A 115,343-nucleotide genomic window follows, 5' to 3' on the forward strand; every position below is an offset into this window, starting at 1 on the left:
TCCTAGCCTGGGGCGCCACCGGTCCCGGCGGCGAGTGAGCCCCCGGCGGCACGGACGCAGGTGCGGTGCGGGGGCGGGTGGCGCCTGCCACCGCGGTCGCGTCGACCTGTCGTACGACGCCGGACCGGGGGCGGCGTAAACGCACAGCGTACCAACCGACCGCGCGCGGGTGGTCTCCCGCGGTCGGGGGTTCTCGCGTCAGGTCAGCCGACGGGCTCGCAGCCCTGCACCACGCCGGTCACCGCGAGCTCGACCGTCGGGATCGTGACCGTCACGCGGCGCGTGCGCGTGTCCGTCGGCGGCACGGGCACGTCGAGCACCCCGACCTGCGCGTACGACGACGAGAGGGCCTGCACGCGGCACGTGGCTCCCGCCCCGATCGGCGTGGTGACGTCGAACGTCACCTCGGTCGACGTGGGGCCGTCCACGCGGTAGCCGACGTCCTGCCAGATGACGGGGTCGCGGATGACGCCGGCGCCGATCCAGGCGAGCAGCACCATCGTCACCACGACCGCCGCGGCGAGCGCGAGGCGCTGCAGCCGGCGGGTGCCGTCGGTGGGTTCCGGTCCGTAGCGCCCGGCGGGCGGGCGGGGGGCCGGTGCGACCACGGTGGGGCCTCCTGGGTGGCGTGCGGGTGGTGTGACGCGGGTGATGCCGTGCACGGTGCCTCGAGTGTCAGCGGGGTGGGGGATCATTGTCTCTCGTCCCAGGACCTGCCACGGAAGGACCCACGGTGAGCTCGGAGCGGCTACGGCTGATGGCGGTGCACGCGCACCCGGACGACGAGTCCAGCAAGGGCGCGGCCACCACGGCGCGGTACGCCGCCGAGGGTGTCGAGGTGCTCGTCGTGACCTGCACGGGCGGTGAGCGCGGCGACGTGCTGAACCCGCGGTACGGCCCGGCGCCCGTCGGCCTGGAGGCGATGCGCGCGGTGCGCGGCGAGGAGATGGCCGCCGCGGCCGCCGCGCTGGGCGTGCAGCAGCGCTGGCTCGGGTTCGTCGACTCGGGCCTGCCCGAGGGTGACCCGCTGCCGCCGCTGCCCGAGGGGTCGTTCGCGACGCTCCCGCTCGAGGACGCGTCGGCGCCGCTGGTCGAGGCCGTGCGGGAGTTCCGGCCGCACGTCATCACGACGTACGACCCGACGGGCGGCTACCCCCACCCCGACCACATCATGTGCCACCGCGTCGCGGTCGAGGCGTTCGCCACGGCGGGCGACCCGGAGCGCTACCGCGGCCGGGGCGAGCCGTGGACGCCGCTCAAGCTCTACTACAACCACGGTTTCTCGCTCGCGCGCATGCGGGCGGTGCACGACGCGATCGTCGCGGCCGGCGGCGAGTCGCCGTTCAGCGACTGGATCGACTCGCGCCAGGCGCGCGAGGTGCCGGAGCGCCCGGTGACCACGCGCATCGAGTGCGCCGACCACTTCGACCAGCGGGACGCCGCGCTGCGTGCGCACGCCACGCAGATCGACCCCGAGGGCTGGTTCTTCGCCGTGCCGCGCGAGGTCGAGGCCGCGACGTGGCGTGACGAGGAGTACGAGCTCGCGGAGTCCCGTGTGGAGACGACGCTGCCGGAGACCGACCTCTTCGCGGGGATCCGCGGGACGGAGCACGCACGATGACCTCTCTGCTCGCCACCAGCCTGGTGGCATCCGGCCTCGTCACCGGGGTCCTGGGCGCCCAGCGCCTGCCGGGCCCGACGTACGAGAGCCCCACCGAGGGGTCGCCCGGGTTCGCGGGCTTCGTCGCCACCTTCGTCCTGGCGCTGGCCGTCATCGTGCTCGCCGTGTCCATGACGCGGCGCATGCGGCGGGCGTCGCACCGTGACCGGCAGCGCGCCGAGTCGGAGGCCCCTGCCGGCGGCGGCGCCGACCCCGTGGACGCACCGCCCGCCGCGGCACCCGAGGGCGACGGCGCTGTCGACGACGGTGCCGGGCGGCGTGCGGCGCCCGGGGGCGTGGCGGCCCCGGCGGCACCTGCGGACCCGCCGGGCCGGGTGGCCGACGAGGAGTCGCGGTGAGCTCACGCCCCGAGCCGCCGCAGCGTCCGGCCGTGCGCGTCACGGTCGGCCAGCTCGAGGTCGGCCGGGACCGGGCCGCCAACCTGCTCGTGACCCGTGACGCCCTGCGCCTCGCTGCCCGGGCTCGGGCCGACGTGCTGGTGCTGCCCGAGTACGCGAGCGCCTACGACCCGCGGGGCGTGGGTGTCGACCTCGCCGAGCCGCTCGACGGCCCGTTCGTCACGGCGCTGCGGCGGGGAGCGGCGGAGCACGGGCTCGCGGTGATCGCCGGGACGACGATCCCCGGCGGCGAGCCGGGAGCGGACGGCCGGCCGCGCGCCGTCAACGCGGTGGTGGCCGTGGACGCCCACGGCGACGTGGCCGGCGTCTACCGCAAGGTCCACCTGTACGACGCGTTCGGCCACCGCGAGTCCGAGCGCCTCGCACCGGGTCCCGCCGACGCGCCGCCGCTCGTGCTCGACGTCGCCGGCCTGCGGTTCGGTGTGCTGACGTGCTACGACCTGCGGTTCCCGGAGTCGGCGCGCCGCCTCGTCGACGCGGGCGCCGACGTCCTGGTCGTACCGGCGGCCTGGGCCTCGGGCGACCTCAAGGCGATGCACTGGCGCACGCTCGCGGTCGCGCGCGCGATCGAGAGCACGGCGGCCGTCGTCGCCGTCGGGCAGGCCGGGCGCGGTGTCGTGGGCCGCTCGCTCGTCGTCGGGCCGGACGGCGTCGTGGGACTCGAGCTGGACGAGGGACCTCAGGTGCGCACGGTCGACCTCGACGCGGACGAGCTGCGGACCGTGCGCGAGCGCAACCCGTCGCTCGCGCACCGGCGCTACGCGGTGGTGCCGCGCGCCTGAGGGCGCCGCGGGACGGTCGCTCAGGCGAGACGCGCCGTGGCGATGGCCACGGCGACGAAGTGGGTGCCCCAGCCGATGACGGTCAGCACGTGGAAGATCTCGTGGAACCCGAACCAGCGCGGGCTCGGGTTGGGCCGCTTGAGGCCGTACACGATGGCCCCGACGGTGTACGCCAGCCCGCCGACGGCGATGAGGTAGACGATCGCGGGGCCACCGGTGGCCCAGAACTGCGGGAAGAACCCGACGGCGACCCAGCCGAGCGCGAGGTAGATCGGGACGTACACCCAGCGCGGCGCGTTGAGCCAGAAGACCCGGGCCAGCAGCCCGAGGATCGCCCCCGACCAGACGATGACGAGCAGCGTGCGTGCGGTGGCGGCGGGCAGGAGCAGCACCGCGAGCGGCGTGTAGGTGCCGGCGATGATGAGGAAGATGTTGGTGTGGTCGAGGCGCCGCAGGATCCCGGCCACGCGGGGTGACCAGGTGCCGCGGTGGTAGACCGCGCTGGTGCCGAACAGCAGGACGGCGGAGACGCCGAAGACCAGGTTGGACCAGCGGGCGGCGGGCGTCGGCGACATCGCGACGAGCACGACCGCCGCGACCACGGCGATCGGGGCGACACCGGCATGCACCCAGCCGCGCAGGCGGGGCTTGATGTTCTCGACGGCGGCCTCGACGGCGTCGCCGACGCTCTCGGCGGCCCGCGTGAGCGGTCCGGCGTCGGTGGGCTCGTCGGCGTGCTCGTCGGCCTGCACGGAGGGCCGCCCGGGCGTCGGGGATGTGCTCATCGGGGGGTGTGACCGCTCTCTCGTCGTCCGTCACCTACGTCGCCTACGTCAGCGTAGGTTACGTCGCCGTAGGTGCGATGTCATGGGACCTCTGCGGGTCCCGGGACCGAGCTGCTCCCGTAGGTGCGTCGTGGCGAGTACCGTGTTCGAGGTCCGCCGGTTCGCTCCTTGGAGGCTACGCGTGCGCCTGCCGCACCCGCTCTACGGCCTGTACGAGCGCCGACTCGCCGCCTCGCTGCAGCCGGACCAGGTGCCCCGGCACGTCGGCGTGATCCTCGACGGCAACCGGCGCTGGGCGCGCGGCAGCGGCCTGTCCTCCGCGACCGGCCACCGCCGCGGCGCGGACAAGATCAGCGACCTCCTGCAGTGGAGCGAGGACGTCGGCGTCGAGGTCGTGACCCTGTGGCTCCTCTCGACCGACAACCTCGCGCGGGACCCCGCGGAGCTGGGGGACCTCCTGCAGGTCATCGAGGACGTCGTCGGTGAGCTCGCCGCGGAGCGGCGGTGGCGCATCCAGGCCGTCGGCGCGCTCGACATGCTGCCCGACGGCACGGCGGCCGCGCTCAAGGCGGCGCAGGACGCCACCTCGGACGTCCAGGGCCTGCACGTCAACGCGGCGGTCGGGTACGGCGGCCGGCGCGAGATCGCCGACGCGGTCCGCTCCTTCCTGCGCATGCACGCCGACGCGGGCTCGAGCCTGGACGAGCTGGCCGAGGCGTTCGACGTCGAGCACATCGCCCAGCACCTGTACACGCGCGGCCAGCCCGATCCGGACCTGGTCATCCGCACGTCGGGCGAGCAGCGTCTCGGCGGGTTCCTGCTGTGGCAGAGCACCCACTCGGAGTTCTACTTCTGCGAGGCGTACTGGCCGGACTTCCGGCGCGTCGACTTCCTGCGCGCGGTGCGCGCGTACAGCCAGCGCGAGCGGCGGCTCGGGCGCTGAGGCGTCCCCCCGCCAGGTGAACGCCGCGTGACATCTCGCGTGTCGGGGCCGTCGCTGGGACATCTCGGACGTGCCGCGCGTTACGGTCGGACGCGAAGGACGACGCCCGTCGTCCCGGGAGGCCAGCCCATGGAGCATGCGCTCCGGGAGGAGGGCCGGATCCGGCCCTCGGCCGGCCGACCCCGTCCCGCCGCCGAACGCCGGTCCACCTGCGCAGCCGCGCCGGCGACCGACCGGAAGCGTCCAGACCGGCGCTGAGGCGCCGAGGGGAGCCTGCCGTGGACCACATCTCGCAGCACGACCTGGGAACCACGCCCCCGACGAGCGGCACGGCGCCGTCCGAGACCCCCGACGGCCCGAGCCCCGCGCCCCGCCTGACCTACGTGCTCGACACGTCCGTCCTGCTGTCCGACCCGCGGGCCGTCCTGCGGTTCGCGGAGCAGGACGTCGTGCTCCCCGTCGTCGTGATCACGGAGCTCGAGGCCAAGCGCCACCACGCCGAGCTCGGCTACTACGCCCGCAGCGCGCTGCGCCTGCTGGACGACCTGCGCATCACGCACGGCCGGCTGGACTCCGCGATGCCGGTCACGGACCAGGGCGGCACGCTGCGCGTCGAGCTCAACCACGTCGACCCCGCGGTGCTGCCCGCCGGGTTCCGGCTGGGTGACAACGACACGCGCATCCTCGCCGTGGCCGCCAACCTGGCGGCCGAGGGGCAGCACGTCGTCGTGGTCTCGAAGGACCTGCCGATGCGGGTGAAGGCCGCTGCCGTCGGCCTGACCGCCGAGGAGTACCGCGCCGAGCTCGCGGTCGACTCGGGGTGGACGGGCATGGACGCGCTGGACCTGTCCGAGCAGCAGATGGCCGACCTGTGGGAGCACGAGTCGGTCGCGCTCGCGGACGTCGTGGTGGGCCCCTCCGCGCTCGCCGGTGGCGCGGGCGACCTGCCGTGCCACACGGGTCTGGTGCTGCACAGCCCGCGGGGCTCGGCACTGGGACGCGTCACGGCCGACAAGCACGTGCAGCTGGTGCGAGGCGACCAGGACGTGTTCGGCCTGCACGGACGCTCGGCCGAGCAGCGCGTCGCGATCGACCTGCTGCTCGACGAGGAGATCGGCATCGTCTCGCTCGGCGGGCGCGCGGGCACCGGCAAGTCGGCGCTCGCGCTGTGCGCCGGCCTCGAGGCCGTGCTCGAGCGGCGCCAGCACCGCAAGGTCATGGTCTTCCGGCCGCTGTACGCCGTGGGCGGGCAGGACCTGGGCTACCTCCCGGGTGACTCCGCGGAGAAGATGAGCCCCTGGGCGCAGGCCGTGTTCGACACCCTCGGGGCGATCGTCAGCAAGGAGGTCGTCGAGGAGATCCTGGACCGCGACATCCTCGAGGTCCTGCCGCTCACGCACATCCGCGGCCGGTCCCTGCACGACGCGTTCGTGATCGTCGACGAGGCGCAGTCGCTCGAGCGCAACGTCCTGCTCACGGTGCTCTCGCGCATCGGGCAGTCGTCGCGCGTGGTCCTCACGCACGACGTCGCGCAGCGCGACAACCTGCGGGTCGGCCGGCACGACGGGGTCGCGGCGGTCATCGAGGCGCTCAAGGGGCACCCGCTGTTCGCGCACGTCACGCTGACGCGTTCCGAGCGCTCGCCCGTGGCCGCGCTGGTCACCGAGCTCTTCGAGGGCATCGAGGCCTGACGCGCGTGCTCGTCGCGGGGGCGCCGGCCGGTGGGTCGGCGCCCCCGCGTTCGTGGCGCGTCGTCGCGCGGGTGAACCGGGCACTTCCGGTTGAGGGGCCGGTCCTCCGGGCGTAATGTTCCGCGCGGAATAGGGACGGACGTCCCTCGACGACGCCGGACGGAGACGCTGTGCCCCGCGAGCTCACGACCGTCGCGCTCGTCGTCCTCGGCCTGCTCGACGAGCAGCCACGCCACCCGTACGACGTGTTCCAGACGCTCGTCGAGCGGGGCGACGACCGACTCGTGCGCGTCACGCCCGGCGCCGTCTACCACGCGGTCGAGAGACTCGAGCGCGACGGTCTCGTCGAAGCCGTCGGTACCGAGCGCTGCGGCAACCGGCCCGAGCGGACCACGTACCGCGCCACGGCGGCCGGCCACGCCGCCCTGCGCCCGGCGCTCACGTCGTACCTCGCCGACGACCGACCCGCCTACGCGGACTTCCCCGTCGGTCTGGCCCACGCACCCCGGCTCCCCGCCGACGAGGTCGCCGCCGCGCTCACGCAGCGACGCGGCCGCGAGGCCGCGCGGCTGGCCACCCTGCGTGCGCGCTGCGACGAGGTGCTCGCGCTCGGGCTGCCCCGCCGATTCCTGCTCGACGGCGAGCGCGAGGTCGCCCTGCTGGAGCGCGAGGTCGCCTGGCTCGACGAGGTCCTGCGCGACCTCGCCGACGGCACCCTCACCTGGGGCGGCCCCCCACCCGACGACTTCCTCGCCGCGCGCCAGCACCACCGCACCCGCACCAGCGCGCCCGCCCGGCGCCCCGCAGACCGGAGCACGTCATGACCGCACCCGCCCCCGTCGACCTGGGCGGCCGCAGCCCGTGGAGCATCCTGCCCCCGCTGTGCCTGGGCTTCTTCATGATCATGGTCGACACGACCATCGTGAACATCGCCGTCCCCACGCTGCAGGAGGCGTTCGACGCGAGCCTCGTGACCGTCGGGTGGGTCAACAGCGCCTACCTGCTGACGTTCGCGGTGCTGCTGCTCGTCACGGGCCGGCTGGGGGACAGGTTCGGCCCGCGCCCCGTCTTCGTGACGGGCCTGGTCGTGTTCACGATCGCGTCCCTCGCCTGCGGCCTCGCGGGGTCGGTCGGCATGCTCATCGTGGCCCGCGCGGTCCAGGGCGTCGGCGGTGCGCTCATGACGCCGCAGACCATGGCCATGATCACGCGCGTCTTCCCCGCCCAGAAGCGCGGCGCCGCGCTGGGCGTGTGGGGGTCCGTCGCGGGCGTCGCGACCATCACGGGGCCCGTGCTCGGCGGCATCCTGGTCGAGAGCGTCGGCTGGGAGTGGATCTTCTACGTGAACATCCCCGTCGGCCTGGTCGCGCTGTGGCTCGCGGTGCGCACGCTGCCTGCGCTGCCGACGCACGCCCGCACGTTCGACGGGCCGGGCGTCGTGCTGTCGGTCGTGGGCCTCGCGCTGCTGGTCTTCGGGCTGCAGGAGGGCGGCGAGTACGCCTGGGGCACGATCGCCGGGCCCATCTCGGTGCCGCTGGTCATCGGGGCCGGGGTCCTGGTGTCGGCCGCGTTCGTGCTGTGGCAGCGCCACCGCGGCGACGACGCGCTGCTGCCCCTCAAGCTGTTCGTGCAGCGCAACTTCGCGCTCGCGAACGTCGCCGGCGCGGCCGTGTCGTTCGCGATGACCGGCATCTTCTTCCCGTTCACGCTGTACCTGCAGCAGGTCCTGGGCCTCTCGCCGCTGCACGCCGCACTGGTCGGGCTGCCGGGGTCGCTGATCTCCGGAGTCGTCGCGCCCTTCGCCGGGCGGCTGTCCGACAGGGTCGCCGGCAAGTGGGTCGTCTTCACCGGCTTCGTGGTGCTCGCGGCGTCGATCGGGATCCTCGCGACCCAGGTGCAGCCGGACGTCGCGGTCTGGCGGCTCGTGGTGCCCATGCTCGGGTTCGGCGTCGGGACGGGCCTGGTGTTCTCCCCGCTCGGCAACCTCGCGACCACCGGGCTCGACCAGCGCAACGCCGGCGCCGGCGCCGGCGCGTTCAACACGACGCGCCAGGTGGGCGGCGTCATCGGCTCGGCCGTCGTCGTCGCGGTGCTCACGTCCCGGCTCGCCTCGACGATGCCCGCGGCCGCCCAGGACGTGGCGCAGGACCTGCCGACCGAGCTGCGCGGGCCGTTCGTCGACGGCTTCCGCCAGGCGGCGGCCGAGGGCCTGGGCGCTGCGGGCGGTGGGTTCGACCTGCCCGCCGACGTGCCCGCCACGGTGGCCGACCAGGTGCGGGCGGCCGCGCAGGCGGCCGTCGAGGCCGGGTTCGCCACGGCGGCCGCGCAGACGCTCGCGGTCACGGTCGGCGTGCTCCTGCTCGGCGCCGCGTGCGCGTTCGCGATGCGCGGTGGCCTGTCGCACGTCGGCCCGCCGGCGGCGGCGGACGAGGTCGGCACCGCAGCCCGCTGAGGCCGGCGCGCGTCGACCCTCAGGGTCAGCGCACGCCGACCCGCAGCACCTCGCCGAGCCGTTCGCGGCGCCGCACGGCCTGCTCGACCAGCACCGCGACGGCCAGGGCAGCGGCCAGGGCGCCCGCCGCGACCAGGACCGGCCACCACGTCAGCGACACGGGGACGTGGCCCGGGGCTGCTGTGACCCACGTCAGCCGCAGGGCGTCCCCCAGCAGGAGGGGCAGCGCCAACCCGATGGCCGTGCCGCCCACGAAGCCGCCCAGGACGAGCGGCGCGAGCTCGCCCAGGGTGGCCCAGCGCGCCGTGCGGGCGTCGAGACCCAGGGTCCGCAGGGTCGAGAGCGTGCGTCCGCGCTCACCGGACGTCGCGACCACCACGAGCACGAGGGCGATGACGGCGAGCCCGGCGAGGACGCCGACGGTCACCAGCATCAGCGTCCGGAGCGCTGCGGGCAGCGGCGCACGCGACCAGGCGCTCCACCAGCCGTCCACGGTCGTCACCGTCACGCCGGGGAGGTCCGCGATCTCCAGGTCGGCGACCGCCTGGACCGCGCCCGGTCCGGCCACCCAGGCGCGCGTGGTCGCGGGGAGCCGGTTGGTCACCCGGGCGGCCGCGGCGGTGTCGATGACGACGACGCCGTCGTCGCCCGTGACAGTCGCCTGTGCCGCGCGCACGTCGGCGGGTGGGGCGCCGTTGTCCCCGGTGAGCACGGTGGTCGCCATCACGTCCACGTCGACACGTTCGGTGAGGAGCTGCAGGAGCGTGCCGTCGGCGTGGTCGATGCGCGCGAGCACGTCGGGCGTCGCGAGCACCGGAAGACGCCCCTGGGCGACCTCCGTGAGCAGTGCGAGCCCGTCGTCGACCGGCAGTCCGCGTGCCCGGCGGACCTCGGCGAGGGCGACCGTGTCGACCACGAGCACCGTCACCACCGGCTCCGAGCCCCGTCCGAACGCGCGCTTGTTCATCTGGCCGCCCGTGGCGAGCGCCTCGACGCCGTCGGCCGCCGCGAGCCGCGCGAGCGCCTCGCGGGCCTCGTCGGTGTCCAGCGCACCGTCGAGGCGCACATCGGCGCCGACGAGCTGGTCCGCGGCGATGCGCTGCCCGTCGTGGACGGTCTGCACCAGCACGCCGCTGAGCACCATCAGAGCGACGGCGACCGTCACGGTGACCAGCGGCAGCAGGGCGGTCGCGCCGCGCTGCGCGCGCGAGGTCGCGAGCGGCGCCGCGAGGCCCCGCGAGCGTGCGGCCCACCGCGCCGCGAGACGCACGACGGCGGGGGCGACGCGCACGACCACGAGCGCCGCGGTCAGCGCGAGCAGGAACGGAGCGGCGGCGAGCAGCGGATCGGTCCGCATCGAACCCTGCGGCACCAGGCCACGGCTGCGCAGGGTGACGAGCGCGGCTACGGCGACGGCCACAGCCGTCAGCTCCGTCACGGACCGGCGGGCGCTGCGCAGCCCCGCAAGCCGCGCCCGCTCCCGGCGGTCGGCGGGCACGCGCCGGCCGGCCCAGGCGGCCGCCGCGGCACGGGTCGCGAGGAGCACGGGAGCGACGACGGCGACCGTCGTGATCGCCGTCGCGAGCCCGGGCGAGCCCGGCCCGTCGGGAAGCCACCATGCGACGACGCCGCCGGCCACGAGTGCGGCCACCGCCGCCGTGGGCACCGACTCGACCGCGCTGCGCAGCGCGACGGAGAGCAGCGAGGCGCCGCGCGCGCGCTCGCCCGACAGGTGGCTGCGGCGACGCTCGACGAGCAGGGCGCCCGCGAGCACCAGGCAGCACGCCGCGGTCGCGCCGGCACCGGCGACGACCAGGGACGCCTGGGCGAGGGTCGCACTCAGGTGCGCGTCGAACGCGTCGAGCACGCGCGGCAGGCCGGTCCGGACCGGGGACGTCGACGTGAGCGACATGACCGACCGGCGGAGCTCAGGCACGTCGGCCAGCTTCAGGTGCTCGACGTCGACGACGGCCACGGCCTCGCCCGCGAGCATGGTCGCCCCCAGCAGTGCCGCCATGTCGGCGCGCGCCGCGGGCGGCACGTAGAGGCCCACGGGTCCGCGGGGCGGGTCGGTCGGCGCCTCCAGCAGGTCAGGAGCGTTGGCCCACTGGACGTCGTCCGGTGCGACCGGCTCGTAGAGCCCGGTGACGTGGGCCTCCATGGGCGGGACCTCGCCGCGCCCGGGCGTGAGCAGGATCGTCACCGGCCCGGCGCTGGGGTCGATGCCCAGGGCGCGGGCGACCGCCACGCTCAGCCCCACCTCCACGGCCTGCGCCGACGGTGCCGGGGGTGGCGGCGGCGTACCGTCGGCGGCGGGCTCGGGTGCGGGCGGCGGCAGGATCGCGATGGGCTCGCGCCCCACGGTCCAGCGCACGCCGGCCGTGCGTGACGCGGGCGAGTCGAGCGTGACGAGCCGGACGTCGAGCTTCAGGTCACCCGTCGACGCGGCGAAGGGCGGCGTGACGGCGATCGCGGTCGCGGGGTGCATCCCCCTCATCAGGTCGAGCACCGCCGCCTCGGCCTGGGGCCCGGCCAACGGCAGCGCGTCGTCCGCGGGATAAGGGGGTGCGGGTGCCACGACGACGACGGCGGCGTCGGCTCCGGCCTGCGTGATCGACTCGCGCAGCGCGACCTCTGCCGTGCGTCCCAGCAGCAGCGGGGCCGCCAGGACGGCGACCAGGGTCGCCGTGAGCAGGATCGCGGTGCCGATCAGCAGACCGACGTCGAGGCGCGCGCGGCGCCCCGTCACGAGCAGCGCGCCGCCGGTGGTCGCGCGCACGCGCGTGGCCGTGGTGGTCATCGTTCGTCCCCCATCCGTAGGGCGGCGCCCGAGGTCCGTCGGACGCCCAGGGCGACGACGACGGCGACGACGGCGCACGCACCCGCCACGACAGCGGCACTGCGCGTCGTCTGCGCCGCCCAGCCCCACACGAGGAGGGGGTCGGGCACCGGTGTGCGCCCGTCGGGCGACATCGTCAGGAGGGGTGCGACCACGCCGGCGAGGCCGTAGCCCGCGAGCAACCCGACCACCGCACCGAGGACCACGAGCATCGTGCTCTCCGCGACCATCCCGCTCATGAGACCGGGCCGCGACGCCCCGACGGCCTGCAGGCGCGCCAGCTCGAGGCGGCGCGCCCGCACGGCTGCCGCGGCGACCGCGCCGACGCCGACGAGCACGAGCAGCGTGGCTGCGCCGCTCACGAGCGCCATGGTGGCGGGTACGGCCACCCGGACGGGGCCGGTCAGCGCCTCGTCGCGCAGGTCGACGCGGGTGCTCGTCCGCGCGCCGGTGCCGGCGAGCGACGCCGGGACGGTCACCGCCGCGTCGTCGGGCGCGGCGATCCACCAGGTGTCGGGGCTGATCGACGGGCCGCCGGCCTCGATCGCCGCCCGTGCGAGCGTGAGCTGGTCGACGAGGATGCTGCCGCGGCGGGGCGAGCCCGGGATCTCGTCCACGAACCGCTCCACCTCGGCGTCGACGTGCGTCCCCGCGAGGTTCAGCGTGAGGTCCTGACCTGGTCTCAGGGCCAGGTCGTCCAGCATGGCCTTGCCGACGACCGCCGGGACGGCACCGGACGCCTCCCAGGTCCGCGCGAGGAGGGTGGCGAGCTCGATGCCGCGCCCGTCCCCCCGCATGGTGCCGACGGCCACGAGAGCCCCGTCGCCGGGTTCCGCGGTGACGCCGCCGAGCACCTCGACCTCCGACACGCGCGGAGCCTGGCGCAGAGCCCCCGACCAGCCCGCCGCGCTCAGGGTCACGGGGGTCGACGCAGCGCCCGCGGCGACGCGGGGGTGGCTGATCCCGGCCGACCGGGGCACCGTGCCCAACCGGGTCACCGACAGCTCGGCCTGCAGCACGCGCACGAGCCCTGCCTTCGGGTCCTGCGGGTCGAAGAGCGGCAGGTCCCGCGGCGCCAGCATGGCGCCGATCGCGACGACGCGCAGCGCACCGCCGGCCGGGACCTCGAACGCGACCTGGAAAGGTTCGCCCAGGGGGACAGCGCGCTCCTCCGACCGCACGAGCAGGCCGGTCGGGGACTCGACCGTCAGGTCGACCATGCCGTCGCCGCCCGTCGCGGGCGTCGTCCCCAGCACCCCGGTGGCGACCACCCACTGGGTCTCCGGCGGCAGCTCGGCGCCCGTGCCCGTCGCGGGGTGCGCGTCCGCGAGGCCGGCCAGGAGCTCGTCGGGCGTCGACCCGGACCGTCCGCGGAGGTCCTGCGGCCGCGACGCGTCGAGCGCGACGAGCTGGGCCGTGACACCGCCGACGTTCCCGCGCGGGCCGATGCCGACGGACCGGTGCACGACCGGCTGCGCGTGCCCGTCCGGGCCTGCGGCCGCCGTGACCGCGACCTCAGCGGCCAGCGGTGCGTCGTCGAGGTCGTCGACGCGGACGTCGGTCCCGATCGCGAGGTCGACCTGCTCGAGCTGGGACGTGCGCCACGTCGACAGGAAGGCCGCGCTGAAGGTGCCGGAGGCGACGGCGACCACGACCACCAGGACCGTGCCGGTCGCGATCGAGGGACGCCGGGAGACCTGCCACGCCGCGAGCGGCACGACGAACGAGCGGGCACGCGCCGCCACGACGTCCGCCAGGCGCCCGAGGGGCGTGACGAGCCGCAGCGCGACGGTCGCGGCGGCGAGCGTCACCAGCGCCGGCCCGGTGACGAGGACGATGTCGACCCCGACGCCGCCCGGGCCACCGGTCAGCGGCGAGCCGTAGGCGATGAGCTGGCCCATCGCGAGACCGCCCAGCGCCAGCAGGGACAGGTCGCCCCCGGCCCGCAGCAGCCCGGCGTGCGCGGTGGCGGAGGTCGAGCCCTCGGTGTGCCAGGACGGCACGCACAGCGCCACCGCGAGCACGCCGGCCATGACGGCGCACGTGAGCAGCACGGGGGCCGGGAGGCCGGGACCGACGAGGTAGCCGGCGGCGGACAGGTCGCCGGACCCCGTCAGGCGCTCGAGCGCGGCCCGCGCGAGCCAGGGCGACGCGAGGAAGGTGAGAGCCGCGAGCGTGAGGGCCTCGAGGACGACGACGGACCGCAGGTGCGCGGGCGACGCGCCGCGTGCCGCGAGCAGCTCGTTCTCGGCGGCGCGGCGCTCCGCGAGCAGGCGGGCCGCCAGCAGCATGACCGTGGTCGCGAGGGTCGCCAGCAGCAGCCCGATCGTGATCACGCCGGCCCGCATGACGACGACCTCGCGCGTGATCGCGTCCAGCGCACCGTCGACCTCGGTGCGGACCCGGCCGTCGGCCTCGGGGTCCAGGGCCTCCGAGAACGTCGCCTGCGCGTTGCGCACCTCCTGGCGCATCTCGCGGAGCGCCTCGCTCGACGCGTCCGCGGGGTGCGGCTCGATCATCAGGTACGCGGTGTCCACCAGTCCCGGACCGTCCAGGGCCGACGGGTCCGCGACGAGGGGGCCCCACAGGACCGCCGGGCGCAACCCCATGCTGCCGGGCCAGGGGTACGGCTCCATGCCGCGACCGTCCAGCCGGTCGCGGGTCCAGCCCTTGCCCGCCCTGAGGGCCTCGTGGGTCCCCACGACGACGAACGTGGCGTACTCCTCGCCGTCCCACGGCCGGGTCTCGACGCGAGCGCCGACCTGCCAGCCCAGCTCGCGCGCGGCGATCTCCGGGACGTTGACCTCGACCGCGCCGGTCTCGTCGGTCGCGCGGTCGGGCCAGCGGCCGGAGACCAGACGGGCGATGTCCTCGGTGGGGGCGAAGGCGGCGAGGTAGACGAGCTGCGGGATCTCTCCGGTGCCCGTGCCGGTGCTGCGCAGCGTCCGCAAGGACCCGACCTGCCACGTGTCCTCGCTCGTCGGCACGTCACCCGTGATCTCCGCGAGACCGGCCCGGGCCTTGTCGAGCACCACGCCGGTGTCCTCGCCCTGCACCCAGACCGTCGCCTCGATCCGGACGTCGTCCGGCGACAGCCGGCTCAGCGCGGCCGGCGCCCCCTGGGTCTCGGCGAGGTGCAGGAGGCCGGCGAGGAGGCCCACGAGCGTCGTCGCCGCGACGGCGACGGCCGTGACCATGGCGACCACCGACCCCTGCTCACGCAGCCGGCCGCGCAGGACGCGCGAGCGCCATCTCATGTCTGCCTCCTCCTGCTCATGCCGGGTGGTCCGTCCGTGCGTCAGGCGTCGACGAGACGGCCGTCGGCCAGGTGGACGACGCGGTCGGCCAGGGCGACCATCACCGGGTCGTGGGTCGAGACGATGGCGGTCATGCCCTCGGCCTCGACGACCGCGCGGATCAGCGCCATGACGGCCCGGCCGGTCTCCGAGTCCAGCTGGCCGGTCGGCTCGTCCGCGATGAGCAGACGCGGCGAGTTCGCCAGTGCGCGCGCGATGGCGACACGCTGCTGCTGACCGCCGGACAGCTGCCCGGGCCGCTGCTTGGCGTGCGCACCGAGCCCCACGAGGTCGAGCAGCAGCTGGACGCGCGCCTCGCGCTGCGCGACGGGCGTGCGCAGCATCCGCAGCGGCACCCCGACGTTCTCCGCGGCCGTCAGCACGGGCACCAGCCCGAACGTCTGGAAGACGAACGCGACGACGTCGCGGCGCAGGGAGACCAGCCCGCGCTCGTCGAGCGAGGAGACCTCCCGGCCCGCGACGACGACGCGGCCCGTGTCGGGGCGGTCCAGCCCGCCGATCGTGTTGAGGAGCGTCGTCTTGCCGGACCCGGAGCGTCCGACGAGCGCGACCATCTCGCCGGGCGCGACCTGCAGCGAGACGTCCTGCAGCGCGTGGACGGCGGCGTGACCCGAGCCGTAGGTGCGCCCGACGCCCTCGACGAGCACGAGCGGCCCGTCCGCGGTGCGGTCCGCGTCCTGCCGGTCGGTGGTGGTGGCGGTCATCGGGCTCTCCGTCCGTGTCGGGCGTGGTTCTCGTGCGCGGCGCGCTCGTCCGCACCCGGCGTCCCGCGGTCGCCGGGACGGTTGCCGGGACGCACGGCGACGTGCGACTGCTCGAGCGTGAGCCGCACGCGGCCCACCAGGTCGAGGGCCTCGCGGTAGTCCTGGGGCAGCTGGATGCGGCCCGCCCGGTCGAGGACCGCGAACTCCTCGGCGACCTCGTGCTGCGTGCCGTCGTCGCGCGTGGCGGTGTGGCGCAGCACCTCCGCGCTGGTGCGGCCGTCCCGGATCTCGACGGTGCGCTGGACGTGGTCCCGGACGCTGGGGTCGTGCGTGACCACCACGACCGTGGTGCCCAGGTCGCGGTTGACGGCGCGCATCGCCTCCAGGACGTCGTTCGACGTCGCGGTGTCGAGCTCACCCGTCGGCTCGTCGGCGAACAGCACGCGGGGCGAGTTCGCCAGACCCACGGCGATCGCGACGCGCTGCTGCTCACCGCCGGACATCTGGCTGGGCCGGCGGTCCGCGCAGTACGCGACGCCGAGGACGTCGAGCAGCGCCGCGGCCTCCGCACGCCGCTGCCGACGCGGGCGCCCCGCGAGCGCCATCGGCAGCTCGACGTTCTCCTCGGCCGTCAGGTACGGCACGAGGTTGCGCGCCGTCTGCTGCCACACGAACCCGACGGTCGTGCGCCGGTACTCGACGCGCTCGCGGGACGTCATGGTCATGAGGTCCCACTCGGCGACGCGCACGTTGCCGGCCGTGGGCACGTCGAGGCCCGACAGCACCGACAGCAGCGTCGACTTGCCGGAGCCGGAGGCGCCGACGACGGCGATGAGCTCACCCTCGTCGACCAGCAGGTCCAGGCCCTGCAGGGCCTGCACCTCGATCCCCTCCGACTGGTAGATGCGCACGAGCGACTCGCACACGATCAGCGACGTCCGCCCGAACGCCTCGGGACGTGCCCGGGCGCGCTCCTCGAGCGTCGCCAGGCTCGTCGGGGGTGCGCCCTGCACCGTCGACCCGTGGTCCATGGCCTGCTCCATCCTGGTCATCGTTCACCTACCCGCAGCACCTCGCCGAGCCTGTCCCTGCGCCGTACGGCCTGCTCCACCACCACCGCCACCACGAGGGCGACGACGAGGGCCGCCGCGGCCGCCGCGACGGGCCACCAGGTGACGTCCACCGTCACGCCCCCGGGCTCCGCCGTGAGCAGCTGCAGGCCGATCGCGTCGCCGATGAGCGCGGGCACGCCCAGCCCGATCGCCACACCGCCCACGAGCCCACCGAGCGTGAGGGGCGCCAGCTCGCCCAGCGTCGCCCAGCGGGCGGTGCGCGCGTCGAGCCCCAGCGTCCGCAGCGCCGACAGGGTCCGGCCGCGCTCGCGGGCGGTCGCCACGACGACGAGGACCAGGGCGAGCACCGACAGCGCGGCGAGCACGGCCACCGCGGCGAGGAGGAGCGTCGTCAGGCCCGACGTCAGCGGAGCCTGCGACCAGTCCTGCCACCAGCCGTCGCGCGTCGTGACGACCACCCCGGAGGACGCGGTCGGTGCGAGGCGCTCGGCCTCGACGGCCTCGACGGCGCCAGGACCGCTCACCCACGCGCGGTCCACGGTCGGTCGCTGGCCGCTGACGGCGGCGAGCGTCGCGCGGTCCACGACGACCAGGCCGTCGTCGTCCTCCAGCGGCGCCGCGACGCGCGCGTCGAGCGTCGGGGCGCCGGCGTCGGGCCGCAGGACGGTCGTGCCCCGGACGTCGAACCGCACGGTGGTGTTGAGCACGGACATCACCGGCTCGGCGTCACCGGCCTGCGCGCGCTCGAGCAGGCCTGCGCTCACGAGCGCGGGGACCGTCCCGGCGGGCCCCGGCTCGGCCAGCGCCGCGAGGGCCTCGTCGACGGGCAGGCCCGCGGCGGCCCGCACCCGCCCGAGCTCGGCGGCGTCCACGACGAGGATCGTCGCGCTCAGCCCGGTGCGCGTGCCGTAGGTGCGGTCGCGCACCTGGGCGGCCGTCGCCACGTCGGTGACCCCGGGTGCGGCGGCGATCCGCGTCAGCGCGGCGGCGCCGGCCTCCGTGCCGATCGACCCGTCCAGCCGGACCGGTGCGCCGACCAGCTCGTCCGCGGCGGCCTGCTGTCCCGTGCTGACGGTGTGCACCAGGGTGCCCGACAGCACGACGAGCGCGACGCTGACCGTGACCGTCAGGACCGGCACGACGGCCGTCGCCGCGCCGTGGGCACGTGCGACCGCGAGCGGTGCGGCGAGGCCGCGCGAGCGTGACGCCCACCGCCCGGCCGCGCGGACGACCGCGGGGGAGACGCGGACCACGACCAGCGCCGCGGCGGACGCCACGAGCACCGGGGCCGCGGCGAGCAGCGGGTCGACCTCGCCCTGGCCCAGGGGGACGAGCCCCCGGCCCCGGACCGACACGAGAGCCGCGGCCGCGAGCACGACCACGAGAGCCTCGACGACGATCCGGCGGGCCTGCCCACGCGCCCGCTGGGCCGCGCGTGCGCGCCGGTCGGCCGGGACGCGCCGTCCCTCCCAGGCGGCGGCCGCCGCACGTGCCGCCAGGACGGCCGGTGCGAGTGCGGCGACGGCCGCCACGGCCACCGCGATGAGCACCGAGCCCCGTTGGCCGTGCAGCGTCACCGCGACGACACCGCCCGCGAGCAGCCCGGCCGCGAGCACCACCGGCGCGGACTCCAGCAGGCCGCGCGTCACGACCGAGGCGATCGACGCGCCGCGTGCACGCTCGCCCGCCAGGAAGGGCTGCCGGCGGGTGACGAGCAGGGAGGCGGCGAGCACGAGGCACAGGGCCGCCGCGGTCGCGACGCCGGCGACGACGAGGGACGCCTGTGCGCGGGCCGCGGACATGCGGGCGTCGAACGCGGTGACGACCGCCGGCAGACCGCTGTAGATGTTCGCCGAGCGCGCGTACGTCGCCTCGATCAGCCCCACGAGCCGGTGCGCGTCGGTGACCGTCAGGCCGTCCGTCCGCACGGGGGCCCGTGAGGAGACCGCCACGGCGTTGCGACCCACCACGTGGACCATGTCGGGGATCGCCTCGACCGGCACGTACGCCGAGGTCTGCAGCAGCGTCGCGGTGCCGGGCGGCGACGTGATCGCGGTGAGCAGACCCGGGTGCTCCGCCCAGACGCGTGCGAGGGGGTCGACCGCCTCGTACAGCCCGGTGACGACGACGTGGTCGTAGTCGCCCGTGGTGTGGCGGCGCATGACGAAGGGGCCGTCGTCGAGGGTGATGCCGAGCTCCTCGGCCGCGGCGACGTTCAGACCGACGTGCACGGTGCGTGGGCCGGGCTCGTCCCCGGGCCGACCGTGCTGCTCGTCCGTCGGGACGGGACCCGGCGCCGTGCCGGCGACCCAGCGGACCAGGGGGGCGGGGTCGCCGGTCTGCCCGACGTGGACGAGGGAGAGGGCGAACGCACCCACGGGGGTGCGCATGGTGGCGTACCCCGACGTCACGGCGACGACCGGCGCGTCGACGGCCTTGCCGAACTGGAAGAGGAGCATCGAGGCGGCCGCGTACCCCGCCTCCTGGGCGGGTGGCGGCCTGCCCGTCACAGGGTCGGGCGGGGCCATCCCGACGATCTCACCGTCACGACCGGCCGCGATGATCGTCTCGCGCACCGCGCCGTCGGCGCTGCTCTCGACCAGGCGTGGCACCGCGAGCGTGAGGAGCAGCGTCGCGAGGAGCAGGACGGCGCTCCCGACGACCAGGGCCGTGTCCTGGCGGGCGCGCCGCACGGTGACCAGCAGCGCGACGGCCGTGGTCGCCCGGACGCGGGTGTCGATGTCACTCATCGGTCGTCCCCCAACCGCAGCAGGGCACCGGAGGCGCGCCGCACGAGCACGACGGCCAGGAGCGCGACGACGGCGCACGCCGCGAGGGCCAGACCGCCCGTGATGACCAGGGCCAGGCCGTCCTGCCAGACCACGAGCGGGGCCGGGACGGGCCGTCGGCCGTCCGAGGACACCGTCAGGACGGGGGTGACGACCCTCGCGAGCCCGTAGCCGATCGCCAGTCCGGCGAGCGCGCCGACCAGGACCAGCGCCACGTGCTCGCCCACCAGGCCGCGCACGAGCGACGGGCGTGCGGCGCCCAGCGCCTGCAGCCGGGCGAGCTCGAGGCGACGTGAGCGGATCGCGGCGGCCGCGCTCGCGCCGAGTCCCACGAGGACGAGCACGAGCGTCGCGGCGGTCACGAGCGACAGCGCGGCGGGGATCGCGGCGCTCAGCGGTCCGGCGACCGCGGCCGCCCGCTCGGTGGTCCGCACCGTCGCCTCCGCGTCCGCGGCGCGCGCGAGGGCCGCGGCGAGCGCGGGGGCGTCGCCGTCGGGGGCGGCCAGCCACCAGGAGTCGACGAGGGGGTCGGTGCCGGCGGCCTCGACCGACCCGCGTCCCAGCGCGTCGCGGTCCACGAGCACGGCGGGCCCGCGGGGCACACCGGGCAGGTACGGCACGACGTCCTCCACGACGGCCTGCACCTGGGCGTCGCCGGCACGGATCCAGAAGTGGATGCCGGGCGACAGGCTCGCGCGCTCGGCGACGGCCGTGGTGACCAGCGCCCGGACGGCGCCGTGCGCGGGCCACGCGTGCGCGACGAGGCGGCCGTTCCCCCCGTCCATCGCGGCCAGGTCGAACTTGCCGTCGACCACGAGCGCGCCGGGAGGCACGTCGTCGACGAACGGGTACGGGCCCACCCGGGCGCCGACGGTCGCGCCACGCTCAAGCCCGCCGCTGGTCGCACCGGCCTGCCAGCCGCCCGCCTCGAGCGCCACGGGCGTCCCCTGCGCGGACGCCGCGGCGAGCGCCTCGTCCGGCGACGTCAGGCCGACCGCACGGTCCAGGACGCGCACGTCCTGGAGGGTGAACCACACCTGGCCGAGGCGGGCGGCCGGCGAGTCGGCGCCCATCGCGGTCGCACCGGACAGCGTGACCACGGCCGACGCGGCGACCAGGCGCAGGGGTCCGAGCCCGCGCGGCACGGCCAGGGCGAAGGTCGACGGCACGTCGAGGGGCAGCTCGGGCACGCTGACCCAGGCCCGCACGCCGGTCTCGTCCTCGACCGCCAGCGTCGGGTAGAGCATCCCCGCCGTGTACGGGTCGGAGCCCGCCGTCATGGTGACCACGAGCCACTGCGGGTCCCCGGGCAGCGGTGTTCCGGTCGGACCGGTGCTCACCGGCGCGTCCTCGCCCTCCGGTGTCCCGAGCCCGCCGACCAGCGTGGACCAGGGCACGTCCGTCCGGCCGCGCAGCGCCTCGGGGTGCTCGGTGTCGACGGCCAGCATCCGCACGTCGAAGCCCGAGCTCTCCTGGCCCTGCCCGACCGGGCGGCCGATCGACGCGTTCCGGTCCACGACCGGCTGCAGGTGGGTGCCCGCCGGTGCGTCTGCCAGGACAGCGCGGGCGTCTGCCGACGCGGTCAGACGCTCGCCGCGGATCCCCTCGACCCGCACGTCGGTGCCGACGGCGAGGTCGACCTGGTCGACCTGCGAGGTGCGCCACGTCGCGAGGAAGGCGTGCGAGAACGTCGCGGCGGACACGGCGAGGATGACGACCAAGGTCGTGCCGGTCGCGGCCGTGAAGCGGCGCGAGACCTGCCACGCGGCGAGCGGGACGACGAGCGACGCGCTGCGGCGCGCGAGGACGTCGGCACCGCGCGCGAGAGGCGCGACCGCACGCAGCGCGAGCACGGCTGCTCCCAGCGTGACGAGCGCGGGTCCGACGACGAGCACGGGGTCCAGCCGGACGCCGGCGGGCCCGCGCGTGAGCGGGGCGCCGTAGTCGAGGAGCTGCCACAGGGCGACGCCCGCGAGCACCACGAGCGCGAGGTCCGCGCCCGCACGGACCAGGCCGGCGTGGGCGGCGGCGCTCGACGAGCCGGCGGTGTGCCAGGCCGGCACGACCAGGGACACGGCCAGGACCGTCGCGACCGCCGCGCACGCGATCCAGACCGACACGGGGATCCCCGGCGGCGCGCCCAGGCCGGCGTCGCCGAGGCCCCCGGCGTCGGCCAGACGCGTGAACGCGACGCGGGCGACCCACGGCGCGACAGCCGCGGCCACCGCCGCCAGGACCGCGGCCTCGAGGACCGCGAGCGAGCGCAGCTGTGCCGCCGACGCGCCGCGCGCGGCGACGAGCTCACCCTCGGCGGCCCGCCGTTCCCCGAGCAGCCGCGCGGCCAGCAGCATCACGGTGGTGGCGAGCACGACGAGCAGCAGCCCGACGACCACGACGCCGACGCGCGTCACCGTGAGCTCGCGCCACGAGGCGTCGATGGTCTCGCCCAGCCGCGTGAGCACGAACCCGCTGGCGCCGACGTCGCGGAGCCCGGCGGACAGCTGCGCCTGGGTGGACTCGAGGTTGTCGCGCGTCTGCGTCAGGGCACCCCGCGGGGCGCCGGCGAGGTGGGGCGTGGTCAGTACGTGAACCGTGTCGACCGTGCCGACGCCCAGCAGCGCGTCGGGCGCCACGACCATCGGCCCCCACGCGTCGGTCGTGAGCCTGCCGCCGGTGCCGATGACCGGGTAGCGGCTGTCGTGGGCGGCACCCTTCAGCAGGTCGCGCGACCACGACGCCGACGAGCCGGTGAGCCGGTGGGTCCCGACGACGACCCAGCTGTCCTGCGTCTGCCCGCCGAGCGTGCGGACCGGCACGACGGTGCCGACCGTCCAGCCGTACCGCTGCGCGGCGACGTCCGGCGCGTTGACGAGGAGCCGCCCGCCGTCGTCGCGTGCACGGTCCGGCCACGCGCCCGCCACGAGCTCGCCCTGCTCCGGCAGGAGCGGCGTGCTGGCGGGGTACGCGACGGGTGCGAACTGCGTGCCGGCGACCAGGGGCAGGGACCACATCCGGCCGGTGAGCCAGGTCTCCCTGTCGGACGGCAGGTCGCCCAGGGTCGCGGCCAGCGCGACGTCGGTCGCCGCGAGCGCCGCAGCGGCGTCCTTCTTGTTGACCCGGACGACGGCCTCGAGGGTCACGGCCGAGTCGGGCACGCGCGCGATCTCCGCCTCGACCGCGTCGTCGCCGGTGACCTCGAGCAGGAACGCGAACGTCCCGAGCAGGGTCGTCGCCACGAAGGTGACGACGGCGACGGTCGCGATGACGGTGGCCTGGTCGCGCAGGCGTCCCAGGAGCACCTGCGACCGCCAGCCCATCGCCCCACCCTCCGCAGCGCCACCCGACGTCGGGTGCCCCTCGGTGTCCGAGGGCTGACGGCGATGCTAGGTGACCCAAACCCGCAGGTGGGAGGATCGATAACACCCGTTCGGGTGACAGAAAAGGTTGGGTCGGCCGACGGGTGGATTCACTCGTCCGGGCGTCCGGACCGACGTGCGGCCCGGACGCCCGGAGCGTCTCAGGCCTGCGGCGGACGCGTCATCGCGAGCACGTCGAGCGCGGTGTCGAGCTGCTGGAGCGTGAGCTCGCCGCGCTCGACGAAGCCCAGGTCGAGGGTCGCCTGGCGGATCGTGACGCCCGCCTTCACGGCGTGCTTGGCGATCTTGGCGGCGTTCTCGTAGCCGATGGTGCGGTTGAGGGGCGTGACGATCGAGGGCGACGACTCGGCCAGCGCGCGGGCGCGCTCGACGTTGGGCGTCGTGCCCACGACCGTGCGGTCGGCCAGGACGCGCGAGGCGTTCGCCAGCAGGCGGACCGACTCGAGCACCGCCGACGCGATGACGGGGATCTGGACGTTGAGCTCGAACGAGCCGGACGCGCCCGCCCACGCGACCGTGGCGTCGTTGCCGACGACGCGCGAGCAGACCATGAGCACGGCCTCCGGGACGACCGGGTTGACCTTGCCGGGCATGATCGACGAGCCGGGCTGCAGGTCCGGCAGCGCGATCTCGCCGAGGCCCGTGTTGGGGCCCGACCCCATCCAGCGCAGGTCGTTGCAGATCTTCGTCAGGCTGACCGCGATCGTGCGCAGCGCGCCCGAGAGCTCGACGAGGCCGTCGCGCGACGACTGCGCCTCGAAGTGGTCGCGCGCCTCGGTCAGCGGCAGGCCGGTGTCCTCGACCAGCAGCGCGATGACCCGCTGCGGGAAGCCGGCGGGGGTGTTGATGCCGGTGCCCACGGCCGTGCCCCCGAGCGGGACCTCGGCGGCGCGGGGCAGCGCGGCCTGCAGGCGCTCGACGCCGTAGCGCATGGCGGCGGCGTACCCGCCGAACTCCTGCCCGAGGGTCACCGGCGTCGCGTCCATGAGGTGCGTGCGCCCGGACTTCACGACGTGGGCCCACGCGGTCGCCTTCGCCTCCAGGGCGCCCGCGAGGTGCTCGAGGGCCGGGACGAGGTCACGGACCACACCTGCCGTGGCGGCCACGTGCACGGACGTCGGGAACACGTCGTTGGACGACTGCGACGCGTTGACGTGGTCGTTCGGGTGCACCGCGCGCCCGAGCAGGCGCGTGGCGAGCGTGGCCAGGACCTCGTTGGTGTTCATGTTCGAGCTGGTGCCCGAGCCGGTCTGGTAGACGTCGACGGGGAAGTGGGCGTCGTGCACGCCCGAGGCGACCTCGTCGGCCGCCGTCGCGATCGCGTCGGCCACGTCCTGCGGGAGGACGCCGAGCTCGGCGTTGGCCCGCGCGGCCGCCTTCTTGACCCGTGCGAGGGCCTCGATGTGGCCGCGCTCGAGCGTGCTCCCCGAGATGGGGAAGTTCTCGACCGCGCGCTGCGTCTGCGCGCGGTACAGCGCGTCGGCGGGGACGCGCACCTCGCCCATCGTGTCGTGCTCGATGCGGAAGCCGGGGGTGGCGACGTCCGCGGTGGCCGCGGCGTCGGGACCGTTCGTGTCAGTCATGAGCCCATCCTTCCACCGCCGCGGGGGTCGTCGGCCGTGCCGCGCACCGCAGCTGCGCACCTCGCCGGGCGCCTCCGGTGGCGGGACCGGGCAGGTCGTAGTGCGATGTGATCGAACGCCCGGCCCTTTCCCGACGACGCGAGAGGTCAGGTTCCCGACGTGCGACGACGCGCGGCCCTCCTCGCCCTGGTGCTCGTGGCGCCGCTCGCCGCGTGCGCCTCGGCCGAGGCGGGCCCTCCCACGCTCACGTGGTACATCAACCCGGACTCGGGGGGGCAGGCCCGCATCGCGCGGGAGTGCAGCGAGGCCTCCGACGGCGCGTACCGCCTCGACGTCGCGCTGCTGCCGCGCGACGCACCGAGCCAGCGCGAGCAGCTCGTGCGGCGCCTGGCCGCCGCCGACACGTCGATCGACCTCATGAGCATCGACCCGCCGTTCGTCCCGGAGTTCTCGAACGCCGACTTCCTCGCGGACGTGCCGGACGACGTCGCCGAGGTCGTCACGCAGGACGTGGCCGAGGGCGCGGTCGCCGCGGCGACGTTCGGCGACGAGCTCGTGGTCGTGCCGTTCTGGGCGAACACGCAGCTGCTCTGGTACCGCAAGGCCGTGGCCGAGGCCGCGGGGCTCGACATGACCCGGCCGGTGACGTGGGAGCAGGTCATCGCGGCGGCCGACGACCAGGACGTCACCGTCGCCGTGCAGGGCACCCGCGCGGAGTCGCTCACGGTCTGGGTGAACGCGCTGGTCGAGTCCGCGGGCGGGCACATCCTCGAGAACCCCGACGAGGAGGACCCGCAGCAGGTCACGGCGAGCCTGGACTCCGACGCGGGGCGCACGGCCGCGCAGATCATCGCGGACCTCACCGCGGCAGGCGTCGGCGGGGCGCAGCTGTCCAACGCCGACGAGGACATCAACGCCTCGATGTTCGAGGGTGACGCCGCGGGCTTCATGGTCAACTGGCCGTTCGTGTGGCAGCGCGCCAAGGCGGCCGTCGAGGCGGGCAGCCTCGACCAGTCGGTCGTCGACGACTACGGCTGGGCGATGTACCCCCAGGCGGTCGAGGGTGAGCAGTCCCGCCCGCCCATCGGCGGGGTCACGCTGGGCGTGAGCGCCTTCAGCGAGCACCCTGACCTGGCCTTCGAGGCCGCGCAGTGCATCGTCCAGCCCGAGAAGCAGGCGGAGTACTACCTGTCCGACGGCAACCCGCCCGGGGCGCTCGCCGCCTTCGACGACCCCGAGGTCCAGGAGGCGTTCCCCATGGCCGACCTGATCCGGGAGTCCCTGCAGCAGGCGGCACCGCGTCCGCAGACGCCCTTCTACAACGAGGTGTCCTCGAGCCTGCAGCGCACGTGGCACCCGCCGCGCGCGGTGTCGCCGGACTCCAGCCCCGGACGGGCCGACCAGCTCGTCATCGACGTCCTGCAGGGGAGGTCGCTGCTGTGAGCGCCGCCACCACCGCCGTCCCCGCCGCCGCCGACGCGGCGACGCGCAAGCCGCCCCGGCCCCACCGGTCCGACCGCGGGCGCCAGGAGGCACGGCTCGGCATGATGCTGTGCGCACCGGCGATCCTCGTCCTGCTGGCCGTGGTCGGGTACCCGATCCTGCAGGCCGTCTGGGACTCGCTGTTCAGCTACAAGCTCACGAACCCCGACGCGCGGCGCTTCGTCGGCCTCGGCAACTTCTCGCTGATCCTGTCCGACCCCATCTGGTGGCGGGCGCTCGGCGTGACGGTCCTCATCACGGTCGTCACGGTCGTCGTCGAGCTCGTCCTCGGGTTCGCGCTCGCGCTGGTCATGAACCACGCGCTGGGCACGCTGCGGCCGGCGCTGCGCACCGCGATCCTCATCCCGTACGCGATCATCACGGTCGTCTCGGCGTTCGCGTTCCGGTTCATGTTCGACCTGACCAGCGGGTTCGTGAACAGCTGGCTGCCGTTCGTGCCCGACGACCTGGACTGGTTCGCGTCGTTCGGGACCGCGGTGACCGTCATCTCGATCTCGGAGATCTGGAAGACCACGCCGTTCATCTCGCTGCTGCTGCTCTCGGGCCTCGCGCAGGTCCCGGGCGAGCTGCAGGAGGCCGCGAAGGTCGACGGGGCCACGTGGTGGCAGCGCATGCGTCGCGTGACGATCCCCAACATGAAGGCCGCGATCATGGTCGCGCTGCTGTTCCGCACGCTCGACGCGTTCCGGATCTTCGACAACATCTTCATCATGACGAACGGTGCGGCGGGCACCGAGTCGGTCTCGTTCCTCGCCTACCGGCAGACGATCCAGCGGCTCGAGATCGGCATCGGCTCGGCCGTCTCCGTCCTGCTGACGATCTGCGTCGCGCTCATCGCGATCGTGTTCGTCAAGGGCTTCAAGGTCAACCTGGCGGCGTCGACGAGGGCGGGACGATGAGCGGGCGGTCGAAGGCGTGGTGGTGGGTCGGTGGGCTGCTCATCTTCCTGTACTGCCTGTTCCCCGTCGCGTGGATCCTGTCGCTGTCGCTCAAGGCGCCCTCGGACCTGGACGACGGCTCGTTCCTGCCCACGTCCGTGTCGTGGCAGAACTACCAGCTCATCCTCACGGGCGACGCGTCCGGCCTGTTCCTGCCGGCGCTGCGCAACTCGGTGGGCATCTGCCTCATCGCCACGGCCATCTCGGTCGTGCTCGCGGCACTGTGCGCGTACGCGGTCGCGCGGCTCGACTTCCCCGGCAAGGCGTTCGTGCTGGGGCTGTCGCTCGCGGTGTCGATGTTCCCGGTCATCTCGATCGTCACGCCGCTGTTCAACATCTGGCGCGCGATCGGGCTGTTCGACACGTGGGCGGGGCTGGTCATCCCGTACCTGTCGATCACCCTGCCGCTGTCCATCTGGACGCTCACGGCGTTCTTCCGCGAGATCCCGTGGGAGATGGAGCAGGCCGCGCAGGTCGACGGCGCCACGACCGCGCAGGCGTTCCGCAAGGTCATCGTGCCGCTCGCCGGGCCCGGTGTGGCCACGACCGCGATCATCGCGTTCTTCCTCGCGTGGAACGACTTCGTCTACGGCATCTCGCTGACGTCCACCGAGGCCGCCCGCCCCGTGCCGGCGGCGCTCGCGTTCTTCACGGGTGCCTCGCAGTTCGAGGAGCCGACCGGGGCGATCTCCGCCGCGGCCGTCATCGTCACCGTCCCCGTCGTCGTGCTGGTGCTGCTGTTCCAGCGCCAGATCGTCGCCGGGCTCACCCAGGGCGCCGTCAAGGGCTGACCCGCCGTCGGAGCAGGAGGAGGAGCGCCATGGCCGCGATCACGCTGAGCCACGTCGTGAAGAAGTACGGCGACGGATTCCCGGCCGTGAACGACGTCAGCCTGGACATCGACGACGGGGAGTTCGTCATCCTCGTGGGCCCGTCCGGCTGCGGGAAGTCCACGCTGCTGCGGATGGTCGTCGGGCTGGAGGACATCAGCGACGGCGAGATCTCGATCGACGGGGACGTCGTCAACGACAAGGCGCCGCGCGACCGCAAGCTCGCGATGGTGTTCCAGAACTACGCGCTGTACCCCCACCTGAGCGTCTTCGAGAACATCGCGTTCCCGCTGCGGCTCGAGAAGGGCAAGTACCCCGAGGACGAGGTCCGGCGGCGCGTCGAGAAGGCTGCCGAGACCCTCGAGCTGCAGGAGCACCTCGACCGCAAGCCTGCGAACCTGTCCGGCGGGCAGCGGCAGCGCGTCGCGATGGGCCGCGCGATCGTCCGCGAGGCCCGCGCGTTCCTGTTCGACGAGCCGCTGTCCAACCTCGACGCGAAGCTCCGCGGCCAGATGCGGACCGAGATCGCCCGCATGCAGCGCCGGCTCGGCACGACCACGATCTACGTGACGCACGACCAGACCGAGGCCATGACGCTCGGCGACCGTGTGGCGGTCCTCAAGAAGGGCGTGCTGCAGCAGGTCGCGAGCCCGCGGGCCCTGTACGAGCAGCCGGTCAACCTGTTCGTCGCCGGGTTCATCGGCTCCCCGCCGATGAACTTCCTGCCCGGCGAGGTCGACGGCGACGTGCTGCGCATGCCGCTGACGGAGGTCCCGCTGACGGACGAGCTGCGCGCGCGGATCGGCGACCGCAAGCTCGTGATCGTCGGTCTGCGGCCCGAGCACCTCGAGGACGCCGACACGCTGGACGACGAGACGCGCGCCAAGGGCGTCACCTTCGAGGCCGACGTCGACGTCGTCGAGTGGCTGGGCGCGGAGCTGTACGCGTACGTCCCGTTCGAGACGCGCGGCGACGTCGCGGGCACCCTCGCCGAGCTCGACCGCGACCTCGACGGCGAGAACCTGCGCACCCAGCTGGTCGCCGCGCTCGGCGCCGAGTCGCACGTGCGCGACGGCGACACGGCCGAGCTCTGGTTCGACCCGTCGCGGCTCCTGCTGTTCGACCCCGAGTCGGGGGACAACCTCACGTTCGACGAGGAGTCGGCGCGGCGCTCCGACGAGGAGAGCGTCGAGGAGCGCCGGCGCGCGACCGAGCGCGCGCGTCGCCGAGCCGACCGGGAGCGCGAGGGCGAGACCGCGGCCTGACGCCCCCGGCCGGCGTCAGTCCTGCGGGGGGACAACGCCCATGCCGGCGCCGATGTCCCCGATGACGTGGGCCAGGCGCGCCCGGCCGTCGGCGAGGGTGTACTCGAGCGCGACGATCGCGCAGCGCCCGGCGGCGATCTCGTCGGCGAGCGACACCGAGTAGCCGTGGAGCTGGCGTGCGGTGTGCAGCACGTGCTGGTGCCCGAGCGTCGCCGCGTCGAACGAGTCGAGCGGTCGGCCCGACGCCGTGAGCCCGACGATCGACGGGATCACGCGGTCGACCACGGCCTGCACGAACCCGGGGGGCACGTTGCCGTTGGTGATGGCGTCGACGGCGGCGGCCACGGCGCCGCACGAGTCGTGCGCCAGGACCACGACGAGCGGTGCACCGAGGACCGTCACGCCGTACTCGATGGACCCGATGACCGTGGTGTCGAGCACGTGGCCCGCGGTGCGCACGACGAAGAGGTCCCCCAGTCCCTGGTCGAAGATGATCTCGGCCGCGACGCGGCTGTCCGAGCAGCCGAACACCACCGCGAACGGGTGCTGCTCGGCGCTCAGCTCGGCGCGCCGGTCGATGCCCTGCGACGGGTGCAGCATGCGGTCCTCGACGAACCGCACGTTGCCCGCGCAGAGCTCCGCCCACGCGGCGGCAGGGGTCGTGGGGGCGGTGGTGGCGGCGGTCATGCGCCGGCTCCCTTCGTGTCCGTGGCGGCGGGTACGTCATCGAGCTCGGCGCGTCGCGGCGGGTCCGCACCGGGTCGCGAGACCGTGATCGCGGCGATCCGGGCGCAGCGCTCCAGCACCTTCTGCAGCACGGCCGGGTCCGCGTCGTGCAGCGCGGCCCGGCGGCCGGCGCCCAGCAGCCCGGCCGACCACAGGCCGTCGATGAGGCCGCCCATGAACGAGTCGCCCGCGCCGACCGTGTCGGCGACCGTGACGCGCGGCGCCGTCACCGAGAGCCGGGCGCCGGCCGACGTGACAGCGAACGCGCCCTCGCCGCCGTGCGTGACGACGACGAGCGCGGGACCGGACCGGCTCCACGTCTCGGCGATCTCGGCCGGTGCGACGCCGGGCTGCAGCCACGCGAGGTCCTCGTCGCTGACCTTCACCACGTCGACGAGCCGCACGAGACGCTCGACGACGGGCAGCACGTCGGCCGCCTCACCCATGAGCGCGGGCCGCAGGTTCGGGTCGTAGGTCAGGGTCGACACCTCGCGACGGCTCTCGAGCAGCGCGGCGACCTTGGGGGCGCCCGGCATCAGCACGGTGGCGATCGACCCCGTGTGCACGACGAGCGGCGCGTCGCCGTCCTCGTCCCACGACGACGGCAGGTCCCACTCGAGGTCGAACTCGTACGTCGCGACGCCGGCGGCGTCCAGGTGGGCGGTCGCCACGGGCGTCCTCGCGGGCGTGCGGTCGCCGTGCAGCACCCGGACGCCCGACCTCTCGAGGTGCCGGCGCACGAGGTCACCCTCGGCGTCGGGCGCGAGCCAGGTCAGCAGGTCGGCGGGCCGACCGAGGCGGGCCAGCCCCAGGGCGACGTTGGCGGGGCTGCCGCCGGGATGCTCGCCGCGGGTCCCGTCCGGCCGTCGCACCGCGTCGACGAGCGCCTCGCCGACCACCAGGGCGCGACCGGGGGTGCCGTCGCTCACCGTTCCTCCTGCTCGTCGATGTCCGCCGCCGCGCCCGGGGCCTGCGGCGCCGCGTCGGGCGCCGCTCCGCTCCGCGCGGACGTCAGCCGTGCCCGCGCGCCGTCGAGCCACTCCTGGCAGCGCGCCGCGAGGGCTTCACCGCGCTCCCACAGCGCGAGCGACTCCTCGAGGGTCCCCGCGCCGGACTCGAGCCGCGCCACGATCGAGACCAGCTCGTCGCGCGCCTGCTCGTAGCCGAGCGTCGCGGGGTCGGGGAGGGAGGGCGCTGCCGGGGTCCCCGCACCGGCGGGGTCGGTCGTCTCACGTCGTGCCACGCGCACAGTCAACCAGGAGCGTCCGACGCGAGCCGCACCGTCCCACGGGCACGGCCCGCTCCGGATGCCCCGCCACGGGTGTCAGGGGGTGACGGCGGCCGTCAGCTCGCCCGCGGCGACGCGCACGCGCAGCGGGTCGCCCGGCGCGACGTCCGCGGGGCTGCGCACGACGGCGCCGTCGGCCCGCTGCACCACCGCGTACCCGCGCTCCAGCGTGGCGGCGGGGGACAGCGCGCGCACCTGCCCGGCCAGCCGAGCCGTCGCGGTGGACGCCTGCGCGAGGGCGGCGTCGAGCAGCGTGCGGCCGCGCGCCGTCTGCCGGTGCAGCGCGGCCTCGTGCGGGTCGACGAGCGTCTCGGGACGTGCCACGACCGGACGCGTGCGCAGGTGGGCGAGCGTCGACTCCTCGCGCGAGATCCGGTGCGTGAGCGCGGCGCGTGTGCGGCTGCGGGCCTGCACGATGCGTGCGCGCTCCTCGGTGACGTCCGGCACGACCCGCTTGGCCGCGTCCGTGGGCGTCGACGCGCGCAGGTCCGCGACGAGGTCGAGCAGCGGGGCGTCCATGTGGTGCCCGATCGCGCTGACCAGCGGCGTGCGGCAGGCGGCCGCCGCACGCACGAGGGTCTCGTTGCTGAACGGCAGCAGGTCCTCGAACGAGCCGCCGCCGCGCGCCACGACGACGACCTCGACGCGCGGGTCGGCGTCCAGCTCGGCGATCGCCGCGCTCACCTCGGGGACCGCGCTGGGCCCCTGCACGGTGACCCGCCGGATCTCGAACTGCACGCCGGGCCAGCGGGCGCGCGCGTTCGAGACCACGTCGTGCTCGGCGTCGCCCTGCTGCGCGCACACCAGGCCGACGACCGCGGGCAGGAACGGCAGGGGGCGCTTGCGGGACTCGTCGAACAGCCCCTCCGCCGCCAGCACGCCCTTGAGGTGCTCGATGCGCGCGAGCAGCTCCCCGAGCCCGACGAGCCGCACCCGGTCCGCCGTGAACCCCAGCGCGCCCTTCTTCACCTGGTACTGCGGGCGGGCGTGGACCACGACGTGCGCACCGTCGGCGAACCGGTCGCCCAGGCTCATCGCCGCCACGGCCGGCAGCGTCACCGACAGCGACATGTCGAGGTCCGTGTCGCGCAGCGTGAGGAAGAGCAGCGAGTTCCACCGGCGCACGTTGAGCAGCTGGCCCTCGACCCAGACCGGGGGCATGCGTGCGACGTAGTCGGCCACCTTGGGCGCGAGGTGCCGCACGGGCCACGGCCGCTCGGGCGTGGTGTCGGCCGCCTTGAGCGGCAGCGGCAGCGGCGCCGCGGGTGACGCGGGGGCTGCGGCGGTCGGGGCGCTGGTCTCGTCCTGCACGGACCCAGCCTGCCTCACGCCGCCGACACGGCCCGTCCGCGCCGCCGACACCGCGGTGCCGTGGAGGTCGCGTGACGGTGGCGGGCGTCACCCGGGGTCCGCGCGGCCCCCGGCCTAGACTGGCGCGGTGACCCACGCTGCCCCGGACCCCGTCGACGCGCGCGCGCACGACCTGCGCCCCGCGCGCAAGCGCGTCCTGCTCGCGGCGCCCCGCGGGTACTGCGCCGGCGTGGACCGCGCGGTCATCGCGGTCGAGAAGGCGCTCGAGCACTACGGCGCCCCGGTGTACGTCCGCAAGGAGATCGTCCACAACCGCCACGTCGTCGACACGCTGGCGGCGCGCGGCGCGGTGTTCGTCGACGAGACGGACCAGGTGCCCGAGGGAGCGCGCGTCGTCTTCTCCGCGCACGGCGTCTCGCCGGCCGTGAAGGCGACCGCCGCGGCCCGCAACCTGCAGACGATCGACGCGACGTGCCCCCTGGTGACCAAGGTCCACAAGGAGGCCGTGCGGTTCGCCGCCGAGGACTTCGACATCCTGCTCATCGGCCACGAGGGCCACGAGGAGGTCGAGGGCACGCAGGGTCACGCCCCCGAGCACATCCAGGTCGTCAACTCCCCGGCCGACGCGGACCACGTCGAGGTCCGTGACCCGGAGCGGGTCATGTGGATCTCCCAGACCACGCTGTCGGTCGACGAGACGATGGAGACGGTCCGCCGGCTCCGCGTGAGGTTCCCGCACCTGCAGGACCCGCCGAGCGACGACATCTGCTACGCGACGCAGAACCGCCAGGTGGCCGTCAAGAAGCTCGCCCCCGCGTGCGACGTGGTGCTGACGGTCGGGTCGGCCAACTCGTCGAACTCGGTGCGGCTGGTCGAGGTCGCGCTCGACGCCGGGGCACGCTCGTCGTACCGCGTCGACAAGGCCGCCGAGATCGACCCGGCCTGGCTCGCGGGGGCGACGACGGTCGGCGTCACGTCGGGTGCCTCGGTCCCCGAGATCCTGGTGGACGACGTCCTGGCGTTCCTCGCCGCGCACGGCTTCGCCGACGTGGAGGAGGTCCGCACCGCGACGGAGGACCTCATGTTCTCGCTGCCGCGCGAGCTGCGCGCGGACCTCAAGGCCGCGGGGGAGCCGACCGGCCGCCCGCGCCCCGACGGCCGCCGCCGGCTGGACGTCCAGCCCGCCTGAGGTGTCCGCGCCGTCCGCTCACGCGGTCGAGGCGTTCCCGTCGCGCGACCGTGGCGCGGCGGCCTCGTCGGCGAGCGCCCGGGCGTCCCGGGCTCCCGCCGGGTCCCCGAGCGCTCGATCGCCCAACACCCGGTCGCCCAACACCCGGTCGCCCAGCACCAGGTCGTCGAGCGCGACGACCTGGTCGGTCGCTGACGCCACCAGCTCGGGCGCGCTGAGCGCCGTGAGCCGGGGGTTCGCCGGATCGGGCGTCGGCAGGTCGCCGTCGACGACGTTCAGGTCGGCGAAGCGCCGCGCGCTCACCAGCACCCGGGTCTCCAGAGACCCGACGGCCTGGTTGTAGGCGCCCGCCGCCGCGTCGATCGAGCGGCCGAGGCGCGCCAGGTGGCTGCCCATGGTCGCCAGGCGTCCGTGCAGCTCCTTGCCCAGGGTGAGCACCTGCTGCGCGTTCGCCGCGAGCGAGTCCTGCCGCCACGCGTACGCGACGGTCCGCAGCAGCGTCAGCAGGGTGACGGGGGTCGCGATGACGACGTTCTGCTCGAAGGCGTACTCGATGAGCGTCGGGTCCTGCTCGGCCGCGGCGTGCAGGAACGACTCCGCCGGCACGAACATGACGACGAACTCGGGTGCCGGGGCGAACTGGTCCCAGTAGCGCTTCGAGGCCAGGTCGTCGACGTGCTTGCGGACGTGCCGCGCGTGCGCCGCGAGCCGCTGCGCCCGCACCGTCTCGTCGTCCGTCTGCGCGGCGTCGAGGAACCCGAGGAACGCGACCTTGGCGTCGACGACGACGTGCTTGCCGCCGGCGAGCTTGACGACCATGTCGGGCCGCTGCAGGCCGTCGTCGGTGCGGACCTGCTCCTGCTCGACGAAGTCGACGTGCGCGAGCATGCCGGCCGCCTCCACCACGCGGCGCAGCTGGACCTCGCCCCAGCGTCCCCGCACCTGCGACGAGCGCAGGGCCGTGACGAGCTGCGACGTCTCGCCGCGCAGCTGCTCGGACGCGGCCCGCATGGCGCGCACCTGCTCGCCCAGCGCGGCGTTGCCCTCGACGCGGGCGCGCTCGGCCTCGACGAGCTCGCTGCGGACGTGGTCGAGCGTGCGCGACAGCGGCTCGACCATCGCCCGCACCGCCTGCTCGCGCTGCACCAGCTCACCGACCTGCGTCTGGTGCTCGGCCGCGAGCCGCTGGTGGGCCAGGGCGAGGAACTGCTCGCTCGTCGCCGCGAGGGCCTCGTCGGCGAGCGCCCGGAAGCGGTCGCCCGCACCCGCGCGCTCGGACTCCAGGTGCGCCCGCGCACGCGCGGCGTCGACCTCCGCGGCGCGGACCCGCTCGTCGGCCGCCCGGGCGGCGCGCGACGACGCGAGCACCCAGGCGACGAGGGCACCGAGCGCCCCCCCGAGGAGCAGGGCGCCCAGGAGCAGCGGGAGGGTGCCGAGGGTGGTGTCGTCCATGGTGCGCAGCGTGCCAGCGCCCACCGACACGGGACGTGAGGCGGTGCCGTGCGGTGGGCCGGCGCACCCTGCGGACCCGTCGCGGGACGGAGCAGGGTCTCCGTCCCGCGACCGATCCCGGCAGTGGGTGCCCGCCCCTATCCTCGGTCGGGTGACGACGCCACCCGCCCTCCCGCAGCCAGGTCCTGGGCCTGTGCCCGGGCCTGTGACCAGCGCCTCCGCAACCATGGCGGGTGCGCCCGCCATCGCCCTGCAGGGGCTGTGGCGCCGGTTCGGGCAGAAGGTCGCGGTCGCCGGCATCGACCTGGAGATCCCTGCCGGGTCGTTCTACGGCCTCGTCGGTCCCAACGGCGCGGGCAAGACGACGACGCTGTCGATGGCCACCGGGCTGCTGCGACCCGACGCCGGCACGGTGCTGGTGCACGGCGTCGACCTGTGGGCCCACCCGACCGAGGTCAAGCGCAGCATCGGCGTCCTGCCCGACGGCGTCCGCCTGTTCGACCGCCTCACCGGCGCGCAGCTCGTGACGTACGCCGGGCTCCTGCAGGGGCTCGACCGTCCCACCGTCACGTCGCGCACGCGCGACCTGCTGGCCGCCGTCGGGCTCGAGCAGGACGCCGACACGCTCGTCGTCGACTACTCCGCCGGCATGACCAAGAAGGTGGCGCTCGCCTGCGCGCTCGTGCACGCACCGCGCGTCCTGGTGCTCGACGAGCCGTTCGAGGCCGTCGACCCCGTCTCGGCGGCGAACATCCGCGAGATCCTGCACCAGTACGTCGCCGGCGGCGGGACCGTCGTCGTGTCGTCGCACGTCATGGACCTCGTGCAGCGCATGTGCGACCACGTCGCGGTGATCGCCGAGGGCCACGTGCTCGCGGCGGGCACGGTGGACGAGGTGCGCGCCGGCAGGTCGCTCGAGGAGCGCTTCGTCGACCTCGTCGGCGGCCGGATCACGGGGGAGGGCATCGCGTGGTTGCGCACCTCGTCCGACTGAAGCTCACGCTGCTGCGCAACGGTCTGCGCCGCAGCGCGTGGCAGGTCGTCGGACTCGTCGTGGCCGCGCTGTACGGGCTCACGCTGCTGGGGCTCGCGGTGGCGGGTGCGGTCGGGCTCGGCTTCGTCGACGTCCAGCTGCGCGGGGACCTCCTCGTCGTCGTCGGCTCGCTCCTGGTGCTCGGCTGGTGGGTCGTCCCGCTCGTCGCGTTCGGCGTCGACGCGACGCTCGACCCACGCCGCTTCGTGACGTTCGGCGTCCCCCGGCGCGACCTGCTCGTCGGGCTGACGATCGCCGGGCTCATCGGCATCCCGGGCGTCGTGACGACGCTGAGCGCCCTGGCGACGCCCCTGGCGTGGTGGCGCGAGCCGCTCGCGGCGCTGGCCGCCCTCGTCGGCGCGGTGCTCGCGGTGCTCGCGTGCACGCTCGGTGCGCGTGCCACCACGACCGTCCTCGCGCCCGTCATCGGGCGGCGGCGCGTGCGCGAGGTGGTCGCGGCGCTCGCGATCCTGCCGTTCATCTTCCTCGGCCCGATCCTGTCGACCGTCGCCGAAGGGGCGTCGGGCGTCGGGCTGGAGTCCGTCGCGCGCGTGCTGTCGTGGACGCCGCTCGGTGCGGCCTGGGCGCTGGCGCCGGCCGTCGCCGCCGGCGACTGGGGCGGGCTGCTGCTGCGGCTCGTCGTCGCGCTCGCGACGCTCGTCGTGGCGCTGCGGGCCTGGTCGTGGGCCCTGGACCGCACCCTCACCGAGCCGGTCAGCGCGGGCGGCGACTCCCGCGCGCGGGGGCTCGGCTGGTTCGGCCGGCTGCCCGCGACCCCGACCGGTGCGGTCGCGGCGCGCGCCGCCACGTACTGGCTGCGCGACCCGCGCTACGCCATCGCGGTCGCGATCGTCCCCGTGCTGCCCGTCCTGCTCGCGATCTCCGCACCCGACGGCGCGATCGTGCTGGTCGCCGGCCCGGCGGCCGCCTTCACGGTGGGCTGGAGCATCTCGGCCGACGTCGCCTACGACGGCACCGCCTACTGGACGCACCTCGCCTCACCGCTGCGCGGCCTGGCGGACCGCTGGGGCCGTGTGCTCGTCGCGGGCTCCCTGGGGCTCGTCCTGACGCTCGTCGTGGTCGTCGGCACCGTCTGGTACGCCGACCGGTGGGACGCGCTGCCGGCCCTGCTCGGGGCGAGCGTCGGTCTGCTCCTGACCGCGCTCGGCGGTGCGAGCGTCGTCTCGGCGGCCGTCGTCTACCCCGTACAGCAGCCGGGGGAGAACCCGTTCGGCACCAAGCAGGGCTCGAGCGCGGCGGCGTTCACGTCGCAGCTGGTCGGCTTCACCGCGATCGGCGCGCTGGGTGCGCCGACGGCCGTGCTGGCGCTGCTCGCGGTCGTGCGCGAGTCCGCGGCGCTGGGGTGGGCCGCCCTGGGTGTCGGCCTGGTGCTGGGGGCCGTCGTCCTGGTGGTCGGCGTCCGGGTGGGCGGGTCGATGCTCGACCGGCGCGGTCCGGACCTGCTGCAGAAGATGCGCACGTTCGCGTGACGCCGGCGGCGGGCGGCCCCGCCCGCCGGGCGGCTCGGGGCGCCCGGACGGCTGCGTAGACTCGACGCCCGTGGCTCTCACCATCGGCATCGTCGGACTGCCCAACGTCGGCAAGTCCACCCTCTTCAACGCGCTGACCCGCGCGCAGGTCCTCGCGGCGAACTACCCGTTCGCCACGATCGAGCCGAACGTGGGCGTCGTCCCGCTGCCCGACCCACGCCTGGACACGCTCGCCGAGATCTTCGGCTCGGAGCGGATCCTGCCCGCCACGGTCTCGTTCGTGGACATCGCGGGCATCGTCAAGGGCGCGAGCGAGGGCGAGGGCCTCGGCAACAAGTTCCTCGCCAACATCCGTGAGGCCGACGCGATCTGCCAGGTCACGCGCGCCTTCGCCGACCCGGACGTCGTGCACGTCAGCGGCAAGGTCGACCCCGAGGGCGACATCGAGATCATCGCGACCGAGCTGGTCCTGGCGGACCTCCAGACGCTCGAGAACGCGATCCCGCGGCTCGAGAAGGAGGTCCGCGGCAAGAAGACGGACCCCGAGGTCCTCGACGCCGCCCGGCGCGCGCTCGCCGTGCTGGAGACCGGCCAGACGCTGTTCGCCGCCGGCCTCGCCGACGACGAGCACGTGCGCGCCCTGCAGCTCATGACGTCCAAGCCGTTCATCTACGTCTTCAACACCGACGACGAGGGGCTGGCGGACACCGCGATGCAGGAGCGGCTGCGCGCCCTGGTCGCGCCCGCCGAGGCGATCTTCCTCGATGCCAAGTTCGAGTCCGAGCTGGTCGAGCTCGAGGAGGACGAGGCCCGCGAGATGCTCGAGGCCAACGGCCAGACCGAGGCAGGCCTGGACCAGCTGGCGCGCGTCGGCTTCCGCACCCTCGGCCTGCAGACGTACCTCACGGCCGGTCCCAAGGAGTCGCGCGCCTGGACGATCCACCAGGGCTGGACGGCCCCGCAGGCCGCCGGGGTCATCCACACGGACTTCCAGAAGGGCTTCATCAAGGCGGAGGTCATCTCGTTCGACGACCTCGTCGAGACGGGGTCCGTGGCCGCCGCGCGTGCGGCCGGCAAGGCCCGCATCGAGGGCAAGGACTACGTCATGCACGACGGCGACGTGGTGGAGTTCCGCTTCAACGTCTGACCCGCCGGTCAGTCCCGCCCGGGGCGCCGGCGCTCCTGCTTGAGGGCCGACCGCTCCCGCTTGTCCTCCAGGCGGCGGCGCTGCGAGCCCTTCGTGCGCCGGGTGGGACGGCGGGGCGTCGGGGGAGCGACCGCCTCGCGCAGCAGCGCGGCCAGGCGCTCGCGTGCCGCCGCGCGGTTCTGCCGCTGCGAGCGGTGCTCGGCGGCGCTGATCGTCAGCACGGTGCCCGTGAGCCGGGGCGCGAGCCGGCCGAGCACGCGCTCGCGCTGCACGCCGTCGAGGGCGGTCGTCGTCCCGAGGTCGATGCTCAGCTGTACGCGCGAGTCCGTGGTGTTGACGCCCTGGCCCCCGGGCCCGGACGCGCGCGAGAACTGCTCGAGCAGGTCGGCGGCGGGCACGGTGAGGCCCGCGGGAGCGCCGGGTCCCGGAGCGACGTGCAGGTCGTCCACGCCCTCAGTGTGCCGTGCGGTGCCGCGGTACGGGTGGGGCGCGGGGGCGCCCGCCCGCCGCTGCACCGGGGTCGTCGTCCGTTCGACAGGCGCGACGGCGCGGCGTGCGCCACGATGCCGCCATGGTGACGAAGCTCACGGGTCAGCAGACCGCGGACGCCGGCCTGGTCGGCTGGGTCCACCTCAGCGACGGGCTGCGGACACGGATCACGACGGGCGGCTTCGCCGCCGGGCTCGCGCTGGTCGACGCGATCGGTGCCGCCGCCGAGCAGGCCGACCACCACCCGGACCTCGACCTGCGCTGGGGGCACGTGGACGTCCGGCTGTGGAGCCACGACGCGGACGGGGTCACGCAGCGCGACGTGGACCTGGCCCGCACCGTGTCCCGTCTGGCGGCCGACGCGGGGCTGACGCACGACGGGACGGACCTGCAGAGCGTCGAGCTGGCGCTGGACGCGCCGGACGGCGGTGCGGTCCTGCCCTTCTGGCAGGCGTTCCTCGGCTACGAGCGCCGACCGGGGGCGGACGACGAGGTCCGGGACCCGGCCGGTGCGCACCCCCCGGTCTGGTTCCAGCCGTCGGGGTCGGACGAGCCGCGCCAGCGGTGGCACCTCGACGTGTGGGTCGACCCCGCGGCGGTGCAGGGGCGGATCGACGCAGCGGTGGCCGCGGGGGGCCGGGTTGTCGACGACGCGCAGGCGCCGAGCTTCTGGGTACTGGCGGACGCGGACGGCAACCGCTCGTGCCTGTGCACGTGGCAGGACCGGCGGGACGGGGGATGAGCGTGGCGCGGGGTCCCGCTCGGCCTCCCTAGCAGACGCCCTGGCCAGTGGAGCGACCTGAGGTCCCGCGCCACCCGAACGTGGGATGTGTCATGGTCGTTTCAGGCGCGTTACCGCCTCGTGCGTCTCGTATGATGGACGGTACTGACCAGTATCAATCAGGTAACGATCGACATGGGCGTCTGTCCATGTCTCGATTGTCTCCCGCCCCGGGGCTAGCGTGGCCACAATTCAGGCGGACGCTCGCGCCCGGACCCCGAGCTGCACCGACGGGGTCGCGCGGCCACGTCCACCACGTCTCAGGAGGAACATTGAGGATCACACGCAAGGCTGTCCTCGCGTCGGTCGCGACGGTCAGCGTGCTCGCGCTCGCTGCCTGCACGGGCGCCGACGAGGGTGCCGGCGGGGGTGCCGGCGATGACGACAACGCGGGGATCAACACCGACACCGCGCTGAACATCGCCTGGGACCAGCCGTTCTCGTCCGCCAACACGGAGAGCACGACCGGGAACGCGACCAAGAACGCCGTGGTCATGTACATGGCGAACTCGCGGTTCAACGACTACGACCACGACCTGAACCTCGTGATCGACGAGTCGTTCGGCACCTACACCAAGGTCTCCGACGACCCGCTGACGATCGAGTACACCTACGCGGACACGGCGCAGTGGTCCGACGGGGTCGCGGCCGGCCCGGCCGACCTGCTGCTGGAGTGGGCTGCCCAGAGCGGCAAGTTCAACAACGTCGAGGCGGAGTACGACGCCGAGGGCAACGTCGTCAACCAGGACGCCATCGACGCGGGCATCTTCTTCGACGCGTCGAACCCTGCCGTGGCCCTCATCGAGGACACCCCCGAGATCGACGGTGACTCGATCACCTTCGTGTACTCCAAGCCCTTCGCGGACTGGGAGACGGCGATCGACAACAACCTCCCGGCGCACATCGTGGCGCAGCGTGCCCTCGGGATCGAGGACGCGGAGGAGGCGACCGACGCGCTCGTGTCCGCCATCACCGAGAACAACTCGGAGGACCTGGCCAAGATCGCCAAGGTCTGGAGCGACGACTGGAACTTCGCGTCCCTGCCCGACGACCCGCAGCTGCTCGTCACCTCGGGCCCGTACAACATCTCGGAGTTCGTCGAGGAGCAGTACCTCACGCTCACCGCGAACCCGGAGTACAAGGGCGACCACGAGGCCGTCTTCAACAAGGTGACGCTGCGCTACAACGGCGACCCCATGGGTCAGGTCCAGGCGCTGCAGAACGGCGAGGTCGACCTCATCAGCCCGCAGGCCACGGCTGACGTCCTCACCGCGCTCGAGGCCATCGACGGCCTCGAGGTCGAGAGCAACATCGAGGGCACGTACGAGCACGTCGACATGCAGCAGGCCAACGGCGGCGTCTTCGACCCGGCGACCTACGGCGGCGACGCCGCCAAGGCGCAGAAGGTGCGTCAGGCGTTCCTCAAGACGATCCCGCGCGACAAGATCGTGCAGGACCTGATCAGCCCGCTGAACCCCGACGCCGAGGTCCGCAACTCGTTCACCCAGGTGCCCGGCTCGCCGATGTACGACGGCATCGTCGGGATGAACGGCCAGGCCACGGAGTACGGCGAGGTCGACATCGACGGCGCCAAGGCGCTGCTGGCCGAGGTCGGCGTGCCGAGCGTCCAGGTGCGGATGCTGTTCGACCCGAACAACACCCGACGCACGAACCAGTTCGAGATCATCAAGCAGTCGGCCGCGCAGGCCGGGTTCGACGTGGTGCCCTACACGGTCCAGGTCGACTGGGGCACCGACCTGTCGAACTCCACGTCGTTCTACGACGCGGCGCTCTTCGGCTGGCAGTCCACCGCGACCGCCGTCACCGAGTCGGACGCGAACTACCGCACCGGTGCGACGAACAACTACTACGGGTACTCCAACCCCGAGGTCGACGCGCTGTACGACGAGCTGCAGACCGAGACCGACCCCGCGGAGCAGGAGCGCATCCTGGGTGAGGTCGAGAAGCACCTCATCGACGACGCGTTCGGCGTGACGATCTTCCAGTTCCCCGGCGTCACCGCCTGGAACACCTCGAAGGTCGGCAATGTCCAGAAGATCTCGATCTCCCCGACGATCTTCTACGGTTTCTGGGAGTGGACCGCCGGCGAGGCCGCGGCCGAGTGAGGTCCGGGACCCCGGCGCGCGTGCGTGCCGGGGTCCCGACTGCTCAACGCACGACGAGGGCGCCGAGGCCCAGGGCCTCTCCGGCGCCCTCGTCGTGCGTGCGTACCAGACCGCGTCCCACACCCACCTGGACGTCACCGGGATACGATCCCGGGCGACAGGCTTCCCGTCACACCCGAGGTAGCCCTCCGTGCTGAACTTCCTCTTTCGCCGCATTGCGGCCGGGATCGCCACCCTCGTCGTGGCGCTCTTCCTCATGTTCCTGCTGGTCGACCGCGCGATCGACCCGCTGCAGGACCTCATCGAGAGCACCGCGCCCAACAAGCAGCAGCTCATCGAGCAGCGCATCGCCGACCTGAACCTCGACGTCAACGTGGTCGTCCGGTTCTTCCAGTGGTTCGGCAACGTGCTGACCGGCGACCTGGGAACGGCCTGGCGCTCGGGCCGCGACGTGAGCAGCCTGCTCACCCACGCGATCGGCTCGACGCTCGAGCTCGTGACGGCCGCCACGTTCCTCGCGGTGATCCTGGGCGTGACGGTGGGCATCGTGTCCGCGCTGCGCCAGTACAGCGCGTTCGACTACATCACCATCTTCCTGTCGTTCCTGCTGTTCTCGCTGCCGTCGTTCTGGGTCGCCGTCCTGCTCAAGCAGTGGGCCGCGATCGGCTTCAACGACTTCCTGCGCGACCCGGTGATCGCGTGGCCCGTCATCATCGGCGCGTCCCTGCTCGTCGGCCTCCTGTGGTCGCTCGCCATCGGCGGATCGCCGCGGCGTCGGGTGCAGGTCTTCGGGATCGCCACCGCCGCCAACGTCGCGCTCCTCGCCTACATCCAGCTCACGGGGTGGTGGGACCGGCCGCAGATCGGGCCCGTCCTGCTCGTGGTGCTGGGCGCGGGCACAGCCGTCGCGGTCGTCGGCGTCTTCGCGGGCCTGCACAACCGGCGCGCGCTGTGGACCGCCCTGACGGTGGTCGTGCTCGGTGCGGTCCTGTACTTCCCGATGCAGGTGCTGTTCGACTCGATCACCGAGTCCAACTGGCTCATCGTCGGCCTGGCGCTGGTCGCCGCCGCGGTCGGCTACCTCGTCGGACGGCTGTACGGCGGCGCCGACTGGCGCCTGTCGGCGCACACGGGCGCCGTCGTCGCGCTCGTCATGGGCGCGCTGATCTTCGTCGACCAGGTGCTGCAGGTGTGGGGGCCGTACTTCAAGGCCCTGGACGGGCGGCCGATCCCGACCTTCGGTGACCGGACGCCCAACCTCGGCGGCAACTACTGGGTGCAGGTGCTCGACTCGTTCACGCACCTGGCGCTCCCGACGGCGACGCTCGTGCTCATCGCGTTCGCGTCGTACACGCGCTACGCCCGCTCGAGCATGCTCGAGGTCATGAACCAGGACTACATCCGCACCGCGCGCGCCAAGGGCCTGCCGGAGCGACTGGTCATCGTGCGGCACGGGTTCCGCAACGCGCTGATCCCGCTCGCGACGGTTGTGCCGATCGACGTCATCACGCTGATCGGCGGCGCCATCATCACCGAGGCGGTCTTCGCACGGCCGGGCATGGGGCAGCTCTTCGTGCGGTCGCTGACCGAGGCGGAGATCGAGCCGGTCATGGCCTACCTGCTGGTGACCGCCATCCTCGCCATCCTCGCCAACATCATCGCGGACATCGTGTACGCGACGATCGACCCCCGGATCCGGTTGGACGCATGAGCATCCCGATGACACCCCCGTCCGGCCCGCCGGTCGACGAGCACCTCGAGAACGAGATCGAGCTCAAGGAGGTCGAGGGGCTCTCGCAGGGCCAGATCGTCCGCCGGCGCTTCTTCCGTCACAAGGGCGCGATCCTCGGCCTGGTCATGCTCGGCCTCACGACCCTGCTGGCGCTCACCTCCGTCGGTGTCGGGCCGGTGCCCGGCTGGTGGCAGTGGACGCCGTACCAGACGCCGTCCGTCGTCGACGCGGGCCGCCCGTCGATGTCCCTGCCGACGTGGCTCGGCGGTTCCGGCTTCGCGATCGGCGACCACCCGTTCGGCCAGGACGAAATCGGGCGCGACATCTTCGCGCGCGTCATGGCCGGCGTGCAGACGTCGCTCATGGTCATGGTCGTGATCGGCACCGTCTCCGCGGTGATCGGCATCGCGGTCGGCGCGGCCTCCGGCTTCTTCCGTGGCCGCTACGACACCGTCCTCATGCGGCTGACGGACCTGGTCATCACGGTCCCGACCATCGTCATCGGTGCGGTCATCGGCAAGATCGCCGGCGGCGTCAGCGGCCTGGTGTTCGCGATCGCGATGGGTCTGATCCTGTGGACGACCCTCGCGCGCCTCGTGCGCGGCGAGTTCCTGTCGCTGCGCGAGCGCGAGTTCGTCGACGCGGCCCGGGTCGCCGGTGCGAGCAACATGCGCATCATCTTCAAGCACATCCTGCCGAACGCGATCGGCACGGTCATCGTGTCGGTGACGCTGCTCATGAGCTCGGCGATCCTGCTCGAGACGGCCCTGTCCTTCCTCGGGTTCGGTGTGCAGCAGCCCGAGATCTCGCTCGGCCAGCTCATCAACCAGTACCAGCAGGCGTTCGCCACGCGGCCCTGGCTGTTCTGGTGGCCGGGCCTGTTCATCGTCGTCATCGCGCTGAGCATCAACTTCATCGGCGACGGCCTGCGCGACGCGTTCGACCCGCGCCAGAAGCGCATCCCGTCGGAGCGCAAGATGGCCAAGGCGATGGAGGCGGACGGCTCGGCCGCCCGCGCCAACGCCTCGACCGTGCGGCCGGCGGACGACGTCCGCAACGCCGGCACGGGCTCGTGACCGCGGTGCCGACGCCGGGCTGCGGCGGATCAGCCGCCGGTCAGCACGGCGACGCTCGCCGCGGCGAGCACCGCGACGGCGCCCACCGTCACGACGTGCACGCGGCGCGTCGTCGTCAGGCCCTGCTCGACGGCGACACGCTGCGCACCGTCGAGGTGGCCCGCGGCGACCAGCGCGTCGTGCCGGGCCTCGATGGCCGCGCCGACTCTCTCGGCGGTCGCCTGCAGCGAGCGCACCGGGCGGCCGGGCGCCGGCACGGCGCCGGGCAGCGGTGCGCGGCCTCGGCGGACCCGGCGGGCCGTGGCGCTGGCGCGGGGTGCGGCGAACACCGTCACGTCACCGTCGCTGGTCCGCACGACGAGCGACCAGCCGTACACGACCTCGCGGTACGTGGGCCACGGGACGTGCACGGTGCTCAGCACGTTGCGCACGACGACCTCGCCGTCGGACACCTCCACCCCGGGTCGCCAGAACAGCGCCCACAGCACGACCACGACCAGGCCGACGAGCGGCAGCGCGCGCAGCGCCTCGCCCGCGCCGTCCTGCACCGTGACCGACACGAGCGCGACCAGCCCGATCGCCGCACCGGCGAGGGTCAGGACTCGCCCGTAACCCGACGTGAACTCCTGCGTGGCTCCCACGTGACCATGCTCGCAGACCGGCACCACGCCGCCCCCACCGGGCCGACGGCGCGCGTGCAGGAAGGACGCTGAACGGTGGCACTCGACACGCCTCCCGGCCCCACCCGTACCGACGAGCCCGTGCTGTCGGTGCGGGACCTCGGCGTCGACTTCTACGTCGACGGCACGTGGTACCCGGCCGCGGCCGACGTCTCGTACGACGTGCGTCCGGGCGAGGTGCTCGCGATCGTCGGCGAGTCCGGCTCGGGCAAGACGCAGTCCTCGATGGCGCTGCTGGGTCTCCTGCCGCCGAACGGCCGTGCCCGGGGCTCCGCGAAGCTGGACGACCGCGAGCTCGTCGGCATGTCGACGAGCCGGCTGCGCCGCATCCGCGGCAAGGAGATCGCGGTCATCTTCCAGGAGCCGATGACGGCACTGAACCCGGTGTTCACGATCGGCTTCCAGATCGTCGAGACGCTGCGCGCGCACTTCGAGATCGGCCCCGCCGAGGCGCGTGAGCGCGCGATCGAGCTGCTGCGGCTCGTCGACCTGCCGAACCCCGACAAGCGCGTCGACTCCTACCCGCACCAGCTCTCGGGCGGGCAGCGGCAGCGCGCGATGATCGCGCAGGCCCTGGCGTGCGACCCCAAGCTGCTCATCGCCGACGAGCCGACCACGGCCCTCGACGTCACGGTGCAGGCCGAGATCCTCAAGCTCATGCGGGACCTGCGCGAGCGGATCGACGCGGGCATCGTGCTCATCACGCACGACATGGGCGTCGTCGCCGACATGGCGGACAAGATCATCGTCATGAAGGACGGCCGGATCGTCGACCAGGGGCCGACCCTCGACGTCTTCCGCAACCCCCAGCACCCGTACACGGTCAAGCTGCTCGAGGCCGTCCCGCACCTGGGCAAGGGTGCGGCCGCCTACGCCGCGCGCCCCGCGACCACGACGGCACCCGTCGACGCGCCGGCGCCGCCGGCCGACGGCGAGGAGCCGCTCGCGCTCGACGCGCGGGACATCGTCATCGAGTACCCCGGACGGCGCCGCACGCCGACGTTCCGCGCCGTCGACGGCGTCTCGCTGCAGATCCGCCAGGGCGAGGTCGTGGGCCTGGTCGGGGAGTCCGGCTCGGGCAAGACGACGATCGGCCGCGCCGTGGTCGGGCTGCTGCCCGTCACGAGCGGGTCGCTGAAGATCGTCGGCCAGGACATGGTCGGTGCGTCGAACAAGGACCTCAAGCCGCTGCGCACCAAGGTCGGGATCGTCTTCCAGGACCCGGGCTCCTCGCTGAACCCGCGCCTGCCGATCGGTGAGTCCATCGCCGAGCCGCTGCTGCTGCACCGGGGCGTCAAGGGGCAGGCGGCGCAGCGCGAGATCGAGCGGCTGCTCGACCAGGTGCGGCTGCCGCGCGCGATGCGCAACCGCTACCCGCACGAGCTGTCGGGCGGTCAGCGTCAGCGCGTCGGCATCGCCCGGTCGCTCGCCCTCGAGCCGCGCCTGCTGGTGGCCGACGAGCCGACGTCCGCGCTCGACGTGTCCGTCCAGGCCGCCGTGCTCGACCTGTTCCAGGAGCTGCAGCGCGAGCACGGCTTCGCGTGCCTGTTCATCAGCCACGACCTGGCCGTCGTCGAGATCCTGTCCGACCGCATCGCGGTCATGCGCAACGGGCGGCTCGTCGAGGTGGGCGAGGCCGCGCAGGTGGTCCACGACCCGCAGGACCCGTACACGCAGCGGCTCATCGCCGCCGTCCCCGTGCCGGACCCCGAGGCGCAGCGCGAGCGCCGCATCGCGCGCGACGCTCTGCTCGAGGCCCAGCGCGGCGAGCTCGAGGCCGAGGAGGCGCGGCAGGCTGCCGACGCCGCCCGGCACGACAGCGTCGGCATCGACGAGATCGACAACGAGCGGACGCACGGCACCGGCGTCTGACACGCCGCCCCGCCGACGACGCCCGACCACCCTCCCGGTGGCCGGGCGTCGTCGTCCCCGGGGCCGCCTGGGGGTGCGACGCGCCTGCCCAGCGGCGCCCGGTGTGCGGGGAGACGCACCGCTGCGGTGCGATCGTGGCGATTCGCGGCTCTCGTGGGGTTCAGCCCGCGCGTCCGCGCGCCGATGCACGGGTGGGCGTGGCAGGGTCCCGACGGGAAACGGGCGGGCGTGCCGCCGACGCGGCGTGGGAGGCGGACGGGTGACGGGGACGATGCGGGCGACGAGCGCGGTGCGGCCGACGGCGGGGACCGGGGCAGGAGGGACCAGCACGGCGGGCACCGGGACCGCGGGGACCGGGACCGCGGACGCCGGCGCGTGCACCGCGGGTCGCCGGCCGCGTGCCCGGGCGGGCGCCGCGCTCCTGGTCCTGCCGCTCGGGCTCGGCGCCCTCGCTGCCTGCACCTCGGAGCCCGTGGACCCGGCACGCGCCGGGACCGTGGTCGTCTCGGCAGACCTGCCGTTCGCCTCGCTCAACGGCGCCACGGCCGCGGGTCGGGCGCCCGGGAGCGTGCTGGTGCGCGGACTCGTGCAGTCGGGCTTCACGTCCCTCGCCCCCGACGGCACGGTCACGGTCGACGAGTCGTTCGGGACCGTCGAGAAGGTCACGGACGACCCGCTGACCGTGCGCTACACCATCGCCCCGACGGCCCGCTGGTCCGACGGCGTGCCCGTCGGTCCCGCGGACCTGCTCCTGGAGTGGGCGGCCCGCAGCGGCCAGCTCGACGAGGTCGTGCCCGAGCTCGACGCCGACGGCGCGGTGGTCTCCACCAGTGACGACGTCGTCCTGTTCGGTGCGCCGTCGGCCGCGCTCACGCGCGCGTCGAGCGTCCCGACGGTCGACGGCGCCACGGTGACGGTCGTCTACGACGTCCCCGTGGCCGACTGGGAGGTCGCCCTCGACGTGAACCTGCCCGCGCACGTCGTCGGCAGGTGGGCGCTCGACCCCGACGCGCCCCCGCTGCCGACCGTCGCGCCCTCGGTGCCCGCCGCGACGTCGACCGCCACGACGGCCGCCGGCGACGGGCCCGCGACGACGCCCGCCGCCACGCAGCCCGCGTCCCCGTCGACGTCGGCCACCCCCGCGACGACGGGTGACGCGACGCCCGGTGAGCAGGACACGGCCGACGCGGACGGCGACGCGGACGCCGAGGCCGAGGCGTGGGCCCAGGCGGTCGTCACGGCCGTCCAGCAGCAGGACCGGGCGGCGCTCGTGCCCCTGTCGCGCGTCTGGCGCACAGCCGGACGTGCCACCGACGTCGCGTCCGACCCGACGCTCACCACCACGACGGGCCCCTACGTCCTGGCCCAGGTCGACGCGTCGGGCGTCGAGGTCGTCCGCAACGAGCGGTACGCGGGCGACGCGGCTGCGTCGTACGACCGTGTGCGGCTGCGCACCGACCTCGACCCGCTCGCCCAGGTCGACGCGGTCGACGACGACGCCGTCGACGTCGCGGCGCCGGTGAGCACGCGCGACGTGCTGGCGGCGGCCGAGGACCTCGAGGACGTCGCGATCGGCACCGGGGGTGACGCCGTCCTCCAGCTGGTCGTGCAGGAGGGCGCCGGGGGAGTCTTCGACCCGACGTCCCACGCGAGCGCACCGGACCCCGCGGCCATCGCCGCCGGGCTGCGCGCCGCGTTCCTCGCGAGCGTGCCGCGCGAGGAGGTGGTGGCCGACGCCGTGCGCCCGCTGTGGGCGCGGGCGCAGGTGTCCGACGTCGTGGCCGCGCAGGTGGCGCCGGCCGCGTCGACGGCGGCACCGGGTGAGCCCACCCCCGCGCCGGAGCGTGCGGCCGACCCGGTCACGGTGCGGGTCCTGACCAACACGGCCGACCCGGTGCGGTCCGTCGCGCTGGACCTCATCACGGACGCCGCGGCGGACGCCGGCATGGCGGTCGTGCCGGTCGACGCCGACCCGGCGCAGACCCTGCGCACGCGCCCCGAGGACTGGGACGCGGCGCTCGTGCCCGTCGCCCAGGACGACCTGCCGGTCGCCGCGTTCGTCGCGCGCTGGCGCAGCGGCGGTGCGACGAACGTCACGGGCCACACCGACCCGGCGCTCGACGCGGTGCTCGACGCGCTCGCCGCGCAGCCCGACCGGGCGGAGGCCGCCGACGCGCTGACGTCCGCGGCGCAGGCCCTGCGGACCTGGGGCGCGGTGCTCCCGGTCGTGCGCACGCCGGCCCTCACGGTGACCGCCGTACGCGACCCCGAGAGCGACCCGGGGCTGCCCGTCGTGGCGGACGTCCCCGTCCTCACACCCGCTGCGGCGGACCTCACATGGTGGTGGGGCTGGACACGACGGTAGGATGGGTCGCTGCGCCGACGCCTCGGCTAGCCCCCAGCCTCCTGAGATGAGTACCCGCATGCCCGCAACCGACCAGGCCACCGCCACCGCCGTGCGCTCCGACCTGCGCAACGTCGCCATCGTGGCGCACGTCGACCACGGCAAGACGACCCTCGTCGACGCGATGCTCTGGCAGTCCGGCGCGTTCGGTGCGCACGACCACGTGGACGAGCGTGCGATGGACTCGGGGGACCTGGAGCGCGAGAAGGGCATCACGATCCTCGCGAAGAACACGGCGATCCGGTACTCGGGTCCCGCGGCCGCGAAGGTCGGCCAGCCCGACGGCATCACGATCAACGTCATCGACACCCCCGGGCACGCCGACTTCGGCGGCGAGGTCGAGCGCGGCCTGTCGATGGTCGACGGCGTCGTCCTGCTCGTCGACGCGTCCGAGGGCCCGCTGCCCCAGACGCGGTTCGTCCTGCGCAAGGCGCTCGAGGCCAAGCTGCCGGTGATCCTCGTGGTCAACAAGGTCGACCGCCCCGACGCCCGCATCGACGAGGTCGTGCACGAGGCGACCGACCTGCTGCTCGGCCTCGCGTCGGACCTGCAGGACGACGTCCCGGACCTGGACCTCGACGCGATCCTCGACGTGCCGGTCGTCTACGCGGCCGCCAAGGTCGGCAAGGCCTCGCGCACGCAGCCGGCCGACGGCGACATGCCCGACAGCCCGGACCTCGAGCCGCTGTTCGAGACCATCCTCGAGAAGATCCCGGCGCCGACGTACGACCCGACCGCACCGCTGCAGGCGCACGTCACCAACCTCGACGCGTCGCCGTTCCTCGGCCGCCTCGCGCTGCTGCGCATGTACAACGGCACGCTGCGCAAGGGGCAGACCGTCGCGTGGGCGCGCCACGACGGCACGCTGCAGAACGTCCGCATCACCGAGCTGCTCGAGACCAAGGCGCTCGACCGCGTGCCGACCGACGAGGCCCGGCCCGGCGACATCGTCGCGGTGGCCGGCATCGAGGACATCACGATCGGCGAGACGCTGACGGACCCCGACGACCCGCGGCCGCTGCCGCTCATCACGGTCGACGACCCGGCGATCTCGATGACCATCGGCATCAACACCTCGCCGCTGGCCGGCAAGGGCGGCAAGGGCCACAAGGTCACCGCCCGGCAGGTCAAGGACCGCCTGGACCGCGAGCTCATCGGCAACGTGTCGCTGCGGGTGCTGCCCACCGAGCGCCCCGACGCGTGGGAGGTGCAGGGCCGCGGCGAGCTGGCCCTGGCGATCCTCGTCGAGCAGATGCGCCGCGAGGGCTTCGAGCTCACGGTCGGCAAGCCGCAGGTCGTCACCAAGAAGATCGACGGCAAGGTCCACGAGCCGACCGAGCGCATGACGATCGACGTGCCCGAGGAGTACCTGGGCGCGGTCACGCAGCTCCTCGCGCAGCGCAAGGGCCGCATGCAGACGATGAGCAACCACGGCACCGGCTGGGTGCGCATGGAGTTCATCGTGCCGGCGCGCGGGCTCATCGGGTTCCGCACGCGGTTCCTCACGGACACCCGCGGCACCGGCATCGCGTCGTCCATCGCCGAGGGCTTCGAGCCGTGGGCGGGCCCGATCGAGACGCGTGTCAACGGCTCGCTCGTCGCGGACCGCTCGGGCGTCGCGACCCCGTTCGCGATGCTCAACCTCCAGGACCGGGGCGCGTTCTTCGTCGAGGCCACGGCGGAGGTGTACGAGGGCATGGTCGTCGGCGAGAACGCGCGCAACGAGGACATGGACGTCAACATCACCAAGGAGAAGAAGCTCAACAACATCCGGTCGTCGACGTCGGAGTCGTTCGAGAACGTGGTGCCGCCGCGCAAGCTGACGCTCGAGGAGTCCCTCGAGTTCGCGCGCGAGGACGAGTGCGTCGAGGTGACGCCGGAGGTCGTGCGCATCCGCAAGGTCGTGCTCGACCAGACGGAGCGCGCGCGCCAGACGGCACGCAACAAGAAGTCCTGACCCCGGCGTCGCGAGCGGGGAGGACCATGACCGGCGGCCTGCTGGCGGTGCACGCGCACCCCGACGACGAGTCGCTCGCGACCGGCGCGCTGCTCGCGACGTGGGCGGCCGCCGGTCGTCCGGCGACGGTCGTGACCGCCACGCGCGGCGAGCGCGGTGAGGTCATCGGCCGACGGTGGGCCCGTCTCGAGGGTGACGGGCCCGCGCTGGCCGAGCACCGCGAGGGCGAGCTCGCCGCCGCGCTGCGCGCGCTCGGGGTGCACGACCACGGGTTCCTCGACGAGGCCGTGACCGCGGACGTGCGGTACGAGGACTCAGGCATGGCGTGGGTCGGCGCAGGCCGCGCCGGGGCGTCCGACGACGCCCCGCCGGACGCCTTCGCGTTCGCGCCCCTCGCGCAGGCGGCCGGTGCACTCGCGCACCTGCTGCGGCTGCGCCGTCCGCACGTCGTGGCCACGTACGAGCCGGGTGGCGGCTACGGGCACCCCGACCACGTCCGGGTGCACGAGGTCACGACGCTGGCGCTCGAGCTCGCCGCGCGCGAGGACGACACGCACGCGCCCGCCCACGCGGTGCCCGTCGTGCTGTGGTCGGTGGCGGGCAGCGCGGCGCTGCGGCGCGCGCAGCACGCGCTGGCCGGCGACGCCGTGCGTGCGGCGCTGGGTCGCGACGGCCGGGGCCTCACGCTGCCGGACCCGGCCGGCGAGCAGTCGAGCGTGGCCGTGCCCGACGACGAGGTCGACGTCCTGGTGGACGTCGCGCCCGTCCGGCACCGGCTCCTCGCCGCGCTGCGCGCCCACGCGACGCAGGTGCAGGCCGTGCGGGCCGTCGACGGCGACGACGCGCTGCTGGGCTGCTACGCGCTGAGCAACGCCGTGCTGGCCCCCGTCCTGCCGGCCGAGGCCTACCGGTACGCGCCGGGCAGCGCGCGCGCCGAGGACGCGGGCGTGACGTGGCCCGCCGGTGTGCGACCGGTAGCCTGAGCGACGTGCAGCCGCCTACCGTCGCGACCCTCTGGCGTGCCGCCGTCACCCTGGGCCTGGGCCTCCTCGCGGGGACGCTGGGCACGGTCATGCACCGCGCGGTGCGTCCCTGGGGCCTGGTCGTCTGCCTCCTGCTGGTGCTCGTCATCGTGCTGGTGTCGCGGGCGTGGGTCGGGTGGTTCGGGTACGTCGCGAGCGCCGGTGGCGCGATCCTCGCCGTCCAGGTCCTGGCGACCGGCGGCCCCGGCGGCGACGTCCTCGTCACGGGGCGCGACCTGTGGGGACCGGCGTGGGTGATCGGCGTCGTGCTCGTCGTCGCCCTGGTCGCCTTCGCGCCACGACGCTGGGTCGAGGACGAGCGGCCGCCGACGCCATGAGCCTCGGCGACGTCACGCCCGACGCCTTCCGCGCCGTGGTCTCCCGGCTGGCCTCCGGCGTCGTCGTGGTCAGCGCCGTCCAGCGCGGCGTCGCCCACGCGGCGACCGTCAGCTCGTTCGCGTCCGTGTCGCTCGACCCGCCGCTGCTGCTCTTCTGCGTCCATGCCGACGCCCGGCTGCGCGAGGTCCTCGACGACGTCGACACGTGGGCGGTCTCGGTGCTGTCCGACGCCCAGGCCGACGTCGCGGACTGGCTCGCGTCGCCCGGCCGGCCCGCCGTGGGGCAGCTCGACCGCGTGCCGCACCGTCCGGCCCCCGTGTCGGGGGCGGCGTGGGTCGACGGGGCCGCAGCGTGGTTCGACTGCCGCACCGAGGCGGTGCACCCCGCCGGAGACCACGACGTGGTCGTGGGCCGGGTCCTCGCGGCGGCGGAGGGCGGCGCGGACGGCGGAGCGCTCGTGCACCTGCGCGGTCGCCTGCGGGGCGTCCGGTAGGACGGCGCCGACGCGCCCGGGTGCGGGGGAGCCGTGTGGAGCGGGTGAGGATCGGCGACGAGGCCCCCGATCCGCCCGTCGCGGCCGGTCAGCGCCGTAGGATCGACCCGCACGACGCGTGCCCCGGGGCGCGCGCCCAGGACCTTCACGGGGGATCGATGACGCACGGCACCGACCGCGACACGCCGACGGGCGAGGCCGCCGACCGCGACGCCGCCGCGGGGCCCGAGCGCTCCGCCGCGGACGGTGCGCGCGAGGGCGTGCCCCAGCCGCACGACGCACCCGACGCGGCGGACGTCACCCCGTCCGTCGCGGCCACCCCCGCGGAGTCCCGGTCCGACGAGGCGCCGCAGGACGCCGCACCCGACGAGCCCGCCACCCCCGATGAGCCCGCCACCCCCGACGAGCCCGCCACCCCCGACGAGCCCGCCACCCCCGATGAGCCCGCCACCCCCGACGAGCCCGCCACCCCCGCGGAGCCCGCCACCGCTCCGGCTGCCGCCGGAGGCGAGCAGAGCCACCGCGCGCAGCCCCTGGCCACGCCCCGCGTCGACGCCCGGCGCCCGCTGGCCCCGGAGTCCGGTGAGCCCCTCGCGTCGTGGCCCTCGTGGGACGACGTCGCCATCACCGCACCGGCGGCTCCCGCCTCCGACGCCACGACCACGGACGAACCGGACGTGTCGGCCGGCGGCACGGACGAGCCCGACGTGTCGAGCGACGGCACCGACGAGCCGGACGTGTCGAGCGACGGCACGCAGGCGCCGACAGTGTCGGTCGCCGGCCCGGACGGATCCGCCGCGTCGACCCCTGCCGCTCCCGACGACCGTCCCGACGCCCCCGCCGGCGGCGAGGTCGAGCCGACGCCCCTGCCGCCGTTGAGCCTGGGCGGCCTGTCCGCGCTGGCGTTCACCGCGCTCAACGCCGCCTCGGTCGGCGTCGCGGCGCACGCCCTGCCGCAGAGCCCGCTGTCGCATGCGCCGGGGCAGACGGACGACCGCGGCGATGTCGCGTCCGCCGGCTCGCCCGCGGCGGGCGAGGTCCCGGACACGTCCGGGGCCGGAGCGCGCTCGGCGGCCCCCGGCACGACGTCCGGCGCACCCGACGCGCCGGCCGCCGACGCGCCGGCCGCCGACGCGCCGGCCGCCGACGCGCCGGCCACCGACGCGCCGGCCACCGACGCAGCCCCGTCGCCGACGCTCGCGGACGCCCCCGTCACGCCGCGCGCCGACGAGACCGCCGTGGTCCCTGCCGCTGACGCGACCGCCGTCCTGCCGCCCGCGTCGGCCGCGGCCGCGCCCGAGGACCTGACGACCCGAGCCACCCCCGTGGCGTCCCCGCCCGGCACACGGTCCACCGCCGCCGACGGCGGCCCGCGCACCCCGGCGGGCGGACCGGTGGAGGGCACGCCCGACGCCGAGCGTGAGACGTCCCCGCTCGACGTCTTCGAGCCCGAGGACGGGCACCGGCGCTGGCCGCGCGTGCTCGCCGTCGTGGGGGGCTCCGTGGCGCTCGTCGGCGCGCTGTACGTCGGGGCGTCCTACGGGCTGGCCGACCGCGTGCCGCGTGGTGCGACCGTCGCCGGTGTCGAGATCGGCTCGATGTCCTCCGACGAGGCCGAGCAGCGCCTCGCCGACGGCCTGGCGGACCGTGCGTCGTCGCCCGTGCCCGTCGTCGCGCAGGAGGTGCAGGCCGAGGTGGACCCCGCGGCCGCGGGCCTGGAGCTCGACACGAGCGCCACGGTGGCGCGGCTGACCGGCGTGGACCTGACGCAGCCCGTGCGGCTGTGGCGGCACCTGGTCGGTGTCGGCGAGCAGCCGCCCGTGAGCCGGGTGGACGAGGACGCGCTCGAGTCGGTGCTGACGCAGGTCTCGGGCTCGCTGACGCTGGCTCCCGTCGACGGCACCGTCGTGTTCGCCGACGGAGCCGCGCACGCGACGCAGGCCGTCGACGGCTGGGAGCTGGACACGGCCGGGGCCGCCGTGGTCCTGCAGGACGGGTGGCTCACCCAGGAGCGTCCCCTCGTGCTGCCGACGAGCGTCGTGGCGCCCGCGGTGACCCAGGGGGAGACCGACCGCGCGCTGCGCGAGCTCGCCGAGCCGCTCGCGGCCGCGCCCGTCACGGTGCAGGTCGCCGACCGCCAGGCGGTGCTCGACGTCCCGACGCTCACCGCGCACGCGTCCGTCGTCCCGGTGGACGGCGCCCTGGACCTGCAGATCGACGGCGCGGCACTGGCCGACGCCGTGCTGACCCAGGTGCCCGACCTGCTGACCACGGCGTCGGACGCGCGGTTCGAGTTCCAGGACGGCTCGCCGGTCATCGTCCCGGGCACGGCCGGGACGACGCTCGACCCGGCGGCGCTCGCGACGTCGGTCGTGACCGCGGCGACCGCGGGGGGCGACCGTCTCGCCGCCGTCGAGCTCGTCCAGTCCGATCCCGCGCAGACCACGGCCGAGCTCGAGGCGCTGGGCGTCAAGGAGGTCGTCTCGGAGTTCTCGACGCCGCTGACGAACGAGCCGCGCCGGACGGGGAACATCGCGAACGGCCTGAAGAACATCACCGGCACGCTCGTGCGGCCGGGGGAGACGTTCAGCCTCACCGACGCGCTCGGGCCGGTCGACGCGGCCCACGGCTTCGTGGAGGCGGGTGCGATCGTCAACGGCGAGCACAAGGACGCGTGGGGAGGCGGGCTGTCGCAGGTGTCGACCACGACCTTCAACGCGGCCTACTTCGCCGGCTTCGAGGACGTGGAGCACACGCCGCACAGCGAGTGGTTCCAGCGCTACCCCGAGGGCCGCGAGGCCACGATCTTCACGGGTGTCCTCGACCTGAAGTGGAAGAACAACACGCCGTACGGCGCGCTCGTGCAGGGCTACGTGGCGGACGGACGCGCGTACGTGCGGATCTGGAGCACCAAGCACTTCACGGTCGAGACCTCGAAGAGCGGGCGCTCCGGGGTCGTCAACCCCACGACCGTGTACTCGCAGTCCCCGACGTGCGAGCCGCAGAGCGCCGGCAACCCCGGCTTCACGGTGACGAACACCCGTCGCGTCCTGCTCAACGGCGAGGTCGTCGACACCGAGTCCTCCACCTGGCGGTACAAGCCGCAGAACCGGGTGATCTGCGGCGCGGCACCGACCGCCGCGGCGCCGACGCCGTGACGTCGGCCCCCTGACGCCGGTCCGCCGACGTCAGGCGGGGCCGGCGCGCCGGGGCCGTCGCGCGGGGGGCGGCGGCACGACCTTCGCGCGCAGGACGTCGCCCGCCGGTACGCGGACGTCGCCGCGGCGGGTGCGCACGGTGAGCCCGTCATCGTCGACGGCCAGGACCTCGCCGAGCACGTCGGTGAACGGCGGCTCGCCGCCGTGCAGCGTCCCGGTGAGCGTCCCGGGCGGCAGGTCGTCGCGGCGGCGGCGCACCACGACGCGCGTCCCGGGCGGCCACGCGCGCCACGTGGCCGGGCTCACTCGTCCCGTCCCGTGTCGGGGAGTGGACGGCGGGTCGTGGCGGTGCGCACGTGGGGGATACTAGGTCCGACCGCTGCACCGTGGAGGACACCCGTGACGTACGTGATCGCCGAGCCCTGCGTGGACGTCAAGGACAAGGCGTGCATCGAGGAGTGTCCGGTCGACTGCATCTACGAGGGCAAGCGCTCGCTGTACATCCACCCCGACGAGTGCGTCGACTGTGGTGCCTGCGAGCCGGTGTGCCCCGTCGAGGCCATCTACTACGAGGACGACGTCCCGGAGCAGTGGGCCCCGTACTACGAGGCCAACGTGCACTTCTTCGACGAGATCGGCTCGCCCGGCGGCGCCGCGAAGATGGGCGAGATCGCGCACGACCACCCGATCATCGCCACGCTCCCGCTGCGCGTCCACGGCGAGTGACGCCCGTCCGCGTCGGCCCGGGGGACACGTGGGCCTGCTGACCGGCGCGCTGCCGGACTTCCCCTGGGACTCCCTGGCGCCCGTGACCCAGCTCGCCCGCACGCATCCGGGCGGCGTGATCGACCTGTCCGTCGGCACGCCGGTCGACCCGACGCCGGAGGTCGTGCGCGAGGCGCTGGTGGCCGCCGCGAACGCCCCCGGCTACCCGACGACCCACGGCACGGTCGCGCTGCGGGAGTCCGTCGCGGCGTGGTTCGCGCGGCGGCGCGGCGTGCCGGACCTCGACCCGGACGCGGTGCTGCCGACGCTCGGCTCGAAGGAGCTCGTCGCGTTCCTGCCGTCGCTGCTCGGCCTCGGCGCGGGTGACGTGGTGCTGCACCCTGCGATCGCGTACCCGACGTACGACGTGGGGGCACGGCTCGCGGGTGCCACGCCGCTACCCGCCGACGACCCCGCCGAGCTGCTCGCGCAGCGTGACGACGTCCGCCTCGTGTGGCTGAACTCGCCCGGGAACCCCGACGGGTCGGTCCTGGGCGTCGAGCAGCTGCGGGACGTCGTCCGCGCGGCGCGGGCGGCGGCGACGAGGACGGGACGCCCGGTCGTCGTCGCGTCGGACGAGTGCTACGCCGAGCTGGCCTGGGACGAGCCGTGGGTGAGCGGCGGGGTGCCGAGCGTGCTCGACCCCCGCGTGACGGAGGGTGACCGCACGGGGCTGCTCGCGGTGTACTCCCTGTCGAAGCAGTCGAACCTGGCGGGGTACCGCGCGGCGTTCGTCGCGGGCGACCGGGACCTGGTCCTGGGGCTGCTGGAGACGCGCAAGCACGCGGGCATGATCGTGCCCGCACCGGTGCAGGCGGCGATGACCGTCGCCCTGGGGGACGACGCGCACGTGGCCGAGCAGCGCCGGCGCTACCGGCGTCGCCGGGTCGCGCTGCGCGGTGGGCTCGAGGCGGCGGGGTACGTGGTCGACCGGTCGCACGCCGGGCTGTATCTCTGGGCGCGGCCCGACGGCCCGCCGCAGGACGCGTGGACGACCCTGCAGGACCTGGCCGGCCTGGGTCTGCTCGTCGCGCCCGGCTCGTTCTACGGTGCGGCGGCGGCGGCGCACGTCCGCGTCGCGCTGACCGCGACGGACGAGCACGTCGCGGAGGCCGTCGCCCGTCTCTCCGGGGCGTAGCACCGGCGAGGTCGGGCGCATAGCCGCGCGGGACGTACCGACGTAGATTGACCGCGACCTGTGTGAGGAACCTCACACGGGGCTCAAGGTTCGGTCGCTCATTGGTCAAGGTGCCGCTCCCGCAGGTACCGTCACGTGGGCCGACGATGGTCATCACCGCGCGTCGGCCACCCCACCGGCCCGCACGGCAACCCGCCCGGGCCGGCTGGACCCGCTCGTCGGCGCAGGAAGGAACACCCATGTCGGACGTCGTCACCTCACCGGTGCAGGCCCCCGTCCAGCTCGTGGTCGACGGACAGGTGCGTGACCTGCCCGTGGTGCCTGCCACCGACGGCAACGACGGCATCGTCGTGTCGTCGCTCCTGCGGGACACCGGCATGGTGACCGTCGACCCCGGGTTCATGAACACCGCGTCGTGCGAGTCGCAGGTGACGTACATCGACGGTGACGCGGGGATCCTGCGCTACCGCGGCTACCCGATCGACCAGCTGGCGGAGCACTCCTCGTTCCTCGAGGTCGCGTACCTGCTCATCCACGGCGAGCTGCCCTCGCCGTCGGTGCTCGCCGCGTTCGAGGAGCGGGTCAACCGCCACACGCTGGTGCACGAGGACTTCCGCACGTTCATGGGGACGTTCCCGCGCAACGCGCACCCCATGGCGGTCATGGCGTCCGCGCTCAACGCGCTGTCGACGTTCTACCCCGAGTCGCTCGACCCGTTCGACGACGAGACGGTCGAGCTCGCGACCGTGCTGATCCTGGCGAAGACGCGCACGATCACGTCGTACGTCCACCGCGCCTCCAAGGGCGAGCCGCTGCTGTACCCGGACTACTCGCGCGGCTACGTCGAGGACTTCCTGCGGATGACGTTCGCGGTGCCGTACCAGCAGTGGGACCCGGACCCGATCGTCGTCAACGCGCTCGACAAGCTGCTGATCCTGCACGCCGACCACGAGCAGAACTGCTCGACGTCGACGGTGCGGATCGTCGGCTCGAGCCACGCGAACATCTACGCGTCGGTCGCGGCCGGCATCAACGCGCTGTCCGGCCCGCTGCACGGCGGCGCCAACGAGGCCGTGCTGAAGATGCTCGACCAGGTCAAGGCCAACGGCGGGGACGCGACGGACTTCATGCGCCGCGTGAAGAACAAGGAGGACGGTGTCCGCCTCATGGGCTTCGGGCACCGCGTCTACAAGAACTACGACCCGCGCGCCGCGATCGTCAAGCAGAGCGCGCACGAGGTCCTCGCGGCGCTCGGCGGGTCGGACGAGCTGCTCGACATCGCGATGGGGCTCGAGGAGATCGCGCTGTCGGACGACTACTTCGTCTCGCGCAAGCTCTACCCCAACGTCGACTTCTACACGGGCCTCATCTACAAGGCCATGGGGTTCTCGGAGCGCATGTTCACGCCGCTCTTCGCGCTCGGCCGCATGCCGGGGTGGATCGCCCAGTGGCGCGAGATGATGAACGACCCGCAGACCAAGATCGGCCGCCCGCGCCAGGTGTACACCGGTGCGACCGAGCGGTCGTACGTGCCGGTCGAGCGTCGCTGACCCATCTCCGGCCGGTCGCCGGCCGGGGTCCTCGACGACCGCCTGTCCCCTCGGGGCGGGCGGTCGTCGTGCGTCGGGGTGCGACCGGCCCGGGGGTCAGCCGGCGAGCGTCAGACGAACCTGGCCCGCAGGCAGGGGCGCGGCGCCCGTCGGCTGCCACGTGGGCTCGGCGCGCGACCACGTCGTGCCGGCGACGGTCACGGCTTCGAGCCGGAGCTCCCACGCGACCGCGACGGCCCACTGCGCGAGCGACCAGCCGGCGCGCGCCGGGTCGTCGATCGGCAGCGCGGTCGCCGCGAGGTCGATGGTCGACGGCGTCCCGGCGGCGGCGTCGGCGAGCGTCACCGTCGCCGGGACGTCGCCCAGGTCGCGCACGACGCGCGCGAGCACGGGATCCGGCCCGACGGCGGCGTCGTCGACCGGGCGCAGCATGCAGCGCAGGGCCGCGGGGGAGTGCCCCGTCAGGGCCGAGGCCCACGCGCGCGCCCGCACCTCGTGCTGCGCGTACGCGTCGGGGAACCCGCTGCGCTGCACGGCCTGCGCGGCCTGCGTGACCGGCATGTCCTGGTACCCTGGGACCTTCTCGAGGCCCTCGAAGAACTTGTTCGTCGAGTAGACGGGATCCATGATCTCGTCGACCGTGCCCCAGCCCTGCGACGGGCGCTGCTGGTACAGGCCGACCGAGTCGCGGTCGCCGTAGTCGATGTTGACGAGCCGCGACTCCTGCAGCGCCGTCGCGATGCCGATGGTCACGGCCCGCGCGGGCAGGCCGCGTCGCGTCGCGACCGCCGCCGCCAGCGCGGCGTTCTGCGCCTGGTCGGGAGTCAGGCTCCAGTCCGTGCCGTCGAGGTGGGCGACGCACCGCTCGGCGACGGGTGCCTCCGGGCGCGCGTTGCGCAGCAGCGCGACCACGGCGCCGACGGCCACGGCGAGCAGCACGACGACGAGGATCACCGTCCCCAGCGTGGTCAGCCAGCCGCCGCGGCGACGTCCGCGGGCCACGGCGTCAGTTCGCGTGCAGCGCGGAGTTCAGGTGCACCCCGGCCCCGGACCGTGCCACGGCCTCGACCGCGCCCGTGAGCGAGTTGCGCCGGAACAGCACGTTGTCGGCACCGGCCAGCACGCGTGCCTTGACCACCCGCGCACCGTCGTCGTCCGTCGCGCCCTCGACGTCGAAGCCGACGAGCCGCACCTTCGTCCCCGCCGTGACGTACAGGCCCGCCTCGACCACGCAGTCGTCGCCGAGCGGGATGCCGAGCCCCGAGTTCGCCCCGAGCAGCGAGCGCCGCCCGATCGACACGACCTCGCGGCCGCCACCCGACAGCGTGCCCATGATCGACGCGCCGCCGCCCACGTCCGAGCCGTCGCCCACGACGACGCCGGCGGAGATGCGGCCCTCGACCATGGAGGTCCCGAGGGTGCCTGCGTTGAAGTTGACGAAGCCCTCGTGCATGACGGTCGTGCCGGGTGCCAGGTGGGCGCCGAGCCGCACGCGGTCGGCGTCGGCGACGCGCACCCCCGCCGGCAGCACGTAGTCGACCATCCGGGGGAACTTGTCGACGCCGTACACGGTCACCGGGGTGCCGGTCGCGGCGCGCAGGCGCAGGCGCGTGGCCTCGAAGTCCTCGACCGCGCACGGGCCACGGTCGGTCCACACGACGTTGGGCAGCACGGCGAAGAGCCCGTCGAGGTTCTGCCCGTGCGGCGCGACCAGGCGGTGCGACAGCAGGTGCAGGCGCAGGTAGGCGTCGGCGGTGCTCGCGAGCGGGGCGTCGAGGTCGGCGACGGTCGCCACGAGCGTCACCCGGACGCCGCGGGCCGGGTCCACGCGCTCGCACGCCGCGAGGTCGTCGGCGGCGTGGCGGCGGACGGAGGCGGGGTCGTCGACGTCGAGCGTCGCGGGCGGTGCGCCGAGGGCGGGTGCGGGATACCAGACGTCGAGCGTGGTGCCCGCGTCGGTGACGGTGGCCAGGCCGAGGCCCCAGGCCGTGCGGTCGGTCATGGCGTCCAAGCCTATCGGTGCGCGGAGGGCGGACGCGGACGACGGGCAGGCGCGCACCGCGCGTAGGGTCGCAGACGTGGCTGCCGACGACCTGATCGACCTGTCCGCCGACGTCGTGACGCTCACGCGTCAGCTGTGCGACGTCCCGTCCGTCAGCGGGGACGAGACCCGGCTGGCCGACGCCGTCGAGGCCGCGCTGCGCGCGCACCCGCACCTCGAGGTCCTGCGCGACGGCGACACGGTCGTCGCCCGCACGCACCTGGGCCGCGAGCGGCGCGTCGTCGTCGCAGGGCACCTCGACACCGTGCCCGTCGCCGACAACCTGCCCACACGGCTCGAGGGCGACCTGCTGTGGGGCCGCGGCACGGTCGACATGAAGGGCGGTGTCGCGGTCGCCCTGCACCTCGCCGCCGCGCTCACGGCGCCCGTGCACGACGTGACGTGGGTGTTCTACGACCACGAGGAGGTCGACGCCGACCTCAACGGTCTGGGTCGCGTCGCGGCGCACCACCCGGACTGGATCACGGCGGACTTCGCGGTCCTCGGCGAGCCGAGCAACGGCGGGCTCGAGGGCGGGTGCAACGGCACGCTGCGCGCCGAGGTGCGGCTCCGAGGCGTCGCCGCGCACTCCGCGCGTGCCTGGGTCGGTGTCAACGCCGTGCACGCCGCGGGCGAGGTGCTGCGCCGGCTCGAGGCCTACGAGCCGGCGACGGTCGAGGTCGAGGGTCTGGCGTACCGCGAGAGCCTCAACGCGGTCCTCATCTCCGGTGGGGTCGCGACCAACGTCATCCCGGACGCGTGCGTCGTCACCGTCAACTACCGGTTCGCGCCGTCGCGGGACGTCGACGAGGCCGTCGCGCACGTGCGCGAGCTGTTCACCGGGTACGACGTCGAGATCACCGACTCCGCGCCCGGCGCGCGCCCCGGGCTCGACGCGCCCGCGGCGCAGGACTTCGCCGCCGCGGTGCTCGCGGTCACCGGAGGGCGGGCCGCGCCCAAGTACGGGTGGACGGACGTCGCCCGGTTCAGCGCGCTCGGGGTCCCCGCGGTCAACTTCGGCCCCGGTGACCCGCTGCTCGCGCACAAGGACGACGAGCACGTGCCGGTCGCGCAGATCGAGCTGTGCCACCGCGCCCTGCGGGCGTGGCTGACCGGCACCCAGCCGGAGGACCTGCCGCTCGGCCTGGCCTGACGTCCGCCGTCCGCGCGACGCGGCTCCTCGCCGGGCGCGCATAGGCTCGGGGGATGACCACCGACGACTCCTCGGCACCGGCGCCGGAGTACCGCCGCGGTCCCGTGCTGCTGCGCCGCGACCAGATCCCCGCCATGACCTCCGACCAGCGGCTGCTGTCGCGCGGGGAGGGAGCCGCGTGGCTGCACGACGACCCCTGGCGCGTCATGCGGATCCAGAGCGAGTTCGTCGAGGGGTTCGGGGCGCTGGCGGAGGTCGGGCCGGCGGTCAGCGTCTTCGGCTCGGCGCGGACCAAGCCCGACGACCCCTTCTACGCGCTCGGGCAGGAGGTCGCCCGCGGGCTCGTCGAGGCGGGCTACGCCGTGATCACCGGGGGCGGTCCCGGGATCATGGAGGCCGCCAACAAGGGCGCGGCCGAGGCGGACGGGCTGTCGGTCGGCCTCGGCATCGAGCTGCCGTTCGAGCAGGGCATGAACGAGTGGGTCGACCTCGGCGTCAACTTCCGGTACTTCTTCGCCCGCAAGATGATGTTCGTCAAGTACTCCGAGGGCTTCGTCGTGCTGCCCGGCGGGTTCGGCACCTTCGACGAGCTGTTCGAGGCGCTCACGCTCGTGCAGACCCACAAGGTCACCGGGTTCCCCATCGTGCTGGTCGGCGTCGAGTACTGGTCGGGGCTGCTCACCTGGCTCCGCGACACCGTGCACCCCGCCGGCATGATCGCCGCGGCGGACATCGACATGCTGCAGCTCGTGTCGACCGCGCAGGAGGCCGTCGAGCACGTGGTGCGGCGCGGCGCGGAGCTGCGGGCGCAGGAGCAGGCCGCCGCGCGCGCAGCCGCCCGCGACCAGCGCGCGGCCGCCGCGGCCGGCAAGCACCGGGAACCGACGGGGCGTGACGGTCGCGCCGCGCGCGCCGCGGCGCCGGACGACCCGCAGGCGGACGACGCGCTCGCGGACGGCGGGTGGTGACGAGCGGGCCGCTGCCCGGCGTCCCGGTCGGCGCCGCGCCGCTGCGGCTGCGCGGACGCACGTTCGGGGACGACCACCCGGTCGTCATGGCCGTCGTCAACCGCACCCCCGACTCCTTCTACGCCGCCGCCCGGTACGGCGACGCCACGGTCGACGCGGCCGTCGAGCGGGCCGTCGCGGAGGGCGCCGACGTGCTGGACGTCGGCGGCGTGCGCGCCGGGCGGGGGCCGGCCGTCGACGAGGCCGAGGAGATCGCGCGCGTCCTGCCGGTCGTCGAGCGCGTCCGCGCGCGGCACCCCGACCTGCTGGTGAGCGTCGACACGTGGCGCTCGGGGGTGGCCCGCGTCGTGGCCGACGCAGGCGCCGACCTGCTCAACGACACCTGGGCCGGTCACGACCCCGCGCTCGTCGAGGTCGCCGCCGAGCGCGGGCTGGGCGTCGTGTGCTCGCACACCGGCGGCGCGGTGCCGCGCAGCGACCCGTTCCGCGTCGCCTACCCGGCACCCGACGGTGCCGACCCGCTGGACGGCGTGCTCGCGGACGTCGTGTCCACGCTGACGGCCGCCGCCGCGCGCGCCGTCGCCCTGGGTGTCGACCCCGCCTCGGTGCTCGTCGACGCGACCCTCGACTTCGGCAAGACCACGTGGCACTCGTTGCACCTGCTGAGAAACACCCCGCGAATCGTGCAGATCGGGCACCCTGTGCTCATGGCGATCTCACGCAAGGACCTCGTCGGGGAGACCTTGGGCCTCCCGCCGGAGGAGCGGCTCGAGGGCACCCTGGCGGCGACGGCCGTCGCGGCGTGGCTCGGCGCGCGGGTGTTCCGCGTGCACGACGTCGCGGCGACGCGGCGCACACTGGACATGGTCGCGGCGCTGCGCGCGGAGCGGGCGCCCCTGCGCACGCTGCGGGGGATGCTGTGAGCGCCGAGACGCCGCGCGGCGACGTCGTCGACGGCGACGTGGCGGACGGCGACGCGGTGGTCCCCGGTGACGTGGTGGTCGCGGCGGACGGTGACGAGGCGGGAGCGGCGGAGTCCCGCGCGACGGCCGCCGCGACGGGCCCGGTCGCCTGGTGGGACCGCGTCCGCGGCTGGCCGTGGTGGGTGCACGTGCTCCTCGTGTGGGCCGCCTCGCGCCTGTTCGTGGCCGCCGCGTTCGTCTGGACCGCGACCGTGCAGCAGGAGAACCTGTGGACCGGGGCCAACCCGTCGTACCAGGAGTTCGTCGGTCTGTTCTACGACGCCGGCTGGTACCGGCAGATCGCGGAGGGCGGGTACCCGGCGGAGCTGCCGCGCGACGCCCAGGGACTCGTGCAGCAGAACCAGTGGGCGTTCTTCCCGCTGTACCCGATGCTGGTGCGGGCGCTCATGACGCTCACCGGCGGCTCCTGGGTCGTCCTCGCGCCGACCGTGGCGCTGCTGCTGGGCGGTGCCGCGATGCTCGTCGTGCACGAGGCCGTGCGCCACGGCGCGCCGCGCGCCGTCGCCGCCCGGCCCGGGCTGCCGCTCGCGACCGTCGCGCTGGTCTGCGCGTTCCCCACGGCAGCGGTCCTGCAGGTCGCCTACACCGAGTCGGCCGCTCTCCTGCTGATCGCGGCGTCGCTGCTGCTGCTCGTGCGGCGGCAGTACGCGTGGGCCGCGCTCGTCGTCGTCGCCCTCGGCTTCACGCGCGCGGTCGCGCTGCCCATGGCCGCGGTCGTCGTGGTGCACGCGGGCGTGCGGTGGTGGCGTGCCCGCCGGGGCGAGGACACGTTCGGCCGGCGCGACGGCGCAGGCCTCGCGGCCCTGGCCGCCGCGGCGGGCGTGTCCGGCGTCGCCTGGCCCGCGATCTGCGGCTGGGTGACGGGCGTGCCGGACGGCTACCTGCAGACGCAGGCGGCGTGGCGGGGCGTCCGCGAGGTCGTGCCGTTCTCCGGGTGGACGTACGTGCCGCAGTTCTGGCTGCAGGAGTGGGGGACGCCCGCCATGGTGGCCGGCTTCGCCCTGGTCGCCGCCGTCCTGCTGGTGCCCGCCGCCTGGCGGCTCGGACCGGAGCTGCACGCCTGGTCCGCGGCGTACGTCGTGTACATCCTCGCCGTCATCGAACCGGGGTCCAGCCTCGCCCGGTTCCTGCTCCTCGCGTTCCCGCTCGGTGCGGTGACGGCCGGCGTCGTGCCTCGCCCGCCATGGGCGCGGCGGCTCTGGTTCGGGGCCGTGCTGGTGCTCATGCTCGGGCTCCAGGTCCTGTGGGTCCGGCAGATGTGGGAGTTCAACCCCCACGGCGACTGGCCGCCGTGACCCGTTCGTGCCCCCGGGGCCTGGGCGGGGGTCGCGCGGGGTGAACTAGGATGGTCGCTGGACAACCGGCTGATCAGGAGGTTGTCGGGGCTGCCCGGCGACTGTCGGCCGCTCACGTGCGACGCGAAGGAGAGGCCCCGGATGGCCGCGATGAAGCCGAGGACCGGCGACGGACCGCTCGAGGTGACCAAGGAGGGCCGCGGCATCGTCATGCGCGTCCCCCTCGAGGGCGGTGGACGGCTGGTGGTGGAGCTCAACGCGACCGAGGCCGCCGAGCTGGGCGAGGCCCTGACCTCCGTCGTCGGTTGACGACCTGCGGATGAGCCCCCGCACCACCGGCGCGGCTGCCGCGGCAGCACCCCGTACCCCGCCCACCGTCGTGCTGCACGGCGCGAGCGTCGTCGACTCCCCGCTCCTCACGGACGGGTCGGTCGACGCGGTCGCGGTGCAGGTCGCGCCCGGAAGGGCGGGTGACGACGCGCTGCAGCCACGGTCGGGCACGCCGCAGGTGGCCGCGCGCTACGGCATCGACCTGTCGGAGCTGGCGGAGCGCGCCGGTCTGACGGGCGCCGCGGGGGAGGCGTTCACCGTCCACCTGCCGCTGCCCGTCGGATCGTCCGTCGAGCTGCCGTGGGCAGGGCTGCCGCCGCGCATCGTGCTCGTCGGCGTCGGCGACGAGGGTCCCACCGCGCTGCGGCGCGCGGGGGCCGCGCTCGCCCGCGCGACCCGCGGCCTGCGCCGCGTGGCCGCGACCGTCGGCGCGCAGTCCCACCACGACGACGCGGGCGCGGCGCAGGCCGCGCGCGCCGTCACCGAGGGCTACCTGCTCGCCGCGTACAGCCACCCGCGCATCTCGGCGACGCCGGACACGAAGGCGGCTGCCGAGCTGGTGCTGCTGGGCCGCGAAGGCGCGGCCGTGGCCGCGGCGGTCGAGACGGCGCGCATCGGCGCGGAGGCGACCTGGCTGGTCCGGGACCTCGCGAACACCCCCTCGGACGTCAAGAACCCCGCGTGGATGGCAGACCGCGCGCGCCGGCTCGGGACGAAGGCCGGGCTCGACGTGCAGGTGCTCGGTCCGCGTGAGCTCGCCGCGGGCGGGTTCGGCGGCATCCTCGCCGTGGGGTCCGGCTCCGCGTCGTCGCCGCGCCTCGTGCGCGTCTCGTACACACCGGCGGGCGCCGGCGGGCGGCACGTCGTGGTCGTCGGCAAGGGCATCACCTACGACACGGGCGGCCTGTCCATCAAGCCGCGCGAGGCCATGGTCCCCATGAAGACGGACATGGCGGGGTCGGCCGTCGCGCTCGCGACCGTCCTCGCGGCCGCGCGGGCGCAGGTCCCGCACCGGGTCACCGCGGTGCTGCCGCTCGCGGAGAACCACTTCGGCGCCGCGTCGTACCGGCCCGGCGACGTCGTGACGATCCACGGCGGCACGACCGTCGAGATCGCCAACACGGACGCCGAGGGCCGCCTCGTGCTCGCCGACGCCCTCGCGTGGGCCGACGCGACGCTCGACCCCGACGTGCTCGTCGACGTCGCGACCCTCACGGGGGCCGCGACGCTCGGGCTGGGCCGGCAGCACGCCGCGCTGTACGGGACGGACGACGCGCTCGTCGCGGCGCTCACCGCCGCGGGCGACCGCACGGGCGAGCTCGTCTGGCACATGCCGCTCGTCGCCGACTACGAGGAGGCGGTCCGCTCGTCGGTCGCGGACCTGCGGCACGTGCCCGAGGACCGCAGGATCGGGGGCGGGTCGATCACGGCCGCGCTCTTCCTGCGCAGGTTCGTCGGCGGACGCACGTGGGCGCACCTCGACATCGCCGGCACGGGCCGCTCGACGTCCGACAAGCACGAGATCACCGAGGGTGCCACCGGCTACGGGGCGCGGCTGCTGCTGGAGTACCTGAGCACGCTCGACTGACCGGGACGCCCGGGCCGCCGGTGGCGTGCCCGGGCGAAGGACCGGCGGAGGCGCCGCGGACCGGACCGGCGCCTCAGCGGCGGACGGCCACCAGCAGGCCCTCGCCGACGGGCAGGAGCGCGGGCACCAGCCGGTCGTCGCCACGGACGTGGCGGCCGACGTCGCGCACGGTCGTCGTCGCCTCGTCGCGCCGCGCCGGGTCGGCGACGCGGTCGTGCCACAGCGCGTCGTCGACCGCGAGGACGCCCCCGGGTCGCAGCAGCCGCACGGCCTGCTCGACGTAGGCGGGGTAGTTCTCGACGTCCGCGTCGACGACCACCATGTCGTAGCCGCCGTCGGTGAGGCGGGGCAGCACGTCCATCGCCCGTCCCGAGATCGCGCGCGTGCGGGTGCTGCGCACGCCCTCCTCGGCGAACGCCTCCTTAGCGGCGCGCTGGTGCTCGAGCTCGAGGTCGATCGTCGTCAGGACCCCGTCGGCCGGCATGCCGCGCAGCAGGTACAGCGAGCCGACCCCGGCGCCCGTGCCGACCTCGACGACCGCGCGGGCCTGCGCCGCGGCGGCGAGCACGCGCAGCGCGGCGCCCGCGCCGGGCAGCACCGGGGTGCAGCCGAGGTGGGACGCCCGCTCACGGGCGCGCAGGACCACGTCGTCCTCGTCGAGGAACTCCTCGCAGTACACCCAGCTCTGCGCCTTGTCGGTGGAGATGACGGCCTCCTCGTCGCGCGCGCCCCGGACGGGCTCGCCTCGGCGCCAGCGTAGTCCCGTGCACCCCGCCGCCCTGCGCGCCGCGCCCCGTCGTGCGGCCGGCGACGACCGTGGACGGCCACCGCGGACGCCGCCCGGTTCCGCCCACGACGAACACGGGTCCGGCCGAGGCCCTCGGCCTGGGAGAATGACGTCCCGCGAGCCGATCGAGGAGAACCCCTGCTGATGAGCGTCCAGCCCGCCGAGTGGCAGGCCCCGTCGTGGGAGGAGATCGTCCGGGAGCACTCCGGGCGCGTGTACCGCCTCGCGTACCGGCTGACCGGCAACCGGCACGACGCCGAGGACCTCACGCAGGAGACGTTCGTCCGGGTGTTCCGGTCCCTGCACACCTACAGCCCCGGCACGTTCGAGGGCTGGCTCCACCGGATCACGACCAACCTCTTCCTCGACCAGGCGCGCCGGCGCCAGCGCGTGCGCATCGAGCCGATCGGGGACGACTCCGAGCGCTGGTCGTCGCCGGACCTCCTCGCGACACCCGAGCGCGCGTTCGAGGTGGCGAACCTCGACCACGACGTGCAGCGCGCGCTCGACGACCTGCCGCCCGAGTACCGGGCCGCCGTGGTGCTGTGCGACATCGAGGGCCTGTCCTACGAGGAGATCGCGGTCACCCTCGGCATCAAGCTCGGCACCGTGCGCTCGCGGATCCACCGGGCGCGGGCACGCCTGCGGATCGCGCTCGAGCACCGGCGGCCGCTCGACACCACGGCCGGCACCACCGCGGAGGCGCTCGCCCCCGACGCGGCGGAGGTGGCCGGATGATGCACCTCGGGTCCCGCATCAGCGCGCTCGTCGACGGGCAGCTCGACCCCACGGCGACCGAGCGCGCGCTCGCGCACGTCGCCACGTGCGGCTCGTGCGCGCGCGAGCTCGCCGCGGCCCGTGCCGCACGGCGGGCTCTCGCCGGGGCCGAGCCGGTGGAGCCGCCCGAGGACCTGACCGCGCGCCTGCTGTCGATGTCGGCGCAGTCCCGGCCGCCCGTGCCGCAGGGACCGTCGCAGCGCGACCCGTTCGCCGTCGCCGGCGGGGCGGCGCTGCCGTTCGCGGCGACGCACGCGCTGCGTGGCGACGTGCTCGCCCGCCGGACGCCCGTCCGGCTGGTCGTCGGGTCGATGGCCGGTCTCGGCGCCGTCGCGGCGGGCCTCTTCCTGCTGGGCGAGCGGCCCGTGGTGACGCCGTCGAGCCACCCGGCGGCCGCGCTCGGCCTGCTCGCGCACACGTCGACCCCCGCGACCGGGTCCGGCGGCGTGCCCGCGGACGACGAGACGGTCGCGTGGCTGCGCGGGCAGGGGTGGACCTTTCCCGGCACGCTGCCGCAGGGGTGGCACATCGGCTCGATCAGCTGGTCCACGACCGGTCCGCAGGTCCTCGAGGTCGACGTCACGGGTCCCAGCGGGGCGTACGTCGTGACCGAGCAGCAGGGCCGCCTCGACACCGACGCGCTCGCCGGGGCCCCCGTCCGCGAGGTCGGCGGGCGCCAGGTGCACGTGCTGTCCGCCGAGCCGTGGCAGGTGGCCTGGCAGTCGGGGTCGACCGTCGTGCAGGTCGTCGCCTCGCAGGACGAGGGGGAGATCGACGCGCTGGTCGCGGCCTTCCCGTCCGCGGGGTACGACGACACCGTGACCGGTCGCATCGGCCGCGGCTGGCAGACGGTCTCGGCCGTGTGGGAGCGCCCGTGAGCGAGGCCGGCGCCGGGTCCGCCGGTCCCCCGGACGGGAGCCCGCCGGTGGCGCCGCCACCCGCGCCCGCCCTGCCGGTGGCGCCGCCACCCGCCCCCGCCCTGCCGGTGGCGCCGCCACCCGTGCCCCCGCTGCCGGTGGCGCCGCCACCCGCGCCCGCCCCGGTGGCGCTCTTCGCGGCTCCGTCGTCGTACCGGCGCGCGCGGGTCGAGGACGCCCCGCCGGTCGGCACCCCACCGCAAGCCGCACCGGCTGCCCCGGGACCGTCGTCGTCCGCGCCCACGTCGTCCGTACCGACGTCCACGCTCCACCCGCCGCAGCCGACGCCGTTCGCGCGGCCCGGCACACCGCCACCGGGTGCCGGGCAGCATGGGGTGGCGGAGGTCCCGCACTCCGCTGCGCCGGCGACTCCTGCGCACGCGACGCGGCCCGCACGCCGTCGCCGACGACGCGCGATGTCGGCCGCCTGGGTCGCTCCGCTCGTGGTGCTGTCGATGGCCGCGGGGTTCCTCGGTGGCCTGCTGGGGGACCGCGTGGTGCCGGACGACGGACGCCGGGCCGACGCGGGCCTGCCGTCCGTGCCGGCACCCGCGGCGCAGGTCGACCGGGCGCCCGGGTCGGTCGCCGGCATCGCCGCGGGTGTCCTGCCGAGCGTCGTGTCGCTCGAGGTGACGACGTCCGACGGTGCGTCGTCGGGCTCGGGCTTCGTGCTGCGTCAGGACGGGTACGTGCTCACCAACAACCACGTCGTCGCGGGTGCGGCCGACGGGTCGCTGGTCGTGCAGTTCGCCGACGGTGCCGAGCTGCCGGGCACCGTCGTGGGCGCCACCGGGGACTACGACCTGGCCGTCGTCAAGGTCGACGCGACGGGGTTGACGCCGCTCGCGCTCGGTGACTCGGACGAGGTCGTCGTCGGGGACCCCGTCGTCGCCATCGGTGCGCCGTTGGGCCTCGTCGGCACCGTCACCACCGGCATCATCAGCGCGCTCAACCGGCCCGTGGTGGCGGGCGGTGACGACGACGGCACGGCGTACATCAACGCGATCCAGACCGACGCCGCGATCAACCCCGGGAACTCGGGAGGGCCGCTCGTCAACGCGCGGGGCGAGGTCGTGGGCATCAACTCCGCGATCGCGCAGCTGCCCGGGCGGCTCACGGGCGTCGGGAGCATCGGGCTGGGTTTCGCCATCCCGTCGAACCAGGCGCGCCGCACGGCCGAGCAGCTCATCGAGACGGGACGGGCGACCTACCCGGTGATCGGGGTGCTGCTGGACCCGGAGTACTCCGGCGAGGGCGTGCGCGTCTACGAGCAGAACCCCCGCGACACCTCGGCGGTCACGAAGGACGGCCCGGCCGACCGCGCGGGCATCCGCCTCGGCGACGTGATCCTCGCGATCGACGGCCGGCCGGTGACCGCGTCGGAGGAGCTCATCGTGGCGATCCGCGCCCGCGAGGTGGGCGACACGATCGTGCTGCGCGTGCGCACCGGTGACACCGAACGCGACGTGCGCGTGCGGCTCGCCGAGGGGCGTGCGTCCCCGGGCTGACGCCGGGCTCGTCCGCGGCGTCGCGGTAACCTGATCGAGTGTTCGGGATCAACGGTGGAGAGCTGCTCGTGCTGCTCGTCGTCGCCGCCGTGGTCGTCGGCCCCGAGCGGCTGCCGTCGTACGCCGAGCAGCTCGCGGGGTGGGTGCGCCGGCTGCGCGACCTCGCCCGCGACACCAAGGAGCGCGTCGGCGCCGAGCTCGGGGACCCGGACGTCGACTGGGCCGCGCTGGATCCCCGTCGCTACGACCCGCGCCGCATCGTGCGGGACGCGCTGCTCGACGACCCGCCCGCGCGCACACCGTCGCGCCCCGCGGTCCCGCGTCCGGGCAGGGCGGCGCCCGCGGCTGCGGCCGCGACGACGGCCGCGTTCGCCGCGCCGCCGGTGGCCGCGCGTGCACCGGCACCGTTCGACGACGAGGCGACCTGAGCGCACCGAGCACGTTTCCCCCGTACGATCCCGCACGACACCCGGCCCACGGCCGACCATCCCAGGAGGCCCGCGCAATGACCCAGGTGCTGTCCACGACGCAGCCCCCCACGCCCTCGACCGCGGGCGGGCGCATCTTCTCGGGCATGCAGCCGACGTCGGACTCGCTCCAGCTCGGCAACTACCTGGGTGCGCTGACCCAGTGGGTCGCCCTGCAGGAGACGCACGACGCGATCTACTGCGTCGTCGACCTGCACGCGCTGACCGTGGCTCCGGACCCGCAGGTGCTGCGCGAGCGCACCCGGCGCACGGCCGCGCAGTACCTCGCGGCGGGCGTGGACCCGCAGCGCTCGACGCTGTTCGTGCAGTCCCACGTCCCCGAGCACGCCGAGCTCGCGTGGATCCTGTCGTGCCACACCGGGTTCGGCGAGGCCGGCCGCATGACGCAGTTCAAGGACAAGTCCGCCAGGCAGGGCGCGGACGGGACCACCGTGGGGCTGTTCACCTACCCCGTGCTCATGGCGGCCGACATCCTGCTGTACGACACCGCCCTCGTGCCGGTCGGCGAGGACCAGCGTCAGCACCTCGAGCTCACGCGTGACCTCGCGCAGCGGATGAACGCGCGCTTCGGGAAGGGCACGGTCGTCGTCCCGGAGGCGTACATCGTGTCCGCGACGGCGAAGATCTACGACCTGCAGGACCCGACGTCGAAGATGAGCAAGTCCGCCGAGAGCCCCAACGGGCTGATCGAGCTGCTCGACGACCCCAAGGTGGTCGCCAAGCGGATCCGGTCGGCGGTCACGGACGCCGAGCGCGAGATCCGCTACGACCCCGTCGCCAAGCCCGGCGTCTCGAACCTGCTGACGATCTTCTCGGCGCTGTCGGGACGGACCGTCGCGGCCCTCGAGGGCGACTACGAGGGCAAGGGCTACGGGGACCTCAAGAAGGACCTCGCGGACGTCGTCGTCGACTTCCTCACTCCCTTCCAGGAGCGTGTGCAGCACTACCTCTCGGACCCCTCCGCGCTCGACGACGTGCTCGCCGCGGGCGCGGCACGCGCCCGCGAGCTGGCGACGCCCACGCTGGAGCGGGTCTACGACCGTTCCGGGCTGCTCCCGCGGCGACGGGCGTGAGGCTGCCCCGGGCGGGCGACGGCGAGACCGTCGTCGGGGTCGCGATCGCGGTCCCCGAGCCCTTCTGCGGGCAGCTGCACGACGCGCGGGTGCGCCTGGGGGACCCCGAGGCTCGCCACATCGTCCCGCACGTGACGCTCATCGGCCCGACCCCGGTCGCCGACGACCGGCTCGAGGAGCTCGACGCGCACCTCGCCCGCACCGTCGCCGGGCACCGCCCCTTCCACGTGGAGCTGCGGGGGACGGACACGTTCCGGCCCGTCTCCCCGGTCGTCTTCGTGACGCTCGCCGAGGGCGCCGCGCAGTGCGCCGCGCTGGAGTCGGCGGTGCGCTCCGGGCCCCTGCAGGTCGAGTCGCAGTTCCCGTTCCACCCCCACGTGACCGTCGCTCACGACGTGGACGACGCCGCGCTGGACCTCGCGCAGGCCGACATGGCGTCGTACGAGGCGGGGTTCGACGTCACGCACGTCCACCGGTTCGTGCACGACGGCACGGCCTGGCGTCCGGCGCGACGCTTCGTGCTCGGTGCGGTGGGCGCGGTCGCGGATGCCGCGGCGGGGGTCCGCCCGTAGCGTCACCCCATGGCACGCCGCACCGACCCGCACGAGCGCACCGTCGTCGCACCGCCCGCGGGGGCGGGGGCGGCGCACGTGCACGCGGCGGAGCGTGCACCGGACCCGGTGCCCGCGCGCCGGTGGAAGCCCGGGTTCGGTGGGCTGGTCGAGCGGGGCAAGGCGCTCCTCGCCTGGTGGCAGGGGACGCGGCCCGCACGCGCCAACGCCCGGTTCGGGCAGGCGGGCGGCGGTCTGCTCACGGGCGGGCTCGCCTACACCGCGCTGTTCTCCGTGTTCGCGGGGCTGACCATCGGCTACACCGCGTTCATGGCGGTGCTGGGCGGCAACGCGGCCCTGCGCGAGACGGTCCTGCGCTCGATCGGTGAGTCGCTACCGGGCCTCATCGCGACGGGGCCGGACGGCGGTGGCGGTCTGATCGAGCCGGACCAGCTCGTCCTGAGCCCCGGGGTGGGGGTCGCCGGCGTCGTCGCGGTCGTCGTGCTCCTCGTCACCGCGATCCGGGTGACCGCCGCGCTGCGCACCGCGCTGCGCGCGATGTTCGGTGCGCACGACGCGAACAACGTCGTCCTGGGCAAGCTCCGCGAGCTCGGCACCTTCGTCGGGATCGCTGCGGCCGTGCTCGTGTCGGCGCTGCTGGGCATCACCGTGACGACGGCGGCCGGCTGGCTCCTGGACACGCTGGGCTGGTCGGGCGCGTCGGCGGTCGTGCTGCGGGTCGCCGGCATCCTCGTGGCGTTCGTCGTCGACGCGGCCGTGTTCGTCATGCTCGTCCGTTTCCTGGCGGGCCAGGCGCCGCCCCGTCGTGACCTGCTGGGCGGCGCGGTCATCGCCGCCGCCGGGCTCGGGGTCGTGCGGGTGCTCGGCACGTCGGTCGTGGCCGGCTCGGTGCGCAGCGACCCCGTGCTGGCCTCGTTCGCGGTCGTCGGCGTGCTGCTGCTGTGGATCAACCTCATCGCGCGCATCGTGCTGCTGGCGGCGGCCTGGACCGCCGACCCGCCGGCAGCCGACCCCGCCCCCGTGAAGGCGCTGTGACCGCCGTTCGGACCGCGGGCGCTCGTCCGCCGTGGACTCAGGCGGCGGAGGAGAGCGCGGCGAGCAGCGCGGGCAGACGCTCGACGTAGTCGCTCAGCGACGCCCGGGTGCGGGCCGGCTCGCCGACCTGCAGCAGGTTGAGCATGCCCTCGTCGCCCGCCTCCTGCCCGCCGGCGATGGTGTTTGTCGCGGCGGTCATCCGGGCCACGACGTGCCGCGCGACGTCACCGGCGGACGGGGCCGGTGCGCCCAGCGCGGCCGCCTGCCGCCCGTACGCCCCGACGAGGACGCCGAGGCGACGCGCACCCTGCGCGGGCCCGGGGTCGAGGAAGAACGGGACGCCGCTCCAGGCGAGCATCGCGACGTCGTCGAGCGGCACGCCGGGCCCGGCGACGTCCCAGTCGAGCACGCCGACGATCTCGTCCGACCCCGGCTCGGCGACGAGCATGTTGTACAGCGTCGCGTCGTTGTGGCACACGATCTCGCCGGGGGCCAGGTCACGCTCCAGGAAGCGCCAGCGCACGCCCCCCGGCCGCAGGTCCGCGACCGCCGCGTGGTACCGGGCGAGCCACGCCGCCGCCGACGCGAGCCGCGCATCGGTCACCTCGGCGAGGTCGACGGGCACGCCGGGCAGGTGCGCGAGGACCTCGCGCCCGCGCGCGTCGAGCCCGTGCGGCTCCGGGACGCCGTCCAGGCCGCGGGCCCGGACGTGCGTCAGGAGCGCGTGCACCGCGGGCGTCCACGGACCTGCCGGGCGCCGCACCGTCGAGCCCACGCGGACGGCGCCCCCCACGTTGCCACCCGGCAGCCGCACCTCGGTCGCGGCGCCGTCCGGCTCGACGTACCGCGGCAGCGCCGCGGGCGGGGGACCGCTCAGAAGGCGCGCGTGATCATCGCGCGCTTCACCTCCTGGATCGCCTTCGTCACCTCGATGCCGCGCGGGCACGCCTCGGTGCAGTTGAAGGTCGTCCGGCAGCGCCAGACGCCCTCCTTGTCGTTGAGGATCTCGAGGCGCTGCGTGCCGCCCTCGTCGCGGCTGTCGAAGATGAACCGGTGCGCGTTGACGATCGCGGCGGGCCCGAAGTACTGGCCGTCGGTCCAGAAGACGGGGCACGACGACGTGCACGCGGCGCACAGGATGCACTTGGTCGTGTCGTCGAAGCGCTCGCGCTGCTCGGGCGACTGCAGCCGCTCCTTCGTCGGCTCGGTGCCCGTCGTGATGAGGAACGGCATGATCTCGCGGTAGGACGCGAAGAACGGCTCCATGTCGACGACGAGGTCCTTGACGACCGGCAGGCCCTTGATGGGCTCGACGACGATCGGCTTGGACGGGTCGAGGTCCTTGAGCAGCGTCTTGCACGCGAGCCGGTTGCGGCCGTTGATCCGCATCGCGTCGGACCCGCAGATGCCGTGCGCGCAGGACCGGCGGAACGTCAGCGAGCCGTCGTGCTCCCACTTGATCTTGTGCAGGGCGTCGAGGACCCGGTCCGTGCCGTGCACGTCGACCGTGAACTCGTCCCAGCGCGGCTCGGCGACGAAGGCCGCGCCGAACGTCGGCATGTCCTCGTCCGACGGCAGGAACCGGCGGACCTTCAGCGTGACCTGGAAGGACGGCACGGCGCCGACCTCGGTGGCGGGGGCGTCCACGGTGGTGGTCATCAGTACTTGCGCTCCATCGGCTGGTAGCGGGTGACGGTGACGGGCTTGGCCCCGAGGACCACCTGGTAGCCGTCGAACGTCTCGGCCCTGGCGAACGCGCCGGCACCCGAGACGGTGCCCGCGGCGCCCTCGGCGACCGGACGGCGGTACGCCATCGTGTGCTGCATGAAGCGGGCGTCGTCGCGGTCGGGGAAGTCCTCGCGGAAGTGTCCGCCGCGGGACTCCTCGCGGTTCAGCGCGCCCACGACGACCGTCTCGGCGATGTCGAGCAGGAAGCCCAGCTCGACCGCCTCGAGCAGGTCGGTGTTGAAGGTCTTCGTCTTGTCCTGCACCGACACGGCCTCGTAGCGCTTGCGCAGCGCCTTGATGTCGGACAGCGCCTGCGTGAGCGACTCCGACGTGCGGAAGACCTGCGCGTTCGCGTCCATCGTCTCCTGCAGCGCGCGGCGGATGTCCGCCACCCGCTCGCCGCCGGGGCGCGTGCGGATCTTCTCCAGGCCCGCCTCGACGCTCACCGCGGGGTCCGCGGGGAGCTCGACGAACGAGGCCGCCGTGGCGTACGCGGCGGCCGAGCGGCCGGCACGCTTGCCGAAGACGTTGATGTCGAGCAGCGAGTTGGTGCCCAGGCGGTTGGAGCCGTGCACCGAGACGCACGCGACCTCGCCCGCGGCGTACAGGCCCTTGATGACGTCCGTCGCGTTGCGCAGCACCTCGCCCTCGATGTTCGTGGGGATGCCCCCCATCGCGTAGTGCGCCGTGGGGTAGACCGGCACCGGCTCGGTGTAGGGCTCGATGCCGAGGTAGGTGCGCGCGAACTCCGTGATGTCGGGCAGCTTCGCGTCGATGTGCGCGGGCTCGAGGTGCGTGAGGTCGAGCAGCACGTAGTCCTTGTTCGGGCCCGCGCCGCGGCCCTCGCGGACCTCGTTCGCCATGGACCGGGCGACGATGTCGCGCGGTGCCAGGTCCTTGATGGTGGGCGCGTAGCGCTCCATGAAGCGCTCGCCGTCGCCGTTGCGCAGGATCCCGCCCTCACCGCGCGCGGCCTCCGACAGCAGGATGCCGAGGCCCGCGAGGCCTGTCGGGTGGAACTGGAAGAACTCCATGTCCTCCAGCGGGATGCCGCGGCGGTACGCCAGCGCCATGCCGTCACCGGTCAGGGTGTGGGCGTTCGACGTCGTCTTGTAGATCTTGCCGGCGCCACCCGTCGCGAACACCACGGCCTTGGCCTGGAAGACGTGGATCTCGCCCGTGGCCAGCTCGTACGCGACGACGCCCGAGACGTTGACCTCCTCGCCCTCGGGCACGTCGCCCGTGGCGAGGTCGTGGTCCACGAGCAGGTCGAGCACGTAGAACTCGTTGAAGAACTCGACGTCGTTCTTCACGCACTGCTGGTAGAGCGTCTGCAGGATCATGTGGCCGGTGCGGTCCGCCGCGTAGCAGGACCGGCGGACGGCCGCCTCGCCGTGGTTGCGCGTGTGCCCGCCGAATCGCCGCTGGTCGATGCGGCCCTCGGGGGTGCGGTTGAACGGCAGACCCATCTTCTCCAGGTCGAGCACCGCGTCGATGGCCTCCTTGGCCATCACCTCGGCGGCGTCCTGGTCGACCAGGTAGTCACCGCCCTTGACGGTGTCGAACGTGTGCCACTCCCAGTTGTCCTCCTCGACGTTGGCCAGCGCGGCGCACATGCCGCCCTGCGCCGCACCCGTGTGGGACCGCGTGGGGTAGAGCTTGGAGATGACGGCCGTGCGCACGCGCGTCGAGGACTCGAGCGCCGCGCGCATCCCGGCGCCGCCCGCGCCGACGATGACGACGTCGTACTGGTGGGTCTGCATCGGCTGGAGAGCCTTCCTTGCTGGGATGTGGCGGTCGGTCAGGCCGTGCAGAACGACGGCAGCAGGTCGGCCGGGCTGTTCGGGGGGCACGGGTCGAACGTGAAGATCACGAGCGTGCCGAGGACGATGACGACGACCGTCGCGGCGTACAGCGCGAGCTTCAGCACCATGCGGGTGCCGTCCTTCTCCGCGTAGTCGTTGATGATCGTGCGGACGCCGTTGGTGCCGTGCAGCATCGCGAGCCACAGCATCAGCAGGTCCCAGACCTGCCAGAACGGCGAGGCCCACTTGCCGGCGACGAAGCCGAAGTCGATCGCGCTGATGCCCTCGCCCTCGATGAGGTTGACGAACAGGTGACCGAAGATCAGCACGACGAGCAGGACGCCCGACGCGCGCATGAACACCCAGCCGTACAGCTCGAAGTTGCCGCGCGTGCTGCGCCGCGTCGGGCCGGGGCGCGACGCCCGCGGGGCCTTGGGATCGGCGATGGTGCTCATCAGTGGCCCCCGAAGACGTTCATCAGGTGACGCGGCAGGAAGCCCGCCATCGTCACGGCGACCAGGGCGACGACGACCCACAGCATCTGGCGCTGGTACTTGGGGCCCTTGGCCCAGAAGTCCACGAGGATCAGCCGGATGCCGTTGAAGGCGTGGAACACGATGGCCAGCACCAGGCCGGCCTCGCCCAGACCCATGATCGGGTTCTTGTACGTGCCGATGACGTCGTTGTACGCCTCGGGGGACACGCGCACGAGCGCGGTGTCGAGGACGTGGACGAGCAGGAAGAAGAAGATCGCGAAACCGGTGATGCGGTGCGCGACCCAGGACCACATGCCTTCGCGCCCGCGGTAGAGCGTTCCGGCCGGCCGCGGTGGCGCGGTGGGCGCTGAGGACACGGTAGGGGGCCTCCTGAGGCGAGTTCGCGTGCGGACGGCGTTGTCCTTGACGTCCTCTCACTGTAATGACCCGGTCCACCCGGTTGGCCCACGGCGACGGCCCCGGGAATCCCGGAACGGTCCATTGTGACCAACCCCACAGGCCTGCGGGCGGTTCCGGGACCTCCGTCCCGGGCCGACGGTCCGCCTCGCGGACCGGTGCCGACGCTGCCCGCGCACCGCGGGGTCGGCCGCTACGGTGTGCGCATGCCGGACGCGCCGATCGCCGACTTCCACGCCGTCGTCCCCGCCGGGGGCGCCGGGACCCGCCTGTGGCCGCTGTCGCGCGCCGGCTACCCCAAGTTCCTGCTCGACCTCACGGGCAGCGGCCGCACGCTGCTGCAGGGGACGGTCGACCGCCTCCTGCCGCTGACGGGGCCCGGGCACGTGCTGGTGGTGACCGGGACGCGGCACGCCGACGCGGTGGCGCGCCAGCTGCCCGAGCTGGGTTCCGAGCACGTGCTGGCCGAGCCGAGCCCGCGCGACTCGATGGCCGCGATCGGGCTGGCCGCGGCCGTCCTGGCCCAGCGGCACGGCCCCGACGTCGTGCTCGGCTCGTTCGCGGCCGACCACGTCATCACCGGCCTGCCGGAGTTCGGTGCGACGATCCGCGAGGCCGTGGCCGCCGCGCGCACGGGAGCGGTCGTCACCATCGGCATCCGGGCGACCGAGCCGTCCACCGCGTTCGGGTACGTGCGCAGCGGCGCGGCGCTCGGCGTGCCGGACGCGCCGCACGCCCGGCGCGTCGTGGCGTTCACCGAGAAGCCCGACGCGCAGACCGCCGCGGACTTCCTCGCCACGGGGGAGTACAGCTGGAACGCCGGCATGTTCGTCGTCCGGGCGGGTGTGCTGCTCGACCACCTCGCGGCGCAGCTGCCCGCGCTGCACGACGGCCTGCGGCGCATCGCCGCCGCGTGGGACACCCCCGAGCGCGACGCGCGTCTGGCGGACACGTGGCCGACCCTGACGAGGATCGCGATCGACCACGCGATCGCCGAGCCCGTCGCGGCGGCCGGTGGCGTCGCCGTCGTGCCCGGCGGGTTCGGCTGGGACGACATCGGCGACTTCGCCTCCCTCGGCGCGCTGCTGGGCGCGGACGGTGAGCCGACGCTCGGCGACGAGGCGCACGTGCTGCGGGTCGACGCGGACGGGTCCGTCGTGGTCGCCGACGGGCGCGCGGTGAGCGTCGTCGGGATCCCGGGCGCCGTCGTCGTGGACACGCCCGACGCCGTCCTCGTGACGACACGGGCGCACGCCCAGCAGGTCAAGCAGGCCGTCGACGCCTGGCGCGAGCGCGGGCGCGACGACCTGCTGTGACCGGCGCCGCTGGGGGTGCCGGCAGGCCACGGCGATACGCTCGGGGCGTGCTGACCACCTCCAGCGACCACCCCGCCGTGCCCGCGACCGCCGCCGACGTGCCGCCGCTGCGCACGCTCGCACCCGAGCCGACGGACCCCGCCGCGCGTGCGCTGGCGGCCGTGCTCGACGGGCTGCGGCCGGAGCTGGTCGCGATCCGTCGCGACCTGCACGCGCACCCCGAGCTGGCGCGCACGGAGGAGCGGACCACGCGCGTGGTGGCCGAGCGGCTGCGGGCCGCGGGCCTCTCGCCGCACCTGCTGCCCGGGTCCGGCCTGTGGTGCGACATCGGCCCCACCGTCGCCGCGTCGGGGGCGCGCCGCGTCGCGCTGCGCGCGGACCTGGACGCGCTGCCCGTGCCGGACACGTGCGGCACGCCGTGGGCGTCGGTGCACCGGGGCGTCGCGCACGCCTGCGGGCACGACGTGCACACGACCGTCGTGCTCGGCGCCGGGCTGGCCCTCGCGCGACTGGCGGCGGACGGTGCCCTCGACGCGGGCGTGCGGCTGATCTTCCAGCCGGCCGAGGAGGTGCAGCCCGGCGGGTCGATCGACGTGATCAGCGAGGGCGGGCTCGACGGCGTCGGGGAGATCTTCGCGGTGCACTGCGACCCCAAGCTCGACGTCGGCCTGGTGGGCACGCGGATCGGGCCCATCACGTCGGCGTCGGACGAGGTGACGGTCACCGTGACGGGCCCGGGCGGGCACACGTCGCGCCCGCACCTGACAGGTGACGTCGTGTTCGCGCTCGGGCAGGTCATCACCCAGGTGCCCGCCGTGCTGGGGCGGCGGCTCGACCCGCGCTCCGGCGTCAACCTCACGTGGGGCGCCGTGCGCGCGGGGTCCGTCCCCAACGCGATCCCGGCGACCGGCAGCGTGTCGGGGACGCTGCGGTGCCTGGACGGGCGGGCGTGGGAGCAGGCGTCGGCGGTGTTCTCGCAGGCCGTCGAGGACGTCGTGCGGCCCCTGCAGGTCGACGTCGAGGTGAAGCACCAGCGCGGCGTGCCGCCGGTGGAGAACCGCGCCGAGAGCATCGGCGTGCTCGAGGCGGCGGCGCGCGACGTCCTGGGACCCGAGGCGGTCCACCTGACCGAGCAGTCGCTCGGCGGGGAGGACTTCGCCTGGTACCTCACCAAGGTGCCCGGCGCGATGGCCCGTCTGGGCACGCGGGCACCGGGCGGGCGCACCTACGACATCCACCAGGGCGACATTCGGGTGGACGAGCGGGCCGTCGAGGCCGGTGCCCTGGTGCTCGCCCGGGCGGCGCAGCTCGCGGGCCGCCGGGCGGGTGGCGCCGGGACGGTCTGATTCGCCCGTCTCGTGCGCCGGACGTGGCGTCCGTCACGCGGGAACAGGTTGCGAATTCATCACGACACCTGCAGCGATACCCGCCGGTAACATGCCGGTGACCGGCGGTTGTCTACTGTCGCAGTGACGAAGCCGACCGGTCGGCGGTGCGGTGACGGCGCGATGGTGCGCCGGCAGCCTCACCACCACGCCGCGCGGCGCGACCACGAGAAGCAGGAGACAACCCCGGTGAAGAAGATCATCCGAGTGGCCGCGCTGGGTGCGGCGGCCACGCTGGCGCTCGCGGCGTGCGGCAGTGCCCCCGAGGCGTCCGAGCCCACCGCGGGCGGGGAGGCCGCCTCCGACTTCAAGGCGTGCGTCGTCTCGGACGCCGGCGGCTTCGACGACAAGAGCTTCAACCAGCTCAGCTACGAGGGCACGAAGGAGGCGACCGAGAACCTCGGTGCCGGCTTCGCGGAGGTGCAGTCCGACTCCGAGGCCGACTTCGCGACGAACCTCGAGAGCCTCGTCGCCGAGAACTGCAACGCCATCGTGTCGGTCGGCTTCGCGCTGTCGGCCGCGACGGTCGAGTCGGCCGTGGCCAACCCCGAGATCGACTACATCCTGGTCGACGACGCCGCGGACAACGACTTCGACGGCACGGTGGACGCGGAGAACATCAAGCCGCTGGTCTACGACACGGCGCAGGCCGCGTTCCTCGCCGGCTACCTCGCGGCCGGCTACTCCGCCGAGAGCGGCGTCAACAAGGTGGGCACGTTCGGCGGTCAGCCCTACCCGACCGTCACGATCTTCATGGACGGCTTCAAGCAGGGCGTCGAGTACTACAACGAGGTCAAGGGCGCGGCGGTCCAGGTCGTCGGCTACCAGGGCGGCGACCAGGGCTCGTTCACGGGCGGCTTCGCGGCCAACGACGACGCCAAGCAGGTCGCGGCCAGCATCATCGACCAGGGCGTCGACGTGATCCTCCCGGTCGGTGGCCCGATCTACCAGTCCGCCATGGACGCGATCGCCGACTCCGGGCGCGAGGTCGCCCTCATCGGCACCGACGCCGACTACTTCGAGTCGGACCCCTCCACGCAGGACATCGTCCTGACGTCGATCCTCAAGAACATGAAGCTCTCGACGGACCTGGCCGTGACCGCGGCGGGCGAGGGCGAGTTCGACCCCGCGCCCTACATCGGCACGCTCGAGAACGACGGCGTCGGCATCGCGCCGCTGCACAACTTCGAGTCGAAGGTCTCCCCGGGGCTCGTCACCGAGGTCGAGGAGCTCAAGCAGCAGATCATCGACGGCGAGCTCACGGTCACCTCGTACCTCTCCGAGTGATCGTGATGCACGGCGCATGACACGACGCCCCGGGCGGCCCGGCAACGGATCGCCCGGGGCGTCGCTCGTGCGACGATCGAACGAGCGCCCGCACCGCCGACCCGACGGTCGTCCCGACCGTCCGACCCGAGGATCCCGTCCATGAAGCTCGAGCTGCGCGGCATCACCAAACGCTTCGGCGCGCTGGTGGCGAACGACCACGTCGACCTCACGGTCGAGCCCGGCGAGATCCACTGCCTCCTGGGGGAGAACGGCGCCGGCAAGTCGACCCTCATGAACGTCCTGTACGGCCTGTACCAGGCCGACGAGGGCGAGATCCTCCTCGACGACGAGGTGCGGCACTTCGCGGGCCCCGGCGACGCGATGGCGGCGGGCATCGGCATGGTCCACCAGCACTTCATGCTGGTCCCCGTCTTCACGGTCGCCGAGAACGTCATGCTCGGCCACGAGCAGACCCGCGGCGGGGGTCGTCTCGATCTCGACGCCGCGCGCGCCCAGGTGCGCCAGATCGCCGACCGCTTCGGCTTCCACGTCGACCCCGACGCCCTGGTCGAGGACCTGGCCGTCGGCGTGCAGCAGCGGGTCGAGATCATCAAGGCGCTCTCGCGCGACGCGAAGGTGCTCGTCTTCGACGAGCCCACCGCCGTGCTCACGCCGCAGGAGACCGACGAGCTGATGGGCATCATGCGCCAGCTGCGGGACAGCGGCGCCGCCATCGTGTTCATCACCCACAAGCTGCGCGAGGTGCGCGAGGTCGCCGACCGGATCACCGTCGTGCGCCGGGGCGCGGTCGTCGGGGAGGCGGAGCGCACCGCCACCGACGCCGAGCTCGCCTCGCTCATGGTCGGGCGCCCGGTCGAGCTGGTCGTGCACAGGGCGCCGCCGAACCGCACGGACGGAGGGCTGCGCGTCCGGGGCCTGCAGGTGACGGACGCCCGCGGGACCGTCCTCGTCGACGACGTGTCGTTCGACGTGCCCGGGGGCGAGATCCTCGTGGTCGCGGGGGTGCAGGGCAACGGGCAGACCGAGCTCGCCGAGGCGCTCGCCGGGCTGCAGGACAGGGTCACCGGCAGCATCGAGCTCGACGGCACCGAGCTCGTCGGCCGCACGGTCCGCCAGGTGCTCGACGCCGGCGTCGGCTACGTCCCGGAGGACCGCAACCAGGACGGCCTGGTGGGCTCGTTCACCGTCGCCGAGAACCTGGTGCTGGACCGCACCGACGGGCCCCCCTTCGTGCGCGGGGGCGCGCTGCAGCTGCGGACCCGCGACGCGTTCGCGCGCGAGAAGGTCGACGAGTTCGACATCCGGACCCAGGGCATCGACACGCAGGTGGGCAGGCTCTCGGGCGGCAACCAGCAGAAGGTCGTCGTGGCGCGCGAGCTCTCGCGCGACCTGCGCCTGCTGGTCGCCGCGCAGCCCACCCGCGGTGTGGACGTCGGCTCGATCGAGTTCATCCACAAGCGCATCGTCGAGACGCGCGACGGGGGCGTGCCGGTGGTCGTCGTCGCCACGGAGCTCGACGAGGCCGTCGCGCTCGGCGACCGGATCCTCGTCATGTACCGCGGCCGCGTCGTCGGCATCGTCCCGTCCGACACCCCCCGCGACGTCCTCGGCCTGATGATGGCCGGCGTCGCCCCCACCGAGGGAGAGGCCGCGTGAGCGAGCCGAAGCACCCCGTCGACGCCGGCGCGGCCGACGTCGTCCCCGGCGTCGTCGCGATCGACGCGGGAGGCGACGACCCCTCCCCCCCGGCGGTCGCCCGCGACACGCGGTGGGGCGACGCCCTGTCGCGCATCGTGTCCGGCGGCTGGGCCGTCTCCCTCGGCGCGGTCGTCCTGGCCGTCCTCGCCGGGTCCGTGATGATCGCCTTCACCGACGAGAACGTGCAGGCCTCGGCGCAGTACTTCTTCGCACGGCCGGGCGACACGTTCGCCGCGGTCGGGCAGGCGGTCGGGGGTGCCTACGCGGCGCTGTTCCGCGGTGCGGTCTACAACTACACGGCCGACTCGTTCGCGCAGGGCATCCGCCCCCTGACGCAGTCGATGACGTACGCGACGCCGCTCATCGCCGCCGGCCTCGGCCTGGCGATCGGCTTCCGCTCCGGCCTGTTCAACATCGGCGGCCAGGGCCAGATGCTCATGGCCGCGGCCGGTGCGGGCTGGGTCGGCTTCGCGTGGGACCTGCCGGCCGGGCTGCACGTCGTCGTGGCGGTCGCCGTCGGCGTCGCCGCGGGTGCGCTGTGGGCCGGGCTCGCCGGCCTGCTCAAGGCGACGACCGGTGCGCACGAGGTGATCGTGACGATCATGCTCAACTACATCGCGTTCTACCTGCTGTCCTACCTGCTGGCGACACCCGGTCTGCTGCAGGCGCCGGGATCGGCCAACCCCAAGACGCCGCCCATGGCGGACACCGCGCTGCTGCCGCGGCTGCTCGGCCCGGAGTTCCGGCTGCACCTCGGGTTCCTGCTCGCGCTGTGCGCGGTCGTCCTGGTGTGGTGGATCCTCGACCGCTCGCGGCTCGGGTTCTCGCTGCGCGCCGTGGGGGAGAACCCCCACGCCGCACGCGTCGCCGGGATCGACGTGCCGCGCTCGACCGTCCTGGCGATGCTCGTGTCGGGTGCCCTGATCGGGCTGGCGGGAAGCACGCAGGTGCTCGGCCTCATCACCACCGGCTTCAGCTACGACATCGACGCCGGCATCGGCTTCGACGCGATCACGGTCGCCCTGCTCGGCTCGTCGAGCCCCGTCGGCGTGCTGCTGGCCGGCCTGCTGTTCGGTGCGTTCAAGGCCGGCGGGTCGGTGATGCAGGCGTCGCAGGGCATCCCCATCGAGATCGTGCTGGTCGTGCAGTCCCTGATCGTCCTGTTCATCGCGGCGCCGCCGCTGGTGCGGGCGGTGTTCCGGCTCCCGCAGCCGGGTCGCCGCCGACCGGCCGCAAGCCGCCGTCCCGGCGCCGGGCGTCGCGAGGAGGTCCAGCGATGAGCGCGACGACGGCGGACCGTGCACCCGTCCCCGAGGAGGTCGTCGAGCACCGTCACGTGACAGTGGTCTCCCGCAAGGTCCCGGTCGTGCTGACGGTCGTCACGGCGCTGTTCGCGCTGCTGCTCGCCCTCGCTCCGCGCGAGGGCGACGCGACCTTCCGGCTCGCGACGGGGAACGACCTCGTCGCGCTGCCGAACGTGGTGGTGCCCGGGACGACCACCGCCTGGGTCACCGTCGCCGTGATGGCCCTGCTCACGGCGTACGCCTACGTCCGTGTGGGGGCGCGCCGCAAGGTCCCCGGCTGGGTGTCGATGCTGTTCGCCGCCGTGTTCCTCGTGGGCTTCCTCGCGTGGGCCGCCGCCGGCAGCGCGAGCGACGTCCCCGCGGTCCGCGTCATCGGCGGCGCCGTGCTGCTGGCCGTCCCGATCGCGTTCGGTGCGCTGGGCGGTGTCATCGGTGAGCGTGCCGGCGTCGTCAACATCGCCATCGAGGGCCAGCTCCTCGCCGGCGCGTTCTGCGCCGCCGTCGCCTCGTCCGTCACGGACAGCCCGTGGGTCGGCCTGCTCGCCGCCGTGGTCGCGGGCGTGCTGGTCGCCGCGGTCCTCGGCGTGTTCACCATCACCTACAAGGTGAACCAGGTGATCGTCGGCGTCGTGCTCAACGTGCTGGTCATCGGCCTGACGAGCTTCCTGTACTCGCAGGTGCTCGTGCCGAACGCCGAGCTGAACAGTACGACGCGGTTCGCGAACGTGGCGATCCCCGGGCTGTCGCAGATCCCGGTCATCGGCCCGTCGCTGTTCAACCAGTCGGTCATCGTCTACCTCATGTACCTGGCGGTGCCGGGCGTGTGGTTCGCGATGTTCCGCACGCGCTGGGGCCTGCGGCTGCGCGCGGTCGGCGAGCACCCCAAGGCCGCGGACACCGTGGGCATCAAGGTCGAGCGCACGCGGTACCGGGCGGTCCTCGTGGCCGGCGCCATCGCCGGCGTCGGCGGGGCGTTCTACACCGTGGTGTCGGTGTCGGCGTTCGGCAAGGAGATGACCGCCGGTGCGGGCTTCATCGCGCTCGCCGCCGTCATCTTCGGCAAGTGGGACCCGGTCAAGGCGGCGCTCGCGGCGCTGCTGTTCGGGTTCGCGTCGAACCTCGAGGGCGCCCTGAGCATCGTCGGTGCCCCCGTGCCCAGCCAGTTCATGCTCATGCTGCCGTACGTCGTGACGCTGCTGGCGGTCGCCGGCCTGGTGGGTCGCTCGCGCGGGCCCGCGGCGTCCGGCGAGCCGTACGTCAAGGAATGACCGGAGAGGGAGACATGGCCAGCACCACGCGGACCGTCGACTGGGACGGCCTGCGGGCCGCCGCACGTGACGTCATGACCCGGGCCTACGTCCCCTACTCGACGTTCCCGGTGGGCGCCGCCGCCCTCGTGGACGACGGCCGGGTCGTCGTCGGCTGCAACGTGGAGAACGCGTCGTACGGCGTGACGCTCTGCGCCGAGTGCAGCCTGGTCTCCATGCTGCACGTCACCGGCGGTGGCAGGCTCGTGGCCTTCACGTGCGTGGACGGGCGCGGCAACGTGCTGGCCCCGTGCGGGCGGTGCCGCCAGCTGCTGTACGAGCACGGGGGGCCGGAGCTGCTGGTCGAGACCGTGCGGGGCATCCGCCCCATGAGCGAGGTGCTGCCCGACGCGTTCGGCCCGCACGACCTCGTGGAGCGCGGGGACGCGGCGCAGGCCGCAGGAGAGGAGAAGGACGCATGAGCGAGCAGTTCGACGCCGTGGACGTCGTCGTCGCCAAGCGCGACGGGCACCGGCTGACCGACGCGCAGATCGACTGGGTCGTCGACGCCTACACCCGAGGGGTGGTGGCCGACGAGCAGATGTCCGCGCTCGCGATGGCGATCCTGCTCAACGGCATGGACCGTGCCGAGATCGCGCGGTGGACCGCCGCCATGATCGCGAGCGGCGAGCGGCTCGACTTCTCGGGCCTGTCGCGCCCGACGTCCGACAAGCACTCCACGGGCGGGGTGGGCGACAAGATCACGCTGCCCCTGGCGCCGCTGGTCGCGGTGTTCGGCGTCGCCGTGCCGCAGCTGTCCGGCCGGGGGCTGGGCCACACCGGTGGCACGCTCGACAAGCTCGAGTCGATCCCCGGCTGGCGTGCCGCGCTGAGCAACGACGAGATGATGCGCCAGCTCGAGGACGTGGGTGCGGTCATCTGCGCGGCCGGCTCCGGCCTGGCGCCGGCGGACCGCAAGCTCTACGCGCTGCGCGACGTCACCGGGACCGTCGAGGCCATCCCGCTGATCGCGAGCTCGATCATGAGCAAGAAGATCGCCGAGGGCACCGGTTCCCTGGTGCTCGACGTCAAGGTCGGGTCGGGCGCGTTCATGAAGGACGCCGAGCGCGCGGGCGAGCTGGCCCGGACGATGGTCGAGCTCGGGACCGACGCGGGCGTGCGGACGGTCGCGCTGCTCACCGACATGTCGACGCCGCTGGGCCTCACCGCCGGCAACGCGCTCGAGGTGCGCGAGTCGGTCGAGGTCCTCGCCGGCGGCGGCCCGCAGGACGTCGTCGAGCTGACCCTCGCGCTCGCGCGCGAGATGCTCGACGCCGCCGGACGTCCCGACGCCGACCCTGCCGCCGCGCTGAGCGACGGCCGCGCGATGGACGTCTGGCGCCGGATGATCGCGGCGCAGGGCGGCGACCCCGACGCGGACCTGCCCGTCGCCCGCGAGCAGGAGCAGGTCCTCGCCGACGCCGACGGCGTCCTGACCACGCTGGACGCGTACGCGGTCGGCGTCGCCGCCTGGCGCCTCGGCGCCGGCCGCGCGCGCAAGGAGGACCCCGTGCAGGCGGGGGCCGGTGTCGAGATCCACGCGCGCCCCGGCGACACGGTGCGCGCGGGCCAGCCGGTCCTCACGCTCCACACGGACACGCCCGTGCGGTTCGGGCGCGCCCGCGAGGCCCTCGTCGGGGCTGTCGTCGTCGACCCGCAGGGCACGCCGGGCGAGCGCGCGCCGCTCGTGCTCGACCGCGTCGCCGCCGGCTGACGTGGGCCGGGCCCGGTCGCGGCACGAGTGTGCCGGGGTCACGATGAGGAACGCCCAGCAGACGCACGACGACCCCCAGGAGGAGTCATGAGCACCGTCCCCGGATCGGAGTCCTGGCGCGACGCGGGTCTCGCGCCCGTCGACACCGAGCTGCCGCTGCGTCTGACGGACGTCGACGAGTCCGACGTCCCGGACGAGAGCAGCGCGGAGGAGTACGCGCCCGGCTTCCCGCGTGCCGACCGCGAGGACCGCGCCACCGAGGCGGACGTGGTCGAGCAGGCCACCGAGGTCCCGATCGAGGACGAGGGCACCGACGCGTGACACCTCCGGACGAACCCGGGAACCTCGACGCCGCGCTGCGAGCGCTCCCGAAGGTCCTGCTCCACGACCACCTCGACGGCGGGGTGCGTCCCGCCACGATCGTCGAGCTCTCGGCGGCGGTCGGGCACGAGCTGCCGACGACCGACCCGCAGGGGCTGGGCCGGTGGTTCGTCGACGCCGCCGGCTCCGGCTCGTTGCCGCGCTACCTCGAGACGTTCGAGCACACGCTCGCGGTCATGCAGACCGCGGACGGTCTGCGCCGGGTGGCCCGTGAGGCTGTGCTCGACCTGGCCGCCGACGGCGTCGTGCACGCCGAGGAGCGCTACGCGCCCGAGCAGCACCAGCGGGCCGGGCTGACGCTGCAGCAGGTCGTCGACGCGGTGCGCGAGGGCTTCGCCGAGGGCACGGCCCTGGCGGCGGCCGACGGGCACGAGATCCGCGTCGTCCAGGTGCTGTCCGCGATGCGTCAGGACCACCGGTCGGCCGAGATCGCGGCGCTCGCGCTCGCGAACCGCGACGCGGGCGTCGTCGCGTTCGACATCGCCGGGCCGGAGGAGGGGTTCCCGCCCTCACGGCACGCCGCTGCTTTCCGCGTCGTGCGCGACGCGTGCTTCCCCGCGACCGTCCACGCCGGCGAGGCGGACGGGCTCGACTCCATCGCGGAGGCGCTGCACGTCGCCGGTGCCGTGCGGCTGGGCCACGGTGTCCGGCTCGCCGACGACGTGCACGAGGGCCCGGACGGCGCCTGGCGGCTGGGTCTGCTCGCGCACTGGGTGCGCGACCGGCGGGTGCCGCTCGAGGTGTGCCCGTCGTCGAACCTGCAGACCGGTGCCGCGGCGTCGGTCGCCGAGCACCCCGTGACGCTGCTGCGGCGGGCGGGCTTCGAGGTCACCGTCAACACCGACAACCGCCTGCAGTCGGGCACGTCGCTCTCGCGCGAGCTCGGCCTGCTCGTCCGGGAGGCCGGGTGGACGCTCGACGACGTGGTCGACGTGACGCTCACCGCGGCCCGGCACGCGTTCCTGCACGACGACGAGCGCCGCGCGCTCGTCGACCGCATCGTCCGTCCGGCGGCCACGCCGGGCACCGCACGCCCCGGGAGGCACCGCGCATGACCACCGACGACACCCCCACGACGCAGCCCCCGATCGACGCGGTCGGGCTCGCGCGCCTCGTCGACCACACGCTGCTCAAGCCCGAGGCGACGCGCGCGGACGTCGAGGCGCTGGTCGCCGAGGGCGTGCGGCTCGGCGTCTACTCGGTGTGCGTGTCGCCGTCGTTCCTGCCGCTGGAGGTCCCCGTGGGGCTCGACGGTGCGCCCGACCTGCTCGTGGCGACGGTGTGCGGGTTCCCGTCGGGCAAGCACCACAGCGACGTCAAGGCGGCCGAGGCTGCCCGCGCGGTGCGCGACGGGGCCGACGAGGTCGACATGGTGATCGACGTCGGCGCGGCCAAGGAAGGCCGCTTCGGTGACGTCGAGCAGGACATCGCGGCCGTCCGTGCGGCGGCGCCCGCGCCGACCGTGCTCAAGGTCATCATCGAGTCCGCGGCGCTCACCGACGACGAGATCGTCGGCGTGTGCCAGGCCGCGGAGGCCGCCGGCGCCGACTTCGTCAAGACGTCGACGGGGTTCCACCCCGCCGGCGGCGCGACCGTCCACGCGGTCGCGCTCATGGCGCGCACGGTCGGTGGGCGGCTCGGCGTCAAGGCGTCGGGCGGTGTCCGGACGGCGGCGGACGCGCTCGCCATGGTCGAGGCCGGGGCGACCCGGCTCGGGCTCTCGGGCACCGCGGCAGTGCTCGCGGGGCTCACCGCGGACGGTGACTACTGACGTCCCGGCGCCCCGGATCCGCCCTCCCGCCATGAGAGGGACGTGAGAGTTCGGCGTCCCGGCGGGTGAATGATGTCCGATCCGGGCGAACCGGGCGTTGACTTGGGCGCCGGCGACGGACGATGGTGGACGGTCGTCCGGTTCGACACGCACGTGGCCGACGACCCACGTAGGTCACGAGCAGGTGCACCGGTCCGACGACCCGACGGCGTGCGCACCCGCGGGGAGGAGACGCACGGCGCATGAACCGGTTCAGGCGCGGCACGGTGGTCGTGGCGCTCGTCGTCGCGTTCCTCCTCGGTGCCGCGCTCGCGGCCGCGTTCGGCAGCAACGCCGGCGGACGCAAGGACCTCGTCGTGCCGGAGGGCTGGCGCAGCGCCTGGGACGCGGCCCACGTGCTCGAGGGTGACGACGTGGCGCTCGCGTGGGGGGACCGGGTCGGTGCCGACCCCACGCGGGCGTCCGACGACCTGCGCTTCGACCCCGCCGTCGTCGTCACCCAGCTCGAGGCACTGCACGCGCTCGACGTGGACGTCCTGCGGCTGGGGGCTCCCCAGGGGCCCCTCGCGGGGCGCAAGCTCCTCGTCGTCGTCGACGGGAGCTGGTCGACGGGTCCCGGTGCACCGCTCGATCCCGCCGTGGCCGCCGTCGTGGACGGCGGGCTGTCCACGACGGACGGGGCCGTGCCGCCCACCCGCGGCGCCGTCGTGGGCGGCGTGGCGATGCTGCACGTCCAGCCGGCCGTGCTCGCGTCGTCCCTGACGAGCACCGCGACCGCGGGCGAGACCGCCTCCGCGTCCGCGTCCACCTCCTCGTCGGCGGTCCCGCCCGCCACCGGCCCGCCGGGAGCCGCGCAGGACGCCCGCACGCGGGTCCCCGCCGGCACGCCGTGGGAGCTCGCCCGCGGGGTCGCCGAGGCGCTGCAGCGCCTGACGGAGGCCGCGCACCCGGGCCACGGGCTCACGGACGAGGCCGCGGAGGTGCTGCGGCCCGCCGCGTCGGCCTACCTGGCGTCGTTCGCGGTCCCCGAGGGGCACGCCGACGTCGCCGACCACCTCCTGGCGCCCCAGCTCGCCTGGGGGAGCCCGCGCCAGGGCGCCGCCGGGTGGCTGCTGCTGCAGCACCTCGCCGACCGGTCGTCGCCGACGCTCGTGCACGAGCTGTGGACCGAGTCGCTCGACACGGAGCACGTGCTGGGCGCGTACGCGCGTCTCCGGCTCGCCAACGCCTCGGCGCTCAACCGCCAGGTCGCCCAGTACGCGATGCGGGCCGCGGTCCTCGACGTGCCCGGCACGGGTGCGCCCGGCGACCTCGCCACGCGGCTGGACCCGGTGCTGCTCGCGCACCGCACGACGCCGGTCGATCCCGCACCGGACGACCCGGGCCACTACCGCGTGACGGGCACGTTCGCGCCGGCCGCCTACGGCTACACCGTGGTGCGGCTGCTGCCGGACGGCTCGGGGGCCGACGTGCGGGTGCGGGTGCGCGGTCACGCCGAGGAGCTCGCGGGGGCCCACCCGGGCTGGAGCTTCGGCCTCGTGGCCGTGGGGCCGGAGGGGCCGCGCTACAGCCCCGTCACCGAGGCCGTCGACGGCGAGCTGCGCCTCGCGCTGCGCCCGGGGGAGTCGGAGGTGTACCTCGTCGTCACCGCGACCCCCACCGAGGTCGTCCCGTCGGGTGCGCAGGCCTTCCCGGCGACGACCCGCTACCCGTACGAGTTCCGTGTCGCGGGCGCCTCGGTCACCGACCCGGCCGCCGACGCCGCCGTGGCGGGCGGGCACCGGCACGCCAACGGGGGCGGCTGGGTGCAGGACACGGCGGACGTCGACCCCGCGGCCCACGTCGCGGCAGGTGCCGTCGTGCGGGGCGACGCCACGGTGGGGCCCGGTGTCCGGATCGAGGGACGCGCGTGGGTGGAGTCCGGTGCACGGCTGACGGGCGACGTGGTCGTGCGCGACGTGGCCGTGGTGCGCGGGTCGGCGCGGCTGTCGGGCCGGGTGCTCGTCGGCGGTGACGCGGTCGTGGGCTTCACCTGCGACGCGGGTGCGTACACGACCTACCGCCCCGGTGCGTCGTGCGACCCGGGCGCGGTGGACTCGGACGTCAACCCGGTCGTCACGCCCTTCGCGGCGGGGGAGACGGCGCTGCGCGACGGCACCGTCACCGTCGCGCCGACGACGGACCCCGTGCCGAGCGGGACCCCGACCCCCGGGCCGGGCACCGGCGCCCCCGCGAGCCCGCGACCGGCATCCCCGACGCCCCACGCACCGCCGTCCCCGCCGACGGGCGGCACGTCGTCCGGCGGCGTGGTCGCGCCGCCCGCCGCGGTGCCGGCCGGCGCCTGCACGGCCAGCTACCAGGTCGTCGGGTCGTGGACCGGCGGTATGCAGGCGCAGGTCACGGTCACGGCGACGACGCAGGGCGTCAACGGCTGGGTGCTGATGTGGAGCCAGCCCCCCGGCCTGCAGATGCTCGACCACTGGGGCGCCGAGATCTCCCACGGCGGCAGCACCGTCACGGCCGAGAACCTGTCGTGGAACGGCGCGATCGCGAACGGTGCGAGCGTGACGTTCGGGTTCAACGCGACCGCCTCGAGCGACTCGGCCCTGGCCGTCCCGCTGGTGCGCTGCGAGCGCAAGGGCTGACGAGCGGGCCGAGGGTCGTGGAGCCGGCGGCTCAGGACCCGCCGATCCCGAGGGCCCCACGCACGTCGCGCGCCAGGTGGTCCAGGCGCGCGCGGGCGTGGTGGTGGGCGGCGTCCAGTGCGGCGCGGTCCGCGTCGGACGCGATCGGCACGACGACCTCGAGATAGGCCTTGACCTTCGGCTCGGTCCCCGAGGGGCGGACGACGACGCGCGTGCCGTCGGCCGTCAGGAGCCGCAGCCCGTCGGTCGGCGGCAGTCCCCCGCGGTCGTCGTCCGTGCCCGCGGCCAGGTCGACGACCTCGACCACGGGCGAACCGGCCAGCTCGGCCGGCGGCGCCTCGCGCAGCGCCGTCATGGTGGCGCCGATGCGGCTCAGGTCGGCGTACCGGGCGCTGACCTGACCGGTGGCGTGCAGCCCGTGGGCGCGCGCGAGGTCGTCCAGCGCGTCGACGAGCGTCCGCCCCTGCGCCGCGAGCCGCGCCGCCAGGTCGCAGACCCGCACCGCGGCGGAGATGCCGTCCTTGTCGCGCACGTGCGCCGGGTCGACGCAGTACCCGAGGGCCTCCTCGTACCCGAACACCAGGTCGTCGACGCGGGCGATCCACTTGAAGCCGGTCAGGGTCGACGCGAACCGCAGGCCGGCCTCGGCCGCGACGGCCGCGAGCAGACGGGACGACACGATCGAGCACGCGAGCGTGGGCGTCGCGCCCGGTGCGGCACCGTCGGCGCGCACCCGGGCGGCCGCGTCGGACCCGAGCAGCGCCCCGACCTCGTCACCGGTGAGCATGCGCCAGCCGTCGGCCTGCGGCGTCTCCGGGCCGCGCGCCGGGACGTGCGCGCGCGGGTCGAGCAGCGCGACCGCACAGCGGTCCGCGTCGGGGTCGACGGCCACGACGAGGTCGGCGCGCAGCGCCGCCGCGAGCGCCAGCGCGAGGTCCGTCGCCCCCGGCTCCTCGGGGTTCGGGAAGGCCACCGTCGGGAAGTCGGGGTCGGGCTCGGCCTGCTCCGCCACGAGCGTCACGTCGCCGAAGCCGGCCCGCGCCAGCACGTCCTTCGTCAGGGCGCCGCCGACGCCGTGCAGCGGAGTGACGACGACCTTGAGGCGGGCGCGCGCGTCGGCGTCGCCACCCGGTGCCACGGCCGCGGCCGTGCGTGCGTACTGCTCCACGACGTCCTCGCCGAGCGTCGTCCAGCCCGATGTCGCGCGCGGCACCGCCGCGACCGAGGGCACGCGGGCGATCTCGGCGGCGATGGCCGTGTCAGCGGGCGGCACGATCTGCGCACCCTGCCCGGCGTCGGTCACGACGCGTCCGCCGAGGTACACCTTGTAGCCGTTGTCACGGGGAGGGTTGTGCGAGGCGGTCACCATGACGCCCGCGTCGGCGTCGAACCGCAGCACCGCGGACGCGAGGACCGGTGTGGGCAGCGGGCGCGGCAGCAGCAGCACCTCGATGCCGACGGCGGTCATGACCGCTGCGGTGTCGAGCGCGAAGCGGTGCGAGTTGTGGCGCGCGTCGTAGCCCACCACGACCCGGGGTGCGGGCGTCGCGCCCTCGAGCTCGCCGAGCAGGTAGTCCGCGAGCCCGGCCGCGGCGCGGATGACGACCGCCCGGTTCATGCGGTGCGGACCCCCGCCCAGCGCGCCGCGCAGACCCGCGGTGCCGAACTGCAGGAGCCCGGAGAACCGGTCCTCCAGGTCCGCACGCGCGACGTCCGCGTCCCGGCGGACCAGGTGCGCGACGGGCTCGGTCATGCCCGGCTCGGGGGTCTCGCGCGCCGTCCGCAGCAGGGTCGCGAGCTCGTCCGCCGTGGCAGGGTCGGGGTCGTCCGCGATCCAGGCCTCGACCTGGGCGACCAGGCGTGCCCAGCCGTCGTGGTCGGTGTCCGGGTGCTCGGGTGTCACGTCCGCCGACGGGGCGTCCCCGCGGAGCACGTCCTCGTGGTCGCTGGTGGTCACGGACCCCAACCTAGCGGCGGGCCCCCCGCCGGGCACGGCCAGGTGTGTGCGCCTCACAACCGGCGGACGACCTCCGCGAGCAGTGCGCTGATGCGGGGGCCCGCGGCGCGCCCGGCCTCCAGGACCTCCGCGTGGTCGAGCGGCTCGGTGCCGATGCCCGCCGCGAGGTTGGTGACCAGCGAGATGCCCAGCACCTCCAGCCCTGCGTGCCGCGCGGCGATCGCCTCGAGCGTCGTCGACATGCCGACCAGGTCCCCGCCGAGGCGTCCCGCCATCGCGACCTCGGCGGGCGTCTCGTAGTGCGGGCCGGGGAACTGCACGTACACGCCCTCGTCGAGCGACGCGTCGACCTCGCGGGCCACGGCCCGCAGGCGCGACGAGTAGAGGTCGGTGAGGTCGACGAACGTCGCTCCCTCGAGGGGCGAGGTCGCCGTCAGGTTGAGGTGGTCGCGGATGAGGACCGGCGTACCCGGCCCCCAGGCCGTGTTGAGCCCGCCGCAGCCGTTGGTCAGCACGACCGTCGACGCGCCCGCGGCGGCCGCCGTGCGCACGCCGTGCACGACGCGCCGCACACCGCGGGCCTCGTACAGGTGGGTGCGCGAGCCCAGGACGAGCGCGTACCGGTCCGGCCGGTCGCCGTCGCCCGCGATCCGCACGGAGCGCAGCGTGCCGACGTGCCCCGCGACGGCGGGCCGCGAGAAGCCCGGCACGTCGTGGCTGTCGACCTCCGCCACCGTCTCGCCCAGCAGGTCCGCGGCGCCGCTCCACCCGGAGCCGAGGACGAGCGCGACGTCGTGCTTCTCGACGCCCGTGCGGCGGGCGATCACCTCCGCGGCGATGCGCGCGACCTCGAACGGGTCGGTCGTCGGGTGGTCGAGGCTGGGCACGGAGCCGCCGGTCAGGTCACGTGCGGGGGAGACGTCGCTCATGGCAACAGGCTAACCATGCCCGACCCGGGGCAGGATGGGACCCGTGAGCAGCCAGCAGACCGCCGCGACCGCGGACCAGAACCACGTGGCGGCCTCGACCGCCGCCTCCACCGTCCGTGAGGCGCCCGACCAGCCCGCCGGCGGGCGCGTCGTCGTCGTCGGCGGCGGACCGGGCGGCTACGAGGCGGCTCTCGTCGCCCGCCGTCTCGGTGCGCAGGTGACGGTCGTCGAGAGCGCCGGCCTGGGCGGTTCCGCCGTCCTCACGGACGTGGTGCCGTCCAAGACCCTCATCGCGACGGCGGAGTGGATGACCATCGCCGACCGCGCCCCGGAGCTGGGCATCCGGCTCGACGGGCTCGCGGACGGCGACGCCGTCGCCGGGAACGCACCCGCAGCGGCCGTGCTGCGCCACCGCATCGACGTCCCGGCGGTGAACGCGCGCGTCAAGGCGCTCGTGTCGGCGCAGTCCGCGGACATCCGGGGCCGGCTCGAGCGCGAGGGCGTCGACGTCGTCACCGGCACCGGGCGCCTCGTCGACGCCGAGCACGTGGCCGTGACGGGCGTCGACGGCCGCGAGCACGTGCTGGACGCGGACGTCGTCCTGCTCGCGACCGGCGCGACGCCGCGCGTGCTGCCCGACGCCCGCCCCGACGGTGAGCGCATCCTCACGTGGACACAGATGTACAACCTGACCGAGCTGCCGCAGCGCCTGATCGTCGTCGGGTCGGGCGTCACCGGTGCGGAGTTCGCGGGCGCGTACACGTCGCTCGGCGCGGACGTCGTGCTCGTCTCCAGCCGGGACCGCGTGCTGCCGGGCGAGGACGCGGACGCGGCCGAGCTCATCGAGCGGATCTTCCGGCAGCGCGGCATGACGGTCATGTCGCGCTCGCGCGCGTCCGCCGCGCGACGCACCGCGGACGGCGTGGTCGTGACCCTGGAGGACGGCCGCATCGTCGAGGGGTCCCACGTGCTGTTCGCGGTCGGGTCCGTGCCGACCACGCGCGACCTCGGCCTCGAGGAGGCGGGCGTGCGGCTGACACCGTCCGGGCACGTCGAGGTCGACAAGGTCTCGCGCACCAACGTGCGCGGCGTGTACGCCGCGGGGGACTGCACAGGGGTCCTGCCGCTCGCGTCGGTGGCCGCGACGCAGGGCCGCATCGCCATGTCCCACGCCCTGGGCGACGCCGTGCGGCCGCTGTCGCTGCGAGGCATCTCGGCGAACATCTTCACGGCACCCGAGATCGCGACCGTCGGCCTGTCCGAGACGCGGCTCCAGCAGATGGACGCGCACTACCGCACGAGCATGCTGCCGCTGTCGCGCAACCCGCGCGCCAAGATGCTGGGCGTGCGGGACGGTTTCATCAAGATCTTCGCGCACTCCGGCACGGGCACCGTGCTGGGCGCGGTCGTGGTGGGCCCGCGCGCGAGCGAGTCGATCTTCCCGCTCACGCTGGCGGTCACGCACCGGCTCACGGCCGACGAGGTCGCCGAGGCGTCGACGGTGTACCCGTCGATGTCCGGGACGATCGGCGAGGTGGCGCGCATGCTGCACCAGCGCAGCGAGGACTGACCCACCCCGCGCGCGAGAGAGCGATCCGGTCGCCCGGGGTGGGTGAGGGGGCGACCGGGGCCCGCTGCTGTCAGGGGTCGAGTCGGGTGCGCAGCACCGGCCACGCATCTGCGAAGTCCGGGAGCAGGAGGCGGTCGACGACGTCGTCGAGCGGCACCCAGGCGACCTCGATGCTCTCCGCGTCGGCGGCGGTGGGCGTGAACGGCGTGAGCGCGTCCGCGAGGACGGTCGTGTACGACCAGTCGGGGTGGGCGAGCACGTGCTCGCCGCGCACGGCGACCGCCGCGGCGTCGACCCCGGCCTCCTCGTGCGCCTCGCGCAGCGCCGCCTGCACGGCGGTCTCGGCGGGCTCGCGCGCGCCGCCGGGCAGGGCCCACGTGCCGCCGTGGTCGCTCCACGTCGCGCGGTGCTGCAGCACGACGTCCGTCGCGCGGCCGGTGGCGTCGCGACGCACGAGCAGCAGCCCTGCGGCCCCGTGCAGCCCCCAGTGCCGCCGCCCGCAGGCGCACTCCACCCAGCCGTCCCCGGGACGGCGGTGCGCTCCGCTGGTCACGACCGGCTCCGCGGTCAGCCGACGATGTCGCAGATCGCGCCGCCCGCGGTGACGCTCGACCCGACGACCGCCGTGAGCGACTGCACGGTGCCGGCGCGGTGCGCGACGAGCGGCTGCTCCATCTTCATGGCCTCCAGCACGACCACCAGGTCGCCCTCGGCCACGAGGGCACCGTCGGCGACCGCGACCTTGACGATCGTGCCCTGCATGGGGGACGACAGGACCGTGCCGTTCGAGCCGCCCGTGCGTGCGGCGCGGGCGCGCGTGGCGCGACGGGGTGCCGCACCCTGACGGCCACCCCCGAGGCGCCCCGCTCCCGACGCCGACCCGCGCCCCAGGCCGAGCGCAGCCGGCAGCACGACCTCGAGGCGCTTGCCGCCCACCTCGACGACGACGCGCTCGAGCACCCCGTCCGGCAGCTGCTCCTCGTCGTGCGACGGTCCGGGCGTGCCGCCGAGGCCGGCGACGGTCTCGGCGAACTCGGTCTCGATCCACCGCGTGTGGACCGTGAACGGCTGCGCGTCGTCGGCCGGGACGAACGCCTCGGCCTCGAGCACCGCGCGGTGGAACGGCACGACGGTCGGGATGCCCACGACCTCGAGCTCGACCAGTGCGCGGCGCGCGCGCTCGATCGCCTGCCGACGCGTCGCACCCGTGACGATCAGCTTGGCGATCATCGAGTCGAACATGCCGGACACCGTGTCGCCCTCGACGACGCCGGAGTCGACGCGGACACCCGGCCCTGACGGGAACCGCAGGCGGCTGATGCGACCCGGTGCGGGCAGGAAGCCCGCGGCGGGGTCCTCGCCGTTGATGCGGAACTCGATCGAGTGCCCGCGCGTGGTGACCTCGGTGTACCCCAGGGGCTCGCCCGCGGCGATCCGCAGCTGCTCGCGCACGAGGTCGATGCCGCTGATCTCCTCGGAGACCGGGTGCTCGACCTGCAGGCGCGTGTTGACCTCGAGGAACGACACCGTGCCGTCCTGCCCCACGAGGAACTCGCACGTGCCGGCGCCCATGTACCCGGCCTCCCGCAGGATCGCCTGCGACGCGGTGACCAGCGCGCGGTTCTGCTCGTCGCTCAGGTAGGGCGCCGGTGCCTCCTCGACGAGCTTCTGGTGGCGGCGCTGCAGCGAGCAGTCGCGCGTCGAGACGACGACGACCGTGCCGTGCGCGTCGGCGAGGCACTGGGTCTCGACGTGACGCGGCCGGTCGAGGTACCGCTCGACGAAGCACTCGCCGCGTCCGAACGCCGCGACGGCCTCGCGGACGGCGGACTCGTACATCTCGTCGATCTCGTCGGCCTCGCGGGCGACCTTCAGCCCGCGGCCGCCACCGCCGAACGCGGCCTTGATGGCGACGGGCAGCCCGTGCTCGGCGGCGAAGGCGTGGATCTCCGCCACGTCGGTGACGGGCTCCGGGGTGCCGGCGACCAGCGGCGCGCCGGCGCGCTGCGCGATGTGCCGCGCGCTGACCTTGTCGCCCAGCGCCTCGATGGCCGCGGGCGGCGGCCCGACCCACACCAGGCCGGCGTCGATGACGGCCTGCGCGAACTGCGCGTTCTCGGCGAGGAAGCCGTAGCCGGGGTGCACGGCGTCGGCTCCCGAGCGGCGCGCGACGTCGAGCAGCTTGGGGATGTCGAGGTACGTCTCGGCGGCGCGGGCGCCGTCGAGCGCGTACGCCTCGTCCGCGACGTGCACGTGCAGGGCGTCCCGGTCGGTGTCGGAGTACACGGCGACGGACGCCACGCCGGCGTCCCGGCAGGCACGGGCGATGCGGACGGCGATCTCACCGCGGTTCGCGACAAGGACCTTGGTCATGGGAGGCACGGCTCACCGTAGCGCGCGAGCGTCGCGCGCCCACGCCGCGCCCGGGGCGGCGCGGCAAGACTGAGGCATTCCTCAACGGGCCGCGGGCGGCTCTTGTAGGAATCCACCAGAGCGGGCGCGGGCCACGGCGTCAGCGACGCCAGAGGTCCGGGACCGTCAGGTCGATGTCCGCCAGCAGGTGGCGCAGCAGCGGCAGGCTCACGCCGACGACGTTGTGGTGGTCGCCCTCGATGCGCTCGACGAACGGGCCGCCCAGCCCGTCGATCGTGAACGCGCCCGCCACCGCCAGGGGCTCGCGCGTGGCGACGTACGCCGCGACCTCGTCGTCGGACAGGTCCGCGAAGTGCACGACCGTCGACGCGGTCGCGCCGAGCGTCGCGCGCGTCCCGCCGTCGGACGGGTCCCGCTCGTCGACCAGCCAGTGGCCGGTGTGCAGGACGCCCGAGCGGCCCCGCATGGCGCGCCACCGCGCGAGCGCGTCGGCGGCGTCGCGCGGCTTGCCGAGCACCTCGCCGTCGAGCTCGAGCATCGAGTCGCAGCCCAGCACCACGACGTCGTCGTCGTCGTCCCAGCCCTCGACCTCGACGTCGTCGAGACGCCGGGCGACGTCCTCCGCCTTGGCCTGCGCGAGCACGAGGACCGCGTCGGCCGGCTCGAGGTCGCCGTAGCGCTCGCGCGCCGCCGCCAGGACGGCGTCCTCGTCGACGGCCGAGACAGCCACGAGCGGCGCGAGCCCGGCGGCGGCGAGCGTCGCGCGGCGGGCGGGGGAGGCGGAGGCGAGCAGGAGCCGGGTCACGCGCCGACCCTAGCCGTCCCGCGCGGCCGGGACGCGACCACGGGCGGGCCGCGGGTCACGGGACGTCGGACCTGCCGCGCTCACAGCGGGACAGGGCACAATGGCGCGTTCGAGGAGCAGGGGCGAGGAGGCCGCGGTGAAGGAGACCACCCACGACGTGGGCGACGACGAGCTGGTCGGCGTCGTCGACGAGCACGACGACGCGCTCGCCGCGCTGCCGGGCGACCTCGACGACCCGGACCTGCTGCGTCCGGCGCCGCTGCCGTGGCGCCGCCGGACGGCGATCGAGATGATCGTCTCGGGACTCATCGGGCTGTACACGTCGTTCGTCCTGTCGATCGAGGCGATCCACGTCGCGGTCGCGAACGCCACGAACACGACCGCGTCGGCGAGCTGCGACCTCAACGCCTTCATCTCGTGCAGCGCCGTCGCGGACACCTGGCAGGCGCAGCTGTTCGGGTTCCCGAACGCCTTCCTCGGCATCGCGGCCGAGGCCATCGTCATCACGGTCGCGATCGCGATGCTCGGCGGGGTGGTCTTCCCTCGCTGGTTCATGCTCAGCGCCCAGGCGGTCTACACCGCCGGCCTGGTGTTCGCCTGGTGGCTGTTCCAGCAGTCGTTCTTCGAGATCGGCGCGCTGTGCCCGTGGTGCCTGCTCATCACGGCCACGACGACGCTCGTCTGGGCAGGGCTGACCCGTGTCAACGTGCGCGACGGGCACCTCACGCTGCCCGGCCGCTGGGGGCCGTGGGCGCGGCGCTTCGTCGCCTCCGGCAACGACTGGTTCGTCACCGTCGCTGTCCTCGTGCTCTTCGCGGCGGTCGTCTTCGCCAAGTACGGCTGGACGCTCCTGGTCTGACCGCCGTCAGGCGGTGAGCGCCTCGGGCAGCACCGCGAGCGGGACGGAGCCGAGCGCGAGGGCACGGGCGTGGAAGTCGCGCAGGTCGAACCGCTGGCCACGGTCCGACGCGGTGGACCGCGCCGTCTCCCGTGCCTGCTCCCAGAGGCGCTGCCCGACCTTGTACGACGGTGCCTGCCCCGGCCAGCCGAGGTAGCGCGTGAACTCGAAGCGCACGAACGCGTCCGACATGTTCACGTTGGACCGCAGGAAGTCCCAGCCGGACTCCGGCGTCCACGCGCCGCCGACCTCGGCCGGGGCAGGCAGACCCAGGTGCATCCCCAGGTCGAACACGACGCGGGCGGCGCGCAGCCGCTGCCCGTCGAGCATGCCGAGGCGGTCGCCCGGGTCGTCGAGGAAGCCCAGGTCGGCCATGAGCCGCTCGGCGTACAGCGCCCAGCCCTCGCCGTGACCCGACGTCCACGCCGCGAGCCGCCGCCACGAGTTCAGCGTCGCGCGCTCGAACACGGCCTGGGCGATCTGCAGGTGGTGACCGGGGACGCCCTCGTGGTAGACGGTCGTGCGCTCGCGCCACGTCGAGAACGACGTGACGCCCTCGGGCACCGACCACCACATCCGCCCCGGGCGGCTGAAGTCGTCGCTGGGGCCGGTGTAGTAGATCGCGCCCGTGTGCGACGGCGCGATGCGGCACTCGAGGGTCCGTACCGGTGCGGGGATGTCGAAGTGCGTGCCGTCGAGCGCCCCGATCGCGGCGTCCGAGGTCGCCTGCATCCACGCCCGGAGCGCGTCGGTGTCGGGCAGCTGCCGCGCCGGGTCGGCGTCGAGCAGCGCGACCGCCTGCGCGACGCTCGCGCCCGGCCCGGCGACCTGCGCCGCGACCTGCGCCTGCTCCGCCTGCACGCGGGCGAGCTCCTCGAGCCCCCAGGCGTACGTCTCGTCGAGGTCCAGGACCGCACCCACGTGGTGCCGGGACCACAGCGCGTACCGCTCACGGCCGACCGCGTCGTCCTGCGGCGCCAGCGGCGCGAGCTCGTCGGCCAGGACGCGCGCCAGGTCCGCGTACGCCTCACGTGCCACGCCCGCCGCACGCTCGAGGTCGGCGCGCAGGGGGTGGTCGTCACCCAGCACGCGGCGCGCGTCGGCGCCGCGGACGAGCCGCGTGAACGCGGACCGCTGCGGGTCGGCGACCTCGCGGGCCTGCTGGACCACGGCCGCCACCTGGCGGGCGGCGGCGACGTCACCACGGGCGGCGGCCGAGCGCAGCGACGCGACGTACGAGGACATGGCCGCGGGCACGGCCGCGAGCCGCGCGGCGATGTCGTCCCACGCCTGCTCGGTGTCGCTCGCCATGAGGTCGAAGGTCTCGACGACCTGCTGCGAGGGAGACGACACGTTGTTGAGCAGGCGCGCGGTCTCGCCGGCGTCGTGCAGGTCGATCTCGGTGCCGAGCGCGTACCGCATCGACGCCGTCGTCACCTCGTCCACCGCGTCCGCCGCCGGCAGGCCCTCGATCGCGAGCAGGGCCGAGCGCGCGGCCGCGGCCCGCTCCGCCGCTGCCTCGGGGGAGAAGTCCGTCATCTCGCGCTCGTGCCCGGCGACGCCCAGGTAGGTCGCACCCACGGGGTGCAGGCGGGCGAGCGTGGTCACGTAGGCGTCGGCGACGGCGTCGACGGGGCTGACCGGACGGGGGGAGACCGAGGAGGACGTCACCCCCAGCACCCTATGCGTCAGACGCGCAGGCTCCACCGCCACGCGTCGGGACCGTGCGCGGGCACGGCCGCCCCGCGCAGTCGCCCGGGTGCCATCCACCGTGCGCGCGCGGCCCGCGCGGGCGCGTCGGTGTCCTCGTCCTGCGGGCCGTGGCCCGCCGCGGTCGCGACGAGCCCGGCGACCAGCGCCGCGAGCTCGTCGTCGTCCGGTGCCCCCCGCACCACGTGCACGTGGGCCTCGGCACGTGCGACGTCCTGCGGCTCGGCGGTCACAGGTCCTCCTCGTCGTCCTCGTCGTCGAGCAGCACCGGGGCACCGCGCCCCGCGCCCCACTCGCCGACGACGTACCCGCGCTCCGTGAGCGTGTGCGCGATCTGCGCGCCGCCGTCGTCGACGAGGTCGATGACCGCGTCGAGGGTCAGGTCGCTGACCGTGGGCGGCAGCTCGACGACGAACCCGAGGTGGAAGGTGTCGTGGTCGCCGGGCTCGACGGGGGCGTCGGCGTCCGTGTCGCCGTCGTCCCACGTCATGCCCGTCAGGTCCGCGTGCAGGCCGAGGCGCGCGTGCAGCAGGTCGTACAGCTGGGCGTTCAGCGCGCCGACCCGACCCTCGAGCGCGAGCACGCGCGGGTCCTCGTCGGCCTCGCGCGCGCCGAACTCCGCACGCACGCCCACCGCTGTCTCGACGTACGCGTGCAGCGCCGCCGCCAGCTCGTCGACCGTGCGGTGCAGCTCGTCCGCGTCGACGCCGCTGAGCGGCTCGCGCCCGTGCGACGCCGGGTCGTGCTCGTCGGGGTGGCCGTGACCGTGGCCCTCGTGCTCGTCGTGGCCGCCGTCGTTCATGACTGACTCCTCACAGCGGGATGTTCCCGTGCTTCCTGGGTGGCAGGCTCGCACGCTTGCTGCGCAGCAGGCGCAGCGCGCGGACGATCTGCGCGCGGGTCTCGGACGGCTCGATGACGTCGTCGACGTAGCCGCGCTCGGCCGCGTCCCACGGGTTGACGATCGCGTCCTCGTACTCGGCCGTGCGGCGGCGGCGCTCGGCCTCGACGTCGCCACCCGCCTCGGCGACCGTCCGCAGCGCGCCGCGCTGCAGGATGTTCACGGCGCCACCGGCGCCCATCACGGCGATCTGCGCGGTCGGCCAGGCGAGGTTCACGTCGGCGCCGAGCTGCTTGGAGCCCATGACGATGTACGCGCCTCCGTAGGCCTTGCGCGTGATGACGGTGACGAGGGGGACCGTGGCCTCCGCGTACGCGTAGATGAGCTTGGCTCCGCGCCGGATGATGCCGTTCCACTCCTGGTCCGTGCCCGGCAGGAAGCCGGGCACGTCGACGAACGTCAGCACGGGGATGCCGAACGCGTCGCACGTGCGCACGAACCGCGCGGCCTTCTCCGCGGCGTTGATGTCCAGCGTCCCCGCCATCTGCATCGGCTGGTTGGCCACGATGCCGACCGGGTGCCCCTCGACGTGCCCGAAGCCGATCACGACGTTCTGGGCGTACAGCGACTGCACCTCGAGGAAGCTGCCGTCGTCCAGGACGGTCTCGAGCACCGTGTGCATGTCGTAGGGCTGGTTGTCGGAGTCGGGGACGAGCGTGTCGAGCACACGGTCGTCGTCCGTCACCTCGAGGTCCGCGTCGTGCCCGTAGGAGGGCGGTTCGGCCAGGTTGTTGGTCGGCAGGTACGCGAGCAGCGTGCGGACCCAGTCGATCGCGTCGTCCTCGTCGGACGCCATGTAGTGCGCGACGCCCGAGCGCGTCGAGTGCGTCGTCGCGCCGCCGAGCTCCTCGAAGCCCACGTCCTCGCCCGTCACCGCCCGGATCACGTCCGGGCCCGTGATGAACATGTTGGACGTGCCGTCGGCCATGACGATGAAGTCCGTCAGGGCGGGGGAGTACACCGCGCCGCCCGCCGACGGGCCGAGGATCAGGCTGATCTGCGGGATCACGCCCGAGGCCGCGACGTTGCGCCGGAAGATCTCCGCGAACTGCGTGAGGCCCGCCACCCCCTCCTGGATGCGCGCGCCGCCGCCGTCGCTGATGCCGACCAGCGGCACCCCGGTGCGCAGCGCGAGGTCCATCACCTTGGTGATCTTCTGCCCGTGCACCTCGCCCAGCGACCCGCCGAAGACCGTGAAGTCCTGCGAGTACACGCACACCGGACGGCCGTCGACCGTGCCGTGCCCGACGACCACGCCGTCGCCCGCGATGCGCTTCTTCTCAAGGCCGAAGTTGGTCGAGCGGTGCCGCACGAACGCGTCGAGCTCGACGAACGAGCCCGCGTCGAGCAGTGCCTCGATGCGCTCGCGGGCCGTCTTCTTGCCGCGCGCGTGCTGCTTGACGACGGCGTTCTCCTCGGCGGCGCCGACGGCCGCGGCACGCCGCACCCGCAGGTCCTCGAGGAGCCCCGCGGTCGTCCGGGAGGGTGCGGTCGGGACGCTGAGCGCGCCGGGGTCGTCCTGGGTCACCCGACGAAGGCTAGTTGTGCGCGTCGACCCGCAGCGTGCACCCCGCCGACCGTGTTGGCCGGGAGCGCCTGTGGAGACCCCACAAGAAGGGCCGCGAGCGTTGGTGCGGCGCCGCCGACCGGTGCTGCGCGATGATGGCCGGATGACCGTGCGCCCGCCCCTCGAGGTCGACACGCTGCGCGAGCTGCTGCTCGCCCCCGCGGGACCCCTCGCACGCCTCGACGTGGTCGAGGAGACCGCGTCGACCAACGACGCCGTCGTCGCCGGCCTGCGTGCCGCGCCCGACACGTGGCCCCATGCGAGCCTCCTGGTCGCCGAGCACCAGAGCGCGGGGCACGGGCGCGCCGGACGCACCTGGACGACACCGCCCCGTTCGTCGCTGACGTGCACCTTCGTCGCTCGTCCGCGGTCGGGGCCGGCGACGTACGCGTGGCTCCCGCTGCTGGCGGGGCTGGGTGCGGTGCGTGCGCTGCGCGCCACCGCGGGCGTCCCGGCGGTCCTCAAGTGGCCCAACGACGTGCTCGTCGACCTCGGCGACGAGGCCGAGCACCTCGACGGGTGGGGGACCGCGCGCAAGGTCGCGGGCGTCCTCGCCCAGGTGGTCCCGGACGTGCCGGCCGTCGCGGTCGGCATCGGCGTCAACGTCGACCAGCGGCCCGACGAGCTGCCCGTGCCCTGGGCGACGTCGCTCGCGATCGCCGGCGCCCGGGCGGCGGACCGGGCGAACGTCCTCGTCGCCCTCGTCCGGGCGCTCGACGAGGTCGCGCAGCGCTGGACCGAGCACCAGGGCGACGCCGTCGCGGCGGGCCTGCTCGACGAGGTGGCGTCGGTGTGCGCGACCGTCGGGCAGCGCGTGAGCGTCGAGCTGCCCGACGGCACCGCGCTCGTCGGTACGGCGACGGAGCTGGGCGACGACGGCGCGCTCGTCGTGCGCGCCGACGACGGTGCGACGCGCCGCGTGCTGGCCGGCGACGTCACGCACGTGCGGGTGACCGGCGACACAGCCCCGTGAACTAGGCTGCGTGCCGTGCCGGAAGTGCGGGGACAGGACAGCGGGACGGCGGGTGCCGACCCCTTCCCGACGCCCCCCGCGGCGCCCGCCAGCGGCACCACGGACGCGCTCGACGAGCTCCTGCTCGGCGGTCCCCGGACGCTCAGCGCACGGGACCTGGCGCACCGCACCGGGCTGGACCTCGACACCGTGCGCGACTTCTGGCGGACCCTCGGGCTGCCGAGCCTCGGCGACGACGAGGTCATGTTCACCGAGCGTGACGCGCGCGCCCTCGCGATGGCCCAGGAGCTCGTCGTCGTGCACGGCCTGGCGCTGAGCACCGTCGTGACCGTGATCCGCGCGCTCGGGCACACGTCGGACCGGCTCGCGCTGTGGCAGGTCGAGGCCCTCGTCGAGGACATGGCGACGCGGTACGAGCTCGACGACACCTCCGCGCGCCTGCTGGTCCTCGACCGTCTGCGCGACCTCGCCCCCCTGCTCGAGCAGCAGCTCCTGCACTCCTACCGGCGCCAGCTCGCGGCCGTCGCCGACCGCTACGCCGCCGAGTTCGGCCACCTGCGCGACGTCGCCGTGGACGGCACGATGCTGCCGCTCGCGCGTGCGGTCGGGTTCGCCGACATGGTGTCGTTCACGCGCCGCACGGCCGGGCTGGGGTCGACGGACCTGTCGCTGTTCGTCCAGCGGTTCGAGACGGCGGCGCGCGACGTGGTCGTCAACGCCGGTGGACGCGTCGTCAAGACGATCGGCGACGCGGTGCTGTTCATCGCGGACTCCCCGGGCGCGGGCGCGGCCATCGCGATCGGGCTCGCCGACGCGTTCGGGGCGTCGCTCGACGTCGAGGCGGCGCGCGGCGCCGGCGGGCTCGCCGAGGGTGCGCGCGGCGTGACACCCGTGCGGGTCGGACTCGTCTGGGGCCGCGTGCTGTCCCGGTTCGGTGACGTCTTCGGCCCCAGCGTGAACCTGGCCGCGCGGCTCACCGACGTCGCGGAGCCGAGCACCGTGCTCGTCGACGCGGGCACGGCCCAGGTGCTGTCCGGCGACCCCCGCTTCGCGCTGACCCCGCAGCCGGCGCGCGACCTGGCCGGTGTCGGCGAGGTCCTCCCGTACCGCCTGGAGTCGGCCGCCCGCTGACGGTCGCCGCGCTCGGGGGCGGGCACCGGGTCGCCAGACGTCCCCGACCCCACCCGCGACGGGGTCACGTCGTGAGGTCGGGGCCCGTGGGGGTGATGAGGGACGGGCCGTTGTTGGCCACCGCGTTGACGCCGGTCGACACCGGCGTCGCGCGCAGGGGCGGGGGAGGCACGTCGAGGAGCTCGCGGGCACCGTCGGCCCCGACGGCCGGGTCCAGCCACGCGGACCACGCGTCGGGCGGGAGGACGAGCGGCTGCCGGTCGTGGATCGCCGCCATCGCCTCGGTGGCCGCGCGCGTCACGATCGTCACCGAGACGAGCCAGCGGTCGGGGTCGTCGTCGGCCCTGGTCGGGTCGCGCCAGAACTCGTACAGGCCGGCGAGAGCGGCGACCGAGCCGTCCTGCGGGTGGATCCAGAACGGCTGCTTGGGCGCCTTGCGGGCGCGCGGCGAGCCGGCGGGCGGCTCGGGGGCGGCCTGCCACTCGTAGTAGCCGTCCGCCGGGAGCAGCGCGCGGCGTGCCGCCAGGGGCTTGGCGAACGCCGGCTTGTCGGCGAGCGTCTCGACGCGGGCGTTGATCATGCGGCTGCCGATCGACGGGTCCTTGGCCCACGACGGCACCAGGCCCCACCGGGCGACGCGCAGCTGGCGCGTGATCTCGCCCGTGGCGCGGTCCGCGCGCTCGACGACCATCCGGACGCCGTCCGTCGGCGCGACGTTCCACGACGGCGGCAGCAGGCGCACGTCGTCCGCGACGGTCGCCACGGCGAACTCGTCGGCGATCGCCTGGTCCTCCCGGAAGGAGGCGTACCTGCCGCACATGCCGGTCAGCCTGCCACCGGGCACCGACACGCGCACCATCGCCGCAGGCCGGGCCCGCGCCGACCCGGACGCGGACCGGCCCAGGTCGCGCCCCGACCCGGACCTGCCGACGACCCGCCGATCGAATCGATTCGTGCACGAGCGCCCGCGGTGCGACCATAGAGAGCGATGCACTCGTCCCGCCCTCGCGCCACTGTCCCCGGTTCCCTGCCGCCGGCCACCGCCGCCGGCCCCTCGTCCGCTGCCTCGGGCTCGCCCGGCTCGTCGGTCACCGGCCCCCCGTCGACCGGCGCCGCACCCCCGGACGACGCGCCGGCCCACCGCCCCGACGCGCGCTACGTGCTCCTGCTGGGCACCATGTGCGCGCTCCCCGCGGTGTCCACCGACATCTACCTGCCGTCGCTGCCCGACGTCGCGCGCGACCTCGGCACCTCCGCCGCCGCCGCGCAGCTGACGATGACCGGCATGCTGATCGGCGGGGCCGTCGGGCAGCTCGTCATCGGGCCGCTGTCCGACCGGTTCGGGCGCCGCGCCCCGGTGCTCGTCGGCGTCGCGATGCACGTCGTGGTGTCGCTGCTGTGCGCGATCGCCCCCGCGATCGTGCCGCTGGTCGCGCTGCGCGTGGCGCAGGGCTTCTTCAACGCGTCGGCCACGGTCGTCGCGATGGCGCTGATCCGCGACCGTTTCACGGGGTCCGACGCGTCGCGGATGATGTCACGGCTCATGCTCGTCATCGGCGTCGCACCGCTGTTCGCGCCCTCGCTCGGCGGGCTCATCGCGGGGCAGTGGGGCTGGCGCGCGGTGTTCGTGTTCCTCGCGCTCTTCGGCGTGGCGCTGTGGGTCGTCGTCCTGCTGCGCATGCCCGAGACGCTGCCGCCCGAGCGGCGCCGGCCGGGAGGCGTGCGCACCGCGCTGTCCGGGTACGGGCGGCTGCTGCGGGACCGGCACTTCGTCGCGCTCGCGGTGCTGCCGGGACTGACCATGGCCGTGCTCATGACCTACGTCGTGGCCTCGCCGTTCGTGCTGCAGGTCGGGTACGGGCTGACGGGCCACCAGTTCGCGCTGCTGTTCGCCGTCAACGGGGCGGGTCTCGTCCTCGGTGCGCAGATCAACGCGGCGATCGTGCGTCGTGTCGCGCCCATCCGGATCCTGCGGGTGGCCATCGTCCTGACGGTCGTGCTCACCGGGGTCCTGCTGGTGCTGGCGCTGACCGGCGCGGGCGGGCTGTGGGCCCTGCTCGTGGTGCTGTGGCTGGTGCTCGCCCTCGTCAACTTCGCGCCGCCCAACGCGTCCGCCATCGCCCTGGGACGTCACGGAGCGATGGCCGGCACCGCGGCGGCGGTCATCGGTGCGCTGCAGGCCGGGACCGGTGGCGTCGTGGCGAACCTCTCCGGCGTCCTGGGTGGCGGCGCGGTCGCGATGGCCGCGGTGATGCTCGGCGCGGCCGTGACGGGCCTGGCGGTGCTGGCGCTGGCCACGCCGGCGTTCCGGCGCGGCGGTGCGTGGCAGCTCGCCTGAGCGGCGCCGGGCGCGTCAGCCGAACGCGGAACGCAGGCGCGTGACGGCGTCCTCCAGCACGTCCTGACGCTTGACGAACGTGAACCGCACCCAGGTGCGCAGCGCGTCGTGCGTGGGCGAACCGGCGCGGGTGAACGCGCCGACCGGGACGCCGACGACCCCGGCGCGAGCCGGCAGGTCGCGGCAGAACGTCGCGCCGTCGACGGCCCCCAGCGCAGCGGCGTCGGCGAGGACGAAGTACGTCCCGTCCGGCCGGACGACGTCGAAGCCGGCGTCCCGCAGGCCCTCGGACAGCAGGTCGCGCCGCTCGGCGAGGGACGCGACGAGCCCGTCGACCCAGGCCAGCGCCGCCGGGTCCGTCAGCGCCTGCGCGACCGCCGGCTGGAACGGTGCGCCCGAGACGTACGTGAGGAACTGCTTGATCGTCCGGACGGCGGCGACCAGCTCCGCAGGCCCGGTGACCCAGCCGATCTTCCAGCCCGTGAAGGAGAACGTCTTGCCGCTCGACGAGACGGTCAGCGTCCGGGCCGCCATGCCGGGGAGCGTCGCGACGGGCACGTGCTCGACGCCGAAGACCAGGTGCTCGTAGACCTCGTCGGTCACCACGAGCAGGTCGTGCGCGCGGGCCACGAGCGCGACCGCCTCGAGCTCCGAGCGGCGCAGCACGGCGCCCGTCGGGTTGTGCGGGGAGTTGAGGAGCAGCAGGCGCGTGCGCGGGGTCACCGCGCGCTCGAGCGCCACGACGTCCAGGCGGAAGCCGTCGGGCGTCGGCCGCAGGGGCGCGGTCGTGTGCGTGGCACCCGCCATCGCGATCACGGCCGCGTACGAGTCGTAGTACGGCTCGAGCGTGAGCACCTCGTCACCGGGGCCGGTGAGCGCGAGGACGGCGGAGGCCAGCGCCTCGGTCGCGCCCGTGGTGACCAGCACCTCGGTGTCGGGGTCGACCTCGAGGCCGTAGCGGGTGCGTTGGTGGGTGGCGATCGCCTGGCGCAGCGGCGCGGTGCCCGGCCCCGGCGGGTACTGGTTGACGCCGGCGAGGATCGCGTCGGACGCCGCACGCGCGACCGGCTCCGGCCCGTCGACGTCGGGGAACCCCTGCCCGAGGTTGAGGGCGCCCGTGCGGGTCGCGAGCGCGGACATCTCGGCGAAGATCGTCGCGCGCGCGGAGCCGTCCGCGTCCAGCAGCCCCGCCGCTGCTGCCACCTGCTGCCACCTGCTCGTCACGCGGTGAGCATAGGGTCCGGCGGCGCGGCCGGGTCCCGGGGTGGTGCGCTCAGAGCAGGCCGGCGGCGGCGAGCAGGCCGCTGACCACGAGGAGAGCGAGCGACGCCCATGCGGCGACGACCCACCACTCCGTGCGGTGGCGGCGCACCTCGCGGCTCTGCGTGCGAACGGTCATGCCATCAAGATCGGCAGGTGGAGGCTCTCGGACAACGTCCGCGCGGGCAAGTCGCGGATTTCACCCACGACCCACCCACCCGTCGGACGGCAGCCGCTCGACCTCACTGCGTCGCGGCCTTGAGGTCCTCGCCCAGGGCCGCGAGCTGGCCGCCCAGGTCCTGCAGCGCACCGCCCGCCTCGGCACCCGCGCCCGCGGTGACGGCGTCGAGCTCCGCGCGGGCTGCGTCGACCTTGGCCTGCGCGTCGGCCAGCGCCTGGGCCGACGCCTCGGCCCCGTCGGCCTGCGCCTCCTCGACGGCCTGCTCCGCCTGGTCCACGGCCGCCTGCGCCGAGGTCACCGCGGCGTCGGCCTGACCGCGCGCGTCGTCGCCGAGCCCGGCCACCTCGGCCCGGGCGGCGTCGACACCGGCACGTGCCTCGTCGGCGTGGGTCTGGGCGTCGGAGAGCGCCTGCTGGATCTTGTCGCCGGCCGCGGTGAGCTCGTCGGCGGCGCCCTGCGCGGCGTTCGACAGGCCGTCGGCGGCCTCCTGCACGTCACCGTCGGTGCACGCGGTCAGGCCCAGCGCGAGAGCACCCGCTGCGAGCGCGTGGACGACGCGGAACCCGCGGCGGGGCGTCACGGTGCGGGGCTGAGGACGACGGGTGGGGGAGCCGAGCGCGGCCACGGGGACCCTCCTTCGGTTCGGGAGCCCGGCCGGGGGGTGGCCGGGGGCGCCCAGTTTGCCCCGACATGGCCCACGGCGCGCGGTGGACGGCCGGGCGTGGCCCGGTGCACGGCGACGCCCCCGCCCGGCAGTGCCGGTCGGGGGCGTCGGAGCGGTGACGGGGGGCCGCGGCCACGAGGTGGCGCGGCGGACCGTCGGGGAGTCGGTCAGGCCCCCGCCCGCTCGCGGCGGTTCCGGACGTCCTCCAGCGACGTGCCGTAGTAGGCCGCGGTCATGAGGTCCTTCATGTCGTCGATCATCGGCATGCGCGGGTTCGCCGGGGCGCACTGGTCCTCGTAGGAGCCCATCGCGACCTCGTCGAGCCGGCTCATGAACTCCTGCTCGTCGACGCCCTGCGCCTGGAAGGACGAGGGGATGCCGACCTTGGCGCGCAGCGCCTCGACGGCCAGGGCGTACGACTCGACGCCCTCCTCGGGCGTCGACGCCGGCAGGCCGAGCATCGCGGCGATCTGCTGGAACCGCTCGGGCGCGACGTACGACTCGTACTTCGGCCAGCTCGTGAGCTTGGTCGGGACGGTCCCGTTGTAGCGGATCACGTGCGGCAGCAGCGTGGCGTTCGTCCGGCCGTGCACCAGGTGGTACGTCGACCCGATCGTGTGCGCCATCGCGTGCACGATGCCGAGGAACGCGTTGCCGAACGCCATGCCGGCGATGGTGCCCGCGTTGTGCATCTTCTCCCGCGCGTCCTGCGTGACCGGGTCGCTCGGGTCGCCGTTCACCGACTGCGCGAGGTTGTCGAAGATGAGCCGGATGGCCTGCAGGGCCATGCCGTCGGTGAAGTCGTTGGCGTACACGGCGACGAACGCCTCGGTCGCGTGCGTCAGGGCGTCGAACCCGGAGTCGGCCGCGAGCGAGCGCGGCATCTTGTGCGTGAGCACCGGGTCGATGATCGCGACGGTCGGCGTCAGCGCGTAGTCCGCGAGCGGGTACTTCTTGCCCGACTCGGGGTCGCTGATGACGGCGAACGGCGTGACCTCCGCGCCCGTGCCCGACGTGGTGGGGATGCAGACGAGCTTGGCGAGGTCGCCCAGCACGGGGAACTTGAACGCGCGCTTGCGCACGTCGAAGAACTTCTGCTTGAGGTCGGAGAACACGATCTCGGGGTGCTCGTAGAGCAGCCACATGACCTTCGCGGCGTCCATGGG

98 protein-coding genes (1 of these 98 only partly in view) are annotated in these 115,343 nt (G+C 74.6%); 59 read left to right on the forward strand and 39 right to left on the reverse strand.

From position 1 onward, the window contains the following. Positions 1-203: 203 nt before the first annotated feature. Positions 204-608: a DUF4307 domain-containing protein gene (locus KKR89_RS04630; RefSeq protein WP_208198072.1), complete on the reverse strand. Its 405-nt coding sequence runs from the start codon at positions 606-608 to the stop codon at positions 204-206. A gap of 125 nt (positions 609-733) precedes the next feature. Here KKR89_RS04630 and mca point away from each other — a divergent pair, with 125 nt between their 5' ends. From mca to KKR89_RS04645, 3 genes are read left to right on the forward strand one after another with little or no spacing between them, the layout of a single operon-like run. Then, complete coding sequence (gene mca / locus KKR89_RS04635; protein WP_208198073.1) at positions 734-1,621, forward strand: mycothiol conjugate amidase Mca; 888 nt, start codon at positions 734-736, stop codon at positions 1,619-1,621. Continuing rightward, on the forward strand, positions 1,618-2,019 hold the full coding sequence (locus KKR89_RS04640; protein ID WP_208198074.1) for a hypothetical protein: 402 nt from the start codon (positions 1,618-1,620) through the stop codon (positions 2,017-2,019). Before mca ends, KKR89_RS04640 begins: the two co-directional genes overlap by 4 nt. Further along, positions 2,016-2,861, forward strand: a complete 846-nt coding sequence (locus KKR89_RS04645) for a nitrilase-related carbon-nitrogen hydrolase (RefSeq protein ID WP_208198075.1) — start codon at positions 2,016-2,018, stop codon at positions 2,859-2,861. Before KKR89_RS04640 ends, KKR89_RS04645 begins: the two co-directional genes overlap by 4 nt. Before the next feature lie 20 nt (positions 2,862-2,881). Here the strand turns inward: KKR89_RS04645 and trhA are convergent, their stop codons facing one another. Continuing rightward, positions 2,882-3,646 carry a PAQR family membrane homeostasis protein TrhA gene (gene trhA / locus KKR89_RS04650; RefSeq protein ID WP_208198076.1) on the reverse strand — a complete coding sequence of 255 codons (765 nt, stop codon included), beginning with the start codon at positions 3,644-3,646 and terminating at the stop codon, positions 2,882-2,884. A gap of 181 nt (positions 3,647-3,827) precedes the next feature. On the opposite strand from trhA, the gene KKR89_RS04655 reads away from it, so the two are divergent. From KKR89_RS04655 to KKR89_RS04670, 4 genes are all read left to right on the forward strand, one after another. Then, positions 3,828-4,589: an isoprenyl transferase gene (locus tag KKR89_RS04655; RefSeq protein ID WP_208198077.1), complete on the forward strand. Its 762-nt coding sequence runs from the start codon at positions 3,828-3,830 to the stop codon at positions 4,587-4,589. Positions 4,590-4,972: 383 nt separating this feature from the next. Further along, complete coding sequence (locus KKR89_RS04660) at positions 4,973-6,280, forward strand: PhoH family protein (protein ID WP_372438598.1); 1,308 nt, start codon at positions 4,973-4,975, stop codon at positions 6,278-6,280. Between the two features lie 170 nt (positions 6,281-6,450). Further along, positions 6,451-7,104: a PadR family transcriptional regulator gene (locus tag KKR89_RS04665; RefSeq protein WP_208198078.1), complete on the forward strand. Its 654-nt coding sequence runs from the start codon at positions 6,451-6,453 to the stop codon at positions 7,102-7,104. Further along, on the forward strand, positions 7,101-8,732 hold the full coding sequence (locus KKR89_RS04670; RefSeq protein ID WP_208198079.1) for a DHA2 family efflux MFS transporter permease subunit: 1,632 nt from the start codon (positions 7,101-7,103) through the stop codon (positions 8,730-8,732). Before KKR89_RS04665 ends, KKR89_RS04670 begins: the two co-directional genes overlap by 4 nt. 25 nt (positions 8,733-8,757) lie before the next feature. Here KKR89_RS04670 and KKR89_RS04675 read toward each other — a convergent pair whose 3' ends face one another. From KKR89_RS04675 to KKR89_RS04705, 7 genes are all read right to left on the reverse strand, one after another. Continuing rightward, positions 8,758-11,532: an FtsX-like permease family protein gene (locus KKR89_RS04675; RefSeq protein WP_208198080.1), complete on the reverse strand. Its 2,775-nt coding sequence runs from the start codon at positions 11,530-11,532 to the stop codon at positions 8,758-8,760. Further along, positions 11,529-14,828, reverse strand: coding sequence for an FtsX-like permease family protein (locus KKR89_RS04680; protein WP_208198081.1), 3,300 nt, complete (start codon positions 14,826-14,828; stop codon positions 11,529-11,531). The genes KKR89_RS04675 and KKR89_RS04680 overlap by 4 nt, the downstream gene beginning before the upstream one ends. A 41-nt stretch (positions 14,829-14,869) precedes the next feature. Next, on the reverse strand, positions 14,870-15,592 hold the full coding sequence (locus tag KKR89_RS04685; RefSeq protein ID WP_208198082.1) for an ABC transporter ATP-binding protein: 723 nt from the start codon (positions 15,590-15,592) through the stop codon (positions 14,870-14,872). Then, entirely contained in the window at positions 15,589-16,623 is a 1,035-nt protein-coding gene (locus KKR89_RS04690) for an ABC transporter ATP-binding protein (protein ID WP_372438599.1), read from the reverse strand. The genes KKR89_RS04685 and KKR89_RS04690 overlap by 4 nt, the downstream gene beginning before the upstream one ends. 17 nt (positions 16,624-16,640) lie before the next feature. Then, on the reverse strand, positions 16,641-19,415 hold the full coding sequence (locus tag KKR89_RS04695; RefSeq protein ID WP_208198083.1) for an FtsX-like permease family protein: 2,775 nt from the start codon (positions 19,413-19,415) through the stop codon (positions 16,641-16,643). Further along, entirely contained in the window at positions 19,412-22,771 is a 3,360-nt protein-coding gene (locus tag KKR89_RS04700) for an FtsX-like permease family protein (RefSeq protein ID WP_208198084.1), read from the reverse strand. The genes KKR89_RS04695 and KKR89_RS04700 overlap by 4 nt, the downstream gene beginning before the upstream one ends. Positions 22,772-22,971: 200 nt before the next feature. Continuing rightward, complete coding sequence (locus KKR89_RS04705) at positions 22,972-24,414, reverse strand: class II fumarate hydratase (RefSeq protein WP_208198085.1); 1,443 nt, start codon at positions 24,412-24,414, stop codon at positions 22,972-22,974. 159 nt (positions 24,415-24,573) lie between these two features. On the opposite strand from KKR89_RS04705, the gene KKR89_RS04710 reads away from it, so the two are divergent. Genes KKR89_RS04710 through KKR89_RS04725 form a run of 4 tightly spaced genes read left to right on the forward strand, consistent with a single transcriptional unit; the run spans position 24,574 to position 28,950 of the window. Continuing rightward, positions 24,574-25,857 carry an extracellular solute-binding protein gene (locus KKR89_RS04710; protein WP_208198086.1) on the forward strand — a complete coding sequence of 428 codons (1,284 nt, stop codon included), beginning with the start codon at positions 24,574-24,576 and terminating at the stop codon, positions 25,855-25,857. Beyond that, positions 25,854-26,816, forward strand: coding sequence for a carbohydrate ABC transporter permease (locus tag KKR89_RS04715; protein ID WP_208198087.1), 963 nt, complete (start codon positions 25,854-25,856; stop codon positions 26,814-26,816). The genes KKR89_RS04710 and KKR89_RS04715 overlap by 4 nt, the downstream gene beginning before the upstream one ends. Beyond that, positions 26,813-27,646 carry a carbohydrate ABC transporter permease gene (locus KKR89_RS04720; protein ID WP_208198088.1) on the forward strand — a complete coding sequence of 278 codons (834 nt, stop codon included), beginning with the start codon at positions 26,813-26,815 and terminating at the stop codon, positions 27,644-27,646. Before KKR89_RS04715 ends, KKR89_RS04720 begins: the two co-directional genes overlap by 4 nt. A 29-nt stretch (positions 27,647-27,675) precedes the next feature. Beyond that, on the forward strand, positions 27,676-28,950 hold the full coding sequence (locus KKR89_RS04725) for an ABC transporter ATP-binding protein (protein WP_208198089.1): 1,275 nt from the start codon (positions 27,676-27,678) through the stop codon (positions 28,948-28,950). 15 nt (positions 28,951-28,965) lie between these two features. Here KKR89_RS04725 and KKR89_RS04730 read toward each other — a convergent pair whose 3' ends face one another. From KKR89_RS04730 to xseA, 4 genes are all read right to left on the reverse strand, one after another. Next, on the reverse strand, positions 28,966-29,637 hold the full coding sequence (locus KKR89_RS04730; RefSeq protein WP_208198090.1) for a carbonic anhydrase: 672 nt from the start codon (positions 29,635-29,637) through the stop codon (positions 28,966-28,968). Next, on the reverse strand, positions 29,634-30,605 hold the full coding sequence (locus KKR89_RS04735; RefSeq protein ID WP_208198091.1) for a carbohydrate kinase family protein: 972 nt from the start codon (positions 30,603-30,605) through the stop codon (positions 29,634-29,636). The genes KKR89_RS04730 and KKR89_RS04735 overlap by 4 nt, the downstream gene beginning before the upstream one ends. Beyond that, on the reverse strand, positions 30,602-30,919 hold the full coding sequence (locus KKR89_RS04740; RefSeq protein WP_208198092.1) for an exodeoxyribonuclease VII small subunit: 318 nt from the start codon (positions 30,917-30,919) through the stop codon (positions 30,602-30,604). Before KKR89_RS04740 ends, KKR89_RS04735 begins: the two co-directional genes overlap by 4 nt. Positions 30,920-31,000: 81 nt before the next feature. Further along, entirely contained in the window at positions 31,001-32,275 is a 1,275-nt protein-coding gene (xseA, locus tag KKR89_RS04745; RefSeq protein ID WP_208198093.1) for an exodeoxyribonuclease VII large subunit, read from the reverse strand. A gap of 127 nt (positions 32,276-32,402) precedes the next feature. Between xseA and KKR89_RS04750 the strand changes: the two genes are divergently transcribed. Further along, positions 32,403-33,464 carry a 4-hydroxy-3-methylbut-2-enyl diphosphate reductase gene (locus tag KKR89_RS04750; protein WP_251141019.1) on the forward strand — a complete coding sequence of 354 codons (1,062 nt, stop codon included), beginning with the start codon at positions 32,403-32,405 and terminating at the stop codon, positions 33,462-33,464. Between the two features lie 18 nt (positions 33,465-33,482). On the opposite strand, the gene KKR89_RS04755 is transcribed toward KKR89_RS04750, so the two are convergent. Then, positions 33,483-34,916: a DNA recombination protein RmuC gene (locus KKR89_RS04755; protein WP_208198094.1), complete on the reverse strand. Its 1,434-nt coding sequence runs from the start codon at positions 34,914-34,916 to the stop codon at positions 33,483-33,485. A 226-nt stretch (positions 34,917-35,142) separates the two neighbouring features. Between KKR89_RS04755 and KKR89_RS04760 the strand changes: the two genes are divergently transcribed. The 3 genes from KKR89_RS04760 to ychF all read left to right on the forward strand — a co-directional run bounded on the left by KKR89_RS04760 (position 35,143) and on the right by ychF (position 38,586). Then, complete coding sequence (locus KKR89_RS04760; protein WP_208198095.1) at positions 35,143-35,910, forward strand: ABC transporter ATP-binding protein; 768 nt, start codon at positions 35,143-35,145, stop codon at positions 35,908-35,910. After that, positions 35,886-37,439, forward strand: a complete 1,554-nt coding sequence (locus tag KKR89_RS04765; protein ID WP_208198096.1) for a hypothetical protein — start codon at positions 35,886-35,888, stop codon at positions 37,437-37,439. Before KKR89_RS04760 ends, KKR89_RS04765 begins: the two co-directional genes overlap by 25 nt. 70 nt (positions 37,440-37,509) lie before the next feature. Then, positions 37,510-38,586 carry a redox-regulated ATPase YchF gene (ychF, locus tag KKR89_RS04770; RefSeq protein ID WP_208198097.1) on the forward strand — a complete coding sequence of 359 codons (1,077 nt, stop codon included), beginning with the start codon at positions 37,510-37,512 and terminating at the stop codon, positions 38,584-38,586. A gap of 8 nt (positions 38,587-38,594) precedes the next feature. On the opposite strand, the gene arfB is transcribed toward ychF, so the two are convergent. Next, positions 38,595-39,035 carry an alternative ribosome rescue aminoacyl-tRNA hydrolase ArfB gene (gene arfB, locus KKR89_RS04775; RefSeq protein ID WP_208198098.1) on the reverse strand — a complete coding sequence of 147 codons (441 nt, stop codon included), beginning with the start codon at positions 39,033-39,035 and terminating at the stop codon, positions 38,595-38,597. Between the two features lie 122 nt (positions 39,036-39,157). Here arfB and KKR89_RS04780 point away from each other — a divergent pair, with 122 nt between their 5' ends. The 4 genes from KKR89_RS04780 to KKR89_RS04795 all read left to right on the forward strand — a co-directional run bounded on the left by KKR89_RS04780 (position 39,158) and on the right by KKR89_RS04795 (position 44,790). Further along, positions 39,158-39,817 (forward strand): 4a-hydroxytetrahydrobiopterin dehydratase, encoded by a 660-nt coding sequence (locus KKR89_RS04780; protein WP_208198099.1) that lies wholly within the window; start codon positions 39,158-39,160, stop codon positions 39,815-39,817. 311 nt (positions 39,818-40,128) lie between these two features. Next, positions 40,129-41,982, forward strand: a complete 1,854-nt coding sequence (locus KKR89_RS04785) for an ABC transporter family substrate-binding protein (protein ID WP_208198100.1) — start codon at positions 40,129-40,131, stop codon at positions 41,980-41,982. Between the two features lie 190 nt (positions 41,983-42,172). Further along, on the forward strand, positions 42,173-43,693 hold the full coding sequence (locus KKR89_RS04790) for an ABC transporter permease (protein WP_208198101.1): 1,521 nt from the start codon (positions 42,173-42,175) through the stop codon (positions 43,691-43,693). Further along, positions 43,690-44,790 (forward strand): ABC transporter permease, encoded by a 1,101-nt coding sequence (locus tag KKR89_RS04795; protein ID WP_208198102.1) that lies wholly within the window; start codon positions 43,690-43,692, stop codon positions 44,788-44,790. The genes KKR89_RS04790 and KKR89_RS04795 overlap by 4 nt, the downstream gene beginning before the upstream one ends. A gap of 29 nt (positions 44,791-44,819) precedes the next feature. Here KKR89_RS04795 and KKR89_RS04800 read toward each other — a convergent pair whose 3' ends face one another. Further along, on the reverse strand, positions 44,820-45,431 hold the full coding sequence (locus KKR89_RS04800; RefSeq protein WP_208198103.1) for a hypothetical protein: 612 nt from the start codon (positions 45,429-45,431) through the stop codon (positions 44,820-44,822). Positions 45,432-45,506: 75 nt separating this feature from the next. Between KKR89_RS04800 and KKR89_RS04805 the strand changes: the two genes are divergently transcribed. The 7 genes from KKR89_RS04805 (at position 45,507) to KKR89_RS04835 (ending at position 56,715) form a co-directional block, all read left to right on the forward strand. Then, positions 45,507-47,342 (forward strand): ABC transporter ATP-binding protein, encoded by a 1,836-nt coding sequence (locus KKR89_RS04805; RefSeq protein WP_208198104.1) that lies wholly within the window; start codon positions 45,507-45,509, stop codon positions 47,340-47,342. 271 nt (positions 47,343-47,613) lie between these two features. Continuing rightward, positions 47,614-49,707, forward strand: coding sequence for an ABC transporter substrate-binding protein (locus KKR89_RS04810; RefSeq protein ID WP_208198105.1), 2,094 nt, complete (start codon positions 47,614-47,616; stop codon positions 49,705-49,707). A 58-nt stretch (positions 49,708-49,765) separates the two neighbouring features. Then, on the forward strand, positions 49,766-51,703 hold the full coding sequence (typA, locus tag KKR89_RS04815) for a translational GTPase TypA (RefSeq protein WP_208198106.1): 1,938 nt from the start codon (positions 49,766-49,768) through the stop codon (positions 51,701-51,703). Between the two features lie 26 nt (positions 51,704-51,729). After that, complete coding sequence (locus KKR89_RS04820) at positions 51,730-52,686, forward strand: PIG-L family deacetylase (RefSeq protein WP_208198107.1); 957 nt, start codon at positions 51,730-51,732, stop codon at positions 52,684-52,686. A gap of 5 nt (positions 52,687-52,691) precedes the next feature. Further along, positions 52,692-53,063 (forward strand): hypothetical protein, encoded by a 372-nt coding sequence (locus KKR89_RS04825; protein WP_208198108.1) that lies wholly within the window; start codon positions 52,692-52,694, stop codon positions 53,061-53,063. Then, on the forward strand, positions 53,060-53,557 hold the full coding sequence (locus KKR89_RS04830; protein ID WP_208198109.1) for a flavin reductase family protein: 498 nt from the start codon (positions 53,060-53,062) through the stop codon (positions 53,555-53,557). The genes KKR89_RS04825 and KKR89_RS04830 overlap by 4 nt, the downstream gene beginning before the upstream one ends. Positions 53,558-53,715: 158 nt before the next feature. Further along, entirely contained in the window at positions 53,716-56,715 is a 3,000-nt protein-coding gene (locus KKR89_RS04835; protein WP_243883444.1) for a VanW family protein, read from the forward strand. 30 nt (positions 56,716-56,745) lie between these two features. On the opposite strand, the gene KKR89_RS04840 is transcribed toward KKR89_RS04835, so the two are convergent. After that, the gene (locus KKR89_RS04840) at positions 56,746-57,021 is read right to left on the reverse strand and encodes a putative acetyltransferase (RefSeq protein WP_208198110.1); all 276 of its coding nucleotides are present in this window, start codon (positions 57,019-57,021) and stop codon (positions 56,746-56,748) included. Positions 57,022-57,114: 93 nt separating this feature from the next. Between KKR89_RS04840 and fdxA the strand changes: the two genes are divergently transcribed. The 3 genes from fdxA (at position 57,115) to KKR89_RS04855 (ending at position 60,168) form a co-directional block, all read left to right on the forward strand. Beyond that, positions 57,115-57,441, forward strand: coding sequence for a ferredoxin (gene fdxA, locus KKR89_RS04845; RefSeq protein ID WP_191784144.1), 327 nt, complete (start codon positions 57,115-57,117; stop codon positions 57,439-57,441). 28 nt (positions 57,442-57,469) lie between these two features. After that, positions 57,470-58,618, forward strand: a complete 1,149-nt coding sequence (dapC, locus tag KKR89_RS04850) for a succinyldiaminopimelate transaminase (RefSeq protein ID WP_208198111.1) — start codon at positions 57,470-57,472, stop codon at positions 58,616-58,618. 239 nt (positions 58,619-58,857) lie between these two features. Then, complete coding sequence (locus KKR89_RS04855) at positions 58,858-60,168, forward strand: citrate synthase (protein ID WP_208198112.1); 1,311 nt, start codon at positions 58,858-58,860, stop codon at positions 60,166-60,168. Between the two features lie 96 nt (positions 60,169-60,264). Here the strand turns inward: KKR89_RS04855 and KKR89_RS04860 are convergent, their stop codons facing one another. Both KKR89_RS04860 and dapD read right to left on the reverse strand, forming a co-directional pair. Next, positions 60,265-61,170, reverse strand: coding sequence for a hypothetical protein (locus tag KKR89_RS04860; protein WP_251141020.1), 906 nt, complete (start codon positions 61,168-61,170; stop codon positions 60,265-60,267). A gap of 4 nt (positions 61,171-61,174) precedes the next feature. Continuing rightward, a complete protein-coding gene (gene dapD / locus KKR89_RS04865; RefSeq protein WP_208198113.1) occupies positions 61,175-62,170 on the reverse strand; it encodes a 2,3,4,5-tetrahydropyridine-2,6-dicarboxylate N-succinyltransferase in 996 nt (331 codons plus the stop codon). 76 nt (positions 62,171-62,246) lie between these two features. Here dapD and dapE point away from each other — a divergent pair, with 76 nt between their 5' ends. From dapE to KKR89_RS04895, 6 genes are all read left to right on the forward strand, one after another. Beyond that, entirely contained in the window at positions 62,247-63,362 is a 1,116-nt protein-coding gene (gene dapE, locus KKR89_RS04870; protein ID WP_208198114.1) for a succinyl-diaminopimelate desuccinylase, read from the forward strand. 53 nt (positions 63,363-63,415) lie between these two features. Further along, positions 63,416-64,330: an LOG family protein gene (locus KKR89_RS04875; protein ID WP_208198115.1), complete on the forward strand. Its 915-nt coding sequence runs from the start codon at positions 63,416-63,418 to the stop codon at positions 64,328-64,330. Beyond that, the gene (folP, locus tag KKR89_RS04880; RefSeq protein ID WP_208198201.1) at positions 64,327-65,253 is read left to right on the forward strand and encodes a dihydropteroate synthase; all 927 of its coding nucleotides are present in this window, start codon (positions 64,327-64,329) and stop codon (positions 65,251-65,253) included. Before KKR89_RS04875 ends, folP begins: the two co-directional genes overlap by 4 nt. Further along, complete coding sequence (locus KKR89_RS04885) at positions 65,250-66,608, forward strand: hypothetical protein (protein WP_243883445.1); 1,359 nt, start codon at positions 65,250-65,252, stop codon at positions 66,606-66,608. Before folP ends, KKR89_RS04885 begins: the two co-directional genes overlap by 4 nt. 141 nt (positions 66,609-66,749) lie before the next feature. Beyond that, on the forward strand, positions 66,750-66,917 hold the full coding sequence (locus KKR89_RS04890; protein WP_013116243.1) for a DUF3117 domain-containing protein: 168 nt from the start codon (positions 66,750-66,752) through the stop codon (positions 66,915-66,917). A 10-nt stretch (positions 66,918-66,927) separates the two neighbouring features. Further along, positions 66,928-68,526 (forward strand): leucyl aminopeptidase family protein, encoded by a 1,599-nt coding sequence (locus KKR89_RS04895; protein ID WP_208198116.1) that lies wholly within the window; start codon positions 66,928-66,930, stop codon positions 68,524-68,526. A 73-nt stretch (positions 68,527-68,599) separates the two neighbouring features. On the opposite strand, the gene KKR89_RS04900 is transcribed toward KKR89_RS04895, so the two are convergent. Beyond that, a complete protein-coding gene (locus KKR89_RS04900; RefSeq protein WP_191784239.1) occupies positions 68,600-69,232 on the reverse strand; it encodes an O-methyltransferase in 633 nt (210 codons plus the stop codon). A gap of 225 nt (positions 69,233-69,457) precedes the next feature. Between KKR89_RS04900 and sigE the strand changes: the two genes are divergently transcribed. The 7 genes from sigE (at position 69,458) to KKR89_RS04935 (ending at position 75,683) form a co-directional block, all read left to right on the forward strand. After that, a complete protein-coding gene (gene sigE, locus KKR89_RS04905; RefSeq protein WP_208198117.1) occupies positions 69,458-70,051 on the forward strand; it encodes an RNA polymerase sigma factor SigE in 594 nt (197 codons plus the stop codon). Beyond that, a complete protein-coding gene (locus tag KKR89_RS04910) occupies positions 70,048-70,968 on the forward strand; it encodes a zf-HC2 domain-containing protein (RefSeq protein WP_208198118.1) in 921 nt (306 codons plus the stop codon). The genes sigE and KKR89_RS04910 overlap by 4 nt, the downstream gene beginning before the upstream one ends. Positions 70,969-71,423: 455 nt before the next feature. After that, the gene (locus KKR89_RS04915; RefSeq protein WP_208198119.1) at positions 71,424-72,515 is read left to right on the forward strand and encodes a S1C family serine protease; all 1,092 of its coding nucleotides are present in this window, start codon (positions 71,424-71,426) and stop codon (positions 72,513-72,515) included. A 38-nt stretch (positions 72,516-72,553) separates the two neighbouring features. After that, entirely contained in the window at positions 72,554-72,943 is a 390-nt protein-coding gene (locus tag KKR89_RS04920; RefSeq protein WP_208198120.1) for a Sec-independent protein translocase family protein, read from the forward strand. Between the two features lie 77 nt (positions 72,944-73,020). Then, complete coding sequence (trpS, locus tag KKR89_RS04925) at positions 73,021-74,076, forward strand: tryptophan--tRNA ligase (protein WP_208198121.1); 1,056 nt, start codon at positions 73,021-73,023, stop codon at positions 74,074-74,076. Beyond that, on the forward strand, positions 74,073-74,648 hold the full coding sequence (locus KKR89_RS04930; RefSeq protein WP_208198122.1) for a 2'-5' RNA ligase family protein: 576 nt from the start codon (positions 74,073-74,075) through the stop codon (positions 74,646-74,648). The genes trpS and KKR89_RS04930 overlap by 4 nt, the downstream gene beginning before the upstream one ends. A 9-nt stretch (positions 74,649-74,657) precedes the next feature. Next, complete coding sequence (locus KKR89_RS04935; protein WP_208198123.1) at positions 74,658-75,683, forward strand: YihY/virulence factor BrkB family protein; 1,026 nt, start codon at positions 74,658-74,660, stop codon at positions 75,681-75,683. A 37-nt stretch (positions 75,684-75,720) separates the two neighbouring features. On the opposite strand, the gene KKR89_RS04940 is transcribed toward KKR89_RS04935, so the two are convergent. The 5 genes from KKR89_RS04940 to sdhC all read right to left on the reverse strand — a co-directional run bounded on the left by KKR89_RS04940 (position 75,721) and on the right by sdhC (position 80,069). Next, a complete protein-coding gene (locus tag KKR89_RS04940) occupies positions 75,721-76,476 on the reverse strand; it encodes a phosphotransferase (RefSeq protein ID WP_251141022.1) in 756 nt (251 codons plus the stop codon). Between the two features lie 80 nt (positions 76,477-76,556). Then, entirely contained in the window at positions 76,557-77,342 is a 786-nt protein-coding gene (locus KKR89_RS04945; RefSeq protein ID WP_208198124.1) for a succinate dehydrogenase iron-sulfur subunit, read from the reverse strand. Then, complete coding sequence (gene sdhA / locus KKR89_RS04950) at positions 77,342-79,174, reverse strand: succinate dehydrogenase flavoprotein subunit (protein WP_208198125.1); 1,833 nt, start codon at positions 79,172-79,174, stop codon at positions 77,342-77,344. Before sdhA ends, KKR89_RS04945 begins: the two co-directional genes overlap by 1 nt. 38 nt (positions 79,175-79,212) lie before the next feature. Continuing rightward, positions 79,213-79,671: a succinate dehydrogenase hydrophobic membrane anchor subunit gene (locus KKR89_RS04955; RefSeq protein ID WP_208198126.1), complete on the reverse strand. Its 459-nt coding sequence runs from the start codon at positions 79,669-79,671 to the stop codon at positions 79,213-79,215. Further along, positions 79,671-80,069, reverse strand: coding sequence for a succinate dehydrogenase, cytochrome b556 subunit (sdhC, locus tag KKR89_RS04960; protein WP_208198127.1), 399 nt, complete (start codon positions 80,067-80,069; stop codon positions 79,671-79,673). Before sdhC ends, KKR89_RS04955 begins: the two co-directional genes overlap by 1 nt. 246 nt (positions 80,070-80,315) lie before the next feature. Between sdhC and KKR89_RS04965 the strand changes: the two genes are divergently transcribed. The 12 genes from KKR89_RS04965 (at position 80,316) to KKR89_RS05020 (ending at position 94,920) form a co-directional block, all read left to right on the forward strand. After that, positions 80,316-81,425, forward strand: coding sequence for a mannose-1-phosphate guanylyltransferase (locus KKR89_RS04965; protein ID WP_208198128.1), 1,110 nt, complete (start codon positions 80,316-80,318; stop codon positions 81,423-81,425). Positions 81,426-81,523: 98 nt separating this feature from the next. Further along, complete coding sequence (locus KKR89_RS04970; protein WP_372438600.1) at positions 81,524-82,771, forward strand: amidohydrolase; 1,248 nt, start codon at positions 81,524-81,526, stop codon at positions 82,769-82,771. Between the two features lie 228 nt (positions 82,772-82,999). Next, positions 83,000-84,097, forward strand: a complete 1,098-nt coding sequence (locus KKR89_RS04975; RefSeq protein WP_208198203.1) for a BMP family lipoprotein — start codon at positions 83,000-83,002, stop codon at positions 84,095-84,097. A 141-nt stretch (positions 84,098-84,238) separates the two neighbouring features. Beyond that, positions 84,239-85,756, forward strand: a complete 1,518-nt coding sequence (locus KKR89_RS04980; RefSeq protein ID WP_208198130.1) for an ABC transporter ATP-binding protein — start codon at positions 84,239-84,241, stop codon at positions 85,754-85,756. Then, complete coding sequence (locus tag KKR89_RS04985; protein WP_208198131.1) at positions 85,753-87,078, forward strand: ABC transporter permease; 1,326 nt, start codon at positions 85,753-85,755, stop codon at positions 87,076-87,078. Before KKR89_RS04980 ends, KKR89_RS04985 begins: the two co-directional genes overlap by 4 nt. Further along, positions 87,075-88,370, forward strand: a complete 1,296-nt coding sequence (locus KKR89_RS04990; protein WP_208198132.1) for an ABC transporter permease — start codon at positions 87,075-87,077, stop codon at positions 88,368-88,370. The genes KKR89_RS04985 and KKR89_RS04990 overlap by 4 nt, the downstream gene beginning before the upstream one ends. A gap of 14 nt (positions 88,371-88,384) precedes the next feature. After that, positions 88,385-88,831 carry a cytidine deaminase gene (locus tag KKR89_RS04995; RefSeq protein WP_208198133.1) on the forward strand — a complete coding sequence of 149 codons (447 nt, stop codon included), beginning with the start codon at positions 88,385-88,387 and terminating at the stop codon, positions 88,829-88,831. Next, complete coding sequence (locus KKR89_RS05000; protein ID WP_208198134.1) at positions 88,828-90,123, forward strand: thymidine phosphorylase; 1,296 nt, start codon at positions 88,828-88,830, stop codon at positions 90,121-90,123. The genes KKR89_RS04995 and KKR89_RS05000 overlap by 4 nt, the downstream gene beginning before the upstream one ends. An 87-nt stretch (positions 90,124-90,210) precedes the next feature. After that, positions 90,211-90,444 carry a hypothetical protein gene (locus tag KKR89_RS05005; RefSeq protein WP_208198135.1) on the forward strand — a complete coding sequence of 78 codons (234 nt, stop codon included), beginning with the start codon at positions 90,211-90,213 and terminating at the stop codon, positions 90,442-90,444. Continuing rightward, the gene (locus KKR89_RS05010; protein WP_208198136.1) at positions 90,441-91,559 is read left to right on the forward strand and encodes an adenosine deaminase; all 1,119 of its coding nucleotides are present in this window, start codon (positions 90,441-90,443) and stop codon (positions 91,557-91,559) included. Before KKR89_RS05005 ends, KKR89_RS05010 begins: the two co-directional genes overlap by 4 nt. After that, entirely contained in the window at positions 91,556-92,275 is a 720-nt protein-coding gene (deoC, locus tag KKR89_RS05015; RefSeq protein ID WP_208198137.1) for a deoxyribose-phosphate aldolase, read from the forward strand. The genes KKR89_RS05010 and deoC overlap by 4 nt, the downstream gene beginning before the upstream one ends. A gap of 242 nt (positions 92,276-92,517) precedes the next feature. Continuing rightward, a complete protein-coding gene (locus KKR89_RS05020) occupies positions 92,518-94,920 on the forward strand; it encodes a DUF6055 domain-containing protein (RefSeq protein ID WP_208198138.1) in 2,403 nt (800 codons plus the stop codon). A gap of 31 nt (positions 94,921-94,951) precedes the next feature. Here KKR89_RS05020 and KKR89_RS05025 read toward each other — a convergent pair whose 3' ends face one another. After that, positions 94,952-96,673 carry a phospho-sugar mutase gene (locus KKR89_RS05025; protein WP_243883584.1) on the reverse strand — a complete coding sequence of 574 codons (1,722 nt, stop codon included), beginning with the start codon at positions 96,671-96,673 and terminating at the stop codon, positions 94,952-94,954. Between the two features lie 257 nt (positions 96,674-96,930). Then, a complete protein-coding gene (locus tag KKR89_RS05030; RefSeq protein WP_208198139.1) occupies positions 96,931-97,806 on the reverse strand; it encodes a purine-nucleoside phosphorylase in 876 nt (291 codons plus the stop codon). A gap of 34 nt (positions 97,807-97,840) precedes the next feature. On the opposite strand from KKR89_RS05030, the gene KKR89_RS05035 reads away from it, so the two are divergent. Then, on the forward strand, positions 97,841-99,376 hold the full coding sequence (locus tag KKR89_RS05035; RefSeq protein WP_208198140.1) for an NAD(P)H-quinone dehydrogenase: 1,536 nt from the start codon (positions 97,841-97,843) through the stop codon (positions 99,374-99,376). A 70-nt stretch (positions 99,377-99,446) separates the two neighbouring features. Here the strand turns inward: KKR89_RS05035 and KKR89_RS05040 are convergent, their stop codons facing one another. The 3 genes from KKR89_RS05040 to KKR89_RS05050 all read right to left on the reverse strand — a co-directional run bounded on the left by KKR89_RS05040 (position 99,447) and on the right by KKR89_RS05050 (position 102,554). Continuing rightward, on the reverse strand, positions 99,447-99,929 hold the full coding sequence (locus tag KKR89_RS05040) for an NUDIX domain-containing protein (protein ID WP_208198141.1): 483 nt from the start codon (positions 99,927-99,929) through the stop codon (positions 99,447-99,449). Positions 99,930-99,943: 14 nt separating this feature from the next. Beyond that, positions 99,944-101,749, reverse strand: coding sequence for an acetyl/propionyl/methylcrotonyl-CoA carboxylase subunit alpha (locus KKR89_RS05045; protein WP_208198142.1), 1,806 nt, complete (start codon positions 101,747-101,749; stop codon positions 99,944-99,946). 139 nt (positions 101,750-101,888) lie between these two features. Continuing rightward, on the reverse strand, positions 101,889-102,554 hold the full coding sequence (locus KKR89_RS05050; RefSeq protein ID WP_208198143.1) for a Maf family protein: 666 nt from the start codon (positions 102,552-102,554) through the stop codon (positions 101,889-101,891). A gap of 136 nt (positions 102,555-102,690) precedes the next feature. On the opposite strand from KKR89_RS05050, the gene KKR89_RS05055 reads away from it, so the two are divergent. Then, positions 102,691-103,413 carry a vitamin K epoxide reductase family protein gene (locus tag KKR89_RS05055; RefSeq protein WP_251141023.1) on the forward strand — a complete coding sequence of 241 codons (723 nt, stop codon included), beginning with the start codon at positions 102,691-102,693 and terminating at the stop codon, positions 103,411-103,413. Between the two features lie 6 nt (positions 103,414-103,419). Here the strand turns inward: KKR89_RS05055 and KKR89_RS05060 are convergent, their stop codons facing one another. Genes KKR89_RS05060 through KKR89_RS05075 form a run of 4 tightly spaced genes read right to left on the reverse strand, consistent with a single transcriptional unit; the run spans position 103,420 to position 107,591 of the window. Further along, positions 103,420-105,123, reverse strand: a complete 1,704-nt coding sequence (locus KKR89_RS05060; RefSeq protein ID WP_208198145.1) for a DUF885 domain-containing protein — start codon at positions 105,121-105,123, stop codon at positions 103,420-103,422. A 17-nt stretch (positions 105,124-105,140) separates the two neighbouring features. Beyond that, entirely contained in the window at positions 105,141-105,395 is a 255-nt protein-coding gene (locus KKR89_RS05065) for an acyl-CoA carboxylase subunit epsilon (protein ID WP_208198146.1), read from the reverse strand. Further along, entirely contained in the window at positions 105,392-105,964 is a 573-nt protein-coding gene (locus tag KKR89_RS05070; RefSeq protein WP_208198147.1) for a hypothetical protein, read from the reverse strand. The genes KKR89_RS05065 and KKR89_RS05070 overlap by 4 nt, the downstream gene beginning before the upstream one ends. Before the next feature lie 10 nt (positions 105,965-105,974). Next, entirely contained in the window at positions 105,975-107,591 is a 1,617-nt protein-coding gene (locus KKR89_RS05075; RefSeq protein ID WP_208198148.1) for an acyl-CoA carboxylase subunit beta, read from the reverse strand. Between the two features lie 142 nt (positions 107,592-107,733). Here KKR89_RS05075 and KKR89_RS05080 point away from each other — a divergent pair, with 142 nt between their 5' ends. Together KKR89_RS05080 and KKR89_RS05085 are read left to right on the forward strand one after the other, a co-directional pair. Further along, complete coding sequence (locus KKR89_RS05080) at positions 107,734-108,603, forward strand: biotin--[acetyl-CoA-carboxylase] ligase (protein ID WP_208198149.1); 870 nt, start codon at positions 107,734-107,736, stop codon at positions 108,601-108,603. 15 nt (positions 108,604-108,618) lie between these two features. Then, on the forward strand, positions 108,619-109,734 hold the full coding sequence (locus tag KKR89_RS05085) for an adenylate/guanylate cyclase domain-containing protein (protein ID WP_208198150.1): 1,116 nt from the start codon (positions 108,619-108,621) through the stop codon (positions 109,732-109,734). A 64-nt stretch (positions 109,735-109,798) separates the two neighbouring features. Here the strand turns inward: KKR89_RS05085 and KKR89_RS05090 are convergent, their stop codons facing one another. Beyond that, entirely contained in the window at positions 109,799-110,554 is a 756-nt protein-coding gene (locus KKR89_RS05090; protein WP_208198151.1) for an SOS response-associated peptidase, read from the reverse strand. 168 nt (positions 110,555-110,722) lie between these two features. Here KKR89_RS05090 and KKR89_RS05095 point away from each other — a divergent pair, with 168 nt between their 5' ends. After that, complete coding sequence (locus KKR89_RS05095; RefSeq protein ID WP_208198152.1) at positions 110,723-112,072, forward strand: multidrug effflux MFS transporter; 1,350 nt, start codon at positions 110,723-110,725, stop codon at positions 112,070-112,072. A 15-nt stretch (positions 112,073-112,087) separates the two neighbouring features. Here the strand turns inward: KKR89_RS05095 and KKR89_RS05100 are convergent, their stop codons facing one another. From KKR89_RS05100 to adhE, 4 genes are all read right to left on the reverse strand, one after another. Continuing rightward, on the reverse strand, positions 112,088-113,296 hold the full coding sequence (locus KKR89_RS05100) for a pyridoxal phosphate-dependent aminotransferase (RefSeq protein WP_208198153.1): 1,209 nt from the start codon (positions 113,294-113,296) through the stop codon (positions 112,088-112,090). 49 nt (positions 113,297-113,345) lie between these two features. Then, positions 113,346-113,471 (reverse strand): molybdopterin oxidoreductase, encoded by a 126-nt coding sequence (locus KKR89_RS05105; RefSeq protein ID WP_208198154.1) that lies wholly within the window; start codon positions 113,469-113,471, stop codon positions 113,346-113,348. Between the two features lie 103 nt (positions 113,472-113,574). Beyond that, entirely contained in the window at positions 113,575-114,138 is a 564-nt protein-coding gene (locus KKR89_RS05110; protein ID WP_208198155.1) for a hypothetical protein, read from the reverse strand. 206 nt (positions 114,139-114,344) lie between these two features. After that, positions 114,345-115,343 carry the end of a bifunctional acetaldehyde-CoA/alcohol dehydrogenase gene (gene adhE, locus KKR89_RS05115; RefSeq protein WP_307802246.1) on the reverse strand. 1,764 nt of this gene lie beyond the right edge of the window, so 999 of the gene's 2,763 nt are visible here — the last part of the coding sequence; its start codon lies off the right edge, out of view; it ends in the stop codon at positions 114,345-114,347.

The organism is Cellulomonas dongxiuzhuiae, from assembly GCF_018623035.1.
GTDB classification, from domain to species: Bacteria; Actinomycetota; Actinomycetes; order Actinomycetales; family Cellulomonadaceae; genus Cellulomonas; species Cellulomonas dongxiuzhuiae.

Excerpts from the sequence above, each read along its gene's own strand:
- KKR89_RS04700 (WP_208198084.1), bottom strand. The coding sequence starts at position 22,771 with ATGGGCTGGCGGTCGCAGGTGCTCCTGGGACGCCTGCGCGACCAGGCC.
- KKR89_RS04690 (WP_372438599.1), bottom strand. The coding sequence starts at position 16,623 with ATGGACCACGGGTCGACGGTGCAGGGCGCACCCCCGACGAGCCTGGCG.
- KKR89_RS04680 (WP_208198081.1), bottom strand. The coding sequence starts at position 14,828 with ATGAGATGGCGCTCGCGCGTCCTGCGCGGCCGGCTGCGTGAGCAGGGG.
- KKR89_RS05045 (WP_208198142.1), bottom strand. The coding sequence starts at position 101,749 with ATGACCAAGGTCCTTGTCGCGAACCGCGGTGAGATCGCCGTCCGCATC.
- KKR89_RS04855 (WP_208198112.1), top strand. The coding sequence starts at position 58,858 with ATGTCGGACGTCGTCACCTCACCGGTGCAGGCCCCCGTCCAGCTCGTG.
- KKR89_RS04895 (WP_208198116.1), top strand. The coding sequence starts at position 66,928 with ATGAGCCCCCGCACCACCGGCGCGGCTGCCGCGGCAGCACCCCGTACC.
- KKR89_RS04730 (WP_208198090.1), bottom strand. The coding sequence starts at position 29,637 with ATGACCGCCGCCACCACCGCCCCCACGACCCCTGCCGCCGCGTGGGCG.
- KKR89_RS04640 (WP_208198074.1), top strand. The coding sequence starts at position 1,618 with ATGACCTCTCTGCTCGCCACCAGCCTGGTGGCATCCGGCCTCGTCACC.
- KKR89_RS04675 (WP_208198080.1), bottom strand. The coding sequence starts at position 11,532 with ATGACCACCACGGCCACGCGCGTGCGCGCGACCACCGGCGGCGCGCTG.
- KKR89_RS04915 (WP_208198119.1), top strand. The coding sequence starts at position 71,424 with ATGTCGGCCGCCTGGGTCGCTCCGCTCGTGGTGCTGTCGATGGCCGCG.
- sigE (WP_208198117.1), top strand. The coding sequence starts at position 69,458 with ATGAGCGTCCAGCCCGCCGAGTGGCAGGCCCCGTCGTGGGAGGAGATC.
- KKR89_RS05080 (WP_208198149.1), top strand. The coding sequence starts at position 107,734 with ATGACCGTGCGCCCGCCCCTCGAGGTCGACACGCTGCGCGAGCTGCTG.
- trpS (WP_208198121.1), top strand. The coding sequence starts at position 73,021 with ATGACCCAGGTGCTGTCCACGACGCAGCCCCCCACGCCCTCGACCGCG.
- KKR89_RS05005 (WP_208198135.1), top strand. The coding sequence starts at position 90,211 with ATGAGCACCGTCCCCGGATCGGAGTCCTGGCGCGACGCGGGTCTCGCG.
- KKR89_RS04810 (WP_208198105.1), top strand. The coding sequence starts at position 47,614 with ATGCGGGCGACGAGCGCGGTGCGGCCGACGGCGGGGACCGGGGCAGGA.
- KKR89_RS04705 (WP_208198085.1), bottom strand. The coding sequence starts at position 24,414 with ATGACTGACACGAACGGTCCCGACGCCGCGGCCACCGCGGACGTCGCC.
- trhA (WP_208198076.1), bottom strand. The coding sequence starts at position 3,646 with ATGAGCACATCCCCGACGCCCGGGCGGCCCTCCGTGCAGGCCGACGAG.
- KKR89_RS04760 (WP_208198095.1), top strand. The coding sequence starts at position 35,143 with ATGGCGGGTGCGCCCGCCATCGCCCTGCAGGGGCTGTGGCGCCGGTTC.
- KKR89_RS05000 (WP_208198134.1), top strand. The coding sequence starts at position 88,828 with ATGAGCGAGCAGTTCGACGCCGTGGACGTCGTCGTCGCCAAGCGCGAC.
- KKR89_RS04875 (WP_208198115.1), top strand. The coding sequence starts at position 63,416 with ATGACCACCGACGACTCCTCGGCACCGGCGCCGGAGTACCGCCGCGGT.
- KKR89_RS04995 (WP_208198133.1), top strand. The coding sequence starts at position 88,385 with ATGGCCAGCACCACGCGGACCGTCGACTGGGACGGCCTGCGGGCCGCC.
- KKR89_RS05070 (WP_208198147.1), bottom strand. The coding sequence starts at position 105,964 with ATGAACGACGGCGGCCACGACGAGCACGAGGGCCACGGTCACGGCCAC.
- KKR89_RS04955 (WP_208198126.1), bottom strand. The coding sequence starts at position 79,671 with ATGAGCACCATCGCCGATCCCAAGGCCCCGCGGGCGTCGCGCCCCGGC.
- KKR89_RS05090 (WP_208198151.1), bottom strand. The coding sequence starts at position 110,554 with ATGTGCGGCAGGTACGCCTCCTTCCGGGAGGACCAGGCGATCGCCGAC.
- KKR89_RS04830 (WP_208198109.1), top strand. The coding sequence starts at position 53,060 with ATGAGCCTCGGCGACGTCACGCCCGACGCCTTCCGCGCCGTGGTCTCC.
- KKR89_RS04820 (WP_208198107.1), top strand. The coding sequence starts at position 51,730 with ATGACCGGCGGCCTGCTGGCGGTGCACGCGCACCCCGACGACGAGTCG.
- KKR89_RS05025 (WP_243883584.1), bottom strand. The coding sequence starts at position 96,673 with ATGACCGAGCCCGTCGCGCACCTGGTCCGCCGGGACGCGGACGTCGCG.
- KKR89_RS04965 (WP_208198128.1), top strand. The coding sequence starts at position 80,316 with ATGCCGGACGCGCCGATCGCCGACTTCCACGCCGTCGTCCCCGCCGGG.
- KKR89_RS05020 (WP_208198138.1), top strand. The coding sequence starts at position 92,518 with ATGAACCGGTTCAGGCGCGGCACGGTGGTCGTGGCGCTCGTCGTCGCG.
- KKR89_RS05105 (WP_208198154.1), bottom strand. The coding sequence starts at position 113,471 with ATGACCGTTCGCACGCAGAGCCGCGAGGTGCGCCGCCACCGCACGGAG.
- KKR89_RS04695 (WP_208198083.1), bottom strand. The coding sequence starts at position 19,415 with ATGAGTGACATCGACACCCGCGTCCGGGCGACCACGGCCGTCGCGCTG.
- KKR89_RS04720 (WP_208198088.1), top strand. The coding sequence starts at position 26,813 with ATGAGCGGGCGGTCGAAGGCGTGGTGGTGGGTCGGTGGGCTGCTCATC.
- dapD (WP_208198113.1), bottom strand. The coding sequence starts at position 62,170 with ATGACCGACCGCACGGCCTGGGGCCTCGGCCTGGCCACCGTCACCGAC.
- KKR89_RS04725 (WP_208198089.1), top strand. The coding sequence starts at position 27,676 with ATGGCCGCGATCACGCTGAGCCACGTCGTGAAGAAGTACGGCGACGGA.
- KKR89_RS04990 (WP_208198132.1), top strand. The coding sequence starts at position 87,075 with ATGAGCGCGACGACGGCGGACCGTGCACCCGTCCCCGAGGAGGTCGTC.
- typA (WP_208198106.1), top strand. The coding sequence starts at position 49,766 with ATGCCCGCAACCGACCAGGCCACCGCCACCGCCGTGCGCTCCGACCTG.
- KKR89_RS05035 (WP_208198140.1), top strand. The coding sequence starts at position 97,841 with ATGGGACCCGTGAGCAGCCAGCAGACCGCCGCGACCGCGGACCAGAAC.
- KKR89_RS04910 (WP_208198118.1), top strand. The coding sequence starts at position 70,048 with ATGATGCACCTCGGGTCCCGCATCAGCGCGCTCGTCGACGGGCAGCTC.
- KKR89_RS04890 (WP_013116243.1), top strand. The coding sequence starts at position 66,750 with ATGGCCGCGATGAAGCCGAGGACCGGCGACGGACCGCTCGAGGTGACC.
- KKR89_RS04835 (WP_243883444.1), top strand. The coding sequence starts at position 53,716 with ATGACGCACGGCACCGACCGCGACACGCCGACGGGCGAGGCCGCCGAC.
- KKR89_RS04935 (WP_208198123.1), top strand. The coding sequence starts at position 74,658 with ATGGCACGCCGCACCGACCCGCACGAGCGCACCGTCGTCGCACCGCCC.
- KKR89_RS04755 (WP_208198094.1), bottom strand. The coding sequence starts at position 34,916 with ATGGACGACACCACCCTCGGCACCCTCCCGCTGCTCCTGGGCGCCCTG.
- KKR89_RS04685 (WP_208198082.1), bottom strand. The coding sequence starts at position 15,592 with ATGACCGCCACCACCACCGACCGGCAGGACGCGGACCGCACCGCGGAC.
- sdhA (WP_208198125.1), bottom strand. The coding sequence starts at position 79,174 with ATGCAGACCCACCAGTACGACGTCGTCATCGTCGGCGCGGGCGGCGCC.
- KKR89_RS04795 (WP_208198102.1), top strand. The coding sequence starts at position 43,690 with ATGAGCATCCCGATGACACCCCCGTCCGGCCCGCCGGTCGACGAGCAC.
- KKR89_RS04980 (WP_208198130.1), top strand. The coding sequence starts at position 84,239 with ATGAAGCTCGAGCTGCGCGGCATCACCAAACGCTTCGGCGCGCTGGTG.
- deoC (WP_208198137.1), top strand. The coding sequence starts at position 91,556 with ATGACCACCGACGACACCCCCACGACGCAGCCCCCGATCGACGCGGTC.
- KKR89_RS04780 (WP_208198099.1), top strand. The coding sequence starts at position 39,158 with ATGGTGACGAAGCTCACGGGTCAGCAGACCGCGGACGCCGGCCTGGTC.
- KKR89_RS05095 (WP_208198152.1), top strand. The coding sequence starts at position 110,723 with ATGCACTCGTCCCGCCCTCGCGCCACTGTCCCCGGTTCCCTGCCGCCG.
- KKR89_RS04945 (WP_208198124.1), bottom strand. The coding sequence starts at position 77,342 with ATGACCACCACCGTGGACGCCCCCGCCACCGAGGTCGGCGCCGTGCCG.
- KKR89_RS04670 (WP_208198079.1), top strand. The coding sequence starts at position 7,101 with ATGACCGCACCCGCCCCCGTCGACCTGGGCGGCCGCAGCCCGTGGAGC.
- KKR89_RS05030 (WP_208198139.1), bottom strand. The coding sequence starts at position 97,806 with ATGAGCGACGTCTCCCCCGCACGTGACCTGACCGGCGGCTCCGTGCCC.